The 115,343-nt window shown below is 35.8% G+C and carries 94 protein-coding genes, 14 pseudogenes and 1 riboswitch (1 of these 109 only partly in view); of the genes and pseudogenes, 66 read left to right on the plus strand and 42 right to left on the minus strand.

The genetic code is table 11. From position 1 onward, the window contains the following. The 5 genes from ACJ5H0_RS19805 to ACJ5H0_RS19825 form a co-directional block, all read left to right on the plus strand. Positions 1-1,597, plus strand: the 3' portion of a protein-coding gene (locus ACJ5H0_RS19805) for a DUF3857 domain-containing protein (RefSeq protein ID WP_411251694.1). Its footprint begins 122 nt before the window's first position; only the last 1,597 of its 1,719 coding nucleotides appear in the window; its start codon lies off the left edge, out of view; its stop codon occupies positions 1,595-1,597. A 4-nt stretch (positions 1,598-1,601) separates the two neighbouring features. After that, a complete protein-coding gene (locus tag ACJ5H0_RS19810) occupies positions 1,602-1,808 on the plus strand; it encodes a hypothetical protein (RefSeq protein ID WP_411251696.1) in 207 nt (68 codons plus the stop codon). A 65-nt stretch (positions 1,809-1,873) separates the two neighbouring features. Continuing rightward, positions 1,874-2,287: a DUF5684 domain-containing protein gene (locus ACJ5H0_RS19815; RefSeq protein ID WP_172277648.1), complete on the plus strand. Its 414-nt coding sequence runs from the start codon at positions 1,874-1,876 to the stop codon at positions 2,285-2,287. Between the two features lie 73 nt (positions 2,288-2,360). Then, on the plus strand, positions 2,361-3,182 hold the full coding sequence (locus tag ACJ5H0_RS19820) for an RsiV family protein (RefSeq protein WP_411251698.1): 822 nt from the start codon (positions 2,361-2,363) through the stop codon (positions 3,180-3,182). Positions 3,183-3,308: 126 nt separating this feature from the next. Further along, a complete protein-coding gene (locus tag ACJ5H0_RS19825; protein WP_411251700.1) occupies positions 3,309-4,079 on the plus strand; it encodes a diacylglycerol/lipid kinase family protein in 771 nt (256 codons plus the stop codon). Here the strand turns inward: ACJ5H0_RS19825 and ACJ5H0_RS19830 are convergent. Both ACJ5H0_RS19830 and ggt read right to left on the minus strand, forming a co-directional pair. Next, entirely contained in the window at positions 4,076-5,341 is a 1,266-nt protein-coding gene (locus ACJ5H0_RS19830; protein WP_411251929.1) for a dicarboxylate/amino acid:cation symporter, read from the minus strand. The genes ACJ5H0_RS19825 and ACJ5H0_RS19830 overlap by 4 nt on opposite strands. A gap of 152 nt (positions 5,342-5,493) precedes the next feature. Continuing rightward, complete coding sequence (gene ggt, locus ACJ5H0_RS19835; RefSeq protein ID WP_411251702.1) at positions 5,494-7,182, minus strand: gamma-glutamyltransferase; 1,689 nt, start codon at positions 7,180-7,182, stop codon at positions 5,494-5,496. A gap of 254 nt (positions 7,183-7,436) precedes the next feature. On the opposite strand from ggt, the pseudogene ACJ5H0_RS19840 reads away from it, so the two are divergent. From ACJ5H0_RS19840 to ACJ5H0_RS19850, 3 genes and pseudogenes are all read left to right on the plus strand, one after another. Next, positions 7,437-10,284 (plus strand): annotated as a pseudogene (locus ACJ5H0_RS19840) (TonB-dependent receptor plug domain-containing protein). A 106-nt stretch (positions 10,285-10,390) separates the two neighbouring features. Next, the gene (locus ACJ5H0_RS19845; RefSeq protein ID WP_172277658.1) at positions 10,391-11,356 is read left to right on the plus strand and encodes an NAD-dependent epimerase/dehydratase family protein; all 966 of its coding nucleotides are present in this window, start codon (positions 10,391-10,393) and stop codon (positions 11,354-11,356) included. Between the two features lie 84 nt (positions 11,357-11,440). After that, positions 11,441-12,193 carry a polysaccharide deacetylase family protein gene (locus tag ACJ5H0_RS19850; RefSeq protein WP_411251704.1) on the plus strand — a complete coding sequence of 251 codons (753 nt, stop codon included), beginning with the start codon at positions 11,441-11,443 and terminating at the stop codon, positions 12,191-12,193. 94 nt (positions 12,194-12,287) lie between these two features. Here the strand turns inward: ACJ5H0_RS19850 and ACJ5H0_RS19855 are convergent, their stop codons facing one another. Then, positions 12,288-13,493, minus strand: a complete 1,206-nt coding sequence (locus tag ACJ5H0_RS19855) for a metallophosphoesterase (RefSeq protein WP_411251706.1) — start codon at positions 13,491-13,493, stop codon at positions 12,288-12,290. A gap of 67 nt (positions 13,494-13,560) precedes the next feature. Beyond that, positions 13,561-14,629: pseudogene (locus tag ACJ5H0_RS19860) on the minus strand (3-oxoacyl-ACP synthase III family protein). A gap of 100 nt (positions 14,630-14,729) precedes the next feature. On the opposite strand from ACJ5H0_RS19860, the gene ACJ5H0_RS19865 reads away from it, so the two are divergent. The 8 genes and pseudogenes from ACJ5H0_RS19865 to ACJ5H0_RS19900 all read left to right on the plus strand — a co-directional run bounded on the left by ACJ5H0_RS19865 (position 14,730) and on the right by ACJ5H0_RS19900 (position 21,020). Further along, on the plus strand, positions 14,730-15,299 hold the full coding sequence (locus ACJ5H0_RS19865; RefSeq protein ID WP_172277666.1) for a hypothetical protein: 570 nt from the start codon (positions 14,730-14,732) through the stop codon (positions 15,297-15,299). Further along, positions 15,296-16,028, plus strand: a pseudogene (gene ubiE, locus ACJ5H0_RS19870) (bifunctional demethylmenaquinone methyltransferase/2-methoxy-6-polyprenyl-1,4-benzoquinol methylase UbiE). The gene ACJ5H0_RS19865 and the pseudogene ubiE overlap by 4 nt, the downstream one beginning before the upstream one ends. Before the next feature lie 3 nt (positions 16,029-16,031). Then, positions 16,032-16,814, plus strand: coding sequence for a type IX secretion/gliding motility protein PorT/SprT (gene porT / locus ACJ5H0_RS19875; RefSeq protein WP_172277670.1), 783 nt, complete (start codon positions 16,032-16,034; stop codon positions 16,812-16,814). 138 nt (positions 16,815-16,952) lie between these two features. Next, a pseudogene (locus ACJ5H0_RS19880) lies at positions 16,953-17,256 on the plus strand (hypothetical protein). After that, entirely contained in the window at positions 17,256-17,543 is a 288-nt protein-coding gene (locus ACJ5H0_RS19885; protein WP_172277674.1) for a cell division protein ZapA, read from the plus strand. The pseudogene ACJ5H0_RS19880 and the gene ACJ5H0_RS19885 overlap by 1 nt, the downstream one beginning before the upstream one ends. 226 nt (positions 17,544-17,769) lie before the next feature. After that, positions 17,770-19,339: pseudogene (gene rny / locus ACJ5H0_RS19890) on the plus strand (ribonuclease Y). 73 nt (positions 19,340-19,412) lie between these two features. Then, the gene (locus ACJ5H0_RS19895; protein ID WP_411251708.1) at positions 19,413-20,657 is read left to right on the plus strand and encodes an MFS transporter; all 1,245 of its coding nucleotides are present in this window, start codon (positions 19,413-19,415) and stop codon (positions 20,655-20,657) included. Between the two features lie 168 nt (positions 20,658-20,825). After that, the gene (locus ACJ5H0_RS19900) at positions 20,826-21,020 is read left to right on the plus strand and encodes a hypothetical protein (RefSeq protein ID WP_172277680.1); all 195 of its coding nucleotides are present in this window, start codon (positions 20,826-20,828) and stop codon (positions 21,018-21,020) included. Between the two features lie 83 nt (positions 21,021-21,103). Here the strand turns inward: ACJ5H0_RS19900 and ACJ5H0_RS19905 are convergent, their stop codons facing one another. From ACJ5H0_RS19905 to ACJ5H0_RS19925, 5 genes are all read right to left on the minus strand, one after another. Beyond that, positions 21,104-22,060 carry a YeiH family protein gene (locus ACJ5H0_RS19905; RefSeq protein ID WP_411251710.1) on the minus strand — a complete coding sequence of 319 codons (957 nt, stop codon included), beginning with the start codon at positions 22,058-22,060 and terminating at the stop codon, positions 21,104-21,106. A gap of 62 nt (positions 22,061-22,122) precedes the next feature. After that, positions 22,123-23,004, minus strand: coding sequence for a LysR substrate-binding domain-containing protein (locus tag ACJ5H0_RS19910; RefSeq protein ID WP_411251713.1), 882 nt, complete (start codon positions 23,002-23,004; stop codon positions 22,123-22,125). A 59-nt stretch (positions 23,005-23,063) separates the two neighbouring features. Further along, positions 23,064-24,368, minus strand: coding sequence for a voltage-gated chloride channel family protein (locus ACJ5H0_RS19915; protein WP_411251715.1), 1,305 nt, complete (start codon positions 24,366-24,368; stop codon positions 23,064-23,066). 30 nt (positions 24,369-24,398) lie between these two features. Continuing rightward, a riboswitch (Fluoride riboswitch) is annotated at positions 24,399-24,466 on the minus strand. A 13-nt stretch (positions 24,467-24,479) separates the two neighbouring features. Further along, the gene (locus ACJ5H0_RS19920; RefSeq protein WP_411251718.1) at positions 24,480-25,322 is read right to left on the minus strand and encodes a GLPGLI family protein; all 843 of its coding nucleotides are present in this window, start codon (positions 25,320-25,322) and stop codon (positions 24,480-24,482) included. A gap of 73 nt (positions 25,323-25,395) precedes the next feature. Continuing rightward, a complete protein-coding gene (locus tag ACJ5H0_RS19925; RefSeq protein WP_172277690.1) occupies positions 25,396-25,863 on the minus strand; it encodes an acyl-CoA thioesterase in 468 nt (155 codons plus the stop codon). 116 nt (positions 25,864-25,979) lie between these two features. Between ACJ5H0_RS19925 and ACJ5H0_RS19930 the strand changes: the two genes are divergently transcribed. The 4 genes from ACJ5H0_RS19930 to ACJ5H0_RS19945 all read left to right on the plus strand — a co-directional run bounded on the left by ACJ5H0_RS19930 (position 25,980) and on the right by ACJ5H0_RS19945 (position 28,187). Further along, positions 25,980-26,333 (plus strand): arsenate reductase family protein, encoded by a 354-nt coding sequence (locus tag ACJ5H0_RS19930; RefSeq protein WP_345989564.1) that lies wholly within the window; start codon positions 25,980-25,982, stop codon positions 26,331-26,333. A 287-nt stretch (positions 26,334-26,620) separates the two neighbouring features. Then, complete coding sequence (locus ACJ5H0_RS19935; protein ID WP_273647484.1) at positions 26,621-27,325, plus strand: hypothetical protein; 705 nt, start codon at positions 26,621-26,623, stop codon at positions 27,323-27,325. Between the two features lie 150 nt (positions 27,326-27,475). Further along, positions 27,476-27,661 carry a hypothetical protein gene (locus tag ACJ5H0_RS19940; protein WP_273647485.1) on the plus strand — a complete coding sequence of 62 codons (186 nt, stop codon included), beginning with the start codon at positions 27,476-27,478 and terminating at the stop codon, positions 27,659-27,661. Between the two features lie 91 nt (positions 27,662-27,752). Then, positions 27,753-28,187, plus strand: coding sequence for a hypothetical protein (locus ACJ5H0_RS19945; protein ID WP_411251727.1), 435 nt, complete (start codon positions 27,753-27,755; stop codon positions 28,185-28,187). Between the two features lie 71 nt (positions 28,188-28,258). On the opposite strand, the gene gcvT is transcribed toward ACJ5H0_RS19945, so the two are convergent. From gcvT to ACJ5H0_RS19965, 4 genes are all read right to left on the minus strand, one after another. Then, complete coding sequence (gene gcvT / locus ACJ5H0_RS19950; protein WP_411251729.1) at positions 28,259-29,335, minus strand: glycine cleavage system aminomethyltransferase GcvT; 1,077 nt, start codon at positions 29,333-29,335, stop codon at positions 28,259-28,261. A 227-nt stretch (positions 29,336-29,562) separates the two neighbouring features. Continuing rightward, complete coding sequence (locus tag ACJ5H0_RS19955; RefSeq protein ID WP_411251732.1) at positions 29,563-29,817, minus strand: hypothetical protein; 255 nt, start codon at positions 29,815-29,817, stop codon at positions 29,563-29,565. Next, positions 29,818-30,327 (minus strand): isopentenyl-diphosphate Delta-isomerase, encoded by a 510-nt coding sequence (gene idi, locus ACJ5H0_RS19960; RefSeq protein WP_411251736.1) that lies wholly within the window; start codon positions 30,325-30,327, stop codon positions 29,818-29,820. Between the two features lie 101 nt (positions 30,328-30,428). Next, complete coding sequence (locus tag ACJ5H0_RS19965; RefSeq protein WP_411251739.1) at positions 30,429-31,268, minus strand: AraC family transcriptional regulator; 840 nt, start codon at positions 31,266-31,268, stop codon at positions 30,429-30,431. Between the two features lie 108 nt (positions 31,269-31,376). On the opposite strand from ACJ5H0_RS19965, the gene ACJ5H0_RS19970 reads away from it, so the two are divergent. The 3 genes from ACJ5H0_RS19970 (at position 31,377) to ACJ5H0_RS19980 (ending at position 33,513) form a co-directional block, all read left to right on the plus strand. After that, complete coding sequence (locus ACJ5H0_RS19970; RefSeq protein ID WP_172277708.1) at positions 31,377-31,793, plus strand: carboxymuconolactone decarboxylase family protein; 417 nt, start codon at positions 31,377-31,379, stop codon at positions 31,791-31,793. Between the two features lie 262 nt (positions 31,794-32,055). After that, positions 32,056-32,463, plus strand: coding sequence for an LNS2 domain-containing protein (locus tag ACJ5H0_RS19975; RefSeq protein ID WP_373428005.1), 408 nt, complete (start codon positions 32,056-32,058; stop codon positions 32,461-32,463). Positions 32,464-32,553: 90 nt separating this feature from the next. After that, positions 32,554-33,513: a D-2-hydroxyacid dehydrogenase gene (locus tag ACJ5H0_RS19980; protein ID WP_172277710.1), complete on the plus strand. Its 960-nt coding sequence runs from the start codon at positions 32,554-32,556 to the stop codon at positions 33,511-33,513. A 53-nt stretch (positions 33,514-33,566) separates the two neighbouring features. Here the strand turns inward: ACJ5H0_RS19980 and mscL are convergent, their stop codons facing one another. After that, positions 33,567-33,947 (minus strand): large conductance mechanosensitive channel protein MscL, encoded by a 381-nt coding sequence (gene mscL, locus ACJ5H0_RS19985; RefSeq protein ID WP_172277712.1) that lies wholly within the window; start codon positions 33,945-33,947, stop codon positions 33,567-33,569. 166 nt (positions 33,948-34,113) lie between these two features. Between mscL and ACJ5H0_RS19990 the strand changes: the two genes are divergently transcribed. Further along, the gene (locus ACJ5H0_RS19990) at positions 34,114-35,631 is read left to right on the plus strand and encodes an NAD(P)H-hydrate dehydratase (protein ID WP_411251747.1); all 1,518 of its coding nucleotides are present in this window, start codon (positions 34,114-34,116) and stop codon (positions 35,629-35,631) included. A 78-nt stretch (positions 35,632-35,709) separates the two neighbouring features. Here ACJ5H0_RS19990 and lgt read toward each other — a convergent pair whose 3' ends face one another. Further along, entirely contained in the window at positions 35,710-36,576 is an 867-nt protein-coding gene (gene lgt / locus ACJ5H0_RS19995) for a prolipoprotein diacylglyceryl transferase (RefSeq protein WP_411251930.1), read from the minus strand. 434 nt (positions 36,577-37,010) lie between these two features. Beyond that, entirely contained in the window at positions 37,011-37,253 is a 243-nt protein-coding gene (gene yidD / locus ACJ5H0_RS20000; RefSeq protein WP_172277717.1) for a membrane protein insertion efficiency factor YidD, read from the minus strand. 101 nt (positions 37,254-37,354) lie between these two features. Here yidD and ACJ5H0_RS20005 point away from each other — a divergent pair. After that, positions 37,355-38,633: pseudogene (locus ACJ5H0_RS20005) on the plus strand (replication-associated recombination protein A). A gap of 239 nt (positions 38,634-38,872) precedes the next feature. On the opposite strand, the gene ACJ5H0_RS20010 reads toward ACJ5H0_RS20005, so the two are convergent. The 6 genes and pseudogenes from ACJ5H0_RS20010 to ACJ5H0_RS20035 form a co-directional block, all read right to left on the minus strand. Further along, positions 38,873-39,121 (minus strand): hypothetical protein, encoded by a 249-nt coding sequence (locus ACJ5H0_RS20010; RefSeq protein ID WP_411251750.1) that lies wholly within the window; start codon positions 39,119-39,121, stop codon positions 38,873-38,875. A 110-nt stretch (positions 39,122-39,231) separates the two neighbouring features. Continuing rightward, entirely contained in the window at positions 39,232-41,190 is a 1,959-nt protein-coding gene (locus ACJ5H0_RS20015; RefSeq protein ID WP_411251752.1) for a DUF2339 domain-containing protein, read from the minus strand. 109 nt (positions 41,191-41,299) lie between these two features. Beyond that, a complete protein-coding gene (locus ACJ5H0_RS20020) occupies positions 41,300-41,482 on the minus strand; it encodes a hypothetical protein (protein ID WP_411251754.1) in 183 nt (60 codons plus the stop codon). A gap of 122 nt (positions 41,483-41,604) precedes the next feature. Then, complete coding sequence (locus ACJ5H0_RS20025; RefSeq protein ID WP_172277721.1) at positions 41,605-42,321, minus strand: hypothetical protein; 717 nt, start codon at positions 42,319-42,321, stop codon at positions 41,605-41,607. Between the two features lie 340 nt (positions 42,322-42,661). Next, complete coding sequence (pheA, locus tag ACJ5H0_RS20030) at positions 42,662-43,510, minus strand: prephenate dehydratase (protein ID WP_411251761.1); 849 nt, start codon at positions 43,508-43,510, stop codon at positions 42,662-42,664. A gap of 83 nt (positions 43,511-43,593) precedes the next feature. Next, positions 43,594-44,023 (minus strand): annotated as a pseudogene (locus tag ACJ5H0_RS20035) (acyl-CoA thioesterase). Positions 44,024-44,161: 138 nt separating this feature from the next. On the opposite strand from ACJ5H0_RS20035, the gene dnaA reads away from it, so the two are divergent. The 5 genes from dnaA to ACJ5H0_RS20060 all read left to right on the plus strand — a co-directional run bounded on the left by dnaA (position 44,162) and on the right by ACJ5H0_RS20060 (position 47,900). Beyond that, entirely contained in the window at positions 44,162-45,616 is a 1,455-nt protein-coding gene (gene dnaA / locus ACJ5H0_RS20040; RefSeq protein ID WP_172277724.1) for a chromosomal replication initiator protein DnaA, read from the plus strand. 163 nt (positions 45,617-45,779) lie between these two features. Further along, positions 45,780-46,169: a low molecular weight protein-tyrosine-phosphatase gene (locus tag ACJ5H0_RS20045; RefSeq protein ID WP_411251766.1), complete on the plus strand. Its 390-nt coding sequence runs from the start codon at positions 45,780-45,782 to the stop codon at positions 46,167-46,169. Next, positions 46,170-46,670: a Cif family virulence factor gene (locus ACJ5H0_RS20050; RefSeq protein WP_411251770.1), complete on the plus strand. Its 501-nt coding sequence runs from the start codon at positions 46,170-46,172 to the stop codon at positions 46,668-46,670. A 4-nt stretch (positions 46,671-46,674) separates the two neighbouring features. Beyond that, positions 46,675-47,373 carry an SAM-dependent methyltransferase gene (locus tag ACJ5H0_RS20055; protein WP_411251773.1) on the plus strand — a complete coding sequence of 233 codons (699 nt, stop codon included), beginning with the start codon at positions 46,675-46,677 and terminating at the stop codon, positions 47,371-47,373. 149 nt (positions 47,374-47,522) lie between these two features. Then, positions 47,523-47,900: a hypothetical protein gene (locus ACJ5H0_RS20060; RefSeq protein ID WP_172277728.1), complete on the plus strand. Its 378-nt coding sequence runs from the start codon at positions 47,523-47,525 to the stop codon at positions 47,898-47,900. A 40-nt stretch (positions 47,901-47,940) separates the two neighbouring features. Here the strand turns inward: ACJ5H0_RS20060 and ACJ5H0_RS20065 are convergent, their stop codons facing one another. Further along, positions 47,941-48,801, minus strand: coding sequence for a DUF4349 domain-containing protein (locus ACJ5H0_RS20065; protein ID WP_411251779.1), 861 nt, complete (start codon positions 48,799-48,801; stop codon positions 47,941-47,943). Positions 48,802-48,854: 53 nt separating this feature from the next. Then, the gene (locus tag ACJ5H0_RS20070; protein ID WP_273647499.1) at positions 48,855-49,328 is read right to left on the minus strand and encodes an Mpo1 family 2-hydroxy fatty acid dioxygenase; all 474 of its coding nucleotides are present in this window, start codon (positions 49,326-49,328) and stop codon (positions 48,855-48,857) included. Between the two features lie 71 nt (positions 49,329-49,399). On the opposite strand from ACJ5H0_RS20070, the gene ACJ5H0_RS20075 reads away from it, so the two are divergent. The 6 genes from ACJ5H0_RS20075 (at position 49,400) to ACJ5H0_RS20100 (ending at position 56,484) form a co-directional block, all read left to right on the plus strand. After that, positions 49,400-50,245: a helix-turn-helix domain-containing protein gene (locus ACJ5H0_RS20075; protein ID WP_172277731.1), complete on the plus strand. Its 846-nt coding sequence runs from the start codon at positions 49,400-49,402 to the stop codon at positions 50,243-50,245. 89 nt (positions 50,246-50,334) lie between these two features. Then, the gene (locus ACJ5H0_RS20080; RefSeq protein ID WP_411251787.1) at positions 50,335-51,645 is read left to right on the plus strand and encodes a TolC family protein; all 1,311 of its coding nucleotides are present in this window, start codon (positions 50,335-50,337) and stop codon (positions 51,643-51,645) included. Positions 51,646-51,669: 24 nt separating this feature from the next. Beyond that, complete coding sequence (locus tag ACJ5H0_RS20085) at positions 51,670-52,785, plus strand: HlyD family secretion protein (protein WP_411251790.1); 1,116 nt, start codon at positions 51,670-51,672, stop codon at positions 52,783-52,785. 75 nt (positions 52,786-52,860) lie between these two features. Further along, positions 52,861-54,453, plus strand: coding sequence for an efflux MFS transporter permease (locus ACJ5H0_RS20090; protein ID WP_411251792.1), 1,593 nt, complete (start codon positions 52,861-52,863; stop codon positions 54,451-54,453). Between the two features lie 261 nt (positions 54,454-54,714). Beyond that, entirely contained in the window at positions 54,715-55,527 is an 813-nt protein-coding gene (locus ACJ5H0_RS20095; RefSeq protein WP_273647504.1) for a siderophore-interacting protein, read from the plus strand. Between the two features lie 252 nt (positions 55,528-55,779). After that, complete coding sequence (locus ACJ5H0_RS20100) at positions 55,780-56,484, plus strand: class I SAM-dependent methyltransferase (protein WP_273647505.1); 705 nt, start codon at positions 55,780-55,782, stop codon at positions 56,482-56,484. Positions 56,485-56,575: 91 nt separating this feature from the next. Here the strand turns inward: ACJ5H0_RS20100 and metG are convergent. Continuing rightward, positions 56,576-58,613, minus strand: a pseudogene (gene metG, locus ACJ5H0_RS20105) (methionine--tRNA ligase). Positions 58,614-58,949: 336 nt separating this feature from the next. Between metG and ACJ5H0_RS20110 the strand changes: the two are divergent. The 9 genes and pseudogenes from ACJ5H0_RS20110 to ACJ5H0_RS20150 all read left to right on the plus strand — a co-directional run bounded on the left by ACJ5H0_RS20110 (position 58,950) and on the right by ACJ5H0_RS20150 (position 73,526). After that, on the plus strand, positions 58,950-61,679 hold the full coding sequence (locus ACJ5H0_RS20110) for a SusC/RagA family TonB-linked outer membrane protein (protein WP_273647507.1): 2,730 nt from the start codon (positions 58,950-58,952) through the stop codon (positions 61,677-61,679). A gap of 6 nt (positions 61,680-61,685) precedes the next feature. Then, a complete protein-coding gene (locus ACJ5H0_RS20115) occupies positions 61,686-63,284 on the plus strand; it encodes a RagB/SusD family nutrient uptake outer membrane protein (RefSeq protein ID WP_273647508.1) in 1,599 nt (532 codons plus the stop codon). Positions 63,285-63,353: 69 nt separating this feature from the next. After that, positions 63,354-64,373, plus strand: a complete 1,020-nt coding sequence (locus ACJ5H0_RS20120; RefSeq protein ID WP_411251931.1) for a SusE domain-containing protein — start codon at positions 63,354-63,356, stop codon at positions 64,371-64,373. Between the two features lie 108 nt (positions 64,374-64,481). Continuing rightward, positions 64,482-66,638 carry a glycoside hydrolase family 97 protein gene (locus tag ACJ5H0_RS20125; protein WP_273647510.1) on the plus strand — a complete coding sequence of 719 codons (2,157 nt, stop codon included), beginning with the start codon at positions 64,482-64,484 and terminating at the stop codon, positions 66,636-66,638. A gap of 75 nt (positions 66,639-66,713) precedes the next feature. Further along, positions 66,714-68,577, plus strand: a pseudogene (locus ACJ5H0_RS20130) (glycoside hydrolase family 13 protein). Positions 68,578-68,603: 26 nt separating this feature from the next. Then, positions 68,604-69,119: a nuclear transport factor 2 family protein gene (locus ACJ5H0_RS20135; protein WP_273647511.1), complete on the plus strand. Its 516-nt coding sequence runs from the start codon at positions 68,604-68,606 to the stop codon at positions 69,117-69,119. Between the two features lie 6 nt (positions 69,120-69,125). Then, a pseudogene (locus tag ACJ5H0_RS20140) lies at positions 69,126-70,509 on the plus strand (MFS transporter). 324 nt (positions 70,510-70,833) lie between these two features. Beyond that, positions 70,834-72,360 carry a GMC oxidoreductase gene (locus ACJ5H0_RS20145; protein ID WP_411251806.1) on the plus strand — a complete coding sequence of 509 codons (1,527 nt, stop codon included), beginning with the start codon at positions 70,834-70,836 and terminating at the stop codon, positions 72,358-72,360. Continuing rightward, positions 72,360-73,526: an MFS transporter gene (locus ACJ5H0_RS20150; RefSeq protein WP_411251810.1), complete on the plus strand. Its 1,167-nt coding sequence runs from the start codon at positions 72,360-72,362 to the stop codon at positions 73,524-73,526. Before ACJ5H0_RS20145 ends, ACJ5H0_RS20150 begins: the two co-directional genes overlap by 1 nt. Positions 73,527-73,646: 120 nt before the next feature. On the opposite strand, the gene ACJ5H0_RS20155 is transcribed toward ACJ5H0_RS20150, so the two are convergent. Then, on the minus strand, positions 73,647-73,787 hold the full coding sequence (locus tag ACJ5H0_RS20155; protein WP_411251812.1) for a hypothetical protein: 141 nt from the start codon (positions 73,785-73,787) through the stop codon (positions 73,647-73,649). Positions 73,788-73,806: 19 nt separating this feature from the next. Then, positions 73,807-74,244 (minus strand): FMN-dependent NADH-azoreductase, encoded by a 438-nt coding sequence (locus ACJ5H0_RS20160; RefSeq protein WP_411251813.1) that lies wholly within the window; start codon positions 74,242-74,244, stop codon positions 73,807-73,809. Between the two features lie 91 nt (positions 74,245-74,335). On the opposite strand from ACJ5H0_RS20160, the gene ACJ5H0_RS20165 reads away from it, so the two are divergent. The 10 genes and pseudogenes from ACJ5H0_RS20165 (at position 74,336) to ACJ5H0_RS20210 (ending at position 87,790) form a co-directional block, all read left to right on the plus strand. Beyond that, positions 74,336-74,722: a winged helix-turn-helix transcriptional regulator gene (locus ACJ5H0_RS20165; protein WP_172277765.1), complete on the plus strand. Its 387-nt coding sequence runs from the start codon at positions 74,336-74,338 to the stop codon at positions 74,720-74,722. A gap of 261 nt (positions 74,723-74,983) precedes the next feature. After that, entirely contained in the window at positions 74,984-75,712 is a 729-nt protein-coding gene (locus tag ACJ5H0_RS20170) for a pirin family protein (RefSeq protein ID WP_172277767.1), read from the plus strand. 37 nt (positions 75,713-75,749) lie between these two features. After that, positions 75,750-76,304, plus strand: coding sequence for an NADPH-dependent FMN reductase (locus ACJ5H0_RS20175; RefSeq protein WP_273647515.1), 555 nt, complete (start codon positions 75,750-75,752; stop codon positions 76,302-76,304). A gap of 278 nt (positions 76,305-76,582) precedes the next feature. Further along, positions 76,583-77,575 carry a phosphoribosylformylglycinamidine cyclo-ligase gene (gene purM / locus ACJ5H0_RS20180; protein WP_172277771.1) on the plus strand — a complete coding sequence of 331 codons (993 nt, stop codon included), beginning with the start codon at positions 76,583-76,585 and terminating at the stop codon, positions 77,573-77,575. A 76-nt stretch (positions 77,576-77,651) separates the two neighbouring features. Next, positions 77,652-78,215 carry a phosphoribosylglycinamide formyltransferase gene (gene purN, locus ACJ5H0_RS20185; protein ID WP_411251814.1) on the plus strand — a complete coding sequence of 188 codons (564 nt, stop codon included), beginning with the start codon at positions 77,652-77,654 and terminating at the stop codon, positions 78,213-78,215. Between the two features lie 148 nt (positions 78,216-78,363). After that, positions 78,364-79,881 carry a bifunctional phosphoribosylaminoimidazolecarboxamide formyltransferase/IMP cyclohydrolase gene (gene purH, locus ACJ5H0_RS20190; protein WP_273647518.1) on the plus strand — a complete coding sequence of 506 codons (1,518 nt, stop codon included), beginning with the start codon at positions 78,364-78,366 and terminating at the stop codon, positions 79,879-79,881. A 92-nt stretch (positions 79,882-79,973) separates the two neighbouring features. Beyond that, entirely contained in the window at positions 79,974-81,212 is a 1,239-nt protein-coding gene (gene purD, locus ACJ5H0_RS20195; RefSeq protein WP_273647519.1) for a phosphoribosylamine--glycine ligase, read from the plus strand. A 160-nt stretch (positions 81,213-81,372) separates the two neighbouring features. Beyond that, the gene (gene guaA, locus ACJ5H0_RS20200) at positions 81,373-82,902 is read left to right on the plus strand and encodes a glutamine-hydrolyzing GMP synthase (RefSeq protein ID WP_172277779.1); all 1,530 of its coding nucleotides are present in this window, start codon (positions 81,373-81,375) and stop codon (positions 82,900-82,902) included. Positions 82,903-83,311: 409 nt separating this feature from the next. After that, positions 83,312-86,200 (plus strand): glycoside hydrolase domain-containing protein, encoded by a 2,889-nt coding sequence (locus tag ACJ5H0_RS20205; RefSeq protein ID WP_411251932.1) that lies wholly within the window; start codon positions 83,312-83,314, stop codon positions 86,198-86,200. An 80-nt stretch (positions 86,201-86,280) separates the two neighbouring features. Next, positions 86,281-87,790: pseudogene (locus ACJ5H0_RS20210) on the plus strand (GNAT family N-acetyltransferase). A gap of 65 nt (positions 87,791-87,855) precedes the next feature. Here ACJ5H0_RS20210 and ACJ5H0_RS20215 read toward each other — a convergent pair. After that, on the minus strand, positions 87,856-88,017 hold the full coding sequence (locus ACJ5H0_RS20215; RefSeq protein WP_172277785.1) for a bacteriocin-like protein: 162 nt from the start codon (positions 88,015-88,017) through the stop codon (positions 87,856-87,858). Between the two features lie 157 nt (positions 88,018-88,174). Here ACJ5H0_RS20215 and ACJ5H0_RS20220 point away from each other — a divergent pair, with 157 nt between their 5' ends. The 3 genes from ACJ5H0_RS20220 (at position 88,175) to ACJ5H0_RS20230 (ending at position 91,793) form a co-directional block, all read left to right on the plus strand. Further along, complete coding sequence (locus ACJ5H0_RS20220) at positions 88,175-89,824, plus strand: ABC1 kinase family protein (RefSeq protein WP_411251815.1); 1,650 nt, start codon at positions 88,175-88,177, stop codon at positions 89,822-89,824. 42 nt (positions 89,825-89,866) lie between these two features. Then, positions 89,867-90,376 carry a hypothetical protein gene (locus tag ACJ5H0_RS20225; protein WP_172277789.1) on the plus strand — a complete coding sequence of 170 codons (510 nt, stop codon included), beginning with the start codon at positions 89,867-89,869 and terminating at the stop codon, positions 90,374-90,376. 64 nt (positions 90,377-90,440) lie between these two features. Then, on the plus strand, positions 90,441-91,793 hold the full coding sequence (locus ACJ5H0_RS20230; RefSeq protein ID WP_345989477.1) for a DEAD/DEAH box helicase: 1,353 nt from the start codon (positions 90,441-90,443) through the stop codon (positions 91,791-91,793). Between the two features lie 76 nt (positions 91,794-91,869). On the opposite strand, the gene ACJ5H0_RS20235 is transcribed toward ACJ5H0_RS20230, so the two are convergent. The 4 genes from ACJ5H0_RS20235 to ACJ5H0_RS20250 all read right to left on the minus strand — a co-directional run bounded on the left by ACJ5H0_RS20235 (position 91,870) and on the right by ACJ5H0_RS20250 (position 94,871). Further along, positions 91,870-92,457: a GDSL-type esterase/lipase family protein gene (locus tag ACJ5H0_RS20235; protein ID WP_411251816.1), complete on the minus strand. Its 588-nt coding sequence runs from the start codon at positions 92,455-92,457 to the stop codon at positions 91,870-91,872. A 141-nt stretch (positions 92,458-92,598) separates the two neighbouring features. Next, positions 92,599-93,060 (minus strand): lipocalin-like domain-containing protein, encoded by a 462-nt coding sequence (locus ACJ5H0_RS20240; RefSeq protein WP_172277794.1) that lies wholly within the window; start codon positions 93,058-93,060, stop codon positions 92,599-92,601. Between the two features lie 205 nt (positions 93,061-93,265). Next, entirely contained in the window at positions 93,266-94,429 is a 1,164-nt protein-coding gene (locus ACJ5H0_RS20245) for an iron-containing alcohol dehydrogenase (RefSeq protein WP_411251817.1), read from the minus strand. A gap of 115 nt (positions 94,430-94,544) precedes the next feature. Further along, on the minus strand, positions 94,545-94,871 hold the full coding sequence (locus ACJ5H0_RS20250) for a winged helix-turn-helix transcriptional regulator (protein WP_411251818.1): 327 nt from the start codon (positions 94,869-94,871) through the stop codon (positions 94,545-94,547). 177 nt (positions 94,872-95,048) lie between these two features. Here ACJ5H0_RS20250 and lpdA point away from each other — a divergent pair. Next, positions 95,049-96,451, plus strand: a pseudogene (lpdA, locus tag ACJ5H0_RS20255) (dihydrolipoyl dehydrogenase). Between the two features lie 250 nt (positions 96,452-96,701). Here lpdA and ACJ5H0_RS20260 read toward each other — a convergent pair. The 4 genes from ACJ5H0_RS20260 to ACJ5H0_RS20275 are packed head-to-tail and all read right to left on the minus strand — an operon-like array spanning position 96,702 to position 98,823. Further along, positions 96,702-97,307: a hypothetical protein gene (locus ACJ5H0_RS20260; RefSeq protein WP_411251819.1), complete on the minus strand. Its 606-nt coding sequence runs from the start codon at positions 97,305-97,307 to the stop codon at positions 96,702-96,704. A gap of 37 nt (positions 97,308-97,344) precedes the next feature. Next, a complete protein-coding gene (locus ACJ5H0_RS20265; protein WP_172277804.1) occupies positions 97,345-97,749 on the minus strand; it encodes a hypothetical protein in 405 nt (134 codons plus the stop codon). Between the two features lie 54 nt (positions 97,750-97,803). Further along, positions 97,804-98,469: a hypothetical protein gene (locus ACJ5H0_RS20270; RefSeq protein WP_411251820.1), complete on the minus strand. Its 666-nt coding sequence runs from the start codon at positions 98,467-98,469 to the stop codon at positions 97,804-97,806. A gap of 36 nt (positions 98,470-98,505) precedes the next feature. Beyond that, entirely contained in the window at positions 98,506-98,823 is a 318-nt protein-coding gene (locus ACJ5H0_RS20275; RefSeq protein ID WP_411251821.1) for a hypothetical protein, read from the minus strand. A 122-nt stretch (positions 98,824-98,945) separates the two neighbouring features. Between ACJ5H0_RS20275 and ACJ5H0_RS20280 the strand changes: the two genes are divergently transcribed. After that, positions 98,946-101,480 carry a phosphoenolpyruvate carboxylase gene (locus ACJ5H0_RS20280; protein ID WP_411251822.1) on the plus strand — a complete coding sequence of 845 codons (2,535 nt, stop codon included), beginning with the start codon at positions 98,946-98,948 and terminating at the stop codon, positions 101,478-101,480. A 68-nt stretch (positions 101,481-101,548) separates the two neighbouring features. Here the strand turns inward: ACJ5H0_RS20280 and ACJ5H0_RS20285 are convergent, their stop codons facing one another. Then, on the minus strand, positions 101,549-103,153 hold the full coding sequence (locus tag ACJ5H0_RS20285; protein ID WP_411251823.1) for a S8/S53 family peptidase: 1,605 nt from the start codon (positions 103,151-103,153) through the stop codon (positions 101,549-101,551). An 86-nt stretch (positions 103,154-103,239) separates the two neighbouring features. Here ACJ5H0_RS20285 and ACJ5H0_RS20290 point away from each other — a divergent pair. The 4 genes and pseudogenes from ACJ5H0_RS20290 to ACJ5H0_RS20305 all read left to right on the plus strand — a co-directional run bounded on the left by ACJ5H0_RS20290 (position 103,240) and on the right by ACJ5H0_RS20305 (position 106,396). Then, positions 103,240-104,363: pseudogene (locus ACJ5H0_RS20290) on the plus strand (DegT/DnrJ/EryC1/StrS family aminotransferase). A gap of 1 nt (position 104,364) precedes the next feature. Beyond that, positions 104,365-104,826: a hypothetical protein gene (locus ACJ5H0_RS20295; protein WP_411251824.1), complete on the plus strand. Its 462-nt coding sequence runs from the start codon at positions 104,365-104,367 to the stop codon at positions 104,824-104,826. A 20-nt stretch (positions 104,827-104,846) separates the two neighbouring features. After that, positions 104,847-105,872, plus strand: a complete 1,026-nt coding sequence (gene galE / locus ACJ5H0_RS20300; RefSeq protein ID WP_411251825.1) for a UDP-glucose 4-epimerase GalE — start codon at positions 104,847-104,849, stop codon at positions 105,870-105,872. Between the two features lie 77 nt (positions 105,873-105,949). Next, positions 105,950-106,396 carry an adenylyltransferase/cytidyltransferase family protein gene (locus ACJ5H0_RS20305; RefSeq protein ID WP_172277818.1) on the plus strand — a complete coding sequence of 149 codons (447 nt, stop codon included), beginning with the start codon at positions 105,950-105,952 and terminating at the stop codon, positions 106,394-106,396. 34 nt (positions 106,397-106,430) lie between these two features. On the opposite strand, the pseudogene ACJ5H0_RS20310 reads toward ACJ5H0_RS20305, so the two are convergent. The 5 genes and pseudogenes from ACJ5H0_RS20310 to pnuC form a co-directional block, all read right to left on the minus strand. Then, positions 106,431-108,933 (minus strand): annotated as a pseudogene (locus tag ACJ5H0_RS20310) (TonB-dependent receptor domain-containing protein). 168 nt (positions 108,934-109,101) lie between these two features. Then, positions 109,102-110,127: an endolytic transglycosylase MltG gene (gene mltG, locus ACJ5H0_RS20315; RefSeq protein ID WP_411251826.1), complete on the minus strand. Its 1,026-nt coding sequence runs from the start codon at positions 110,125-110,127 to the stop codon at positions 109,102-109,104. A gap of 34 nt (positions 110,128-110,161) precedes the next feature. Next, positions 110,162-110,929, minus strand: coding sequence for a diaminopimelate epimerase (gene dapF, locus ACJ5H0_RS20320; RefSeq protein ID WP_172277824.1), 768 nt, complete (start codon positions 110,927-110,929; stop codon positions 110,162-110,164). Between the two features lie 92 nt (positions 110,930-111,021). Beyond that, entirely contained in the window at positions 111,022-111,648 is a 627-nt protein-coding gene (locus ACJ5H0_RS20325) for a hypothetical protein (RefSeq protein WP_273647539.1), read from the minus strand. Next, a complete protein-coding gene (gene pnuC / locus ACJ5H0_RS20330) occupies positions 111,645-112,322 on the minus strand; it encodes a nicotinamide riboside transporter PnuC (protein ID WP_411251827.1) in 678 nt (225 codons plus the stop codon). Before pnuC ends, ACJ5H0_RS20325 begins: the two co-directional genes overlap by 4 nt. Positions 112,323-112,499: 177 nt before the next feature. Between pnuC and ACJ5H0_RS20335 the strand changes: the two genes are divergently transcribed. After that, positions 112,500-114,029: an APC family permease gene (locus tag ACJ5H0_RS20335; protein WP_273647541.1), complete on the plus strand. Its 1,530-nt coding sequence runs from the start codon at positions 112,500-112,502 to the stop codon at positions 114,027-114,029. Between the two features lie 141 nt (positions 114,030-114,170). Next, positions 114,171-115,115 carry a WD40/YVTN/BNR-like repeat-containing protein gene (locus ACJ5H0_RS20340; RefSeq protein ID WP_411251828.1) on the plus strand — a complete coding sequence of 315 codons (945 nt, stop codon included), beginning with the start codon at positions 114,171-114,173 and terminating at the stop codon, positions 115,113-115,115. The last annotated feature ends 228 nt before the right edge of the window (positions 115,116-115,343 follow it).

Raw genomic sequence — 115,343 nt, forward strand, 5'->3', positions numbered from 1 at the left:
GCTGGACGAAAATGCTCCGGCGGAAATTTTGTATAAATCAGTGTCTTTTAATATAGATTCCAATAATGGTACTTTGCAGAAAAGAGCCTTCTACAGGGTGAAGATTTATGATAAAGAAAAAGCCGAAGACTGGCTTAATCTTGAAGTGCCCCTTTATCAGGATGGCAGCAGCCAGGAAAGCTTATCTAAAATGAAGGCTTACACCTATAACCTTGAAAACGGAAATGTGGTCACGACTAAAGTAGATAAAAGTTCAAAGTACAAGAGTAAAGAAAATAAGTATATATCGGTTACCAAATTTGCTTTTCCTAATGTAAAAAACGGTTCTGTTATTGAATACCAGTATGAGATCACTTCTCCGTTCTTGTATTCCATTCCGGAAATATTGATAGAATCTGATACACCATCATTATATACTGAATATATTTTGGATGCTCCTTCCAATATATCGTATAATATAAATTATACAGGCTCTTTAAGTCCTAAATACAAGCAGGTTGAGGAAAAGCTTCTGTATGGCTCCAATTACAGAACCTATCGTTTCGGGTATGAAAACCTGAAAGGTTTTAAAACGGAGAAATTCATAAAAAATGATAGGAATTACAGAACGAAGATCAGTGCGGAATTGCATTCCACCAATTTTAAAGAACTGAAGTTGTATTCATCATCCTGGGAGAAGATCAAAGAAAGATTATATGAGAATGAAGATTTTGGTGGAGAACTGAAAAGAACAAAATTGGCGAAAGAAAATATGCCTTCAGGAATTTCAGGGCTTACAGATATGGATAAGGCGGATGCTATTTTTAAATATGTCCAAAAGGCCTTTACCTGGAATAAATATTCGGGAGTAAGGACAGAAGATGGTATAAAAAAACTTCTCGAAACAAAAACCGGAAACGCTGCGGAGATCAATCTTTTTTTAATCATGATGCTTAGAGAAGCAGGGTTAAAGGCAGATCCATTATTGATCTCTACTGTTAGTAACGGAATGATCAATATTGCATCTCCGAATGTCTCGAATTTAAACTTTGTCCTGGCAGCCGTTAAAATTAAAGACCAATATCATTTATATGATGCTACATCCAAGCAATCTTCAAGGGATATGCTGCCTCCAAGAGATTGGAATCAATTTGGGATCCTGGCTCCAAAGGAAAAAGTACAGGAATTATCTATGACCAATGCACAACCAAGTTTTACTTACCTTACGGCTGAGGCTAAGATCAATGAAGATGGAAGTATTTCCGGAACTTATTCCGACAAAGATACAGGTAGCTATGCGATGTTTGCCAAAGAAAGCTATGACGAGAATATGGATAAATACAAAAAGCAGTACAAGGAAAACTTTGCTATTGATTTTACGGATATTAACTCAAAAGTTCTAGAAAATGGTGATTTTGAAAGTACGATGAAATTTACATCAGAAAACCTGATTGATAGAATAGGGAAAAAAATGATCATTAATCCTATGCTGTTTCTTAATAAAAACTCCAATGAATTTGATCAGACCGATGAAAGAAAATATCCCATAGATTTTATATCAGCCTACACAAGAACAAAAAAAAATCATTTTCGAAATTCCCGAAGGTTATGTTATTGAAGAAATGCCAAAAAATAAAAAGATAATAACGGATGATAAGGAGATCGAATACAGCTATGTTGCAGAGCAAAAAGGAAATAAACTAGAGGTCACCTCAAAGACCAAAGTAAGCAGTCCGGATTATCCTAAAGATTATTATCCCGCATTTAAACAGATTTGGGGAGTAGCTTCAAAAAGTGAAAATCAGGTGATAAGTTTAATTAAAAAATAAATTAAAAGCTTCTATTTATAGAAGCTTTTTCGTTATATTTGAGCAAACCAATAAAAATTAATAATATGTTAACTCTTTTACAAACAGATCCTTACGATGGGATGGATTCTGCGGCAGCGGCCGGAATTGGAATCGGAATGTTATTCTTTTATCTGATTATATATCTGTTCTATGGATATTGTATGTATAAAATATTTCAGAAAGCAGGGCGCCAAGATGCATGGGCGGCTTTCATTCCTATTTATAACATCATCGTTTTGCTTGATATTGTAAAGAAACCGGCTTGGTGGATTATTTTATTTTTTATTCCGTTTGTTAACCTGTTTGCATCATGGATGGTTAATGATGGTCTTGCCAAAGGATTTAGCAAAGAAACGCCTTTATACACGATTCTTTTATTCTTCTTAGGATTTATATTCATTCCTGTTTTAGCTTTTGGGAATGATCAATTTGAAAGCCAGAAAATACCGGCTAACTAAAAAAAATTCATTATAATTTACAAAACCATTCATTTTGTGAATGGTTTTTGTATTGACATCACAAATATAGAATATGAAAAATACAATTGCAGCTATTTTGCTTTCCTTGTTCTTTGCTCTGGCAGCGTGTAAAAAGAATGAAAAAAAGGATTCATCGACAGAAAAAACAGAAGTGAATCAGTCTGAAAAATTTGTAGTCGATTCAGTAAAAGTTAGCGACTCTACGAAGGTCAATGATTCTTTAACTGTAAAATATACTTCGAAACTTTTAGTATTTCCTTCTTTGAAAGACCAAAAACTTCTGGACAGCATCTATTTTATCAATAAAGGGGCAACAGATTTTTCTAAAAACGGGATTCAGTCTTACCTGGAAAGAGAAAAGGCAGAATATTTCAATTCTATCAGGAAGGAGGCGAAGGATCTTGGAGTATCATTTCCTCAGGAATGGTATACCAGTAACTATATGAATCTGAAATCCACAACCAATGATTATATGCACATTGAATATGTTTACAGTGCGTATGAAGGGGGAGCCCACGATAATTACGGGTTTTCCGAGCGGGTGTTTGACCTGAAAAACAATAAGAAAGTACAGTTGGCGGATATTACCACCATGCCTAAAAAACAAATTGAGGGAATTCTGATGAAGAATATCAATAAGATGAATAGTGGAACGACCGATGAGAAAGGAGAGGTGAAAAATTCTGATATGCTCCTGGTAGAAGTAATTCCTGCAAGTAGCAATTTCTACTTTGATGATAAGAACCTGTATTTCCATTATAGTCCATACGAAATTGCAGCTTTCGCAGCTGGAGACATCACAATCCCCGTATCATGGGAGGATCTTAAAGGGACGCTTAAGCCCGAGTTTAAAGAAAGAATGAAAATTAAATAAGAATAATGCTTCCAAATCAGGAAGCATTTTTTATTTTTGCTGTAATGGAAAAAGTAGCTTTTATCATCAACCCGTTTTCTGCCAAAAGGAATTATCAGCCATTTCTCAATGAGTTGAAAAAAAAAGGTGGAAAATCCCCTTTACTATATTTCAGAATCCATTCAGGGAACAGATGATTTTATTGAAGAGCACTTCAATGAAATAGAAATTTTTGTTGCAATAGGAGGGGATGGCACTATTTCTACAGTAGCAAGGAAGTTGATTAATACACCTAAAATTTTAGCTATTTTTCCGGCAGGTTCAGGAAACGGATTCTCGAACGAAACCCAATTTAGCAAAAATCTAGATGAGCTACTGGATAAGCTAAAGGCGAGAAAATCCAGAAAAATTGACACTTTTACCGTAAATGAAAGACTTTCCATCAATGTTTCAGGAACAGGATTTGATGGCAAGGTGGTAAAAGAATTTGAAAAGACAGACAGGGGTTTCAAAAATTACATCAAGGTTTCCCTTAAAACCTTTTTTAATTATAAACCCATTAAGGTTAAATTTGTTGATGAAGCTTACCAGCAATATAACGGCAGATATCTGATGCTGAATATTGCTAATACCCGTCAGTTTGGAAATAATGCATATATTGCTCCGCACGCGAGTAAAAGTGACGGATTGGTAGATATGGTTTTGGTTAAGAAATTTCCATTAACCTATTCTGCATTATTTGCATACAGGATGTTTACCAAAAAACTGAAAGATGATGATTATGTGACCTATCTTCCGGTTTCAGAAATCGAGTTCAGTGTCAATACCAAAAACTGGCACCTGGACGGTGAATTTAATAAAATAAAATCCCCGATCCATATTAAGGTGCTTCCTGCCAGTCTGACGATTCTAATTTAAGCCTCTAATTTCTTTTCTACTTCTTGTGGATGGTTCAGGGAGTAATTGAGCTGGTCTTTATCCAGTTGTTTTTCCCAATTTGCGACAACCACAGTGGCTACGGAATTTCCTATAACATTGGTCAATGCTCTGCATTCGCTCATGAATTTATCGATTCCCAGGATCAGTGTCATTCCTGCAATCGGAATTTCCGGAACTACAGCCAATGTGGCGGCCAAAGTTACAAATCCGGCTCCTGTTACGCCCGCTGCACCTTTAGAACTTAGCATAGCGACAAGGAGTAGCATCAATTGTTTTTCCAGTGGCAGATGAATATTAAGGGCTTGTGCTATGAACAATGAAGCCAGTGTCATGTAAATATTAGTGCCATCGAGGTTGAAAGAATAGCCGGTTGGAACCACCAATCCTACGATAGCTTTGGAGCATCCTGCTTTTTCAAGCTTTTCCATAATTCCCGGTAATGCGGATTCTGAAGAGCTGGTTCCCAGAACTAAAAGAAGCTCCTCTTTAAGATAAAACATCAGCTTAAAAATGCTGAAACCATTATACCAGGCAACAGCACCCAGTACCAAAACAACAAATAGTAATGAGGTGATATAAAATGTCCCTACCAGGAACAGAAGATTGAGAACTGAATGAAGACCATATTTTCCGATGGTAAAAGCCATTGCCCCGAAAGCTCCGATGGGAGCAAGTTTCATAAGCATATGCACGATTTTAAAAACAGGTGTTGAAAGATCCTGCAGAAAGTTGGTTATCCTTTGGCTTTTTTCTTTTGTCAATACAAGTGCAACTCCCATTAAAATTGCGACCAATAAGACCTGAAGAATATTTTCACCGACCAGGGGACTGAAAAGTGTTTCAGGAATAATATTCATCATAAAACCCGTAAGTGTGGATTCGTGGGCTTTTTGCTGATACTGGGAAATATCTCCAGAAAGCGAGGCCGGATCAATATTCAAACCTGTGCCGGGTTGAAGGATGTTACCGACGATTAATCCGATGATTAAAGCTAATGTTGAAAAAGTAAAGAAATAGATCATTGCCTTTACTGCAATTCTCCCTACCTTTTTCAGGTCGGTCATATGGGCAATTCCTAATGTAAGCGTAATAAAAATTACCGGAGCAATAATCATTTTTACAAGTTTGATAAAGCCATCGCCTAAAGGCTTCATTTTCTCTCCCAGTTCGGGATAGAACCTTCCCAGAAGTATACCTGCAATGATGGCGATGATTACCTGAAAATAGAGCTGCTGATAGATTTTTTTTTGCTTTCAATGGGGTGTTTTTTAATTTAAAGGACGAAAAGTAAGAAAAAATATCAGGAATCATGATAGATGTCATGAAAAAATGATCTTTTCCTTTTTTCGTCCTTTAAATATTTAGTTGAAAATTACAAATAGGTAAGCAGAAGTTATTCTGTTGCGACAGAGTCGTCACCACGTCCGTCCGCTACTGCATGTATGTTTCCATTCTCATCAATAACGATCATTTCTGTTTTTCCGATCTGTTTTACTTTTTCGATAACATAATTTTTAGCCTTTAATTCAGAAATTGTTGATTCCGGAAAATTGTTTTCCACAGATACGGTTTCTGGAAGCCATTGGTGATGGAATTTAGGTGCGTTTACGGAAATATTGGCGTTCAATTTAAAATCAACAACATCTACGATGGATTGATATACCGATGTCGGAATTGTTGTTCCGCCCGGTGTTCCTACTACCATAAAAGGTTTTCCGTTTTTTAAGAGTATGGTAGGAGTCATGGATGAGAGCATCCTCTTATTCGGTTGAATAGAATTGGCTTCCCCGCCTACAGCCCCAAACATATTCGGAACTCCCGGTTTGATAGAAAAGTCATCCATTTCATTATTTAAAAAGAATCCTGCTCCGGACACAACCACTTTACTTCCGTAATACCCGTTAAGGGTAGTGGTTACAGATGCAGCATTTCCATCCTTATCAATTACTGAAATGTGGGTCGTTTGTGTTGATTCTTTAGGTTGCTTAATGATCTTTCCAACCTCAGAGCTAGGCGTGGCCTTAGAAAAACTAAAGCTTTTCCATCTCTTTTTCAAATAATCATCAGAGATAAGATAAGAGGTCTTATCTTCTATAAAATCCGGATCCCCCATATATTCTGCACGGTCAGCATAGGCTCTTCTTTCGGCTTCTACCATAATCTGTACGGCAGGAGTAGAATTCAGCTGGTATTTTTCTAAATTTTCGAAGCTTGCCATTCTCAGCATCTGGGCTAAAAGAACTCCACCACTGGACGGTAAGGGCATGGAAACAACATTATTTCCTTTGTAATCAAATTCTAGGGCTTTTCTCTGGGCAACCTTATAGTTTTTTAAATCTTCAGAAGTGATAATTCCGTTTCCTCTTTTCATTTCAGAAACAATAAGGGCTGCGGTTTTACCTTCATAAAATCCTTTTGCTCCTTCTTTCTGTATAAGTTTTAAAGTTTCAGCCAATTCTTTCTGAACCAAAATATCACCCGCTTTCCACGGGGTGTCTTTTACAAAAGGAATTGGTGATTGATTGTGTTTTTGGAAATTTACCTTGTGGGTGTTAAGCATATCAGCTTCTTTTTCTGTAATAGCAAACCCTTTCTCAGCGAGATCTATGGCTGGCTGAATAATTTTTTCCATGGGAAGGTTGCAATATTTTAGGGTAGCAAAAAAGCCTGCAATACTACCAGGGATTCCTACAGCTAATCTGCCGTTCTGCGAAAGGTCTGTACTGGCTTTTCCTGTTTTGTCGACGTACATATCTCTCGATGCATTCCTTGGGGCTGTTTCTCTATAATCGATCGTAAATTTTTCACCATTATTTTTTACACCCACTAAAAATCCGCCACCGCCTATATTTCCTGCCTGAGGATAAACCACAGCTAATGCATATTGAGTGGCTATGACAGCATCATAAGCATTTCCTCCTTGCTTCATGATTTTTGCTCCTGCTTCACTTGCTAGCGGATGGGCAGAAACAACAACTCCTTTGTTTTTTACCTTAACTTCTTTTACGATATTAAAATCGGTATACTGACTCCAGTACAGGTTTGTGCTTAAAAACACGGCGGCGAATAATAGGTTCTTCATACCATTTTGCTTTTTATTGATAGCAAAATTATATATTTTTAAATGAAATATTTCTTTTTCAGGTCTATATGTATAATTGATCAGCTGAAGGAAAAATAGAGTATTGTATTATTTATATTAAAATATCTGATGATGTTAATTTTGTATAATTTTTATTCGTTTTAAATAATTATAATTTAATAAAATAGGTTTTTGTTTGCGTTTAAATTGTTTTTAAAAGATAATTCATTACTTTTGGAAAAAAAAACAACCGTATGATCAAAAATTACCAGAAGGCAGCTTCTCTCGCTGCATTATTTTTTGTTTCCGTTTATGCCCATGCGCAAACCGATTCTACAAAAACAAAGAATATAGAAGAAATCAAAATTACCTTAGGGTCCAGAAACAAAGCAAGAGTAGCAACGGATACGCCTGTACCTGTAGATGTTATCAATATCAGCTCACAGTCTGTTATCACTCCGCAGATGGATCTCAACCAGATTCTGAATTATGCAGCTCCTTCGTTTACCTCAAATTCAACCACAGTTGCAGACGGTACGGATCATATTGATCCGGCTCAGTTGAGAGGGTTGGGTCCCGACCAGGTATTGGTTTTGCTTAATGGTAAAAGAAGACATACCTCTTCGCTGGTTAATGTAAATGGTTCTCCCGGAAGAGGTTCTGTGGGAACCGATCTGAATGCATTGCCTGCATTTGCTATAGAACGTCTGGAAGTCCTGAGAGACGGAGCCTCTGCACAATATGGTTCCGATGCTATTGCGGGGGTGATTAATGTTATCATGAAGAAGAATACTAATGCATTTACTTCGGCAATTACAGCAGGGGGACTTAATTCCAAAGGGTCCAATGACCACAGCGGAGGCTGGGATGGAGGTAAATATCAATTAGACCTTAATTATGGTACAGCTATAGGAAAGAATGGATTCATCAATTTTACGGCAAGTTTAATGAAGCGGGAAGAGACACGAAGAGCCAATGCTGCTACCGGGCAGATTTTTAATGCCTATAATGCTATCGAACAAAGGGCGCTGGAGAACGGTGTCAATATTTCCTCCCTTTTCGGAAATATCGGGAACACTCCCAATTCCCAACAGATTATTGATTATATTCATCAATATGCTCAAAATGTAAATTATTTTAGTCCCGCTTTTCAAACTGAGATTCAGAATGCCAATAGTATTTCTCAGCTTCAAACACTTTTAAAAACTGATGTTTCAGAAAATGAAATGGCATATAGAGGGCTTGCGAGAAACGATTTTAATATGAGAGTAGGACAGTCCAGGTTGACATCGGGGCAGTTTTTCATGAATTCTGAATTTGATCTTGCTTCTTCCGTAAAAGGATATGCTTTTGGGGGGGATTTCCTATAGAAGTGGCAATGCGGGAGGTTTTTTCCGCAGGCCTTATGAGAGTAGGGCTTCTACTTCTATTTATCCTAATGGTTTCCTGCCTGAAATCGCTTCTGATGTTATAGATCTTTCCCTGGCAACAGGTTTTAAAGGTAAAATAGGGAATATTAATTATGATATAAGCAACACATACGGTCGGAATACTTTCGATTATACCATTAAAAATACGGCGAATGCTTCTATGCTTTATCCGAGTAAAACAGAATTTAAAGCTGGAGGACTCAATTTTTCTCAGAATACCGTTAATGCGGATTTTGATACAAAGGTTGACTGGCTTCAAGGGTTTAATATTGCATTTGGGGGAGAGGCCAGATTTGAGAGGTATAAAATTCAAAGTGGAGAACAGGATTCCTGGGCACTCTACGATATTAATGGTAATATTCAGGATGTTTCAACACCTGCTAATCTTAAACCGACTGATTTTTTTGGTGCGGTGAGACCCGGTGGAGCTCAGGTATTTCCGGGATTCAGACCAGCGAATAGTCTAAATAAAGGAAGGAGCTCTGTAGCCGGATATATAGACACTGAACTTGATGTTACGGATAAATGGCTGATAAGTGGTGCCGTGAGATATGAGAATTATTCTGACTTTGGATCCACATTTAATTATAAAATTGCTACAAGATATAAGCTTACAGATCAGATTAACGTCAGGGCAGCACATTCTACTGGATTTCGTGCACCATCTTTGCAACAGATCTACTATAATGCGACATCTACTCAGTTTGTGGGTGGTATAGCATATGAAGTTGGTACATTCTCTAATGATTCTGAAATAGCAAAAAATTTAGGAATTCCACAATTGAAACAGGAGGAATCTGTAAGCTATTCCGCCGGCTTTACTGCTAAAATACCTAATGCGAACCTTACATTTACGGTGGATGGATATTATATTAAAATTAAAAACAGAGTTGTTTTAACGGACCAGTTTTTGAGGCCAAGCGGGACGTATCCAGGCGGAAGTCCTTTGTTTAACCTTCAAAGGGAGTTTGATAAGGCTAATGCCAATGCGGCAACTTTTTTCGCCAATGCTATTGATACTCAGACAAAAGGATTGGAGGGCGTTATTTCCCACCGTGCTAAATTCTCATCAAATATTTCACTAAATTCCGATCTGGCTGTCACTATTTCCAAAACAAATAGGGTAGGGAATATCCACGGCTCTGATGTTTTAATTAATGCAGGGCAGATCAATCGTTATTATTCCGAGACCAGTCGCATCTATGTAGAAGAAGCCGTTCCGAGGTTTAAAGCATCTCTTAATAACGGCCTGGAGATTGGTAGATTTAATGTTTTACTAAGAAATGTATATTTTGGAAAGGTGACCGATCCTAATACAATGGATGTTAATGGAGATGGTAAAATTGGCTATGAAATAATCAATGGCAGTGTTGTTGAAAATGAACATCCGGTTTGGGGTGCTAAGGTAATAACCGATCTTTCCGTTGGTTTTAAATTTAATAAGAGCTTTATCCTGACGATTGGTGCCAATAACCTGTTCGATATCTATCCTGATAAAAATTATGGGCCAACGCCGGTGCAGAGGCCTACTGTGGATGCTGCAGGAAATATTGTTTATACACCCGCTACAATTGATCTCTCTAATCAAAATCAGTTTGTATATTCCAGAAATGTCTCGCAGTTTGGGATGAATGGAAGATTTCTTTTTACAAGGCTGAATTTTAGTTTTTAGAGAACTTCTGACAATGTTCTGAAGGTGTGTTTTTACGCACCTTTTTTTATTATGATAAGCATGATTTTTTTACTTTTGTAAAATTCAAAACCTAAAAGAAATAAAAATGGAATCCTATACGGAAAAAATACTGATTACCGGTGCTTTAGGGCAAATCGGAACTGAACTTACCAACAGACTTGTTGAGATCCACGGAGCGGAAAATGTTGTAGCCTCAGGCCTCGACAGATGGCAGAAGGGAATTACATCAGCCGGCTATTATGAGAGAATGGATGTTACCAACACCCAGCTTGTGAGACAAATCATTAAAGATTATGATATCACGACTGTTTATCACTTAGCCTCTTTATTGTCCGGAACCTCAGAAAAGCAGCCTATTTTTGCATGGAAGCTAAACCTGGAGCCTCTCCTTCATTTTTGTGAAATGGCAAGAGAAGGATTGCTTAAAAAGATCTTTTGGCCAAGTTCAATTGCAGTATTCGGAAAAGGAATTCCAAAAGAAAATGTTGAGCAGGATGTAGTCCTGAATCCTACTACCGTTTACGGTATTTCTAAAATGGCAGGTGAAAAATGGTGTGAGTATTACTTTGACAAACACGGAGTGGATGTAAGAAGTATCCGTTATCCGGGGTTAATTTCATGGAAGACTCCGGCAGGGGGAGGAACTACGGATTATGCGGTAGAGATTTTTTACGAAGCGATAGAAGAGGGGAAGTATACGAGTTTTATTTCTGAAAATACAGGGATGCCTATGTTGTATATGGATGATGCTATCAATGCGACATTGAAATTAATGGAAGCTCCAAAAGAAAGTTTAACGGTTCGTTCTTCTTATAATTTAGGTGGAATGTCATTTACTCCAAAAGAATTGGCAGAAGAAATCAAGAAAGAAATTCCGGATTTTGAGATCGATTATAAACCTGATTTCAGACAGGAAATTGCAGATTCATGGCCAGCTTCAATTGATGATTCAATCGCCAAAAAAGATTGGGGACTGACGTATGATTTTGGAATTTCTGAAATGACAAAAGACATGATCAAGAATCTTAAAGTAAAATTAGGTAAAAATTAGTTACTTAAAGTATAGCTTTAATTAAAAATGTTTTTAACGTCTCATTTTTAATGTATTATAAAATTTATATAAAATTGAGTTTAGATGGTATTATTAACTTTTAACATCCTTGATATTGAAGCAAAGACTAAAACTAATGCTCAGATTACAGGCGATGACCGTTTAAAAATAACAGTTGATAATACAAAAGCTATTCTCAGAATTTTGGATATTCACGATACGAAAGCCACATTTTTTATTGAGGTCTCTATCGTTGAAAAACTTCATCATCTTATAAAAGCAATTTCAACCCGTGGGCATGAAATTGCTTTTTATAATAAAAATTCTTCCCTTCAGGAGATCGAAGCGGTTAAGAAAAATATAGAAGAATGTTTTGGAAAACAGATCCGGGGAATTCGCCAGAAAGACGTAAAACTTCCGCAGGAGAATTTGAAATTACTTGAGTTTAATTATGTTTCCAATATCGATAATGCCAATATTCTTTTTCCGTTCAAAAGGCTGAAAAGAGATACTGAGATTACAGAAGAAGATGGGTTAAGTATTATTCCGGAAAGTATTTCGCCGTACAGTCAATTACCCTATAATGATTTTGTATTTCAGATATTGCCTATGAAATATTACCAGAATATGGTTTTTGAAACATTAAAGAATGATGAATTTGTTTTGATCTATCTTAATTCCTGGCAGTTTACGGATTTTAAGACGTATCCCTTTGATATTCCTTTTTACAGAAGCTTTTCATCAGGAAAAAAAATGGAGGACAAATTAAATGCCCTCCTTACCTGGATCAACGAGAAAGAAATGGCTACTTCCCGTATGAAAGATTATATTTTTTAATAAGAAAGTTTACAGTAACGGACGAATTGAAAATGTCTTAAGTAGTTTATTGAAATGATACCTAAGATCTAATTTGTCTTCTAACTTCTAACTTCTAGCTCAACTCAAAAAGTGTGATTTCAGGTAAAACTCCAACCCTCCCTGGATATCCAAGCACTCCAAACCCTCTGTTTACATACAGGAATTTACCTTCGCTCTCATAGATATCCGCCCATTTTGGATAACGGTATTGTACCGGTGACCATTTGATGTTTTTAAGATCAAGACCGAACTGCATTCCGTGGGTATGGCCTGATAACGTCAACTGGACATTTCCGGGGTGTTGTTTTACAATGGAATCAAAGTGAGTAGGGTCGTGGCTCATTAATATTTTTGCGGCTGATTCCGGTACTCCTGCAATCGCCCTATCAAGATCTCCGAATTGAGGGAACGGTTTAAGCCCCCAGTTTTCTACACCCAGAATATAAAGCTTTTCACCATCTTTTTCGATGATTCTGTGTTCATTTCTCAGCATGTCAAATCCGGCCTGTTTTTCATAGTCAATAAGCGTTTCCAGGTTCTTTTTCTTGGCATCCAGAGAAGTCCAGGTAACATAATCACCGTAATCATGGTTTCCCAGTACTGCAAATTTGCCATCCTTGGCTGTTATTTTTGAAAATAAGGGTATAAATGGTTTGAACTCTTCAGAAACATTATTGACCATATCTCCAGTGAATAAGACCAGATCAGGTTTTTGCTCATTAATCAGTTCAATGGCGTGCTCTAATTTACTTGGATCGGCGAAACTCCCACTGTGGACATCGGAGATCTGTATGACCTTATAACCTTTGAAGTTTTTAGGAAGATTAGCAATTTTTACCTTAACCTTTCTCACTTTATGCCTGTATTTACCAAATGTAATTCCATCAATAAAAAGTGCCGAAAGTACACCTCCCAGACCGAGTCCCATTAAGCTTAAAAACTTTCTTCTTTCCGGGAAAAAGTTTTCCGCAGGGTTCCGGAATCCAAGGATATAGGTACCGGTCCTGAAAATATCATCGATCAATAAAAACAAAACAATGAAAATTTTGGGAAGGATGAAAATGAGAAATAGGGACATCATCCATTGAATTCTTACAGAACTCCGGTCTGCTTTCTGAAAATGGGCAAGCTCATAGGCGAAAAGCCCGTAAATAGCTAATGATAAAACACAGTAACCGATTTTCACCCAGGAATTATCCGTCAATGTCCTTATCGCCTGATAAATGTATATTTCCAAAAACAGAAATATGGCGGCAATAATTAAAAAATTTTTTTGCATAATCAGATTAAAAAAGCACAAAAGAAAATTTCCCTTTGTGCTTTTAATATTTTTAAATTATTTATTCTTAAGGAAATTTATAAACGATAGCATTGATGTTCATTCCGGCACCTACCGAAGTCATAACAACGTTACCTTTTTCTTTAAACGAATGACCAGCCATTTTTCCTTTAATTATTAAATCATACATGGTAGGAATGGTTGCTACAGACGAATTTCCAAACTCCTGAATGGTCATCGGAGAGATAGTATGATCATAATCTTTTACATCATAAAGCTTGTGAAGTCTTTCGATCATAGCATAATCCATTTTTGCATTAGCCTGGTGGATTAATATTTTGTCGATATCCTCAATAGAAAGCCCAGCGTCATCAATAGTTTCTTTGATGGCTGCCGGAACATTTTTTTAATGCGTATTCATAGATCTTTCTGCCTTGCATTCTTACAAATAAACGGGTTTGATCAGAGTCTTTATTGATCGAAGGTCCGTTGGCAAGGTAGTTTAATTCAATTCCATTATCGCAAATCGTATTGTGTGCAATAATTCCTACATTTTCCTCATCTGTAGCTCTTACTACTACAGCTCCGGCTCCGTCTGCAAAAATCATTCTGTTTCGGTCATGTGGATCTGTAACACGGCTTAAAGTTTCCGCACCGATTACTAAAATGGTTTTTGCTGCTTTGGCTTTGATCAGATTATCTGCTAAGATCATCGCTTCCACCCATCCCGGACATCCGAAAAGCATGTCATAGGTTACACATTTTCTGTTCGTAATACCCAGTTTATTCTTTACTCTGGCAGCCATTGTAGGCATGAAATCAGCGTATCCGTTTACAGTAACTTCTCCAAAATTACTGGCGTAAATAATATAATCCAGTTCTTCACCGTCAATTTTAGCATCTGCAATGGCTAGCTTTGCAGCTTCGTAACCTATTTGTGAGTTTGAAAGATCTTCGTCAATGAATCTTCTGTTTTCTATTTCTGTAATTTCTACAAACTTGGCAATCGTTTCTTCAGTAGGCTTGTCAATCTTTACCCCGTCTTCTGTATAGAATTCTGAACCTAGAAAAAAGTCTCTTCCGATAATCCTTTTAGGAAGGTAAGATCCAGAACCAATAATGATCGTATTCGGCATTCGTTTAAATGATTTTTTAAAAACGCAAAGTTAATAATTAATCTTAATAAGAAAGAATTAAAAATATTATTAAATTTGCAAAAATTGTACTTTACAGTCTATGAAAAATAATCCATCCTTAAAAGGCTTACTTATTGCTGTTGTGGCGTTTATCATTGCCTTTGGGATTTATTTCCTTTTTTTAGCTAAGAAAAATTATTACTTAGTAGACAACCCCACTCCCAATACCTATTACTATAGAATTAATAACGGTTCTGAAGGAATTATTTCAGCAGGACAGTCGGTGAAGGTTGATTTGAATAAAGGAAAAAATTCTATTAAAGTTTTCGATCAGAATAAAAAAATACTTTACGATTCTGCCTTTGAGGTAAATAAAATTCGCGGGTTATTGAACATCGCTCACCAGGATTATTATATTAACCGCCAATATTATGGATACAATCTTAAAAAAGATTCATTACTTTTGGAGCTTAATAAAACCGTAATAGACGGAAAAGAATATCTGGGCGGGGCAAAGCATTTCAATAAACTGTTTACTGATGATTTTTATTATAATGTAGATGAGGATTATGATAAGATCATTAAAAATATTGACAAAGTAGAATCCCGTTCAAAGATTTTCAGAAAGCAAGATTACCTTAATTACTATAAAGAATATTACAAGTTTTGACAAAAGATATCAACCAAGTAACTCCCTACAATTCTGATGCTACAAAAAAAAAGCCAGGTAGAGGATATGTTCGACAATATTGCACCCAAGTATGATCTTTTAAACCGTGTTTTATCAATGAAGATTGATATCATATGGAGAAATAAATTGGTCAAATGGATGAAAAATGACAACCCTCAGGAAGTGCTGGATGTGGCTACAGGAACGGGGGATCTGGCCATTACAATTGAAAAAGGAACCAATGCAAAAGTAGTTGGTTTGGATTTATCGCAACAAATGTTAAATGTTGGCGTTATTAAAATAAAAAAACTTAAATTAGACGGCAAAATTTCCATGCAGAAGGGGGATGCAGAAAATTTACCCTTCGAGGACAATAGATTCGACTCTGTTTCCGTTGCATTTGGAGTGAGGAATTTTGAAAACCTTACAAAAGGTTTAGCAGAGTTAAGAAGAGTAGTAAAAGATAACAAAAGTGTTTTTATACTTGAGTTTTCAAAGGTTGAGGGGTTCTTGGGGCCATTTTATATGTTTTATTTTAAAAACATATTACCTGCCATAGGGAAATTGGTTTCTAAAGATAATAGGGCATACACATACCTTCCGGATTCTGTAAATGCTTTTCCTTACGGGGAGAAGATGAGACAAATTCTTTTAGATACAGGATTTAAGAAAGTAGAATATAAAAAACTAAGTTTAGGTATAGCCACAATTTATAAAGCAACAAAGTAACCTATGAATAAATTTTTATTAAAAGCACTGGTGTTAGCCTCAGTAAATATTGCAATCTTTGCGGATGCGCAATTTAGAACCCGAAACAGAATGGATAAGTTGGAGGAATTTGATCAACAAGTCTTCAGTTGGGGTTTTTATCTGAATGGCAATATACTGGACTACCGTATCGTATTAAACCCAAGATATGGTATGAATGGGAATCAAAATCTTGTTACATCTAAGAGCAGTACAAGCTTCGGAGCCGGATTAATCGGTAAATGGAGATTGAATGACTATTTAGATTTAAGAGCGGAACCAGGCTTGCAATTTGCTCAAAGGGAACTTACTTTCAACACGCAGTCTAATGACCAGTATGCGGCTGGTACTTTAACAAATGCTCCTTTTACTCCATTTCCTTTAACGGAAAAAGATAAAGTAAGACAGGTAAAATCAACATTGGTGGATATTCCGGTGATGCTTGAGCTTCACGGACAGAGATGGTACAATTCCAGACCATATGTCGCTGCAGGGGTAAATTATATCGTGAATCTTCAATCCAACTCTACTTCCACTGATGATAACCTTCAGCAGGTTTTCAGATCCACTACACATAACTTTGCGTGGTCTGCGGAGATGGGAATCCAGTTTTACTTCAATAAGTTTAAACTGACTCCGGCCATCAGAGGTACGTTCATTATGAACAACGAAGTTGTTGCGGATAACGCAAACACTCCTCCTTACTGGGCAGCTGCAATGTCTACTTTACAGACAAGAGCCATCATGTTTGTATTGAAATTTGAATAAGAAAAGACTTAAAATATAAAAAGGAGATGCGAAAGCATCTCCTTTTTTGTTCATCATATCAAAATATAGAGACTTTTATTTTTGTTAATGTCAATATTTTTATATTTTTGCTAACAGTTAGAATATATAAAACCTGGAATGCTTCAAGATTTAGAGAATAATTTTTCAGAGCTGGAAAAAAAGATTTTGAATTTACATAAAAACTATCAGAATCTTACTGAGAAATTTACGGAATTGAATACAGAGCATGAAGAATTGAAGAAGAAATATGATGAGGAAAGAAAAAAAAAGTCAGGTATTAGCAGAAGAACAAAAAAAGATAAAACTTTATTCAGCAATATCAGGAAATCCCGAACATAATAGATTAATGAAAAACCATATCAATCGATTAGTAAAGGAAATTGATTTCTGTATTGCTCAGCTTCAAAACAGTGGATTATAATGGAGGTAAGGAGAATAACCATCAACATTGCAGGAAGAGTTTATCCGCTGAACGTACCGGCCGCAGAGGAAGAGACTTTGCGTAAAGTAGGGAAGCAGATTGAAAGTATGATTAAAGATTTTGAACAAAACTTCGATGTAAGAGATAAACAGGATGCTTTGGCCATGTGTGCCCTTAAATTAGGAACCAATGCTGAAGTAGTATCACTTAACTACGAAAAAAACATAAATTCAACCAACGAAAGATTAGTAAAGATTAATCAGACGTTGAATGAAATTGGGAAATAGATTTTTTTTCCTGAAACAACTGCCTACAATAGTTCTAACACATTAAAGGTAAACTCAACGCTAAACAATTACCGAACAAATGTCCATCGAATGGCGTGCCGGTTCTCCGGATTACAGACAGTGGAAATCAGTTCAAATCGTGTTGATTAGGAGTTTACTCTATATCACTGGATTATTGTAGGCTTTTTTTATTTAAATGATTAAAGACAATTAAAACTCAATATATATGACAACAGCCATTATAGTCGGCGTTATTTGCTTGGTAGTTGGTGCGGTTATAGGGATTCTTTTCTCTAAGAGCTCACTCAATGCCAAGGCAAAATTTATTATAGATGATGCAAAGAAAAATGCTGAAAACCTTATAGAAAAAGCTAACGTACAAGCCGAATCCATAAAAAAAAGAAAAGAACCTTCAAGCTAAAGAGAAATTCCTTGAATTAAAATCTCAGCACGATGCCGATATCCAGGCCCGTGAAAAGAAAATACAGGAGATTGAGAAAAGAACAAAAGATAAGGAACATAAGCTGAATGATGAGCTTAGTAAGACCGGAAAGCTTGAAAAGGATCTGGATAAGCAGATTGCAGATTATGCAAAGAAGAACGAAATTTTAGAAAGAAAACAACAGGAATTGGATTCTGTGACTTCTAAAAAAGTTGAAATTCTTGAGAAAATATCTAACTATACGGCAGAAGAAGCAAAAGCTGAATTGGTAGAATCCATGAAAGCAGAAGCTAAAACCAGAGCTCAGGCGCATGTTCAGAGCATCATGGAAGAAGCCCAGCTTAATGCCAAGAGTGAAGCCAGAAAAATCGTAATTCAAACGATTCAAAGAATCGGGACAGAGCAGGCTATCGAAAACTCAGTATCGGTTTTCAATATCGAATCTGATGAAGTAAAAGGTAGAATTATCGGTAGAGAGGGTAGAAATATCCGTGCACTGGAAGCGGTAACAGGAGTTGAGATTATCGTAGATGATACCCCGGAAGCTATTCTTCTTTCATGTTTTGACCCTGTAAGAAGAGAGATTGCAAGATTATCACTTCACAGATTGGTTACAGATGGAAGAATCCACCCAGCAAGAATTGAAGAAGTTGTTGAAAAAACAAGAAAACAAATCGAAGAGGAAATCATTGAGGTTGGTAAAAGAACCATCATAGATTTAGGAATTCACGGATTACACCCTGAATTGATTAAGATCGTAGGTAGAATGAAATACCGTTCTTCTTACGGACAAAACTTATTACAGCACTCCAGAGAAGTTGCCAATATTGCTGCAACCATGGCTGCTGAACTAGGATTAAATGTGAAACTGGCGAAAAGAGCAGGTCTTTTACATGATATCGGTAAGGTTCCTGAGCAGGAATCTGAACTTCCTCACGCATTGCTAGGTATGCAATGGGCTGAGAAATATGGAGAAAATCCTGAGGTAATCAATGCTATTGGAGCTCACCACGACGAAGTTGAAATGACTTCCCTGTTGTCTCCAATTATCCAGGTTGCCGATGCTATTTCCGGAGCAAGACCGGGGGCAAGACGTCAGGTATTGGAATCTTATATTCAGAGACTGAAAGATCTTGAATCGGCAGCATTAAGCTTTGATGGAGTATCAAGTGCTTACGCGATTCAGGCAGGTAGAGAGTTGAGAGTAATGGTAGAAAGCGGAAAAGTGAATGACGAAATTGCTTCTCAGTTGTCTTACGATATCTCTGAAAAGATTCAGAACGAATTAACATATCCCGGACAGGTAAAAGTAACAGTAATCAGAGAGACGAGAGCTGTGAATATTGCGAGATAATAATTTAACAAAGATATTCTGTAAAAACCTTTCAAGAAATTGAAAGGTTTTTTATTTTTATCAAAATTTAAAAATGCAAGAACTATCCATGTCTTCAAAGCTGAAGTACATTTTCTCCATTCCGGTAATTATTTCTGCTCTCGGTTATTTCGTAGATATTTATGACCTCCTTTTATTCGGTATTGTAAGGATTCCCAGTTTAAAAGCTTTAGGCCTCAATCCTGATGTGGATGGTACCTTCATTTTGAATTGCCAGATGACCGGCTTATTGATTGGTGGGGTTTTCTGGGGTATTTTTGGAGATAAAAAAGGCCGGCTATCCGTATTATTCGGTTCTATTCTTGTATATTCCCTCGCAAACATAGCCTGTGGATTCCTCCCTTACTTTCCTAAAGAGCATTTGGTGTACCAATATGCGGGTTTAAGGTTTATAGCAGGTATTGGGTTAGCCGGAGAGCTTGGAGCCGGAATAACCCTTGTTTCTGAAAGCCTCCCGAAAAGTTTACGGGCAATAGGGACATCGGTAGTGGCAGGTTTTGGATTAATGGGTGCGGTAGTGGCTCAGCTAACTGTTGAACTCGCCGGAAGCTGGAATATTTCTTACATTATCGGAGGTGTTCTGGGTATTATGCTGCTATTTTTAAGGATAAGCGTTTCAGAATCGGGAATTTATAAGAATATTGAGCATCAGACGAATGTTTCAAAAGGCAATTTTCTTTCCTTTTTTACCAATAAAGATCGTTTCATTAGGTATATGAAATGTATAGCTGTCGGACTTCCAACCTGGTATTGTATAGGTATTCTTGCTGTGTTAGCCAATCAGTTTGCTCCCCAAATGGGCATTAAGGAGATCAATCCCGGAAAAGCTATTATGTGGGGATACGTTGGAATATCTATCGGGGATTTGATGAGTGGATTTATTTCACATCTTTTAAAATCCAGGAAAATGGCTATTTTTTATATGCTGGCATTTACGCTGGTAGGTGTTGCAGTTATGCTTTTCGGTAATACCAATACCGAAACCAAATATTACATTTTCTGTGTATGGCTAGGGCTGGGAACAGGATATTGGGCCATGTTCGTTACCCTGGCTGCCGAACAGTTCGGGACCAATATCAGGAATACGGCAACGACTACTGTTCCTAATATGGTAAGGGGATTGGTGCCTGTAATGATTCTGGCTTTTGACTTACTTAAGCATAATTTTACCGTTATCATAAGTGCCGCTATTGTTGGAGTAATCGTTTTCGGACTGGCATTTTATTCATCAATTACGATTTCCGAAACCCATAACAAAGACCTTGAATTTACAGAATAACAGCAGGTGTTTAATAAATTGTAAAAGTGTTTTTTGCTTTAAAAAATTAATAACTGTTTTTATATAAATAAATTATGAATTTTTTTTGTAAACTATGCTTTGAATATTAATTATTTGTTTAAATTTGAAATCATTAAACTATATTGTTCAATCTCAAAATCAAATCACATGGTAAACAACATTTTTAAAAACGCTAAGAAATTAAACAAAGGAGAACTTAAAAACATCGTAGGAGGTGTAAACGTGAATCCTGATTTATCTCTATGCGGATGCAGCTGTTCAGGTTCTGTAACTGGTCCTAAATACTGCATTCAGTACATTGCTTGCCCACAGGTATATACTTGTGATCAGTCGGCAATTTAATTACGAATTATTTCAGTTAGAAATAAACATTTCCACATTTAATACGCAAAAGCCTTTTGGGGACCCAAAGGGCTTTTGTCTTTTTAATGGATAATATACAACAATGTTCCCGTACTTATAGAAATCCATAGGATGACTGCTATAGCCAGTGGCTTAAAACCAATTGTTTTTAAGGTTTGCAGAGAAAGGGTGGATCCAATAAGGAATAAAGTTAAGTTTAATCCTGATTTTGAAACTGTGGTAATGATCTCGCTGAAATGAGCAAACAAGGGTATATAGGTATTTAATAAGATTGCAAAAACAAAATATCCGATAAACCACGGAACTTTAATCTTCGATTCTTTATTTTTAAAGATCAACATGGTAATAAGAGAAACCGGAATAATCCATAAAGCACGGGCAAGCTTCACAGTAGTGGCTGTTTTTAATGCTTCATCCCCAAACTTGCCTGCAGCTCCCACAACGGAACTGGTATCATGAATACCGATCGCACACCATAACCCGAATTGCTCCTGGGAAAGGTGTAATGCATGACCAATAACAGGGTAAACAAATAATGCAATGGAGTTTAAAGTAAAAATGATTGCAAGAGCAAGAGAAATCTGTTTGGTGCTGGGTTTAATGATGGGAGAGGTAGCCGCTATGGCACTGCCTCCACAGATAGCGGTACCAACAGAAACCAGATATGACAATTTTTTTTCCAGCTTACATACTTTACCTAAAAAATACCCCAGGATCATTACTGTTGCAATGCTCACAACGGTTAATATAAAACCCGTTTTACCAGCCTGTAAAGCTTCGTTAAGTTTTAATCCGAAACCCAACCCTACAATGGATATCTGAAGCAGTAAATGAATGTACCGATGGAGATATTTTTCAAAAGGATTTCCTAAAAGGACAGCGAGTAGAAATCCTAAAGCAAGAGCGATGGGAGATGAAATCCACGGTGTAAGCGTAATGACTGCTAATGTAAGGAAAATGATTTTCTTTGTTTTTTCGTTTTGGATAAAACGATTCATATTATAGATTCTTGAATTCATTCTTCAAAATTCTACAATTAATTATTACAATGTAAATTGTATTTTGTTATACTGGATAACTTTTAGTTATAATTTATAAACTTTAAGAAAAGTTGAATAAGGGCAGATTGCTCTCCTTTTGGAAGGATATAATGGAAGTTTCTTTCAATACTGAAATTTTTAATATCAATAATCGTGAGAGTATTATTTTTCAGCTCATTTAAGACAGTGCTTACGGAAAGAAATGCCAGACATTCGGAATGAAGGAGGTAGTTTTTTATACTTTCGCTGCTTCCCAATTGCATAACAATATTGAGATTTTCTAGATCAATGCCTTTTTCTTTTAACCGACTCTGGATAAATTCCTGTGTTCCCGAACCTTGCTCCCGGAAGATCAGGTCTGTATTGTATAAGTCTTTCAATTGCAGTGTCTTGTTCATAAGAGGGTGGTCCGATTTTGCAACAAGTACAATTTCATCGGGTTTAAAAATTTTATAATCAAAATAAGAAGATTGGGATTCGCCTTCAATGATTCCCAAGTCAATTTTACCCTCTTTTAATAATGTTGATATAGCTTCTGTATTGTAAGTAAGCAGTTCAATCTTAATATCCCGGTAATACGAATGAAATTTTGCGAGGATCTCAGGAAGGATATATTGTGCAACAGTAGTACTTGCGCCAATAATCAGTTTGCCCCTATGTTCAGAATTCAGCTGATAAATTTCAAACTCCAGATCTCTGTACATATTGCGGATCTTTTCTGCATATTCGTAAAGTATGACTCCACTACCAGTAAGCTGGATAGATGTACCTTTCCTGTTAAACAGCCTGGTGTTAAGCTGGCTTTCTATTTCCTTGATATGTTTGGTGACCGCAGGTTGAGAGATATTCAACTCCTCAGAAGCTTTTGTAAAGCTCAGTCTTGAAGCAACCGTGTGAAAAACTTTAAGTCTGTAGTCAAACATGCTGTAAAAACAATTAAGACACAAACTTAGTTAAATTGTATGTAAGAATACCTTAAAATTCAGAGATCTGAAAAACTTTTATCCTGGTCGCCCTCGTATCTGCGATGTTTAGCTTGTCCTATTCTTTGCCGCGTGTAAATGCTGTTTCTGCCCGATAATAAATAAGAAACAACACAAGCTATGGCAACATAAATTCCGGATTCAGCTCCAAAAAGCTCGATCCCCATAAGCATACACGCAAGGGGAGTATTGGTTGCTCCTGCAAAAACTGCCACAAAACCCATTCCTGCCAAAAGCCCGAAAGGAAGAGGGATAAACAGGGATAAAGCACTTCCCAATGTTGCTCCGATAAAAAATAACGGAGTTACTTCACCGCCCTTGAATCCTGCGGATAATGTTATGATCGTAAAAATCATTTTTAAGGCAAAATCATAAAAAGGCAACTGATTTTCGAATGATTCCACAATTGTGGGGATTCCCAGACCGACATACCGTGTCGTTCCCATTGTAAATACAGCAATAGCAACAATACCACCACCCACAATAGGCCGGAATGGGGGAAACGTGATCTTAGATTTGAATATTCTTCCTGCCCAATGTATCATTTTACTGAATGCTGCTGCACACAGACCAAAAGCAACACCGGCCAGAATACTGTAAAGAATAGGTAAAAACTCAGGTTTTGGGACGAAATCAATATAATAATGGGTATGTTTTACATTCCACAGATCGGTTGCCCAGTTTGCAATAATAGCAGACGCAAATGCTGGAAAAATGGCATTATAACGGATCCTTCCAATGAGAAAAACTTCAAGACCGAATACCGCTCCGGCTAGCGGTGTTCCAAAAACAGAACCGAAACCAGCAGCTATGGCAGCAATAATTAAAATTTTCCTTTCGGTTTTATCCAGTCTGAATGGTTTACTGATTTGGTCTGAAATTGCTCCTGCCATTTGTATTGCTGTTCCTTCCCGGCCTGCAGAACCTCCGAAAAAATGAGTAACTATAGTACCCAGATATACAAAAGGAGCCATTTTAAAAGGAATGGTTTCCTGAGGATCATGAATGGTATCGATCAGTAAATTATTACCGGCTTCGACGTCCTTTCCGTAGTAATGATATAGCAGCCCTATTAAAAAACCGGCCACCGGAAGAAGCGCAATCAACCAGATATGGTTCTCTCTGAAACGGGTAGCCCATTCAAGGGACTGCAAAAACCCGGCTGAGGCACTTCCGACCAGAATCCCGATGATCGAGCTGATGCAAAGCCATTTTACAATATATGGGAAAGCAGGGAATTTTCTAAAGAAAAATCTTGAATGAAATACTATTTTTTTACTTACTGTTCGGTGATTTTTAGACATAATAATCCTGATTAATTTTGGTTGATAATCTATTAATCAGGCGTCATCAGCTTACGTAAAGCGGTTGGGTAAGGAAGAACACCATTTCCTTTTGAGCTACAAAGATAAATATTATTTATTAATTTTATAATGCATTGCTTTATCAATCTCAATAGGATTATTATACTTTCTTATTACCTCCTGCATGCTTTTGGTTTGTGTATTGAGCTCATCTACATTGCGGATTTCTTTTCCGTTGATATTGATATTAAGATCAGTTGCCGTTTTGCTGATGGTATTTCTTTCAAAAGCAAAAGGGTCATTATAAAATTCCAGCAATAATTTTTGCTTTTGCTTTTCATTGATGGGGATTGCTTTGTTGCCAAAATTAGACTCCAGAAAATCTTCAGTGGATGGTGTTCTGGTTAATGTTTCGCTTTTTAGAAGATGATAGATGAAATTTTTATTTGAATCGGATAATTCAAAAATTAACCCCGGCAGACCACGAAATTTAAAAGGTCCTTCATTAAATGGAATATCCTTACAAAACCATGCAGTCCAGCTTCTTCCTCCAAAATCGGCAGTTGCTTTTTGCAAAGTGTAATGTTCTACTTTTTTCACTTCGTCAGAGATCATCCAGTTGATTTTGTCAGTAGTCCTGAATGAATAATATCCTGCTTTTATATTAATGAAATTTTCATGATCAAAGGAGTTGACTTTTCTTTTTACAACCTGTCCGGACATATCCGTATAGCTGGAGTTCATTCCGAACTTTTTATTTAAAGAATCCGTAGCCATTAGGTTTTGTCCGTAGAACTTAACTTCTTTTGGGGTGATATCCAGGATCATATTCTGCTTTTCATAACCGGATTCCGTGGAGTCCATTTTATATTTGAGCTCATAAATGAACCTATGGGTCTGGGACTGAACAAAAGTAATAATTAACAGGGCAGATAATGTAAAAATAATTTTCATGATATCTATAAATTTCTATTCCTTAACTATAAATTGTTGGTCCTCTTTATGATTAATGAATTGCTGCCTTCTCTTATAAAAAAGGCTTCATTTCATCCTCAATCTGGGTCCTTAATTCCATAAGTCTTTTTGCATACTGCTCCTGCTGCTTTTCTTCTTCAGTCTCAGGAACCCATTTAGGAACAGGCAGCTTTTTGCCATTTTCATCCACGGCTACAAAAACAATGATGCAATGTGTCTTTTTGTCAAAATTAGGTTGCTTGAGGTTTCTCGAAAATACATTGATCGAAATGTGCATGCTGGAGGTTCCGGTATAAATAACCTGAGCTTCAACCTTCACAATTTCCCCGATTTTAATGGGTTCATAAAAACGAATTCCCCCTACGTAAACCGTTACAGAATAATTTCCGCTCCAGGTAGTGGCACAGGCATAGCCGGCCTGGTCTATCCATTTCATCACGCTTCCCCCGTGAACATTTCCTCCATAATTAACATCCGATGGTTCCGAGATAAACTGAAACGTAATTGGCTTGTTCTGCATTGTATAAAATTTGAATAAAGATATTTAATAATTTTCAAAATCCTGAATTAAATCATAATTTTGAAGGGTTAAAGCTTATCATAAGCTTTTTTAGGATCATAAAAATCATAATAGAGATGAAAAAAGTATTCCACCTGAATACCTGCGATACCTGCAGAAAGATATTGGCACAGTTTGATCTTACAGACTGGGAACTCCGAGAAATTAAGAAAGAGCCGGTTACAGAAGAAGAGCTTGCTGAGATGTACAAAAGGACTCAATCGTACGAAGCATTGTTTAGCAAAAAGTCTACACAGATTAAATTACGGGGACTGGATGTAAAATCATTAAAAGAAAAGGATTTTAAAAATTTATTACTGGATCATTATACCTTTTTGAAACGACCTGTTTTCGTAACGGATAAGGAAATTTTTGTGGGAAATGATAAAAATAATATTGAGAATTTAAAAACGTTCTTTGGTGCCGATTAATTTCTGAAAATAAGATCATACAAATTTAAAACTTCGATTTGTAAAGGATTATTTTTCTGATTCGAAATATTTCACTCAATTAAATACATGTACGATTTTGAATATCCGGTATTGTTTACCGGATATTTGCTTCTCAGTAGAATTTGATAAAAAAATGATTTTTAGATTTTTTTGTATGTTAGCTGGTGATGAAAAAACTCCCTGATTCTCTTAATTCCCAAATTCCCTAAACAGGATCTGTGAAATTTTTCATCTATAATTTATAAACACAAAAAATAAAACAAATTATGATGGAAAAAGATTTTAATCCTGTAATAAAAGCTGTCCAGAACCTAAGAAAATTAAGCACTGATATTACCCTTACCCATAAGGAGATTGTGGAGGGCAATGATGGCATCATAAAAAAGATTGATGAAGCTGGAGAACTCATTGTTTTGTTTAATGATTGCATCATTATCAATTTATGGCTGAACGAAAAAGCTAAGCTACTTGAAAATATCATTGTATTGCTTGGAATACTTAGGAGTATCGAAGACAAATTCATAAATAAGGACCGCTCCAACCTGCTTGAAATAAGACAAGCTTACAACCATTATAAAGATGTTGTAATTAACATTCTGATAGAAATGCAAAATGTAGGAAACAGTATTTTTACAGCAGAAAACCTTCAAAAATGGGACAGCATCTGGGAGATTATTTCAAAGAATCTGAACCGGATTCTTTCCACATCTGAATCTTATAAATTAAAACTAACCCTCATGGAAAACCTTGAACCGGATGAAATTGATGCTTTAACATTAGATATCCTGAAATATATTCCATGGAGTTACCCGGATTCGGAAGATCAAAATTATGAAAGACAATATGCGGAGGCTTACGATGAATTAAATCAATCCCTGTCTGAGAAAAAGAATGTATGGAATAAAGTTCTTAGTGTTTTGGCTGGTGGTATGGACGAGACATCAGCACATCGCTTGTCAATTAAAAGATAAATGTTGAGTGATTGGTTTAATATAGCCAAAATTAAGGCGTGGTTTTGTTCTATGTAATTTTATTTCAGGTATTTATGTGATTTATTTTTCTTCAGATATCGTTTCTATATGTCGGAAAAATTCTATATTTGATGATACCAAAATATTATTATGTTAAAAAATGTTCACAAAATCAAAAGCCTAAACAGGGGAGACCTTAGAGAAATCAATGGAGGAATCGGACCTGTTGTAAATTGCAATTTTTTATGCGGTGGTGCCGGTGGAGTAGTTTCCAATAATCCGGGAATGGGTGATGTATGTACCCCGGATCGGAAATTATGCTGTATCTGCTATTAAACTAAAAGAGACTGTATCCTACACAGTCTTTTTTTATTGTGGAAAAGCAAATTATTTTAACAATATTTGTATTCTGTTTTACCTTTGTATCATGAAATATATTTTCGTTCTGTTAAGTTGCGTCTTTTGTCATCTTCATGCTCAACATAAGATTGATTTAGATAAAAAGATTACCAAAGAACTGGATACTTTACATTATCTTAAAACAAATTTTGAACTTAAGAAATCCGAATATAGAGGAAAACCCTTTTCTTATTTATTGAGCAAAATGACCAGAATATACCCACGAACTGTTTGGAACACCCCGGATATAAAAGATAGTACCATTGTTGAGCGGTCTTTGTTTCGGTTTTATGATATCAATTATCCGATTTTAAATGAAACCAAAATGCTCATTATCTGGCAAACAGGATTTTCTTACAGAACTGCTGACTCTTATAGCAGAAGAAATAAATATTACTTTACCAATGCGGAAAAGAAATTGTATGGAAGTATGATCATCAAGGATATTTTGGTTTACCGATAACAAAAACCCCAATAAAAAAAAATAAAACCGTAGGAACTCCTACGGTTTTTATTTTAATAAAATATTCCTTTCTATACAAAAGGTGCCTTCACAACTTTTGCAGGGATATTTTTATTTCTTACCTGGATGAAGATATCCGATCCTAATTTAAAATGAGGTTTAGCAACATAAGCCAGTCCTAAACCAATCTTTTTCATAGGAGACTGCGTTCCTGAAGTTACTTTTCCGATTACATTTCCTTCCGCATCCACTACAGGATAATCATGTCTAGGAACCCCTTTGTCCTGAAGTTCAAAAGCAACCAGTTTTCTTGTTACTCCTTCTTCTTTTTGTTTGGCAAAGGTTTCTTTAGAAAGGAAATCTTTATCGAATTTTGTGATCCATCCTAAACCGGCTTCAATAGGAGAAGTTGTATCATCGATATCATTTCCGTAAAGACAGAATCCTTTTTCAAGTCGCAAAGTATCTCTGGCAGCAAGTCCACAAGGAATAATACCCTCTGTTTCTCCTGCTTTGATGATCTCATCCCAAAGTTTTACGGCATCTTCATTTTTAAAATAAATTTCAAATCCTCCGCTGCCAGTATATCCCGTATTTGAAATAATGACATCGTTTACTCCTGCTACAGACCCTACTGTGAAGTGATAGTAAGGAATTTCAGACAAGTTAACGTCAGTAAGCTTTTGAAGGATTGCTGTTGCATTCGGTCCCTGAATTGCCAAAAGTGACATTTCATCGGAAGCGTTGGTCATTTTAGCTCCGAAAGTGTTGTATTTTGAAATATGATTCCAGTCCTTTTCAATATTTGAAGCATTAACTACTACAAAATATTTTTCATCATCCATCTGATACACGATAAGGTCATCTACGATACCGCCATTCTCATTAGGAAGACAAGAATATTGGGCTTTTCCTTTTTCCAGTGCATTTACATTATTTGTCGTAACGAATTGCAAAAGCTCTTTAGAACCAGGACCCTCAATGAAAAATTGTCCCATGTGAGAAACATCGAATATTCCCGCGTTTTCTCTCACTGCAAAATGTTCTTCCGTAACTCCGGAATATTGTACAGGCATTTCGAAGCCTGCGAAAGGTACTATTTTCGCTCCTAAGGAAACGTGTTTGTCGTACAAGGCTGTTTTCTTCATATTTATTTTATTACTTTATTTTAAAGCTATTAAAAGTATCATTGAAAAGATTCATATAATTGCCATTCCAGTATTTCTGGCCACAATTGATGGAAATAATGAACAGGTTTTTCTCTTTTTGAAAAACTTTGGTAATCCAGAAAAGCTTATCGTGATCATCAAAATATTCATACGTATATTCTGTGTATCCTTTCTTTCCTTTACCGGATTTTACCTTGCTTTCTTCATCATTGGATTTGTAAAGGGCAAGGATGAATTTTTTTTGTTTCCTCTTTAGGAATATTCAGGTCATGGTATTCTGAAATTGTAATGGCACCAATTTCATTCGAAGGAAATATATTTACAATATCATCGTCATTTGTCGATTTCCATCCTTCAGGAACGTTAATCGTGTAATTGGTACTTTCATAAACTGCCGTTTTCTGTGCAAAGGTAAAACAGCCTAACATCAATATTAATCCTGCGATCAAATTTTTTCTCATCTAAAAATGGTGTTTGTATTCTTCCAGAATGATTTTAAACCATTCTGTAAAATTTTCTGGGTTCTCAGAGATCTCTTTATCCAGATCAGCAATGGAGATGTATCTTACCTCTTCAACCTCTTTTTTATTTAAACTGAAATCAGCGTCGTAATTTCCAACGAATACATGGTCAAGCTCATGCTCCCAAAGTCCACCGCCAACATCAGCTTTATAAATAAAACTGAATTTTTCTGCAAGTTCTACTTCTATTCCCAGTTCTTCTTTCACCCTACGCTTTGCACCTGCCAGATAGCTTTCACCATTTCTGGGATGCGAGCATACTGCATTGGTCCATTGGTTAGGAGAATGGTATTTTTCCGAAGCTCTTTTTTGCAAGAGCATTTCTCCCTTATAATTAAATAGAAATACGGAAAAAGCCCGGTGTAGCAAACCATTAACGTGTGCCTGCTGTTTTTCCATCAAACCTATAACATTGTCCTGCGGATTTACTAAGACTACCAATTCTTCCATTCCTACAAATGTAAGTCTAATAAATGTATTTTGGAAATTTTTGGGGAAACATCATATCAATGCCAGATCGCGAATGGAATCCCTGAAATTTTCGGAACTTTTTAATGATCTGCAATTCGTTTTTCTTTTCTCAATATGGATGAAGATATACCGAAATGCTTTTTTAAGGCCTTATTAAGGTGGCTTCCGTCGGTAAAACCCAGGCTCCATGCAATTTCCTGTAATGGAGCTGTTGTATATGTAATCCTGTTGATCGCTATCTGCAGTTTGGTTTTCTGAGTATATTCCTTTAATGTTTCGCCGGCATTTCTTTTAAAATATTCGCTGAAATACTTTCCGGAAAGATTAAATTTTTTGGATAAATAATCGATAGACAATTGATCCTCATTAATGATATTTTGATTGATATGCCGGATGATTTCAGAAAATTTAGTATCGCCTTTCTCTTTCGTATCGGCCAGTCTTGAACTGATAATTGTAAGTATTGAAGACAGGGAATTGGCGATTAATGTTTCAGAATACGCCGCGTTCTGATCCTTTTCATGAACTATAATATCCAATAATCTTCTAACCTGTTCCTTGTCTTTATTATCATGAAAAACAAGTCCTTTGCTGAAATCATAGAATCCTATGATATAATTGAGTTTGCTGTACCATTGTGAATAATTGATATCCGTACTTTTAAGATTTTTAAAATAATGCTCTGTAAACCGGACGAATAAAAACTGAGTAGGCTGGATGATGTCATAGGCATGACACTTTGAATAGGGAAGCAAAAAGAAATCCTGAGGTTGATAATTCCGGGTTTTGTATTCTATACTTTGTACTCCTTTCCCCGAAAGAATGAAGACGAGTTCAAAAAAACTGTTTTTACGGAAACGGTCCTTCCATTCAGATAACTCAGTTATTTCGATTTCAATAAGCTCATGTATATGGTCCATCGCAGCATCAATGATTAGTACAAAATTAATCTTTTATTTATACTCAATTTTCTGTTTTTTGTACTCTTTTAAGAATGTATGCCTGCTGTAGCTTTGTGAAAAAAAAAGATGGATTATAAAAGTATAGCCAGGCAAACTGTTGGATATTTATACCAGGCTCATTCAAGTATCAGAAATTCAGGAATTGATAATAAGCTTATTGCTCTGGCGGAGCTGAGGATATCCCAGTTAAACGGCTGTGCCTATTGTTGCAGTTTCCATGCCGGAGAACTCAGAGATATGGGTATCGATCAATCAATAATAGATAAGATCCCGGGATATAAGCACTCGGCATCATTCAGTAAAAAACAGCTCTTAGTTTTACAGTGGGCAGACGCTGTAACTTTCATCAATGGAGATATCAGTAATTTACTTGTAGAACTTCAAACTGAATTCTCTGAAAGGGAGATTGTAGAACTTACATCAAGTATTTCCCTTATGAATGCCTTGAACCGGTTGCGCATTAGCCTTGGAGAAAAATTTTAAAATTTTTTGTTCAGTCATGATATTTCAGATTATCAATAATGTAAATCTTGTGGTTATTTGTTGAAATCTGATATTATTTTTAGTGAACTTATGGTGATTAAACTCAAGTGAAACTGAAAATTTTAAATCATAAATGTAAAATTGGTTGATTTAATATTGAATTTATTAATCTAATTTACGTTATAGTAGTAAATTTTTAACATAAACAAAGTTTAACACCTCTTTTCATTGTAAAAATCGTAACTTTGTAATTCAAATTTTTATGATGGAGCTAGATTATATCGAACACGTGAGTCCAGTACTAAAGGACGGAGTAAAAAATTACTTAATAGATATTGACGGAACAATTACAGATGATGTTCCGAACGAAGAACCGGAGAGAATGGTTACCTGTGAGCCTTATCCCGATGCTTTAGAAACCATAAATAAATGGTATGATGAAGGACATCAGATATGCTTTTTTACTTCCCGCACTGAAAATTTAAAACAAATTACAATTGACTGGCTGGATAAACACGGATTCAAATACCATAGTGTTTTGTGTGGAAAACCAAGAGGAGGGAACTATCACTGGATTGATAACCACCTGGTGAGAGCGACAAGATACAAAGGGAAATTTACTGATCTGGTCGAAAAACAAGTGACAATCGAAGTTTTCAAAGAAGATTAAAAATAATTCAAAGATTTAAAGATTAATGATAAAGCAGCACGCCGAATTTTAATTTTTAAATCTTTTTAAATTTAAATAGACATTGTATTTATGAAAGTTTTAGCAAATGACGGTCTGGATCAATCTGGAATTGATGCATTAACTGAAAAAGGGTTTGAAGTGATCACAACAAAAGTACCACAGGAATTTTTAGTAGATTACATTAATGAGCATAAGATCCGTACTTTACTGGTACGTAGTGCGACACAGGTAAGAAAGGATATTATTGATAACTGTCCATCCATTGAGATTATCGGAAGAGGAGGTGTTGGTATGGATAATATTGATGTAGATTATGCAAGGGAAAAAGGAATTCATGTAATCAATACACCATCTGCATCTTCAGAGTCGGTTGCGGAATTGGTATTTGCCCACTTATTTTCAGGAGCACGATTTTTACAGGATTCGAACAGAAAGATGCCTGTAGTAGGAGATACTGAATTTGCAGGACTTAAAAAAGCATATGCTAAAGGAATAGAATTGCGAGGGAAAACCATCGGTATCGTTGGAATGGGAAGAATAGGACAAGAGGTTGCAAGGATTGCTTTAGGTCTTGGAATGAGAGTAGTTGCGGCTGATAATAATGTAGGCAGGGCAAGTATAAAAGTCAAGTTCTATAACAACCAGTTTATCAATGTGGATATTGAAACGGAACCGTTACAGGATGTTCTGAAGCATTCGGATTTTATTACCCTTCACGTACCGGCACAGAAAGACGGATATATGATCGGAAAAAATGAGTTTGAAATTATGAAAGACGGAGTAGCAATAGTGAACTGCTCGCGCGGAGGTGTTATTGATGAGGTGGCTTTAATTGAAGCCCTGGATTCCGGAAAAGTGAAGTTTGCAGGACTGGATGTTTTCATTAATGAGCCTACTCCTTCAAAAGATATTCTCACTCATTCTAAAATTTCCCTTACACCTCATACAGGAGCTTCAACATTGGAAGCACAGGATCGAATTGGTCTTTCTTTGGCGGAGCAGATTTCAAGTATACTACAGATTCACTAATCGAATGAAGTTCATATTGAAATAAAAAACACCTCAAATGAGGTGTTTTTATGCTATATGTTGTTCTTGTTTTTTAGTAAATCCCTGATTTCCATCAATAATTTCTGATCATCTGTAGGACCAGCCGGAGCAACCTCTTTTGCCTTTGATACTTTGTTAATTCCTTTAATCATTATAAAAAGAACCATTGCTATACAAAGGAAGTTAATAACTGCCGCCAGGAAATTACCATAGGTAACGCCGTTCCATACCAGGGTTTTGATATTTTCTGCCCCTGCAGCTTTTAGAGCCGGATTAAGTAAAAGAGGAGTAATAACATCTTCTACAAATGATGAAACAATTTTACCAAAAGCTGCACCAATGATAACCCCTACTGCAAGATCAATGACATTGCCTTTGACTGCAAATTCTTTAAATTCCTTTAAAAATCCCATAATTTAATTTTTTTTTATGTTGTGTATGACACAAATATAGCTAAAATTGTTATTTTTTTCGCGTTTATGGGATATTTATTTGTATTCTTTTTAAATAATGTGAATGTGGAGTAATCGCCTTTGCATTAATAAAAAATATTATAAATTAGTCGGATACTAATATGAAATGAAAATATTTACGAAGGAGCAAATAAGGGCGTGTGATCAGTTTACGATATCGAACGATCAAATTTCTTCAATTAAACTAATGGAGCGCGCAGCACAATCATGTGTAAACTGGATATCTGAACATTGTAAAAATCATAAGAAGTTTTTTGTTTTCTGTGGCGTTGGAAATAACGGAGGAGATGGATTTGCTATTGCACGGCTGCTCCATACCGAAGGTTTTGATGTAGAGGTATTTGTAGAGGATCCCAAATCGAAACTTTCCGATGATGCAGAGGTCAATTTTGAAAGAGTACAAGGGGTTTCGGAAATTCCGGTTAAAAGATTCAGTGAGCTGGATAAGGACCCGCTGGATGATGATACTGTTATTATTGATGCCCTTTTCGGAACCGGATTATCAAGAGAACTTGAAGGAGCATACAAAGAAGTAGTTGATTATTTAAACACTCTGAAGGTTGTTAAAATTTCTATTGATATTCCTTCCGGACTTTTTGCAGATACCACTTCTGTTGCAGGCTCTACTATTTTCAAGGCTGATTATACTCTGAGTTTTCAATTCTGGAAGAAGAGCTTTTTACATCCTGAAAGTGGTATATTTACAGGTAAGGTAGAGATTTTGGATATAAATCTTAGCAGAGAGTATATTTCAAATACTGAAACAGCTGATTTTTCGGTTGATGAAGAATGGATCAAAAGAATTTTTAGACCGAGACCGGACTTTTCTCATAAAGGATTGTATGGTAAAGTATATATTGTTGCAGGAAGCTTCGGTAAAATGGGAGCTGCTGTGCTATCCACAAAAGCTGCCTTAAAAACCGGAGCCGGTTTGACGTTTACGGTTGCTCCCGAATGCGGATATAATATTTTACAAATATCTTGTCCGGAAGCCATGTTTATAAAAAGTGGTGATCAGGTTACAAGTAAGATAGAGATTGAAGATAATTCTGTATTTGGTATAGGGCCGGGTATAGGAGCAGATAAGGAAACGCAAAAAGTCCTTCTGCAATTTTTAAAAGAATATGCGAAACCACTGATCCTGGATGCGGATGCTTTGAATATAATTTCGGAAAATGAAAAAAATCTGAAACTGATCCCGAAGAATTCAATCATTACTCCTCATCCCAAGGAGTTTGAAAGGCTATTTGGTAAATCCGCAGACTCTTTTGCAAGACTGGAACTGGCACGTCAGAAAGCGGATGAGCATCAGATATATATTGTCCTGAAGGATCATCATACACAAATTATTACTCCTGATGGAAAAGTGCATTATAATACTACAGGAAATTCGGGACTGGCCAAGGGAGGAAGCGGAGATGTTCTTACAGGAATTCTTACCTCATTACTGGCACAAGGATATTCCGAAGAAGATGCCGCTGTTTTCGGGGTGTGGCTTCATGGAAAAGCAGCAGATTATGCGGCAGAAAGATATTCTAAAGAATCTATGCTTCCTACTGATCTCATTAATGAACTGGGAACAGTATTTGAGAAAATCAATAAAAAAACGGCAGTTAAGCTATAAAGTACTTCTAAAGGAGGTCGTAAAAATATAAAAGCCACAATTCAATTGTGGCTTTTATATTTATTTTAAGGAATATAATTATTCAGGTTTTGCGTTTTGTTCCTGAGTAATTTTGAATTTTTTAGACATAATCATGATCACTACTCCTGCAAGCATGAAAGGAATAGAAAGTACCTGTCCGGTATTCAAGCCTCCGATCTGGATAAATTCATCTCCCTGAGGCTCTTTTAAAAATTCTACAAAGAATCTGATAGCCCACAGAATAATGAAAAATAATCCAAATAACCAGCCTTGCTGATATTTCTTATCTGTTTTTTTGTATAAGATCCAAAGTAGGATAAACAGGCAAATATATCCGAAGGCTTCAAAAAGCTGGGTAGGATAACGTGGTACAGTTAGACCATATTCACTGCTTTGCTGAGGGAAAAGTAAAGCAAACGGGGAATTCGGGTCTACAGGTTTTCCCACAATTTCAGAATTGAAAAAGTTTCCCATTCTTACAAATGCACCTCCCAAAGAAACCACTATTCCTAATCTATCGTATACCCAGAAAGGATTTTTTCTGATGATCTTAAACGAGTAATAAAGAGTTGTAAGAATTAAAGCAATAGTAGCTCCATGGCTTGCCAATCCTGAAAAACCTGTGAATTTCAGGCCGTTTTTTGTGCTTATTGGCAAAAAGACACTCCAGAAATCTTCCTTGAATAATTCAGGCTGATAAAAGATAACATGGCCTAGCCTTGCACCTAAAATAGTTCCGATCAGCGTCCATGTAAATAATGGTTCCAGATATTTTAAATTGACATTATCAGTTTTGAAGATTCTTGCCATCAGGAGATAACCAAATCCAAAGGCAAAAATGAACATCAGGCTATAAAAATGAAGTGTAACAGGCCCCAGTTTGATCCCATTGGAAGGATCCCATACTTTAAAAGGAGTTTCCAGTTCAACATGGTCTGCAGCTGTAATGGGTTTGTCTGCTTTTACAGCATATTTGAAAGTTTCAATATTTTCCTGAGTAGCCGGAGTTTCTATCAGCTTAAAGTGTTTATCAAAAAACTGGTATTTTGCTTCTTTGTATTTACTTAATGTTGCAGCGCTGAAATTGAAGTAAGCAGGCTCAAAATTAGACTTATTCAGAATTACCAGAACATTACTATTGATAGGTCTTTCCACAAAAGAGTCCAGATCTCTGATTTCAGTTGTTGAATAGATTTTAACGGGGATTTCCGTAGCATTTACTTGTAAGGTTCCGTCCGATAGACCGCCAGGGTATGCCTGTGCAAAAATACACTGGGTAACGAAGGCAAATACTACGAGGTACATTCTGAAAAAAATATTACTCATTTCTATTTTTTTGATAGTTTATTACTGAATTTTTATTTCTTTGGAGGAACAGGATCATATCCGCTACCTCCCCATGGATGACATTTTGAAATTCTCCTTATACCCAGCCACAATCCTTTAAAAATACCATGCACCTGCAGTGATTCTACCATATAATGGGAGCATGTAGGTTCATAACGACAGTTTTTAGGGAGTAAGGGCGAGATAAACCATTGGTAAAATTTAACTAAAATTACCAAAGGAAAAGTAATGATCTTGTTGACTGTTAATTTCAAAACAATGCAAAAATAGGGTAAAAAAATGAAAATTAGTTTAAATTTGTTATAAGTTTCAGAGACATAAATCTGAAATATTCACTCAAAAATCCTAAAATATCTTGAATCAAAATATTCCATTAGCTGAAAAATTAAGACCCAAAACCCTGGATGATGTTCTGGGGCAGGAGCATCTTACGGGTGAGAAGGGAACAATACGGAAGATGATTGAGAACGATACGCTCAATTCTCTTATTTTATGGGGGCCTCCAGGAACGGGGAAGACAACATTGGCAGAAATTATTTCTGAAAAATCCGGAAGAAAGTTCTATAAACTTTCTGCGGTTTCTTCGGGTGTAAAAGATGTTCGCGATGTCATTGATGAAGCAAAAAAACAGAATCTATTTTCAGGAAAATCGCCAATCCTATTTATTGATGAAATTCACCGCTTTAATAAGTCGCAGCAAGATTCATTGCTTCACGCAGTAGAAAAAGGATGGATCGTTCTGATAGGTGCAACCACGGAAAATCCAAGTTTCGAGGTAGTTTCAGCCTTGCTTTCAAGGAGTCAGGTGTATATCCTGAAAGCTTTAAGCTATGAAAAACTGGAAGAATTGGTGGACATTGCTCTCGATAGGTACAATAAAGACGAGAATACCCATTTAAAAATTGGAGAAAAAGGTGCATTTATACAATATTCGGGTGGTGATGCCAGAAAACTTATCAATTCTGTTGAGTTGGTTCTCAATCAATATAAAAATACAGAGACAACTGAGGTTTCCAATGAAGATGTTCTTGCCGTTCTTCAGGAAACAATGGCTTTATATGATAAAAACGGAGAACAGCACTACGATATTATTTCTGCATTTATTAAATCCATGCGGGGAGGTGACCCCAATGGTGCGGTATATTGGCTGGCAAGAATGATCGCCGGGGGAGAAGATATTAAATTTATTGCGAGAAGGATGCTTATTCTTGCGGCTGAGGATATTGGATTGGCAAATCCGAATGCTTTGGTTATTGCTAATAATTGTTTTCAGGCTGTCAACGTAATAGGTAATCCCGAAGCCCGGATTATTTTAAGTGAAACTGCAGTGTATCTGGCGGTATCTCCTAAAAGTAATTCTACTTATATGGCTATTAATAATGCATTGGCATTAGTAAAACAAACAGGTAATCTTCCTGTACCCCTTCATCTCAGAAATGCTCCGACAAAACTAATGAAGGATCTCAATTATGGCAAAGACTACAAATATGCACATTCTTATGAAGGAAACTTTGTAGACCAGGATTTCCTTCCTGAAGAAATTAAAGACACCAGGCTTTATGAGCCGGGAGATAATGCCACGGAGAAAAAAAATTTATGAAGAACTCAGAAAAAAATGGAATAATAAATATTAGAAAAGGATGCTCAGTGAGCATCCTTTTTTTTATGATCAAAAATTAATGATTATTTCTGGGTTGTTGTAATAAAAAGGGACTTTTTGCCATTGTAATCCTTTACTTCAGTTTTAGCTAAAATATCAGCGTAGATACTGGTTTCAGGATTAGAAAATTCATAACCTTCGATGATTACAGGTGTTTCTTTGGGTAGGTTGTTTTGTACATTAAGCTGAGCTAATGTTAACCTGTCAAGGTTTTCATATCCTTTTTTGATTTTGAACTCTGTAATCCCATTGTCTGCCAGATAACTGAATTTTTTTTAGATTCTGTGGCAAAGTAGCAGGTGTTTTATAAACATGCATGCTTTGTATGAAATCTGATTTGTCCTTGAACATATCAACTGTTCCAACAATATCATTAGCAACAGCAAATTTCGCTGAAGGATTCTTCTGTCCAAACAAACATACAGAAGATACTAATAAAAAAGAATAAAGTATTTTTTTCATAATCTAAAGAATAAGTAACGATTAAAAACAGGTTAAATATAAGTTTTTTTTGTAGAATTTGAATGTGATTTCAAGATAAATTAAAAATTATGTATAAATAATGGGTTTTATTAAAATTCTGAATTTTCATTTTTATCAGTTTCATCCTTTTTATCCACAAGATTTTTAATGATATTTTTCAATCTCTGGAACATAAATGAGCTTAGCAATAAAATCACTCCAAGTAATATAAAAGCTATAATTCTGGAGATATTATCCATTTGCCATACATCATAGGCATACAGTTTCACAATAACGATCCCTATAAGGGTGAATCCGATTCTGCTTAATTCATTATTCTCTCTTTTAAGCCCGGTATAAATAAAGATAATTGAAAGGATAGCCCAAATGATTGGAAGATACAGAATGCTAAAATGTTTTTGCAGTGCAGGCAGGTTTGTATGGTTTACTGAATTTCCCAATAAATATAAGTGATACAATTCACAGCTTACAACAGTAACCAATGTAAAGGCACCGAGCCAATACGAAATTTTTATTTTCAAAAAATCCGGTGTGTTTATTACCTTATAATAATATACATATATAAAAGGAATGAGGTATAGTAAGTAAATTCCATAGAAAGACCATGAAGTTTTCTTTAATACGATATCATGTATAAGCTCGGAAGCACAGAAAGTAACGTGAATGATAGTAAGGCAAAAGAAAAAATAAATCAATCCGTTTTCGATCTGTCTGTTTATTTCCAGTTTTCTGCCGAGTAGTAAAAGGATGGAGATGTAGAATAGACTCAGTAAAAACCCCGATACTAAAATAATAGCAAAAGGCTGTTCAGAAATCTGATAAATCAACTCAAATAATATCGCGAAATAAATGACAGAGTAATTAAGGATTTTAAATGCATTTTCAAAGAAGCTATTTCCGGAAGTGTTATTTCCCTGTAATCTTTTGAGTAGGGCAAGATTAAAAAGGATGGTAATGATTGTCACCAAACTTGTTAAAAAGATAGGGTTGATTATTACGTTAAGATCTTTTGCGTCGAAATATTGTGCCCATGTAATGATTTGAGCTAACAGGACTAAAGGAAAAAGAATATAAAAGAAAACTTTAAAAATACTAAGATTTGTTTTTTTCCAGATAAAAAGAAGTAAAGTTGCTTCAATTGCCCAGATGCTTGTGATCAAATGCGTTTTGAACTGCAATGCGACAGCAATGGTTAGAAGGCTTACAGTAATACCTGTAAATATGGAATAAGTGCTGTTAAAACTTTTCTTATTATATTCCCTGAAAACGAGACAGCCGTTAATTGCTGCAAAGATTAGAGGAAATATGATGACCGGTTCATATCCCAATTTGTTAAAAAGGTAAATTAAACTTAGAGTACTAAAGAAGTTGACCAGGACTAATAATATTGTATCAAAAGCAAAAAGTATGTTTTTCTTAATATAGTTAAGCAATGCGAAAGCATAAAATATAACATAATTGATCAGATAAAAATAAATACTTAATATTTCAGGTTTTTCTACAATCCAATATAACAAATAGAGATGCGTAAAGAAAAATGCAATTCCTCCAACACTTTTCCATTGTTTCAAAAAGGTAATGATAAACATTCCGATATTTAAAACAGATATATAGGTGAATAAAAATAAGTAATTACTCTGGCCGGAACTGATCATTAAAGGGGCTAGAAATCCGCCAAATAATGAAAAAATAACTAGGACCTCGCTATTATAGCGATAAGAAAGAATGATAGATAATAATGTTATACAGCATGTAATAATAAAAGCGGTATTCTGTGCGAACAGATGATATTCACGAAACGCTATGGTAGTGGTAAAATATAAGATTGCAATACCACCTCCCAATATTATAGATGAAAATGTTGCATAATTTTTTCTTAGAAAATGCCCTGTAATTATAATAGCTGAACCGATGAAGAATCCTATTGTCGCCCTTGCTGCTTCTCCAATCCAGTTTTTATCAATGGCATACTTTACAAAGTAACCGATACCTAAAACCAAAGTGAAAATACCAATAACTGCCAGAATGTTTTGTTTAAGAAAACCCATAATAGGGGAAAGCCAGTCTGTCTGTTGATCTGATGGTACCTGTTCCTGAATGTTGGGGTAGATCTCTGGTGCAGATTCTTTTTCATGATGAGTATTGATAGGTGAAGCTTCAGGAGATAGCTGAGATGGACTTGTAGATTCTTTTTTTTAGCCCTGCAACCGGAATGTCTTTAGGAGTATTTTCCTGTAAGTCTGAAATTTTCTTTTCAAGCTTTTGTATTCTGCTATTTAAATTACTATAAACAATAACAATCAATACAATAAGTAGAATAACCAGGAAATTTGCCGTCATAATTTTCATTTGTTTGATCAAATATAAATAAATGTTTGTTAAGCTACTCGTAAAAACAATTAATCCATCATATTGGGATATGATGGATTAACGGTGTATAGTGATTAAACTAAATAAAAGTCCTAGTTAGATACTTTGTAAATATAGAATGAAGCAACACTTGATCCAAGTAAACCTACGTCAAGCGCAGAAGACCCTACAAGACCGAATGAAATCTTATCTCCTGCCTGTAGGCTATAGATTGAGTTCAAGCTGGATTCTGAAATTGTTAAGCTTAACAGAATTAGGTTTGCTCCGCTAAATGCACGGCTATCTATTGTAGTAGCTACCCCTGCTCTTGTTCTAACGATTCCTACTCCCGGGCTGTTGGCAAGGATAGAAGCTTGTAATCCTGTTCCGTAACGGAAAGTAAATCCAATAGCGTATACTCCGTCAGATGGAACAACATACGTATTGTCGGTATCAGAGAATAATGCAGCACTACCGATTGTTCTTTCTGCTGTCAGGAAGTTAACTCCTCTAAATCCGGAAGGAAACAATCCTAAGCTTAATAAACTGATTCCTGCTGTTTTTTTAGCAGCAAACAGGGTAGGGTTTGTAGCACCACCACTTCCGGCACTCGCTACTAATGCAGGATCTGCTTGTTGTAATTCACCGGTAGCAATATTATACATCATAACATCAAATCCGGTTAATGTTGTCGTTGTTGGAACCTGGCGTACTTTCACATCTCCGTTTACGTCAAGAGTAGCTGCTGGTGTTGTGGTGTTTATTCCTACCTGTGAAAAGGCTTGAAATGAGATCAAAAATAAGATCAGAATGGAAATTTTAGTTTTCATGTTATAAAAGTTTAAATTGTTATGGTTCTAGTTTTAGTTTCGTAAAAATACAGCAAAAATTATGCCTGTAGGTTATATTTTATATAAAGTTATTGTAAATTATGTTTAAATATTTTAACAATTTACAATTTATATTCAATATAACGTTACGTATTTATACTATAAGTAAATATACTTAAATTTTTTGAGAATAAAGATAAATAAAATAATTTAAATAAATCCCTTTTTATTGAATAATTTTTATTTAATGTAAAAATAAAGCTGTCAGACATTCTGACAGCTTTTTAGTAGGTTATATTTCTTGGATAATATTATAACTATCCTGTTTTTTTAATAAGATTTAACTTTCTAATAAATACTCTTTGTAATTTCCAAGGAAATCAACATCTGCGCGGATGGATTCAAGCTCCTGTATTGCATTTCCATGCAGGATCGGATGCCATTCACCTACCACATTGATATAGAAAAAGTAGTTTCCAAGTCCCGTTTTTAAGGTCCGGGATTCTATTTTGCTAAGATTCATCTTTCTCCAGGCGAATACTGATAATACCTGGTGTAATCCTCCGGCATGATCTTCAGGTAATGTAATGAGCATCCCGGATTTTTCCCCAAGAACCTCTAATTTTTCGTTTTTGTAAGGATTTCCTTCTTTAGAGATCACGATAAATCGGGTGTGGTTCTGCTCAAAGTCCTGAATATTCCGGTTAATGATTTTTAAACCATAAAGATTAGCAGCAAATTGGTTGGCGACAGCTGCGATCTTTTGATCAGGGTTCTCGGATACATATTTGGCTGCGGCGGCCGTAGAAGAAAAATCCTGCCTTTGAACATTCTTGTAGTGTTCATCTAAAAAATGAAAACTCTGAGCCAATGCCTGCGGATGGGAATAAATCTTCTCGATTTCCTCAATAGAATTGTTGGGATGAATCATTAAGTGATGTGCAATGGGCATCACAGCTTCAGCTTCGATTTTTATTGCAGGGGTTTTATACAGATAATCTAATGTCATGGAAACGGTACCTTCAATGGAGTTTTCCAATGGGACAACAGCTTTAGCAACTTCTCCTTTTTCTACTGCTTCAAAACAATCCAGGATATTTGCCTGTGGTAATAGGTCTTCCTCAGGAAAAAGTTGTGTGGTGGCAAGTTGAGTAAAACTTGCATGTGGGCCAAGAAATGCAATCTTCATATATTCTGCGTAATTGTTAAATGTAAATTAAACTTCAACAAAGGAATGAAATAGTTGATACTTAAAAAAATTATATACCGTAATTATTCAGGGGTATTTTCTTCAACCTTCCAGTTTGCTTTAAAAAGATTCAATAAATGCTCCGGGCATCTGATGATTTTGTTGGTTGATGAATCCAGAAAGAACAGGGTGGTAGAAGCTTCGGTAATTTTTACTCCGTCTTCGTTGTAGATTTCATATTCAAATTCAATCCGTACTCCGGGTATTTTTTTTTATATAGGTGTGGATTTCTAATTTTTGATCGTATAAAGCTGGTTTTAAATACTTAATTTTATAATCGGAAACGGGTAACCAAATTCCCTGGTTTTCAATTTCATTATATGACATTCCGATGGATCGAAATAGCTCAACTCTGCCAATTTCAAAGTACGTTGCATAGTTGCCATAATAGACATATTTCATAGGGTCGGTTTCGGCGTAACGTACTCGTATTGAGTGGATTGTGTGTATCATTTTGGGTCTCAAATTATACATACAAATATATTTTTAAATAATCAATACCTGCAAAATTTTTTTTTTGAAAATAAAAAATTAGACCTTTGTCTTCCTTCTAAACACAGTACTAACTAAAGAATTAATCGGGGCATAAATATGGATGAAAATTTAATGATGATATGGCAGAAGTGCCTTCAGTTTATGCGTGACAATCTTAACGCAGCTGAAGATAATTCTGATTTGAAAAAACTTGAAAAATCCTTCGACTTATTGTTCGATAAGGTGCAGCCAATCTCTTTGGTTGACAACAATCTTACATTAATGGTACCTAGTGATTTTTACAAGGAATATATTGAGGATAATTACTTATCTCTACTTTCTGCGGCCCTGAAGAAAAATATAGGTAAAGGAGTAAAATTATGGTATTCTGTAATGGAAAATAAGCCTAATGGCTTAGAAAAGCCAGTTACCATGAACATGAAAGGGAAAAGTGTTCCTACACCGAAAGTGCAGGAAACAATGCCTCAAGGTTTTTCATCCAATATTGTTAATCCTTTTGTTGTACCTGGAATTAAAAAAGTAAATATCGATTCCAATCTGAAATCTGATTTTTCTTTTGATAACTATGTAGAGGGAGAAAGCAATAAATTTGCAGCAACAGTAGCAAGATCTATAGCAAAAAGGCCTGGTGCTACTGCCTTTAATCCATTGTTTTTATATGGAGGATATGGAGTGGGTAAAACACACTTGGGACAGGCGGTAGGATTGGAAGTTAAAAGCCAGTTTCCGGATAAAGTAGTGCTTTATTTGTCTTCTGAAAAATTCATCCAGCAATTCATTTCAGCAGCAAAGGCACATAAGCAAACCGAGTTTGCTAACTTCTACCAGATGGTGGATGTTTTGATCATTGATGATATTCAGTTCTTGTCCGGTAAATCCGCAACACAGGATAGTTTCTTCCACATTTTTGATTATCTGCATCAGAATGGAAAGCAGATCATCCTGACTTCTGATAAGGCTCCTGTAGATATCATGGATATTCAGGACAGAATCGTTTCCCGTTTCAAATGGGGACTTTCTGCAGAGATCAAATCTCCGGATCTGGAAACCAGAAGAAAAATTATCGTTGATAAGTTAAGCAGAGATGGTATTGTACTGACGGAAGATATGCTCGACTTCTTAGCGGCTGAAGCAAAGACCAACGTAAGAGAACTTATAGGGGTGATCAATTCTGTAATTGCTTACTCCACAATTTATAAATCCGATCTTAGTCTTGAGTTATTGAAAGATACCATCAATAAGATTGCAGCCAATCAGAAAAAAATCATCAACATTCCTTATATTCAGGAGATCGTATGTGATTATTTTGGTATTAAAAGAGAGCAGTTACTTTCGAAAACAAGAAAAAGGGAAATTGCACTTCCAAGACAGCTGGCCATGTATTTTGCAAAGGAATTTACCAATGCTACATTTACTAAAATCGGTGAAGAAATGGGAGGTAAAGATCATTCAACGGTAATGTATGCTTGTGAAACTATTAAAGATGTTTCCAAGATAGACAAAGAAGTGAAAAAGTACGTAAAAGAGCTTACGGAAAGAATCAAACACTAGAATAATTTAATTTGATATAAAGAAAATGAAGGATAGGAATTATTCTTCATTTTTTGTTTAATTTTGATAGATATGCTAGTCCTTAATTCATAGAATTGTAACATGAAAATATTAATGGTGTGCTTAGGGAAACATTTGCAGGAGCCCTTTAGCAGAAGGAATTATGAAAGAAAAGCTCCCTCCCGGTTTTGTAGTGGATTCTGTGGGAACGATTTCAATGCATGAAGGTGAACATCCGGATAAACGGGCGATAAAAACGGCAGCTAATCATGGGATTGATATTTCCAAACAAAGATCCAGACCCATCACCAAAGCGGATCTGGAAAATTTTGATAAAATCTACTGTATGGATATTGATATTTATGGGGATGTAATTTCAAAAGCAAAAAATGAGGAACAAAGACAGAAAATATTTCTGTTTCTAGAAGCGGCAGGAAACCACGAAAATGCTGAAGTTCCTGATCCTTACTGGGGAAATATGGATGATTTTGAAGATGTTTATCAACTTTTGGATGAAGCATGCAATGCAATCCGTAACCAAATTTTAAATTAAATGAAATACTTGATTTTCTTTTTTGTTTTAATTGCCAACTTTCTATTTGCCCAGACAAACGACGAGATTGCTATTAGGAAAGTAATGGATGATTTTATGACAAGCATCAAAACCAAGGATGAAAGTAAATTTCTTTCCCTTTTTCAGGAACCGGTTTTATGGACGGGAACTTATAGTGAAAGGACTCAATTGAAACGTCTTGAAAAAAATCCAAAAGCAGAAAGCCACTTTACCGATGATTATAAAACCTTTATTAAGGCTTTTAAAGACGATAAATCAGAAGAAAAGTTTGATAATATCATGATCATTGAAGACGGTTCCATAGCTTCCGCTAATTTCGATTATAGCTTTTGGTATGACGGAAAAATGAGTAACTGGGGAAAAGAAATATGGACCTTAATGAAGATCAGCGGGACATGGAAAATCACCTCAGTAACGTTCTCAATGGATCTGACCCAATATTTTCAACAACCCTCATTAAAAGAAAGAACCCAAAAATAAAAAAATGCTTTTTTTACTTCCAGCCTATTTATCAGAAAATACTCCTATCAATCATTTTTCACCGGTGATGAATGATTATATCATGCAAACCGATTATTTCTTTGTGGAAAATGAAAAAACTGCCCGAAAGGTCATTAAATTCTTTGCTCCTGAAAAAAAACAATCCGATCTCAAGCTTTTTTTACTGGATAAATACACCGAGAATGCGGACATTAAAGATGCTCAGGAACTCATGTTAAAAGGTCAGGATTTTGGATTGCTTTCTGAAGCTGGACTTCCCTGCATTGCTGATCCGGGAAATCTGATTGTGAAATGGTGCCATGAAAAAAATATAAGAGTAATACCTGTTTCAGGACCATCTTCTATTATCCTGGCTCTGATTTCAAGTGGGTTTAACGGTCAGGAGTTTTCGTTTAACGGATACCTTCCTATTGATAAAGGAGAAAAGAAAAAACAAATTCTACAGTTGGAAAGCCTGGTACAGAAAACAGGATATTCTCAGATTTTTATGGAAACGCCCTATCGGAATAATCCCCTTATAGAAGATCTGTGTAAATTTTTATCTCCCAATACAAAATTGTGTATCGCTGCTAATATCAACGATCCTGAGCATGAATTTATTCAGACGAAAACCATTAAAGAATGGCAAAAGAAAAAACCGGAACTTCATAAAATCCCCGCTGTATTTGTGCTTGGTAAATAATCATGTAGATCTTTCTTATAAAGAGTTTTCGTATAACAGGTCTTGTTTCATTGTTGTTTAATTTTTTTAGTGCAATTATTTTTAACATGCATTAACGTCGTCTTTGCACCATTGTTGTTCTATATAGGGTAACATTAAAATACAAGATTATGTCAGACAAAAAATTAGCAGGAATCTGGATAGATACCGAAAAAGCTATCGTTGCAAAAAATCACGATGCACAAAATGCCTTTAAATTTTTTCTTTGTAATCCTGTAAAAGCTGAGATTCAGCATGGTAATTCAAGTGAAAATGCAGGTAATAATGCGGAAAGGACGAATCGGATTAAGTTTTTTAAAGAAGTTGAACATTTATTAATAAATTCTCAGGAAGTATATATTACCGGTCCGGGAAAAATTCAGGAAGAATTAAAGCACTATCTACATGATACTGCTCAGTTCAAGGATCTGAAAATTACATTAGACACGTCCCAGCAAATGTCAGACGAGAAAGTGCTGGAAATGGTAAAGAAGCATTTTAATGCATAAATTTAAAAACAAAAATAGATCCGGATATAGATATTGAGATCTATTTTTGTTTTTTTCTTCCTTTCCATTTTCTCCAAAGGAAAACAATAAGAGGGATAGCTAAAAAGAATGGCCAAAAAGAGATGAGTCCTAGTATGAAACTTATAAAACTATTCCAGCCTTGGGTAATGGAGTCTCCGAACCGGCTTCCAAAACCTATTTTTGATGTAGCAGAACTTCTTATTTTTTCTTTATATAAACTCAAATTGAGTGTGCTGTAGTTCACACGGTCATCAATAAAACGAAGTTTTCCTTCTGCAACATCTATTTCATCTTCCAGACCACGGATTTTTTCCTGGATTTCAAGCATATCCTTCGTATTGGAGGCTCTCCTAAGCAAATCCCGGTATTTTTCAAGATAAATCTTTTTGTTGGCTAGTTTGATGCTTACATCTGTATACTCTTCCGTAACATCTTCAGAAGAAATGTTTTTAGATAAAACAGAACCTATCCCATTAGAAAAAGAATTGATTAAAGCATCAAAATTTTTATGAGGCACACGGATCGTAAGGCTCAGGTTTTCATCTTCATCTGAGTTTTGAAAATCTTCTGTTTGTATATAAGCATTATTTTTCTTTAAGGCTTCATTTACCTGATCCAGGGATTTTTTAATATCTGAAACTTGGATACGCATTTCTCCATTTTTAATGATTTTTTTAGAAATGGTATCAATTTTTTTGGGTGTATTTTCCCGCGGTTCCTCTTGAGGCGAAGGAACTAGTTCGTTTTTTGAGAAATTAGCTGTTTTATCATCCGGTAGTACTTCTACAAGATCAGCACTAGCTCTTGGACTGGCGACACCATCTGATTTACTGCAATGAATGCATATTATGAGCAATAAGGGTAAAATTAAGTTCTTCATGATTCTTTTTATGAATCTTATCAAAAATGATGCATAATTCAAAAGAAAGACTGTTAATATTTTATTCCTGTCTTTTTGAAAATAAAGGTTAATAACCAAATAGGCCCCATTAGAAGGAATTGAAGATCTTTTAAGAAGGGAGGCTTTTTACCTTCGATCCTGTGTCCGAAAAGTCTTAAGATCCAGGTAACCACGAATATTGAAAAATAAATAATCCATGCGTTTTTCAAGAATCGTATATTAACCATATATATTGAACCCTCCATCAATATCATGATAATAAGCATCATCATGCTGATCAGGAAGGATAGTCTAAGATAAAATAGTGTAATGAATGCAACTGCAACCATGCTTATGATGCTGGCACAACCAAAGTAAGGAGAGCAAATATGCGGTGAGGGAAGTAAGGAGATAAAGCCTAATATGCTCCAAAAAGTGAGAGGAACACACATCCAATGAATGAGCTTATTGGTTTTATTTCTGTGGTTTTTACAATATTCTGCGAAAAATAAATCTATCTTTCTCATAATTTGGAATTTGGTTAATACGAAATTAATAAAATTTTGCAATCGTCCAAGAGATTGAATACATTTGTGGTATGTCTGTCCTTGAAAAATTCGGTGTAGAGATCTTTACACAGCATAATATCTTTGAAAGAATTTCTGTCGAAAAACCCTTTCGTCCAGATAATCCTGCGTTTATATTTGTTAAAACCGGGACTATAAAGCTTCGTCAGCATTTCAGGGACCTTGAACTTATGCCCAATATGTTTATGGTAACCGATCCCCAGACTGTTTATGAAATGGTATCGGTAAGTGATGACTTTCAATCCAGAATGGTTTCTTATAAAAGGGAGTTTATTTCTGCTTTATCCCTGAAATTTAACCGTCTTATCGGATACCGTTATTTCAGGCAACAAATGAATAAAGGAGTTCCTTTTCAGCAGGATGAAATGGAGTTGGTGTGGAAAAGTGTTAATTTCCTTAAATATATACTGGATTCGGAAACGGAAATGATGTATAAAAAGGAGATAGTGGAACACTTATTTTCCGTTTTTTGCTACCAGATGGCTGGGATTATTTCCAAGGAGGATAGCAACGCCATGGGGCAGATGTCTAGACAGGAAGAAATTGTTTTTATCTTCTTGACAGATCTCGCAGAACATCACCATACGGAAAGAGCTGTTGAGTTCTATGCCGAAAGACAGTCCATTACAACCAGACATCTTTCGTCCGTGGTGAAATCTATTACCGGAAAGTCGGCCAGTCAGATCATAGCGGCTATAGTGGTCAACGAAGCCAAAGTACTTTTAAACTCTTCCAAAAAGCCTGTTTCGGAGATTTCTTCCATGCTTGGGTTTAGTGATCAGTATTCATTTTCTCACTTTTTTAAGAAACATTTAGAGATCAGTCCCACCCAATACAGAAATCAGTTTGACAGGTAAATCCTACATTTGAACATCTTTTTCCAGTTATCAAACATTTGTTTGATTTCTGTGTTGCCGTAACTTTGCCTATGTAAAAACAAGGTAAAATGATACATTACATAAAAACAGCACTATCAGTTTTGATAGCTATATTCCCTGCGCTGTTTTTTTCTCAGGAAGTCAGACAGATGACAGCGAATGAGGTCGCTGAACTGGCTCTTCAGAATCATCAGCAGCTAAAAGTTACCGCTCAAAATATCAATATTGCAAAACAACAGACAGGTGTCGCAAAACTCCAGAAGTTGCCAAATATAACAGCATCAACAAGTCAGTTTTACTTGGGAGATGCAGTAGCAATTGACAAAGATTTTTCGGGTTCTACCACTATTCCTATGCCTCACTATGGAAGCTCATATGCAGTACAGGCTACTCAGTTAATCTTCAAAGGAGGATTGGTGAATAAATCTATAGAATTAGCCGGATTAAGGGAACAGCTTTCTGAATTGGATCTTGAAAAGAATAAACAGGACGTTAAGCTCTTAGTTATATCCAATTATCTGGATATCTACAAAATTCTTAATCAGGAATCCGTTTTTCAGAACAATAAGAAGCTGGCCCAGGAACGCTTGAAAAACATCCAGAAATTTTATCAGCAAGGAATGGTTACCCGCAATGAAGTAATCCGTGGAGAGTTGGCAATAAAGAATCTCGATCAGGGAATCTTAACGCTTGTTAATAACCGGAAGATCCTTAATTATAATATGAATATTGCATTAGGGTTACCTTCTGAAACAGAAATTATTCCTGTCGAAAGTTTAGACAATAAGGAAGCGGGTATCGGAATGGAGTATTATATGGATCTGGCTCATAACAGTAATCCACAGCTAAAGTCTGCCAAAACGAATATTGATGTTGCAAATAAAAATATAGAGATTATAAAAACCGATCAGCTTCCTACGTTATCCGGTTTTGGAGGTTATACTTTACAGCGCCCGATTACGACAAGAAATCCTGTTCTGGATATGTATTCCGGAGGATGGCAGGCAGGAGTTTCTCTAAGTTATAATATCGACAATCTTTATAAAACGAAAGAGAAAATTAAACTTGGAGAAATGCAAAAAACGCAAGCCGGAGATGCAATGACTTTAGTTCAGCAAAATGTAGATATGGGAGTTAATGCGGCTTATGTAAAATACCAGGAATCTATTCAGCAGGCTGATATTCTTAATGACGCCAAAAAACTGGCCGAAGAGAATTACAAGATTACAGAGGCTAAATATCTTAATCAGCTGGCTGTACAAGCCGAAATGATTGATGCTCAAAATCAGAAATTACAGTCTGAACTGGACTTTGCCAATGCAGAGATCAATGTTCTGTATCAATATTATAATCTTTTAAAATCTACGGGAACACTTTAATTTTTAAAACTGAAAATCAAGATAATGGAAAACAAGGAACAACAAAATATAGAACAGGCACCTGCGGTTTCAAGCGCAGTAGCTAAAAAGAAGGAAGCCAGGAAAAATAAAATTAGAGCAATTATTTCCAACATTATTGTATTTCTGGCTATTGGTTTTGGCTTATTCTGGCTGGTTAGGGAATATTTTCATATCGGAGATAAGACTTATACAGAAGCAGCCCAGGTTGAAGAATTTATCAATCCAATCAATACCAGGGTTTCAGCCTATATCAGAGAAATTAAATTTATTGAGCACCAGCAGGTAAAAAAAGGAGATACTTTGGTTATTTTAGATAAAAATGAAATTTTAACCCAGCTAGGCCAGGCCGAAGCAGCGTATCAAAATGCCTTGGCACAGCGCTCCGCTACGTCATCATCCGTAAATACGGTTTCTAATAATGTTAACGTGATGGAGTCTAATATAGCAGGGGCAAAAGCCAGATTATGGAATGCCGAACAAAACCTGAACAGGTACAAAAACCTGTTGGCTTCAGAAGCTGTTACCAGACAACAATATGACCAGGTGAAAACAGAATATGATGCACAAAAAGCAGCTTACGAAACATTAGTTAATCAAAAGCAATCAGCGAACCTTTCTACGACGGAAGTTAAAAGCAAGCTTAGGATCAATGATGCCGAGATCAAAAGAACAAAATCGGCATTGGATATGGCAAGAATCAATCTTTCTTATACCGTAATTACTGCACCCTATGACGGCGTTATGGGGAGAAGAACGATTTCCGAAGGCCAACTGATCCAGCCGGGGCAGCAGGTAGCTACGATTGTACTGAATGGTCAGAAATGGGTAACTGCCAATTTTCTGGAAAGCCAGATGCCGAATGTTAAAATTGGAGAGAAGATGATAATGACGGCGGATGCGCTCGGCGGACAACAATTTGAAGGAATTGTTACGGCTATTTCTGCAGCTACTGGATCGAGATATTCCAGTGTTCCGACAGACAACTCTACCGGTAACTTCATTAAAGTACAGCAGAGAATTCCCGTAAGAATAGAATTTACTGCCGCTAATAAAAAAGAGGATATCAATAAACTGAGTGCGGGGATGAATATGAATGTGAATGTTAACAAAAAAGATTAAAAAATTGAAAGATTTGTCCGTAAGATATCATTTTCAACTTTTCAATTGTCTGTAACATCTAAAAAAAATAAAAAAATGTACAATAAAGGCTTATATCATGATTGGGTTCCAAAGCCGGTTCAGCTTTTACTGATCGTATTACTTCTTGCCGTGGTAATGCCGTTGGGGGGAGTGTATACAGGTAATATAAGTTATCTTGTAGGAGGAACGGGAGCTCTGTCAGAATATTTTCTATGGGCAAATTATGCAACGACAATAGGAATGGGAGCCTGTATGCCCGTAGTTCTAAGAATGAAGATGAGATTTAAAGTACGGGATAAGATCACTTTAATTCTTGTTCTTTTAGGACTACTAAGCTATGTTAATGCTACCACACTGCAGCCAATGGTAATCGTAATAACAGCACTAGTCATCGGTTTTCTGAAAATGATGGTTACTATTGAACTGTTCTTACCATTAATGGCAATGATAGGAAACAGGGGGATGTTCTACGGAGCATTTTATACGTTCGTCCTTATGATGAATCAGGTGGCAAGTTATTATGCTGTAGAAGTGTCTGTTCTTTACAACTGGCAGCATTTTTACATTATTGTGTCCGTTTTATGTTTTGTACTGGCACTGATTCATTGGATCTTTATGCATGATAAATATTTTGCCCTTAAAGTTCCTTTGCATTATATTGATTGGCTGAGTATTCTGCTTTTTATTTCCTCATTCATGTTTTCGGCATATGTATATTCTTTTGGAAAACAGCAGGATTGGTGGAATTCTTCGAAAATAATAAAGGCCAGCATTGGTGCTTTTATAAGTTTTGCGTTATTGGCAACACGACAATTAACATTAAAAAGACCTTATCTGTCATTTTCCATATTCAAAAGAAACAATGTCCAGAATGGATTGTTCATGTTGTTCTGGCTGGGAATGTTTTTAGGGACAACAACTTTGCAAAATACGTTTGCGGTGGGAGTATTGGGATATGATCAATTGACCAATGCAAGGCTCAGCATCCTGATGATTCCGGGAATTATTCTGGCCGGGATTACAGCTATTTTCTGGTTTAAAAATGAAAAACCTTTAAAGATGTTCATTTTTTCAGGATTTTCTGCGATGATAGGATATGCTGTGATCATGTACTTTTCAATGGTATTGGAATTCAATTATGAAGGTTGGTATCTGCCTATGTTTTTAAAAGGTTATGGGATGTGTTCATTGTTTATCTCAGTATGGTATTATACGCTTGATAAACTGGAGCTTGATGATATGCTTGCTGCAATTGGCTTGGTGCTGGTTTGGAGAACATTCTTAGCGGTAGGTATATTTTCAGCAATCTATTCATGGTTTCAATACCACTTTCAGGTGGTGGCGGTAGGAGATCTGGCTGTTTATATTGATGGAATGACAGTGACTCCTCAAACACTTTCCGGTAATATGAAACTCGTTCAGCTGAATGCGATCATTATCGCGTCCAAAAAGATATTTGGTTACATTATAATAGTAGGTTTAGGGGTATTGGCTTACGTTTTAACCCATCATTTCGGTAAAGAACGGTTTCAGTATGGTAGATTTATCAGAATGCTGGGTGGTAAATCCGTGATTGCCAGAAGGAGATTGAGAGAACGTAAAAAATTGTTAGAAGAAATAAAAGATGCGGCTGGTCCCGCTTTGTAAAGATACCTTGTTTTTCACTTGTAAACCCCGGATTTATTTTGAGTCTGGGGTTTACGTTTTCTTGTTTGGTATCTTATGGTATGAAAATGAACCCGATAAAATGTAATTTATTTCAATAATATTATTTTTATTTAGACGTAATAAAAATAATTAACTACATTTGTATCATTCTTTATGAAGAATGTTCTTTATCCTTATGTCCTATTATCAAAGGCTTCAAAGGATGATTGGTGTATAGCATATTAATTAAAAAAAAAAGGTATGGCTACAATGCAAGCAGGGCAGATCGTTGCCGAAGTAATCAAAAAACAATACATAACTCCTCATTTTATCAGAGTTTATCTTAAGGCCGAAGATGTTTCGATGTTCAGAAATACAACGATCGGTGATAACAATAAAATTGCGATTCCTCCCCATGGGCTGAACGAGATCTATTTTCCAACTTTAAATGAAAATCATGAATGGATCCATCCATCAAAGGAAGTCGCTCCCTTTATCCGTACGTATACGCATCGGGGAATTGATTTTGAAGCCAATGAACTGGTTATTGACTTTATTGATCACGGTGATAGTGGTCCTGCTTCAAAATGGGCTAGAGATGCGAAAAAGGGCTCAAAGCTAGGCGTGATGATGCGTACAGAGGCCAAGGAACTTTATCCTCAGGCAGATTGGTATTTTCTTATTGGTGATGGTACTGCAATTCCGGTTTTGAGTGCCATTTTAGAAACCCTTCCCGAAACGGCAAAAGGAGTTTGTGTCATCGAAGTCCATGGGAGAGAAGACGAGCAGGAATTGGAAACCAAGGCCGATATTGAATTCATATGGGTTCATAATCCTGATGCTCACTTAGGAAACAAGCTTGCTGAGGTGGTGCGAAGGGTGGAGATCCCGGAAACTTCAAAATTCGGATATATTGCCTGTGAACTCTCCACCATGAAAGAGGTTCGCAATTATTTCAGAAAAGAAAAGAGCTGGAATCAGTCTGAGCTATATGCATATTCATACTGGAAAGCCGGTGCTGCGCAAGATGAGTCACAGGCAGAAAGGAGGAGAGAATTGCATGCGAATGAATAAGAATGGTCCCGACAAATCGTTCGGGTTTCTTTTGATAGGTATATTTTGAAGCTTTTTCCCGCTATCCACTCATACTCCTCGCGCCTTGCTTTCCCGATTCTTGCTGTGGGGTAACCGTTCCTATCGGGGCTATCTGTTACTACCGGTAACAAATTAATCTCCGCTAATTGGATTAGACTATCTTTTGTTCTATCAATTACCGCGATAGCTTTTCAAGGCAAAAATCTTATCTTTGCTTGATTAAAAGTTATTATGAAAGATTTAATGGGAAAAGCAATCTGGGATTACCATCATAATGAAGATCCTGAAGATTTGCAGACTGAAACTTCAATTTCCGAACTGGATGAACTTCCTGTAGATTATCTTTTCAGAACCTTTGAAGAGATGAATGCCTTGGAACAAAAAGCTCTGGAATCATCTTATGGAAAGGTTTTAGATATCGGAGCCGGAGCTGGTTCTCATTCTTTATATCTTCAGGATATCAGGAATCTGGATGTTGTGGCATTGGATATTTCCCAAAAATCGATTCAGGTGTGTCAGATAAGAGGAATTAAAAAAGCTGTCTGCGAGAATATGCTTGATTTCTCTGGCGAAACTTTTGATACCATATTGTTGTTAATGAATGGAACCGGGATTTTTGGAAGCCTGGCTGAAATAGATAATTACCTCCAAAAACTGCATTTATTGCTCAATGATAACGGACAGGTTTTAATCGACAGTACAGATATTTTATACATGTTTGACCGGGATGAAGATGGCGGAGTATATATCCCGGCAGAAGGTTATTACGGAGAATTGGATTATATCGTACACTATAAAGGAGAGTCCGAAGATCCTATCAAGTGGTTATACCTGGATTTTGAGACTTTAAAGAATGCTGCAGAAAATAATGGTTTCAATATTGAAAAGGTGATGCAGGATGAAGATGCTTATTTGGCAAAACTAATGAAGAAATAGAATATGAGTATCCCTGCGAGGACAATTGTATAAAAATAAAAATCCCCTAAGGTAAAACCTTAGGGGATTTTTTTACTATGCATTTAAATATTTAGCCTATTTCAATACCGTTTTCAACATTGCTGTCATCCGGAGTAACAAAAGATAGTTTTCCATCCGGCTTTGTGGTTAATAATAACATACCCTGAGATTCTATTCCACGAATTTTTCTTGGAGCCAGGTTTAATAAGATCATCACCTGTTTTCCGATCAATTCTTCCGGAGTAAAACTCTCAGCAACTCCTGAAACTACTGTTCTTATATCAACTCCTGTGTCAACCGTAAACTTTAATAGCTTATCGGCTTTTTCTACTTTTTCAGCCTCTATAATAGTAGCCGTTCTTAAGTCTATTTTAGTAAAATCATCAAAAGTAATTTCCTCTTTCATCGGTTTTGCGTTAGGATTTGTTTTTTTTATTATTCTGTTTTGTATTCTCCAGTTTTTGAATCTGTGCTTCTATAACGTCATCTTCAATCTTATTAAAAAGCAATGGTGCATTCTCAATTTTATGACCAGCTTCAATTTGGATTTCAGAATTTTTTATCTCGTTCCAATTCTTTTTGTCAATATTAAAGTATCCAAATAGCTTTTCAGCAGTAAAAGGCATAAAAGGTTCACATAATTGAGCAACAACTGCTGCAATTTGTGCTCCAACAAACATCGTTTGACCCGCTGCATCCTTGTTTTCAGCTATCGCTTTCCAAGGAGCGGCATTTTGAAGATATAAATTACCATAATCTACTAGAGCCATAAATGAATTTAGTGCATTTCTAAATTCATATTTTTCTAGATAATTACTTACCTCATCTAATGCAATTTTAATTGCATTTTTAGTCTCTTCATCTAAGATACCATTTGGAACTTTTCCTTCGAAGTTTTTATTTGTAAACGAAATAACTCTGTTTATAAAGTTTCCAAACTTATTTACTAGTTCCGAGTTATTTTTTGTCTGAAAATCTTTCCACGTAAAATTATTATCCTTTGTTTCAGGAGCAGAAGAAAGAAGAGCATATCTCAAAACATCCTGTTGTCCCGGGAAATCTTCAACATACTCATGTGCCCATACCGCCCAGTTTCTTGAAGTTGAGATTTTATCGTTTTCAAGGTTCAGGAACTCAAATGCCGGAACATTTTTAGGCATTATATAATCTCCGTGTGCCTTCATCATTGCCGGGAAAATAATACAATGGAATACAATATTATCTTTTCCGATAAAGTGAATCAGGTCACTGTCTTCACTTTGCCAGTAGTCCTTCCAGTTTTTTCCGTTTTTCTCTGCCCATTCCTGAGTGAATGAAATATATCCGATAGGAGCATCGAACCAAACATACAATACTTTTCCTTCTGCATTAGGAAGAGGAACCGGAACTCCCCAGTTGAGGTCCCTGGTCATTGCACGTGGTTTTAATCCGTCATTTAACCATGATTTTACCTGCCCGTATACATTGGGCTTCCAGTCGTCTTTATGGCCTTCAATGATCCATTCGTTTAAGAAATCTTCATATTCATTTAAAGGTAAATACCAGTTTTTGGTTTCTTTAAGGATCGGAACATTTCCACTTAACATTGATTTCGGATTGATCAGTTCTGAAGGAGAAAGGGTAGTACCACATTTCTCACACTGATCTCCGTAAGCATTTTCATTCCCACAATTAGGACATGTTCCTACAATATAGCGGTCCGCTAAAAACTCGTTAGCCTGCTCATCAAAATATTGTTCAGAAACTTCCTCAGTAAATTTTCCCTTTTCATATAATGTTTTAAAGAAATCCTGGCTGGTTTCATAATGTTTTTTAGAAGTGGTTCTGGAATATTCATCGAATGAAATTCCAAGATCTGAAAAAGATTTTTTAATGATCTCATGGTATTTATCCACAATATCCTGAGGAGTAACTCCTTCCTTTTTGGCTCTTATGGTAATAGGAATTCCGTGCTCATCCGAACCACAGATAAACGCTACATCTTTTCCTGACCTTCTTTGAAATCTTGCGTAAACATCCGCAGGAATATAAACACCTGCCAAATGTCCTATATGAACCGGTCCGTTTGCATAAGGCAAAGCTGCCGTAATCATCTTTCTGTTTGACATTTATAGTAATAATTTAACTACAAATATACGGATTATCTCCCGAAAATTCTTGATGGCCCTTAATATTAGCAACAATAAGCGATTATTGGGAAATAAATATTACATTTTGTTAAACGTTTGTTTAACTTTTTGTTAATCCTGCGATAATATTATGCAATGCATAAGATCGTGTAAATTGATGAAAAGCAGAAATCTAATCTTTGGACCGCGTTTAATTTACATAAAATTATCTAAAGTTTTATTAAATTTATGATAATTCTAATTTTTTTCTAAATTGCAAGCGTGGTTTTCACGCCATTATTACTACAAAAACGAAACTATATAAAAAAAAATATTGTGAGAAATTTTACAACGGTATTAAAAATAGCACCTGCTTTTTTATTGGCCAGTTCAATGGTTTATGCACAAGACTCTGTGACTAAAGAAAAGAAAATAGAGGAAGTGGTGCTGATTGGATATGGAAAGCAGAAGAAAACAGATTTAACAGGATCTATTTCTTCAGTGACATCAAAAGATTTTAATGGTGGTGCAGCAACTGCAGACCAATTAATTGTGGGAAAAACCCCAGGCGTGCAGATAACTGGGAACAGTGGAGCGCCCGGTGCAGGTTCTACTATAAGAGTAAGAGGAGGTTCTTCATTTATTAATAATGATCCATTAATAGTAATTGATGGTGTACCTATTGACTTTAATAGCTTAAGTGGTGCCACTAATCCATTAGCTCTCATAAATCCAAATGATATTGAAACTTTTGATATTTTAAAGGATGCTTCTTCCGCAGCGATTTATGGTAACAGAGCTTCAAATGGGGTCATTTTAATTACAACAAAGAAAGGAACTACAGGTAAATTGAAAGTTAACTTCAATACCAATTTTTCAGTCTCTACCAAAATGGGTAATGTGGACGTCCTCAATGCCAGCCAATTTCGAGATTTTGTAAATACATACGGAACTGCACTTCAAAAGACATACCTAGGAAATGCAAATACCAATTGGCAGGATCAGATTTATCAACAAGCATGGGGAACTGACAATAATATAGCTTTCTCCGGAGGTATTAAAAAATTACCTTATCGAGTTTCTATAGGATATAATGAACAAAATGGTATTGTTAGAACAAATGAGTTTAAAAGAACATCTTTAGGTTTAAATTTTTCACCTAAATTTTTTGATAATCACTTAACTGTTAATGGTAACTTTAAAGGAACATTTTCTGAGAACAGATTTCCAGATAAAGGGGCTATTGGAGCATCTATCTATTTTGATCCTACTCAGCCTGTGTATTCTGGTAATTCAAATTATGGAGGGTATTATGAGTGGTTGGATCCTCAAAATCAGGCTACAGGACTAAATGTAAATGGTACCAGAAATCCCTTGGGATTATTGTACGGGAAAAGAGATCTTTCGTCTGTTTTTAGGATTATACCTAGCCTTCAATTAGATTATAAATTCCATTTTCTGCCTGATTTACGTTTAAATGTGACGGGATCATATGATTATGCAAAAAGTGATGGATCTGTAAATGTATCAAAAGACTATGCTCAAGGAATAGGGAGTTTAGGATCTTACCGTTCGTATTCCCAAGAAATAAAAAGTAAACTTTTCGAGTCATATTTAAATTATGTTAAGAAAATTGATGCAATAGATACCAATTTGGATATTATTGCAGGTTATTCTTATCAGGATACTCGTTCTATTACTCCTGAAGCACCTACATATTATGGCAACCAAAAAACAGATTATTCAACTCCCGGAGACACAAGAAGAACCTTATTGTCTTTTTATGCTAGAGGTATTTTTACTATAGCTAATAAATATGTCATTAACGGATCAATAAGAAGAGATGGTTCTTCTACATTCTGGAATGGAGTTGATAAAAATAACTTATGGGGTAATTTCCCGGCAGTGTCAGTTGCTTGGAAAATCAATGAAGAAAATTTTCTGAAGAATATTTCAAGTATAAATTCCTTGAAAATAAGAGCTGGATGGGGTAAAACAGGACAACAGGAAACAGGTAATTTTTATCCTGCTTTTGGTTCATATTCATATAGCAATAGTAGTACTGCTCAGTATCAATTTGGGAATAACTTTTATACGTTACTTCGTCCGGATGTTTATAATCCTAATCTGGTTTGGGAGACTACAACCACAAAAAATTTAGGGTTGGATTTCGAAATTCTTAATAGTAGGATTAATGGTTCAATAGATTATTTTGATAAGAAATCTGAGAATCTGATTGCAAAAGTTCCAACTTGGGCTGGAGATTTAAATAACTTTAATATTAAAAATGTTGGAATTATTGCTAATAAGGGATTTGAAGCTAATTTAAATATCATTCCGATAAAAAATGAAAATCTAACGTGGGATGTAAATTTTAATGCAACGAGATTCAATCCTAAAGTTACGAGTCTTTCACAATATGTAGATTCTGCTTATAAGATACCTGCTGGAAGTATTTCTGGAATCAACAATTATATTCAGGCAATTACAGTTGGTCAACCTCTTAATGCCTTTTACGTTTATCAACAGGTCTACGGTGCTAACGGAAAACCATTGGACGGGGCTTACATTGACAGAAATGGGGACGGAAAAATAACAGAAGATGATAAATATTTTTACAAATCACCGAATCCGGATGTTATACTAGGTTTTTCCACAAAGGTGAAGTTTAAGAAATGGGATATTGGAACATCCCTTAGAGCGGTTTTAGGTAACTATGTTTATAATAATTCAGCTTCTAACAGTTCCATAGCAAATATTCAGGCAAACAATTTCTTAAGCAATACCAATTCAAGTGTTCTAAATACTCAGTTTGCAACTACACAGTTATTCTCTGATATGTTTATAGAAGATGCTTCGTTCCTAAGAATGGATAACATTACGGTTGGATATAACGCAGGTGAATTTATGGGGAAAGGCACAAATTTACGAATAAATGCAATGGCTCAAAATGTATTTGTAATCACCAAATACAAAGGTGTGGATCCTGAGGTTTTTGGTGGAATTGATAACGGATTTTATCAACGACCTAAAGTTTATTCAGTAGGGTTTAACTTTCAATTTTAATCTATCATGAAAAATAAGTATTTATATAAAAAACTAATTATTGGAACTATTACATTAGGAACTTTAATTTCAACAGGATCTTGTACACAGGATCTCGAAAGAGAGCCAACCTTGGGTTTAACCTCTACCGTATTATACAAAGATTTTAATAATTATAAACCTGCTCTCGCAAAAATCTATGCAGGTTTAGCAATTGGAGGACAAGGTGATGAAAATAATGGAGATGGAAATACGGATATCGGAGGTATAGATGGTGGGTTTTCCAATTATCTTCGTCAGATGTATAGTATGCAGGTATTGACGACAGATGAGGCTGTTATTGCCTGGAGTGATGCTGGTTTGCCTGAAATGCATAATATGACCTGGAATGCTTCAAATCCTTTTGTTGCGGCGATTTATTATAGAATGTATAACGTTATTGCTGTTAGTAATGAATTCATCAAAAATACAACCGATGAAAAACTTGCTACCAATGGAATTTCAGGAAGTAATCTTACTGAAGCTAAATATATGAATGCTGAAGCTCGATTTTTAAGAGCTCAATCATACTATCATGCTTTAGATTTATTTGGAAATGTTCCTTATGTATTGGAAACAACTGATATCATTAATAATCCGCCTCCAAGAATTACAAGACCAGAATTATTTAAGTTTGTGGAAACTGAATTATTGGCTTGTGCCAACGATTTAAAAGATCCTAAAACAAATGAATATGGTAGAGCGGATAAAGCTGCTGCCTGGGCATTACTTGCAAGACTGTATCTAAACGCAAAAGTTTATACGGGGACAGAAAGAAATACAGATTGTATTACTTATTGTAAAAAAGTAATTAGTTCTGGGTATGCCTTAAAATCAAATTATGGCTCATTGTTTATGGCGGATAATAATTTGAATAATCCGGAGGTTATTTTATCAGTAAATTATGATGGAATGCGTACAAAAACTTATGGGGGCTCAACTTTCATGGTACATGCTGCTATTGGAGGTTCAATGCCTGCTGCTCAATTTGGTGTCAATGGTGGTTGGGGTGGTTTAAGAACGACGAAATCCTTTGTGAGTTTGTTTAACGGAAACTCTAATGACCAAAGAGGTAATTTCTATACAAGCGGGCAAAATCTGGAGATTAATGATATAACTGCTTTTACTGACGGATATGCTTTTATAAAATATAAAAATATAAAATATGCTAACAATGCACCAGGTTCTGACCCTACAGGAAATTTTGTAGATGCTGATATACCATTATATCGTTTAGCAGATATTTATTTAATGTATGGCGAAGCTGTTACTAGAGGTGGTTCAGGAGGTGATATTGCAACTGCATTAGGATATGTAAATGCTCTCAGAACAAGAGCAGGAGGAAACTTAGTTACATCAATTAATACTGACTTTTTCTTAGATGAAAGAGCGCGAGAAATGTCGTGGGAGGCTACCAGAAGAACTGATTTAATACGATATGGGAAATTTACCTCAAGTGCTTATATATGGCCTTGGAAAGGTGGTGTGAAAGAAGGAAAAGGAGTGGATGAATATAGAAATCTATTTCCTATTCCAGCTAATGATATCGTAGCTAATCCTAATTTGATTCAAAATCCAGGGTATTAACTTTAAAAAGTCTAAAAATGAAACATTTTTTTTAAAATCTTAGCAATAGCTTTCGTAGGGCTTTGGGTTATCTCATGTACAAAAGACGATGATGAGGCTGTTATTACTGAAACTACCAAAAGTAAGATTTCACCAGATAAGACAACGATCGTTTTGGATAAAAACAATCCTGATAACGTAGCTTTGAATGTAACCTGGAGTAAGTCAACTTTTGATCTACCTGTAGTTTACACACAACAGTTACAGTTTGCAATAAAAGGGAAAAGTTTTAAAGATGCTTCTACTATGGAAGCTACAAATTCTCCTATAGCCTTTACTCATAAACAACTTAACAATATAGCATTGAGTTTAGGAGCATCTACAAATGCAGCAGCTGAAATTGAGGTTCGCTTAAGAACTTTAGTCGGGGCAGCACCCTTTTATTCTGAGGTAATTACTTTAACAATCACTCCATATCTTTTAGGACCTGTTTATAACTATACAGATTTATATCTAATAGGGGATGCCACATCAGCCGGATGGACAAATACAACAGCTAATACTAATTTCCTTCCATTGCAAAAAACGGCTACTGCCGGGATCTATTCTTATACTGGGTATTTTGCACAGGGAGAATTTAAAATGATTAAAACTCCTGGATCATGGGATCCGCAATATGGATTAGGTTCTCCAGGAACATTAAGTACAAGTGGTGGATCAGGGAATATTCCTGTTGCAGCTGCGGGGTATTATAAGCTCAGTATTAATACAACCGCTTTGACTTATACTTTAGTATCTGTACCTGCTCCGTCAACAACTTATACAACTATTTCAATGATTGGAACAGCATCAGGGGACTGGAATACGGATCTTGATCTTCAGAAATCAACTTTTGATCCTCATATTTGGGTGAAGAAGAATGTTGCAATGAATTCCGGTGAATTTAAGTTCAGAGCTAATCATGATTGGGGAACAAGTTGGGGAGTAGCACAGGAATTCTTTGGAGTAGCAGCCGTAGGAGGAGCCAACATTCCTTTAGCTACAGCATTCCATTATGATGTATATTTTAATGATATAACAGGTGAATATTCTGTAATTCCTGTATTTTAAAATATCCTGAAAATACTATATCAAATATTAAATTACATAGAATTTAAAAAGTAAGGTGTTGCTTTTTAGTAACACTTTATTTATTTATTAAACATATAAATAGTCATTATGAAGAAAATTACAGTTGGAGCTTTATTGTTCTCAATGATGTTTGCGGGTGTTAATGCACAAACTTTAAAATCGCCGGACGGAAAGTTCGAAATGGACTTTCAGCTAAAGCAGGGAGTACCTTATTATAACTTAAAATATAATGGGGCAGTAGTTGTTGAAGATTCTAAATTGGGATTGAGATTATTTAAAGACACAGCTATTAAATTTGCCTCTGAAATTGCAAAAGCAGAAGACGCTAAATTTGACTTGAATAACGGGTTTACCAAGACAGATGAGAAAAGGGATTCTAAAAATGAAACCTGGCAGCCTGTACTTGGAGAAAAGAAAAACTATATCAATAACTATAATGAATTAGCTGTTACGCTTAATCAGGCTTCCACAGACAGAAGCATTGTGGTAAAATTCAGGTTGTTTAATGACGGATTAGGTTTCCGATATGAATTCCCACAACAGAAGAACCTTAATTATTTTGTGATCAGAGAGGAAGATTCTGAAATTGATTTTCCGACAGATATGAAAGCATGGTGGATTGTGGCTGATTATGATTCTCAGGAGTACCAATATCAGGAAACAAAAATTTCTGAAATCCCGGGTCGATGGGACAAAGCGTTTGATGCCAATGCTTCTCAGTCATTGGTTAAAAATGCAGTTCAGTCTCCTTTAATGTTAAAGAAAGAAGGTAAAAGTCCTTTATACGTCAATGTAGCTGAAGCGGCGGTTTTGGATTATCCTGCTTCGCATCTGGAAGTGGATGCTCAGAATTTTAAATTTAAAACGCATCTTACAGCCGACAGGCAAGGAGCGAAAGGATATATTCAAACTCCTTCTGTTACGCCATGGAGAACGATTATAGTATCTCCAAAAGCAGAAGAGGTAATGGACTCAAAAATGATATTTAATCTTAATGAGCCGACTAAATATACCGATACTTCTTATATTCACCCTACAAAATATATGGGTGTTTGGTGGGAAATGATCATCGGAAAATCCCAATGGGCTTATTCTACGGCAGAAAATGTTCATTTAGGTAAAACCGATTTTACCAAATTAACTCCAAACGGAAAGCATGCTGCGAACAATACTAAAGTTAAAGAGTATATCGACTTTGCTGCTGAAAACGGATTTCAGGGACTTCTGATCGAAGGTTGGAATATCGGTTGGGAAGACTGGTTTGGACATTCAAAGGAATTTGTTTTTGACTTCATTACACCTTATCCGGATTTTGATATCAAAATGCTGAATGATTATGCCCACTCCAAAGGGATCAAATTGATCATGCATCATGAAACTTCAGGTTCGGCAACCAATTATGAAAGATGGTCCGATAAAGCTTTCCAGTTAATGAATAAATATGGATACGATGCTGTAAAAACAGGATATGTAGGAGATATTATTCCAAGAGGCGAGCACCATTATTCTCAGTGGACGATCAATCATTTTTACAGAATTGCAGAGAAAGCGAATGAATATAAGATCATGGTTAATTCTCATGAATCTGTACGTCCGACAGGAGAAAGCCGTACCTATCCGAATTACATTTCCGCAGAAGCAGCCCGTGGAACGGAATATGAGGCATTTGGAGGAAATAATGCAGATCATCAAACCATTTTACCATTTACAAGATGGATGGGAGGTTCAATGGATTATACTCCGGGAATTTTCCAGACTAAACTGGATTATTACTTCCCAGGTGATAAACGATTTGTAAAGACTACTTTGGTAAAACAGCTGGCATTATATGTTACCATGTATATGCCACTTCAGATGGCTGCCGATCTACCTGAGAATTACAAGAAGCATATGGATGCTTTCCAGTTTATCAAAGATGTAGCAGCGGATTGGGACGATACAAAAATCCTGGCAGCAGAGCCTGGAGATTACGTAATTACAGCCAGAAAAGCTAAAGGAACCGACAATTGGTTCGTGGGTGGAATTACAGACGAGAACAAACGTGAATACACAGTAGACTTCTCTTTCCTGGATAAAGGTCAGAAATATGAGGCAACAATTTATGAAGACGGTAAAGACGCTGATTATATTAATAATCCTCAAAGCTATAACATCTACAAAAAACAGATTACAAGCAAGTCTAAGATCAATTTTAAAATGGTAAGAAGTGGTGGTTTTGCAATCTCCATTAAGCCTATAAAATAAATTTTAAGAACCAACTTAAAACTTAAACCTTACAGGTATATGATTCCTGTAAGGTTTTTTTAAACCAAGTCCATTATGAAAAAACTATATACAATATTAGCTCTTTTGACAGGTTGCCTTGCTTTTTCCCAGTTGAAAACATTAGAAAGAGTAGAGCCTGCATTTTGGTGGAAAGGGATGAAAAATCCTGAGCTTCAGTTATTGATTTATGGAAAGAACATCGCAGATTATGGGATTGAGCTGTCCAATGGTATTAGAATTAAAGATATCCGGAAAGTTGAGAACCCAAACTATCTCTTCGTTACCATTAATACGGATGAAATTAATGCTTCTGAGTTTAAAATCAACATAAAAAGAGGAACTGAAAATATAGCTTCTTATTCTTATGAACTCAGACAAAGAAATCCCAATTCAGCCAACAGGGAGTCCTTTACCTCTAAAGATGTGATGTATCTGATCATGCCGGATCGTTTTGCCAATGGTGATGAGAAGAACGATTCTCAGCCTGATCTTACTGAAAAAGCAAACAGAAAGCTTCCCAACGGAAGGCATGGTGGCGACCTCCGCGGTATTATCAATAATCTTGATTATATCCAGAATTTAGGTGCTACATCCGTATGGCTAACTCCGGTTACTGAAGATAATGAAAAAGTATATTCTTATCATGGATATGCACAAACAGATCTTTATAAAATCGATGGACGTTATGGTACCAACGAAGATTACCGTGAACTGTCCCGTGAACTGAATAAGCGGAATATGAAACTTGTTTTGGATTATGTTACCAACCACTGGGGAGTTTCACACTGGATGATCAGGGATCTGCCAACCAAAGATTGGATCCATTGGTTTGATGAAGGAGAAAAAGGCTTCTATCGTTCGAATTATAAAACAACGACTCAGTTTGATACCAATGCATCTGATATTGATACAAAATATGCTTTGGATGGATGGTTTGATAAAACAATGCCCGACATCAACCAAAAAAATCCTTTGGTTCTGAAATATCTGATCCAGAATGCAATCTGGTGGATCGAATATGCCGAGCTGGGAGGTTTTCGTGTGGATACCTATCCTTATAACGATAAAGAAGCGATGGCAAAATGGGCAAAAGCCATTACTGATGAATATCCGAAATTTAATATTGTTGGTGAAACGTGGTTATATACAGCCGGTCAGATTTCGGCCTGGCAGAAAGATTCAAAAACAGGAGAGGCTGCTCATTATAATTCCAATTTACCTTCTGTAATGGATTTTATGCTGTATGGGGATCTATCTAAAGCATTTACTGAAAAAAATGGTTGGGATAGCGGGCTGATTAAATTGTATAACGTATTTACCAGTGATTTCCTGTATCCTGATATTGATAATGTGATGGTCTTTTTCGAAAATCATGATACCGAGAGATGGAATGAAATTTTTAATGCTGACCCGGATGCGTACAAAATGGCTTTAACAGTAATTTCAACTGTCCGGGGAATTCCGCAAATATATTATGGTTCTGAAATAGGAATGAGGGGGGGATAAAAAGAAAGGAGGAGATGCTGATATTCGAAGAGACTTTCCGGGAGGATGGAAATCAGACAGTCAAAATGCTTTTAATCCTTCAACCCAAACGGAAAAGCAAAAGGAATTCTACACTTTTACCCAAAAACTTCTGAACTGGAGAAAAGGGAAAGAGGTTATTCATACGGGAAAAACCAAAAATTATATTCCCCAAGACAATGTTTTCGTATATTTCAGGTATAATGAAAAAGACAGTGTTATGGTTGTTTTAAATAATAATAAAAAAGAGCAGGTTTTGGATTTAAAACGATTTGCTGAATCTATAGGCACCATTAAAAAGGGAAAAGATATCATTTCAGGGAAGGAATTTTCATTACAGAACACCATCACCATACCTGCAAAAACATCGCTTGTGATTGAATTACAAAAATAATGACATCAAATATCTTAAATTAGAATATGAAAAAAATAACAATCATTTATACGCTGGTACTCCTGGTGTTTGCTATCAACTATTCTTCAGCGCAGTCTAAATTCGAGAAAGATAAAGCTGAGATCGGAACCATGCTCGACGGATTCAATGTTGCTGCTGCCAAAGCAGATTATACTGCATATTTTAATTATTTTGCTGATGAGTCTACATTCATCGGGACTGATGCCACAGAAGTTTGGGATAAAAAAGCTTTTATGGTTTGGGCTAAGCCGTATTTTGATAAAAAGAAGACCTGGAATTTTACTTCTTTGAAAAGAAATGTGTATTTCAGTAAAGACGGTAAACTAGCCTGGTTCGATGAATTACTGGATACCCAGATGAAAATCTGTCGTGGTTCCGGTGTAGTGGAAAAAATAAACGGAAGCTGGAAAGTAAAACAATATGTCCTTTCCGTAACGGTTCCAAATGATGTAATAGATAAAGTGGTGGCTGAAAAGGCACCGATTGAGGATGTGCTTTTGCAGCAATTGAAAACCAAATAACAGACAATGGCTAAAAAAGTAAAACCGAATCTTTCCATGGCTCAGATCATCAATATGAGTATGGGATTTTTAGGGATTCAGATGGCTTTTGGTTTACAAAACGGAAATGCCAGCCGGATTCTTGCCAACTTTGGAGCAGATGTTCACGAGCTTTCCTGGTTTTGGTTGGTCGCTCCCGTTACCGGATTGATTGTTCAGCCTATTATCGGTCACATGGGGGATAATACCTGGAGCCCATTGGGAAGAAGGAAGCCTTACTTCTTAATAGGAGCCATTTTGTGCGCAATAGGCCTGGTACTACTTCCCAATGCTGCTTCCGCAACCCATATGATGGCAGCAAATGTCTTATTATTAGCTGTGATATTTTTGGCCATGATGGATGCATCCATCAATGTTGCAATGGAACCGTTCCGTGCGTTGGTAGGGGATATGCTTCCAAAACATCAGGGAACAATTGGATTTTCAGTTCAAACAATATTGATAGGTATTGGAGCAGTTATTGGTTCTTATTTGCCAAGTTTACTTACTAAACTAGGGGTATCTAATGAGGCTCGTACTGGCTTTGTGGGTAATAATGTTATTTACTCTTTTTATGTAGGGGCAATATTATTGTTGATAACGATACTTTATACAATTTTAACAACTAAGGAGTATTCTCCAAAAGAGTTTGCAGAATTTGCAGATGGAAAGGAAGTCGTGGAAGAATCATCTAAGTTTAGTGATATTTTTAAAGACTTTGCTAGTATCCCAAAGCAAATGAAGAGATTAGGGATTGTTCAGTTTTTTTTCTTGGTTTGCTCTTTTTACAATGTGGGTGTTTACAACAAGTGCCATAGCTACTCATCATTTTGGACTTTCTCCAGAAAATACACATTCCAAGGAATTTAATAATGCTGGTGATTTGCAAAATGAATTGTTTGCAGTATATAACTTTTGTGCTATTCCTTTTGCTTTTTTACTGACTCCCATTGCAAAATGGATTGGAAAGAAACAAACGCATGCTTTGGCTCTAACTTGTGGAGGATTAGGATTAATCTCCATGTACCTTATTAAGGATACAAATCATCTATGGATATCAATGGTTGGATTAGGTTTTGCTTGGGCGAGTATTTTAGCGATGCCTTATGCCATGTTAATAGAAGTGATTCCTCAAAGAAAGATGGGAGTATACATGGGAATCTTTAATTTCTTTATTGTAATTCCTCAGATTATCAACGGTCTTTTTGGTGGGCCTATTGTAAGCGGATTCTTTGGGAATTATGCAATTGGGTATGTTGTTGTAGGAGGTGTTTGTATGTTGCTTGGAGCCGTCCTTACAATGATTTTTATTAAATCAGAAGATGAAACACCTAAAGAAATTGAAGAAGAAATTCAACAGGTCCATTTTTAATTTTATATCAATAAATAATATATCAGATATTAGAAGTTAGAAGGCAGAAATACAATTATGTCGAAAAATATATCAACAGAAGCGGGCTTTAGCCCGCTTTTCTAATTTATACAAATGGCTTTAGCCAAAACATAGTTTAAATTACAGATTTATCCATCATAAAATGAAGTTTGCAACTGTTCCATAAAATTGATGAGATTATTTAATATATCCATATTCAGAACGAGTCATCGTTCTTTATTTATACAATCAATCGGAATTTAAACTTTTATTAAGCTAGTCATGGCTTTAAATTTTTAATTTAGATTGATTAAAATAGTAATAATGTACGATATCATCATTATAGGAAGTGGAGCCGGAGGTGCAACAATGGCTTACCGATTGGCCGATAGCGGCAAAAAAATTGTGGTTATTGAAAGAGGAGATTATGTGCCCGTTGAAAAAGAGAATTGGGATTCCATAGAGGTTTTTGAAAAGAACAGATATACAACAACCGATTTATGGCTGGATAAACATGGGAAGCCATTTCGTCCCGGTATGCATTATAATGTAGGTGGAAATACCAAATTTTATGGAGCTGCTTTATTTCGTTTAAGGGAGGAAGATTTTAAAGAAATAAAACATTATGGCGGAACTTCACCAGCTTGGCCTATTCAATATGAAGATTTAAAGGATTACTATCTGGAAGCTGAAAAGCTTTTCCATGTTCATGGTAAAAGAGGATCTGATCCTACGGAACCTTATGATGCAGAACCTTATCCATACCCGCCTTTGCCCCATGAGCCAAGGATACAGGAAATTGTTGATGAACTCACCGATTATGGACTGCATCCTTTTGAATTACCCATAGGAGTTAACTTTGAACCTCATAAAACAGCTAATACGCCTTATGTGCTGGACCGTTTTGATGGTTTTCCTGATGCCGCCGAAAGAAAAGGAGATGCGCACTTATGTTCATTGTCAAAAGCGCTTGAGTATCCCAACGTGGAATTGATGACGAATACAAAAGTCATTAGATTGAATACCAATAATACCGGAACCAGGATTTCAGAAGTTGTTATAGAACAAAATGGACAGATAAAAACCCTTACATCAGATCTTGTTATTCTTTCAGCAGGAGCTATCAATTCTGCGGCTATATTGCTTGAAAGTAAAAGTGAACGATTTCCTACAGGGCTCGCCAATACTTCGGATCAGGTCGGAAGAAACTACATGTTCCACCAGAATACAGCTCTTGTTGCGTTGTACACAGAACCTAATCCTACAAAATTCGGTAAAACATTCGGTGTGAATGACTTCTACCATGCTAACCGTGGATATGAGTTTCCTCTTGGACATATTCAGATGTTGGGAAAATCAGATGAGTATCAGATCAGAGCCGATAGTCCTGTTGCAGCTCCCGGCTTTACGTTTGAATTGATGGCCAGACACGCCGTAGATTTTTGGCTGACTTCAGAAGATTTGCCGGATCCTGAAAATAGGGTTACTGTAGAAAACGGACAAATCAGGATTGCCTATTCTGAAAACAATCAAAAGGGACACGAATTTTTAAAGGCTGAGCTGATCAAAGCTTTAAAAGCATCAGGTAAATTTGAGAGCTTTTTATTCAAAGGTTTCTATTTTAGTAAAGGGATGGACATTGCTTCTCCGGCTCATCAGAACGGAACGACAAAAATGGGAACCGATTCGGGGACGTCGGTTGTAGATATCTACTGCAAAAGTCACGATTTAGAAAATCTGTATATCGTAGACGGAGGATTTTTTGTTTCCAGTGGTGCTGTAAATCCGGCTCTTACTATTATTGCGATGGCTTTACGTGTTGGGGATCATATAAAGGCTAAATTAATGTAATGAATTCTAAAACAGTCACCATCATTGTCGTTTATATTTTAGCATTTTTAACGGGAGTTAATTTTGTGGTGTTTCCAGCATTGGGAACTGTTTTTACAGACCCTTCATTATTTACACTTACTTCATCACAATTTGGAAATCTTTTTATCCCTCAGGTTATATGTATTATAGTTGCCTGCTTCGGAGCACCGTTCCTGATTAATAAAACAGGACCTAAGCCGGTTCTGGTTTGTGGGCTTTTGCTGATGATTATATCTACAGGTTGTTTGTGGATGCTCCATTATTTTATGGCGAATAAAACTCTGGTGTTTCCGGTATTGATGGTTTTAGTAGCCTTTATGGGAGCCGGATTCGGACTTTCTATTACCACTTTGAATCCATTGGCTGCAAGCCTGTTTGATGATAACAGGTCTTCTGCAATTTTAATTTTACAGTTTCTGGTAGGGTTGGGGACATCTACTTCTCCTTTAATGATGAATCTGATAGGTGATGTGAAAAACTGGAAATATGTTCCCGGAAGTATATTTATAATGGTATCCGTTGCCTTTGTTATGTTTTTATTTTTAAAAATACAAAAAGGAACATTGTTCCAGCTTCCTAATCATTTTAAAATCCCTGGAAAATTATGGATCTTTTTTATCACCATTATTTTGTACGGCTGTATCGAAGGAACATTTGGGAGCTTTGGAGGAATAATACTCAAAAATCAAGGATTGGATAACAGCAAAGCCAGTCTTGGGCTTTCTTTATTTTGGGGTGGCATTGCTATAAACCGCCTGCTGTTTGGGATTTTCTCAAAGAAATTTAATATATCATATGTCTTTCTGATATCACCATTGTTTGTTGCCGGATTTCTTACCCTGATGGTAGTTGATCCTGATATAAATATCCTTTTATTGCTGATGTTTTTCATTGGTTTTTTTATGGGAAGTATCTTTCCCGGATCTATAGGTTGGGGAACAGTAGAGTTTCCGATGTTTTCGGTTTTGGTATCTGGCTTTTTGATGGCGGCCAATCAAATAGGGACAGGGGTTGTAACGAATGTTTTGGGCAGTTTTTCCAATTATACTTCTGCAATTTTAGAATCTCTGATTGCCCTTATGCTGATTATTTTCGCTTTACTTTTCTATCTTAAACGAAATTCCAAAATTAAGGAGGCTTTTTAATCTTTTTACCAAAAATATACTAATCCTCCTGTAATGAAAAAGGTGGGTTTAAACCCACCTCAACAATAAGAGTATAAAAACGGCTTAGCCAAAACTTACATTTTTATTAGCTCAATTGAATTATACCAGTTCTTCAATCTCAGCAATTACTTTTGATAAATTTGTTTCTTTCAACTGTGGAACCATGGTTCCCTGAGATTTGAAAACTTTGATATCCGTAATACCGATGAAACCGAATAAGGTTTTTAAGTAGGTTTCCATATTTTCAATAAGTCCATTTTCATACACACCTCCGGATGCGAAATTCAGGTATATTTTTTTTATTTTGCAGAAGACCTTTTGGAACCCCGTCAATATAAGAAAATGTTTTACCTGCAACAGATATGCTATCGATCCAGGATTTTAAAGTTGACGGAAAACTGAAATTATAAAAAGGAACTCCTATAACAATAATATCTGAATCCTGAACTTCTTTTAATGCTTCGTTAGAATATTTTGAAGCTTCTTTCTGTTCATCATTCTTTTCCTCATCCGGAATTCTTGAAGCACTAAAATGATGAATCTCCAGATGGGGGATAGGATTTAAACCAAGATCACGGACAACAACCGTGCTCCCGGGATTTTTATCCAGCAATTGATTGATAACAGTCTGAGATAAATGATTGCTTATAGAATTTTCTCCTACAATACTTGTTTTGATATTTAAAATGTTAGCCATTTTGTTTAAATTTTTTTTGTTTTTATTAATGTCAAAATTATTGTAAATTTACTTTCAAAAGTATAGTGGTTACCTAAAGGAAAGTGGAATAATGGAAAAACAACATAATCATAAAGATTGTACAAAGGCTCTTAAACCTGTTCAGGATACATTGGATGTCATTAATGGGAAATGGAAATTACAGATCATCATTTCTTTGAATGCCGGAAATAAGCGTTTCACAGAGATTGAACGTAGCATTCCCAAGCTTACTTCGAAAGTTTTAGCCAAAGAATTAAAGGAATTAGAACAAAATGGTTTGCTTGAAAGGGTTGTGAAGGATACATATCCTGTTTCTATTGAATACTTACCGACGGAATATACAAAAACACTTCACCCTGTGGTAGAATCATTGGGAAATTGGGGTAAAAATCACCGTCAGCATATCTTTGGGACAACAATTGAAGAAGAGGCGAAGAATGACGATGTGGCTGAATAGATGAAAAGCAAAATGGCAAAAATGCCGAAAGGCGAAAAGTCAGAACAGTTAAATCGTTTAATCGCTAGGAATGTTTGTTGAAAAAAGTTTTTATCAAAGGGTGAAAGTTGTTCATCGACAAAGATGGCGATTTTGCAGTTCCGCAATTCAGCGATTTTGCCTTTTCACCTTTCAACGATTTCTCCTTTTTTTCCTTTCTTACCCTACATCAATATCCACTCCGTCTACGCTCTGTACATTTGTACCATAATTAATCACAATATGAAAACAGTATATCATAAATCAGATTCAAGAGGCCATGCTAATCATGGTTGGTTAAACAGCTACCATACTTTCAGTTTTGCAAACTATCAAAATCCTGAAAGAACAAACTTCGGAGTTTTAAGAGTGTTGAATGACGATACCGTCTCTCAGGGAATGGGATTCGGAACACATCCTCACAGAGATATGGAAATCATTTCTATTCCATTAGAAGGAGATCTGGAGCATAAAGATTCAATGGGTACAACGGCGGTTATCAAAAAAGGAGAGATTCAGGTAATGAGTGCCGGGACAGGTGTTCAGCATAGCGAATACAATAAAAACAAGGATGAGGAGGTGAAATTTCTTCAGATCTGGGTGTTTCCAAGAGAGCTGAATGTAGAGCCCCGATATGATCAGAAAAGCATCAAAGAAGGAGAGAAAATTAATGGTTTCCAGCAGATTCTTTCACCCAACAAAAATGATGATGGAGTGTGGATTCATCAGGATGCATGGTTTAACCTGGCTAACTTTACAAAAGGGAATGGTAAAAACTATGTGTTTAACAAAAAAGGAAATGGGGTGTATGCATTTGTTCTAAAAGGAAGTGCAAAAGTAGGCGACAGAATCTTAAATGAGAGAGACGGATTAGGAATCTGGGATACCCAAAGCTTTAATATTGAAGCAATTGAGGACACAGAAATATTATTGATGGAAGTGCCAATGGAATTACCATCTTATCTAAAATAAAAATTAAATTTGTAGACATTAAAAAAAATTAAACAGAATGAAAGTTTTAGCAATAGCAGGAAGTAATTCCGAAGCATCAATGAATAAGCATTTGGTATCCTACGCAGCTTCTTTGTTTGCGGGAAAAGCAGAAGTAGAAGTAGTAGACCTTAACCCTTTCGAAATGCCTATTTATAAGCATGAGAGAGAATTGGCAGGAGGAGTACCTCAGGAAGCAAAAGATTTTGCAGCAAAAATTGATGGCGCTAATGTACTCTTGGTTTCTTTACCTGAACATAACGGAACATATTCAACAGCTTTTAAAAATGTATTTGATTGGGTTTCAAGAATCAAGGACAGAACAGTGTGGAATGAAATACCAATGCTTTTAATGTCTACATCACCGGGAGGGAGAGGTGGAGCCGGGGTTTTGGAAGCTGCAACAAAACGTTTCCCTTTCCACGGAGGAAATATTGTAGAAACATTCTCTCTTCCTTTCTTCAACGATAATTTTGATAAAACAGCTGAAAAGATTTCTAATGAAGAAAAAGATAATGAGTTGAGAGAGAAAATTATTAAGATTTCTGCCATTGAAACAATCCTTGAAAAATAGAATTTGAATTTTAATTTAAAATTACTATTTTTGCAAAAAGAAAAAGAGATGAAAATTCAGTCCACTTTCAAAGAATGTTTTTCCATAAAAGGGAAAACTGTGGGCTCTAAAATTCTCAGATAAAATACTGGCCGATAATCTACTAAGATTGTCGGCTTTTTTATTTTCTAAATTTTAAATAAAATTATAATAAAAAGGTAGGAATACTTCAGATGTAAGATATTAGATTTTCAATAGTCTGCAATCTGAAATCTGGCATCTAAAATCTAAATAATAACATGAGCAATACTTACAAATCTGCAGGAGTAGACAAAGAAGAAGGATACAAAACCGTTGATAAGATCAAAAAAGCGGTTGGTGAGACCCACAATTCCAATGTACTGAACCATTTGGGAAGTTTTGGGGCTTTCTATGAAATCGGTGGATATAAAAATCCGGTACTGGTTTCCGGTACGGATGGAGTAGGAACTAAGCTTAAAGTAGCTTTAGATTCTAAAAAATATGACTCTATCGGTGTAGATTGCTTCGCAATGTGTGCCAATGATATTTTATGTCACGGTGCCAAGCCATTGTTCTTCCTGGATTATCTGGCTTGTGGAAAATTAGACTCTGAAATTGCAGCAGAAATTGTTTTAGGAATGGTAGAAGCCTGTAAAGATAACAACTGTGCATTGATAGGTGGTGAGACCGCTGAAATGCCGGGGATGTATCAGCCTGGAGACTATGATGTTGCAGGATTCTGTGTAGGAATTGTTGAAAAAGATCAGATTATTGATGGTTCTAAAATAAAACCGGGAAATAAGATCATTGCATTACCGAGTTCAGGATTCCATTCCAATGGATTTTCACTGGTAAGAAAAGTATTCCCGAATTTTGAAGAAGAATTTGAAGGAAAACCTTTGTATGAAACATTATTGGTTCCTACAAGATTGTACTATAAAGATATTCATAAAGTAATCGGAGAAGTAAAAGTTGCAGGAATCGCTCACATCACGGGAGGTGGGTTGTATGAAAATATCCCAAGAATTATTCCTGAAGGTTTGTGTGCTTCTATCGATGCTTCAAAAATACAGATCCCAAGCATAATGCTTGAACTTGAAAAAAGAGGTGGAGTAGCGCGCGAAGAAATGTTCGGAACTTTCAATATGGGAGTGGGAATGATCGTTGTTGTAGATGCTGAACATGCCGAGAAAGTTTTACACCTGCTGGATGATGCTTACGAAATAGGAGAAATCACGGAAGGAAGTGAGAAAATAAAATTAACATTTTAAAAGACTCAAATGTCAGATATCAGATACAAGACGGAATAGTCTGAAATCTGATATCCGACATCTAGTATCTAAATTAATGAAAAACATCGTTGTACTCGTTTCTGGTTCCGGGACCAATCTTCAGAGAATCTTAGATACCATTGAAAGTGGAGAAATCCAAAATGCAAGAGTGTCCTTGGTTGTTGCAGACAGAGAATGCTACGGGCTGGAAAGAGCAAAAAATCATCATATAAAAAATATACTCATTCCAAGAGGGAAAAATTTCAGCAGTGAATTGAGCAAAGTAATTCCTGAAAATACTGATTTAATTGTATTGGCAGGGTTCTTATCTATTCTGAAACCTGAATTCTGCGAAAACTGGAATGGTAAAATAATTAATATTCATCCTGCTTTGCTCCCCAAATTTGGTGGAAAAGGAATGTGGGGAATGAATGTTCATAATGCCGTTATTGAAGCTAAAGAAAAAGAAAGTGGGGCAACAGTTCATTTTGTAACTCCGGGAATTGACGAAGGCCAGGCTATCCTTCAGAAAGCATTTGACGTTACAGAAAATGATACTCCGGAAACATTGGCTGGAAAAGTACACAAGATTGAGTACGAAATTTTTCCGATAGCGATCAATAAAGTATTAGGGAATTAATACAATATACCTGTTTGATAAGATTACATTGCTGGAAAGGGACATTGTTACAATTAAAAAAATCTAAGTAAAATAAAAGTAAATCCGGAGGTGAAAGACCGGAAATACAGTTTGAGATAGCTGTGAAAAGTAAAAAATTGAAAGTAAGATGAGTAAAAAGAGAGTTTTAATCAGTGTTTCTGACAAAAGTGGATTAATAGAATTCGCTCAGTTTTTGGAAGCTCAAAACTACGAATTGATTTCTACCGGAGGTACCTTCAAACATTTGAAGGAAGCCGGTCTGAATCCGATTCAGATTGATGAGGTGACCAATTTCCCTGAGATGCTGGATGGCAGAGTAAAAACCCTGCATCCAAAAGTTCATGGCGGGCTCCTTGCTGTCCGTTCCAATGAGGAACACATGAAGACGGTTCAGGAACACGGAATTGGTTTGATCGATATGGTTATTGTAAACCTTTATCCTTTCTTTGAAAACGTAAACAAAGATATTTCTCTACATGAAAAGGTAGAATTTATCGATATCGGTGGTCCTTCAATGCTTCGTTCAGCAGCCAAAAATTTTGACTCTGTTACTGTAATTACTGATGTTGAAGATTATACAACCGTAAAAATTGAAATGGAACAGAATGGAGACACGTATATCGAAACCCGTAAAAAGTTGGCCGGTAAAGTGTTCAATCTTACTTCTGCTTACGATGCTGCTATTTCAAGAATGCTTTTAGAAGAGGAATATCCTACTTATTTAAGTGCATCTTATAAAAAAGCTGCTGATCTGAGATACGGTGAAAACCCTCATCAGACTGCTGCTTATTATGTTTCCACTTTCGAAAACGGAGCGATGAAAGATTTCGAACAACTTGGAGGAAAAGAACTTTCTTTCAACAATCTCCGCGATATGGATCTTTGCTGGAAAGTGGTTACTGAATTCAAAGAAGAGATGGCTTGTTGTGCAGTGAAACACTCTACACCTTGTGGCGTGGCGATCGGGACTTCAGCATTGGAAACGTATCAAAAAACTTTTGAATGTGATCCTATTTCAATTTTTGGCGGAATTGTTGCAATGAACTATAAGATCGATGCGGCTACTGCTGAAGAATTAAACAAAACTTTCCTTGAAATTGTTATGGCTCCTGATTTTGATGAGGAGGCTCTTGAAATTTTAAGAAAAAAGAAAAACCTAAGAATTATAAAGATCGTAAATCCGGTTTCCGATAAGCAGACATGGGTGAAAATTGATGGAGGAATGCTGGTTCAGGATAACGATACTTATTTCTCTGAAGATATTAAAGTAGTTACCGATGTACAGCCTACTGAAGAGCAGAAAAAAGCATTGCTTTTCTCTCAAAGGGTTGTAAAATATGTAAAATCTAATGCGATAGTAGTTTCTAACGGTATTCAGGCTTTTGGAATCGGAGGAGGCCAGGTTAACAGAATCTGGGCAACTCAGCAGGCAATCGAAAGAGCTAAAGAGAAATTCTCCGGAAATCTTGTATTAGCTTCAGACGCTTTTTTCCCTTTCCGTGATGTTGTAGATTTCTGCGCTAAGGAAGGTATCAAAGCGATCATCCAGCCGGGAGGAAGTGTAAAAGATCAGGAAAGCATCGAAGCTGCAAATGAGCACGGAATTCCGATGATGTTTACAGGAGTTAGACATTTTTTACATTAATTAAATTAGAATTAAAAAGTAGTTTTGAGGTGGCATTTATCGCTTTCAAAATTATATATTTGTATAATATAGACTAGATAATTAAATAAAGTATGAGAATCTTAATCATAGGTGAAGGTGGAAGAGAGTCTGCATTGGCAGCGAAACTTCATAAAGACTCCAGAGTTACTAAAATGTTTTTTGCTAATGGAAATGCAAGTACGGATGTAATAGGGAAAAATGTTCATTTATCAGAAATTAAAGAACTTAGAGACTTTGCTATCAAGGAAAAGGTGGATCTAACGATTGTAGGTCCTGAAGCTCCACTTGTAGCTGGTTTGAAAGATGAGTTTAAGAAACATGATCTTAAAGTTTTTGGTCCGAACCAGAAAGTGGCAAGTCTTGAAGGAAGCAAGGCTTTCTCTAAGAAATTTATGCAGACCTATGATATTAAAACAGCAAAAGCTGTAGTATTTGATTCGTATAACGAAGCTAAAGAATACGTTCAGACTCAGGAATACCCTTTAGTGATCAAAGCAAGTGGTTTAGCAGGCGGAAAAGGTGTTGTAATTTGTGATACCCTGGAAGAAGCTGAAGCTACAATCCACGATTTCATGATTCGCAGAATTTATGGAGATGCAGGTATCCGTTTGGTTATCGAAGAATTTTTACAAGGTTTTGAAGCTTCAATCATTGCTTTCTCAAACGGAGAAAAACTATTCCCTTGTATTGCTGCTAAAGATTATAAAAAAGCCGGAAACGGAGATACAGGACCTAATACAGGTGGTATGGGATCTGTGGCACCAAGCCCGGAATTTACTGCTGAACATCAGGCTGATTTTGAAAAAAATATTTTGGAGCCTACTGTTCGCGGTCTTAAAGAAGAAGGATTTAGCTTTAAAGGGATTATCTTCTTCGGATTAATGGTTACTAAAAACGGGACTTACCTGCTTGAATACAACATGAGATTCGGAGATCCTGAAACTCAGGTATTGATGGCTCTTATGGAAAACAATCTTTTGGATGTGATCAATGACTGTATGAGCGGAAAAGACATCGAGCTTAAGTTTAAAGACGAAAAAGCCGTATGTCTGGTAATGTGTTCAGGAGGTTACCCGAGAAATATAGAAATAGGCTTCGAGATCAAAGGAGAAGATAAAGTAAAACACAGTCAGTTGCTACACGCCGGAGCGATCCGAAAAGGAGACAAAGTGGTTTCCAACGGGGGTAGAGTTCTTAACCTGGTTGCAACGGGTGCTACTTATGAAGAAGCTCGCAAGAAAGTATACGAAGATGCACTTCCGGTTCACTTCGATTACAGTTTCTACAGAGAAGACATCGGAAAGTTTTAATAAAAATCATAAAAAAAAGATTTGGAACGTTTCCAAGTCTTTTTTTGTAAAACAGTTAATATTAGAAATAAGAAGTCAGATGCTAGATTCAAGACTTCAGACCTAAAATCTGAAATCTGATGTCTGAAATCTGATATCTTTCAAACAAATCAATTATAAAATGAACAACGGTATTATCATATTAGATTTCGGATCTCAGTACAACCAGCTTATCGGAAGAAGAATCCGTGAAATGGGAGTATATTCGGAAATCTTACCTTACAATACACCATTACAAGAAATTCTTGAACGCCAGCCTAAAGGAATTATCCTTTCTGGAGGGCCAAGTTCTGTAAATGCAGAAAATGCTCACCTGGTTGAGAAAGCATTATACGAACAGGGAATTCCTGTACTGGGTATTTGCTACGGAATGCAGCTTACGGCACATGTTTTAGGAGGAAAAGTAAATAAAGGAGAAAAAGGGGAGTACGGAAAGGCTCACCTTGATATTATTAAAGAAAATGCTCTATTAGAAGGGGTGAGTCAGAATTCTGTGGTTTGGATGAGCCATTTTGATGAAGTAGGTGATCTGCCGGCAGGTTTTGAATTAAATGCAAAATCGGGAGTTATCGCTGCTATTTCAAATTCTGAAAGAAAAATCTATTGCGTTCAGTTCCACCCAGAAGTTTCTCATACAGAAGAAGGTGGTAAAATGCTTGAAAACTTTGTTTTCTCGATCTGTAATGCTGAGAAAAATTGGAAGCTTACCAATTATATTGAAAGAACAGTTGCTGATATCAAAGAAAAAGTAGGAGATAATAAAGTAATCCTTGGGCTTTCAGGAGGTGTTGACTCTTCTGTTGCTGCAGTTTTGATTCATAAGGCAATTGGCGATCAGCTGACTTGTATCTTTGTGGATACTGGTCTTTTGAGAAAAAATGAAGATGTAAAAGTGATGGAGAATTATGGAGAGCACTTCCATATGAACATTAAATTGGTTGATGCTTCAGAAAGATTTTTATCAAAATTGGCTGGAGTAGATGATCCTGAACAAAAAAGAAAGATCATCGGAAACGAATTTATCCATGTTTTTGATGAAGAATCTCATAAAATTGAAGGAGCTAAGTTTTTAGCACAAGGAACAATTTATCCTGATGTAATCGAAAGTCAGTCTGTAAACGGACCGTCAGCAGTGATCAAATCTCACCACAATGTAGGAGGGCTTCCTGAGGAAATGGAATTTGAGCTATTAGAGCCTCTTAGAGAGCTTTTCAAAGACGAAGTAAGGAAAGTAGGGGAAGAGTTGGGAATTCCTCATCATTTGGTATACAGACACCCTTTCCCTGGTCCTGGTTTAGGGATCAGAATTTTAGGAGCTGTAGATGCAGAAAAAGTAAGAATTCTTCAGGAAGCTGATGATATCTTTATTGAAGAATTGTACAAAAATGATCTTTACGAAAAAGTTTCTCAGGCTTTTGTAGTATTGCTTCCGGTTAAGTCTGTTGGAGTAATGGGAGACGAAAGAACCTATGAATACACTGCGGTAGTTCGTTCTGCCAATACAATCGACTTTATGACGGCAACCTGGAGCAGACTTCCTTATGAATTTTTAGATACTGTTTCCAGCAGGATCATTAATGAAGTAAGAGGAATTAACAGGGTAGCTTATGATATTTCAAGTAAACCACCTGCAACTATTGAGTGGGAATAATCTTACTTATAAACATAAAAATGCAGAATCCTACTTTTTTAGTAGGATTTTGTATTTTATGATTAAGCTCATGATTTATTTTATTTTTAGGCCGTACATTTGTACAAGAATTACATGATTTATATTCTAATAGATATAATAATTTTTTTTTTCATCATTTGTGTTTTTGAACTCCCTTATGGGAGGTTTTTTTATTTCTAAGGAGATATTTCTTCTTTATTTACCTGTAATGTGTTAAGAGTTATTTAATATTTTCTATGTATTGTGATTTATCTTAAATTTGAAAAATAGTAAATCATTGACCACTTTATCTCATTTAATATGCTTTTAAAAAAAAATTTTCCCACTGATTCTGACAGGAAGCCTTATTCCAAATTTTAGTAATGCACAACATGTCTATCCTCCTCAAATCCAGAAATGGAATGCCGATGAATTGGGTAATCAACGGGCAGTATTGTGGTGGAATGCATCTTCAAAGCAGGCAAAGGCCGTCATTCCCTGGCGAAATATTAATGTAAAAGCTGATCAGAAGATGATAATTATAGACAGCCTTACTCAAAAACAGTATGAGCCGGATGCGTACCTGAATATGAATGAAGAAGAAGGTTCATTTGTTTTTAATCCGGTTTCAGGAAAGGGAATTTACTATGTCTATTTTCTTCCCTATAAGTTGGATGAAAGAACGAATTACCCCAAAGCGACTTACCTTAAGAGGACCAATACAGCGACTGCTAAAGATGTTGGAGCCGTACCATTGGCCAGTGTGATAAGAATAGAGTCGGTGGATAAGTTCAACTCCAATGATCCGATGGAAGTAATTGCTACTAAAAAAGAGATTGCAGAATACATGAAAAAACATGAAGGTCAGTCTTATTTTGTATTCCCGGAGACTAGAGAAACCCCTGTTAAAATGAATATAATCCCTCAACGTTGGGTGGATGATAAAAAGGACTCATCTGTTCTTCATGGAAATACTGAAAGAGGCCTATTTTATGCTTTTCAGATTGGGGTTTTACCAGTAAAAATTAATCTTGAAAAAGTAAAAATAACAGCTTCTTCATTAAAAAGTACTTCAGGAGCGACAATAGATTCCCGATATTTTAATTGTATCAATACAAACGGTACAGATTATAAAGGAGAAAAACTGGAGTTAAACGCAAATGTAAAAAAAGATGATTTACAGGCTTTCTGGTGTGGCTTTGATATCCCTGAAAATACTTCTCCGGGAATCTATGAAGGGACAATTACCATTCGTCCAGAAAATGCTGCTGTAGAAACAGTGAAAATTGTATTAAACGTAAGTGGGGAAAAACCTGTTAATAAAGGTTTTGATGAACCCTGGAAAATGACCAGGTTGCCATGGCTTAATTCTACCTTGGCGCAGGCTAATACCGTAATCAAACCATATACACCATTACAGCTCAAAGGACAGGAAATTTCCTTACTGGGAAGGAAGGTACAATTAGATGCTTCAGGATTTCCTAAGCAGATTCAGACTTTTTTTACTCCGGAAATGACATCAATAGGAGAAAAGGCCAATTCAATACTAAGTGAACCTGTACATTTTGTAGTAAAAGGACCCGGGGCAAAACCTGAGAACTTCAAAAATTCAGGAATTAAGTTTATAGGAAAAGAAGAAGGTAAAATATCCTGGATAAGCACAAATACTTCAGGGAACTTACAAATGAAGGTAGAAGGTTCCATAGAATTTGACGGATTTATGGAATACAGTGTGAAGATTACTGCATTAAAAGATATGCAGATTGATGATATTGCCTTGCAGATTCCTTTTGAGAAAGATAAAGCAACCTATATGATGGGATTAGGACAGAAAGGAGGTTACAGACCTGATCATTTTAACTGGAAATGGGATGTTGCCAAAAAAAATCAGGATGGAGCATGGTTGGGCAACGTAAATGCCGGAATACAATTTTCCTTGAGGGACCAGAATTATTCACGTCCGCTTAATACCAATTTTTACCTTCAAAAACCATTGATTCTGCCATCTTCATGGGGTAATGAAAATAAAGGAGGGATCACGATAAAAGAAACCGGCGGAAAAATTGTTGTCAATAATTTTAGTGGGCCCCGCAGCATGAAAAAAGGAGATGAACTATATTATAACTTTCATCTGTTGATTACTCCGTTCCATCCGATCAATACAGAGGAACAATGGAATAACCGTTTTTATCATGCTTATAAGCCGGTTGATACGATAAAAGCCAGTGGAGCTAATGTAATCAACATTCATCACGGAAATGAGATCAATCCTTATATCAATTATCCGTTTGTAGCGACGAAAGAGATGAAGGACTACATTATGAAAGCGCACGAGAAAGGTTTAAAGGTGAAAATTTACAATACGATCAGGGAGGTTTCTAACCGGATGTATGAGCTGTACCCCGTGAAAAGTTTGGGTCAGGAAGTTTTTTCCGCAGGAAAGGGTGGAGGCTATTCATGGCTGCAGGAGCATCTTCATGATCACTATATCGCAGCCTGGTATGTGCCGGAATTTAAAGATGCTGCAATTATTAATAGTGGGATGAACCGTTGGCATAACTATTATGTGGAAGGGATGAATTGGCTGGTCAATAATTTAGGAATTGACGGAATTTATCTCGACGATGTAGCATTTGACAGGGTAACCATGAAGAGGATTAAAAGAGTAATGACCCAGAATGGACATCCCGGTATCATTGATCTGCATTCTGCAAATCAGTATAACGATAAGGATGGTTTTAATAACAGCGCCAATCTTTATCTTGAGCATTTTCCTTATATCAACCGTTTATGGTTTGGGGAATATTTTGATTATAACAACAATAATCCTGAATTTTTATTAACTGAGGTGAGTGGTATTCCTTTCGGGCTAATGGGAGAAATGCTTCAGGATGATGGCAATCCTTGGCGGGGAATGCTTTATGGCATGACAAGTCGTCTGGGATGGTCGGCAAAAAGTAATCCAACTCATCTGTGGAAAGCCTGGGACGATTTCGGAATTAAAGGCTCAAAGATGATTGGCTATTGGGTTCCTGACAATCCTGTGAAAACAGATAATCCAGCAGTACTGGCTACAATTTATAAACAGGAAAAAAAGATCATGGTTTCCCTTGCAAGCTGGGCTCCTCAGGATACCCGAGTGAAGCTGAAAATAGATTGGAAAGGTTTAGGCATAGACCCGAAGAACGTGAAAATAAGTACTCCTGCAATTAAAGATTTTCAGAAAGCAAAGACATTTAATATCACTGATGAAATTAGTGTGGAGAAAAACAAAGGATGTTTAATAATTATTCAATAGATTAAAGAACTCCCCGGATACAAGGAAATCTGGCACATAATCTGATTTATTTTACTTAAATTTAATAAAATTTATATAAAATGCAAGTAGATACAAGGACCTTAAGTGTACAGGATTATGATGAGTTGGTAGAAACAATGAGGCGTGCCTACCCTCAGATGTCAGAATATGTATGGTCTAAAAAAAGCATCGAAAAATTAACAAAAATATTCCCAAAGGGACAGATCTGTATTACAGTAGATGGCAAATTAGCTGCTGTGGCGCTTTCCATCATCGTAAATTATGATGAATTCGGAGATGATCATACTTATAGTGATATTACCGGAAATTATACTTTCAATACCCATTCGTCAACAGGAAATGTACTGTATGGGATCGAAGTTTTTGTAGATCCGGAATACCGTGAACTGAGATTGGGAAGAAGATTGTATGATGCAAGAAAAGAATTATGCGAACAATTGAATCTGAAATCGATTGTGTTGGGTGGAAGAATTCCGAATTACCACAAATACAGTGACGAATTATCGACGAGGGATTATATACGGAAAGTGAGGGATAAGGAAATTTATGATCCTGTTTTATCTTTTCAGCTTTCCAATAACTTTTTACCCATCCGTGTTTTAAAAAAAATATCTTCCTGAAGATGAATCTTCAAAGGAAAATGCAGTTTTGCTGCAATGGAATAATATCTATTACAGTAAAAAGCCTAACACCATGCAGGATAGCATTATACGGCTTGGCCTTGTACAATGGCAAATGAGGCACTTTAAGAATATTGATGCCTTTTACGAGCAGGTGGAGTTTTTTGTTAATGTAATGGGAGATTATAAATCTGATTTCGTTTTGTTTCCGGAACTATTCAATACTCCTTTGCTGGCACCCTTTAACAAACTGTCGGAAAGAGATAGCATGATTGAGTTGGCAAAACTAACTGACCAGATCAAAGAGAGAATCTCGGAACTGGCTATCAGTTATAATGTGAATATTATTTCAGGAAGCATGCCGGTTTTTGATCCTGAAAATAATGACCTTTATAACGTCAGCTACCTGTTGCACCGTGACGGACGCATTGATGAATACAGGAAAATTCATATTACGCCTAATGAAAGAAAATACTACGGAATGAAAGGTGGGAATGAAATTAAAGTATTCGATACCGATTGCGGAAAAATAGGTCTTGTAATTTGCTATGATGTGGAGTTTCCGGAACTGCCTAGAATTCTGGCAGACCAGGGAATGAAGGTCCTTTTTGTCCCTTACCTTACAGATACTCAAAATGCTTATATGAGGGTTCGCCATTGTGCAGCAGCAAGAGCCATTGAAAATGAATGTTATGTTGCCATAGCTGGCTGTGTGGGGAATTTACCGGGGGTGAATAATATGGATATTCAATTCGGCCAGGCAGCTGTATTTACCCCTTCTGATTTTGCTTTCCCATCTAATGCAGTAAAAGGGGAAGCTACCCCTAATACGGAGATGACCTTGATTGTGGATGTAGATCTAAATCTTTTAAAAGACCTTCACTACAATGGTTCTGTTCAGATTCTCAAAGACAGGAGAAATGATCTCTATGAAACTTATCTTAAATAGTTAATAAATAAAAACAGAATGCAAAAGCATTCTGTTTTTTATAAATAATTTTTGTTATCTCTATCTTATTGAAGTTGTGGACAAACTACAGCCGGGCAAATCAATTTTGGACATCTAGGTCTTCCGTCTGTAGGACAACATTGATTTGAGCATCCTACGATAATTCCAGCTCCTGAAACAGTTCTTAATTCTTCTCTTGATAATTTTTTGATCGGTAAATTTTTCATTTTGTAATATTTTACGGGTTAGTAATAATTTTTGTACCCTATAAAGATAAAAAAATCCTGCAAATAACAATAAAGATGGATTTTTTTTCTTCTATAGTTCTTTGGATATTGTATTAGGAATGGTTTTTGGAGTAATTTGCACTTATTATTCACAATTATGTTTGATAAGCAACAGAGAAAACTGAAAAGATCTGCCAGGCTGATTTCCGTATTAAGCAAATATGGTTTTAAAGATATGCTGGCCCGAATGAATGGGAATAAGCAGGAAGAGGAGGATTCTGAACGTTCTGATGAAATTATTTCAAAAGGAACTGTTTACGAAAGGATCAGATTGGTTTTGGAAGAGTTGGGGCCAACATTCGTGAAACTGGGACAAACATTTAGCAACAGGGAAGATTTACTTCCCCCGGAACTGATTCAGGAATTACAGAAACTACAGGATAAGGTGGATACTGTAGAAATGAATGTAACTGAAATCCTGGAAAATGAATTCAATATTTCAGTGAAGGATCATTTTCTGGAAATTCAGTCCCAACCCTTAGCAACCGCATCCATTGCACAGGTATATAAGGCTACTTTAGCAGATGGGACCAGTGTAATCCTAAAGATAAAAAAAGCCGATGTACAAACCGTTATTGAGGATGATTTGCTTTTGATCAAAGACCTGGAAAGGCTTGTTTCTTCTTATTCTGAAATTGGAGAAAAACTGAACTTAAAACAGGCTATATCTACATTTGAAAAATCGTTGCTTGAGGAAGTTTCTCTGATCAATGAAAAAGATAACATTTTACAGTTTACACGAAACTTTAAAAATAATAAGGAGACCTACGTTCCAAAAGTTTATGAGGAATTTTCCAATAATAACATTCTCTGTATGGAATTTATTGATGGAATAAAGGTCACAGATAAAGCAGGACTTTTAGCTCATAATATTGATCCTGTAAAGGTTTCTGAAGCAGGATTAAGGTTGTTTGTATCTCAGATCCTCGACTATGGTTTCTTTCATGCAGATCCGCACGCCGGAAATATTCTGGTAAAGAAGGATGGGAAAGTCGTTTTTATTGACTTTGGAGCAGTAGGACAGATTCAGCCTAATGATAAAGAAATCCTTGAGGATCTTATTGTAAGTTTTGTAGCGAAAAACTCACACAAAATAGTGAGGTATCTGAAGAAGATGGCTGTCAGTTATGAAATTCCGGACGAAAGAAGATTTGAAAATGATGTAAATGATATTCTGAATTTTGTTCATAGTTCTTCTTTACAGGATATCAATGTTCAGACGGTAATCAATAAAATGAAAGACATTTTGAAAGATAACCGCCTTCATATGCCGGATTATTTTTATCTGTTGTTTAAAGGAATCAGCCTTATAGAGGGAGTAGGAAGGAATATTAATCCGGATCTGGACATTGTTAAAAGTCTTAATCCTTATACCAAAAAGATATTTGCCAAAAAAATAAGTCCGAAAAATATACTTAAAACCGGAATGGATAAAATGATGAATTTCACGGATAATGTAGACGAAATTCCCAGAGAACTCCGTTCTGTTTTACAAAAGCTGGATGAAAATAAGTTTAGCATTTCCAGTGAAATTAAAAATATCGACAAAACGAATCAGATCATCAAATCCAGTGCGGTTAATATGATTTTAGCGCTCATATTGGGAGCAAACATGATTGCAACGGCAATTGTTTTTGTGTCAGAGGCTCCTCCGAGGATCGGAGAAATGTCACTGATAGCGGTATTGGGGTTTATCTTTTCAGTGATATTGGTTTTGATTCTGTTACTGAGGATAACCAGAAAGTAATTTTTTTAGAAGAAATATTCATTTAAAATAAAAAATAACCATATGAAACTAATGATTTTAGCTGTTCTGACATTTGGAGGTTCTGTCCTGTCAGCTCAAAATAAAGAAGAAAAAGGAATTCTGGGTGATTACGATGGAAATGGAACAAAGGAGTATGCTTATTTTAAGATAAATGACTGTACTGAAGAATGTGATGGAGCGTGCGAAACGGTAATTTATTTTAGTGACAAAAAAATAAAGTCTTTTACCGTTTCAAAAGCAAATGGTGTTGAACTGTACAACCTCGGAGACCTTAATGGGGACGGAAAAGATGATATCGGGGCTTATACGCTTTGGTGTACAAGCTGCTGGGCTCCGTTTTATGTATATACCAACAGCAAAACCGATTGGAAGCCTTTAGTGAAACCTATTTCAACCCATTGCTCGCAATGGGAAGCCGATAAATTTCCGATCAAAAAAGATCCTCGAAAGAAAGGGCATGTAATTATTACGTCAAGCCAATGGAAAGATGATGATATCAAGATAGTGAGTCAAAGCGTTAAAGTAAATTAAAACCTATTCATCAACCATTCAACTATCATTTCACATTGTACATTTTAATACCTATCTTTGCAAAATGGAAAAACTCACTTTTGCAGATTTTGGCCTGCCGGTAAAAATTCTTGATGTTTTAGCAGATTTGGAACTGTTTGAACCTACTCCTATTCAGGAAAAGAGTATCAGCCCGATACTTTCGGGTAGGGATGTAATGGGAATTGCCCAAACCGGAACAGGAAAAACTTTAGCATATCTTTTACCGGTTCTTAAGACCTGGAAGTATAACAAAAGTGGAAATCCAACGGTATTGGTATTGGTTCCTACCAGGGAGTTGGTGGTACAGGTAACTGAAATTCTTGAAAAGTTGACCGCCAATATTACCGCAAGAGTTATCGGAATTTACGGAGGAAAAAATATCAATACACAGAAGCTTTTATTTGATAACGGATGTGATATTTTGGTAGGAACTCCGGGAAGGGTAATGGATCTGGCAATTGATAACGCAATTTCTCTTAAAGAAGTTCAGAAGCTGATTATTGATGAGTTTGATGAAATGCTTAATTTAGGTTTCAGACCACAACTGACTCATATTTTTGAAATGATGAAAGAGAAAAGACAGAATATTCTTTTCTCTGCTACAATGACGGAAGCTGTAGATGAAATGCTGGATGAATATTTTGCCCATCCTATAGAAATTTCATTGGCAAAGTCCGGAACTCCTCTGGAAAAGATAGAACAGACAGGATATAAAGTTGAAAATTTCAATACGAAGATCAATCTACTGGAGCATTTACTAAAAAGTGACGCTGAAATGTCTAAAGTTCTGATCTTTACCAATAATAAGAAGAACTCCGATTTGTTATTTACAAAGATTGAGGAACTTTTCCCCGGACAATTTGATGTTATCCACTCCAATAAATCTCAAAACTATAGATTGAAAGCGATGAAACGCTTTGAAAATGAAGAAATCAGAGGCCTGATCACTACAGACGTTATGGCAAGGGGGCTTGACATCTCAGATATTACCCATGTCATCAACTTTGAGACTCCTGAAGTTCCAGAACAGTATATCCATAGAATTGGTAGAACAGGTAGAGCGGATAAAAACGGTAAAGCTGTTACTTTTGTTACAAAAAAAGAAGAACCGTTGGTACTGGATATCGAGCTTTTGATGGATAAAGAGCTGAAATTTATAGATTTCCCTGAAGAAGTAAAAATCAACCCTAAGAAGATTGCATCAGAAGAAGACCAGATTATAATGAAGAATCCGGCACAGGTGAAGCTTTACGAAGGAGGTGGAGCTTTCCATGAGAAAAAAGATAAGAATAAAAAGGAAAACTGGGGTGGACCTTCTAAAAGAAAAGCACCAAAGAAATTTGGGGCTAACAGGGCACAGCAGAAAGCAATTTCGAAATCAAAAAGAAAGAAATAATAAACAAAAAGCTTCATCGGTTAAGATGAAGCTTTTTGCTTGCGGATGTGGAGAAGGTATCTTCTGTTAACAACTGCTATTTCATATAAGGTCTTATCACATCTGCCCAGATCTTATTTCCTTCCGGAGTTAAATGAAGCATATCTTCAAGGAAAATATCTCTTCTTACATTTCCATTCGCATCTTCCATTGCCTTAGTGATATCAATATATTCAGCATTTTTTTCCTTTTTCATAAAGGCGGCAATCTGTTTGTTGGTTTCTCTCATTTGTGGCCAGAGAATTTCCCGGCTTGGCGAAAATTTAATTGAAATGTAATCGACTTCTATGTTAGGAAACCTTTGACGAATCTTTTTATAGAAAGTTTTAAAACGCTTGACAACCACATCTGCTTTTAAATCGTGATTGTCTGCAAAATCATTATCCCCGCAATAAATGATGATTTGTTTTGGTTGATAAGGAGCGAGCAGATCATCAGCATAGGCATTCAGGTCTGTTAATCTTGAGCCACCAAATCCTCTGTTGATGATTACCTTACCAGGAAAATAACTCGCCACATCTGTCCATCTTGTAAAAGATGAGCTGCCGATTAAAAGAATAGCATCTTTGGGGGGTGGAGTTTCCTTATCTAATTTTTTGAAATTTTGAATGTCCTGCCAGAACATCGGTTTTTTTTTCCTGTGAAAAGAAAATGGCAAATGACAGCAATAAGAATGCTGATAAAATCTTCTTCATTTTTTTAATAATTTTTAGTTATTGAAAACCCGTCTCAAAAAAAAACTCCCGAACTTTTCGGGAGTGTGGTTTTATCTTTTATAAGTAATGTAGGCGATATCTACAACCTGGTCTCCATTAATATCTATATTGCCAAAAAGCTGTTGGAGCTTAAGTTCCGTACTATTTAAAATCGCAACTCTGTATTTTAGTTCCCCACTATTTCCATAGGTTATGGTAAGGTCTTTAGAGTCTGTATCATATTTAAAGGTTCCTTCACTTAATCCATTCTGCTGACAATCTGCACCAACTCCGGCGTAAGAAGTATATGAAGTAAAATAATCGGTTCTGAACACGGTAGTATTTTTGGTACTACATCCACTGGGAGTATCAGAGGCAAGTACAGTTTTATTGTCTTTTCCGGAGATAATTTCTGTTTTACTTGTCTTCCATTCTCCTTTCATCATATCCAGTTCATAAGCCTGCATGTTGTCATCTTCACACGAAGTAAGCGCTAGCGCTGAAAAGGCAAATAAAAGTAGTTGTTTTTTCATTTTCACAAATTTAAGAATATGCTAAAATATAAATAAATTTGAAATATAGATAATGAAATTAAGGTTTTTTAAACAAATGTTTACAAATAAAATAATTTTATATTAAAAGTTGGAAGTCAGAAACGATTAGAATTTATATATTTTAAAATGAAGGAATTGATCATTCAAATAACTTCCATTATCTGACTTCCAGCCTCAAATCTGTCTAGTAACTCATTTCTACGATCTTATAAGCATCCTGAGGAGTTAACTTTTTGTATTCTCCCAGACCTAGCCAGTTCCTGTCTGTAAAAGCTTTTTCCACTCTTTCAGCAGTTCCTTTAAATTCTTGGGTATATTCCGAGAGTTTAGTCTGGATATCTAAGCTGTGGAAAAATTCTTCCAGCTTCTTAATACCGGCTTCTGCTTTTTCCTCAATACTTCCTTCTTTAATTCCCCAAACTCTTTCAGCATATTGTGCCAGTTTTCCTTTTTTGGAATCAAAATTATACCGGTAATGAGAAGGGGCAATAATGGCTAAAGTTCTCGCGTGATCAATGCCATAATAAGCTGTTAATTCATGACCCATAGCATGAACAGCCCAGTCTGTGATTACTCCTTTCTGGATCAGACCATTCAGGGCCATTGTACAGCACCACATAAAGTTTCCGGCAGCATCATAATCAACATTGTCGGCCATTACTTTTGGAGCCGTTTCCTGAAGACTGATCAAAATACTTTCTGCAATTCTTTCCTGCAGGTCTGCAGAAGATGGAGCAGTCATATATTGTTCAAGAACGTGAGTGTATGCATCGGTAATTCCATTAACGATTTGTCTTTTAGGGATCGATCGTACAACCTCCGGATCTAAAACTGAAAATTGCGGGAAAAGACCGGGACCTCCTGTGGATAATTTTTCGTTAGTTTCTCTTCTTGAAATAACATATCCTGAGTTCATTTCGGAACCTGTTGCAGGAAGAGTCAGAATACTTCCGAAAGGCATCCCTTCTCCTTCAAAGGTTCTTACCGGTTTGGTGAGGATTTCCCAAGGCTCATTATGGTAGTTGGCTGCCGCGGAAAGAAATTTCGTTCCGTCAATAACCGAACCGCCACCTACTGCCAGGAGAAAAGTAATTCCTTTCTCTTTGATCATCTGCAGTGCATTGATAAGTACCTCGTATTCCGGATTAGCTGGAACACCCCCGAATTCATGCACTTCATAATCTTTTAAAGCTTCTTTTACCTGATCATAAACGCCGTTACTTTTAATGCTTCCACCTCCGTAAATCATTAATATTTTGGCATCAGCAGGAATTTCTTTTGAAATTTTAGCGATTTCACCTTTTCCAAAAAGTATTTTGGTTGGATTTTTAAATTCGAAATTGAGCATTAGTGTAAATTTATTTTACCCAAATTTACGGAATGCAAAGTGAAAACTGAGTTAATGGAGTTTTAAAATTATTATGATTCTGTTTTATGAAAACTATTAGTGTATGGGAATTGTATCATTTTCCCTTCAGGTACGCTTTGGCAGTTTCTATAAACTTTTCTTTATCTTTTCTTATTCTTTTCAGCATTTCTACTTTATCAGGAGGTGTTGATAAATATTTATCACCCCAAAGATTGATCTCTACGATGATAGGGACGAGGTCAATTCCTTTCTCAGTGAGAGAATAAAGGACTTTTAATTTATTTTCAGGATGATCTTTTTTATCAATAATACCGTTTTCCAGTAAATGTTGTAACCTCGAGGCTAATATATTGGTGGCTATTTTTTCCTCTGCTTTTAAAAAAAACTCCGTAAGTACATTCTTTATGAAGCATAAGGTCACGGATGATAAGCAGGGACCATTTATCTCCCCATATTTCAAGGGAAGAGCTGATAGGGCAGTCGGATCTTTTTTTTACTCATAATTTTAATTGAAAAAAACACTTGCAAAATGAAAGTTTTTATTTAATTTTACTTTTATTTTGCAAGCAAATTTAATTATAAATAAATTAATAAATCAATGGAAAATTATGACGTTGCTGTAATAGGCTCTGGCCCTGGTGGATATGTAGCTGCAATCAGAAGTGCACAACTGGGTTATAAAACTGTAATCATAGAAAAATATGCAACATTGGGAGGTACATGTACAAACGTTGGCTGTATTCCTACAAAAGCATTACTGGATAGTACCCATCACTACGCAGAAGCACAGCACGGGTTTGGGAGTCATGGAATTATGCTCAATGAAATTAATCTTGATTTTAGCCAGATGTATAAAAGGAAATCGGAGGTCGTAACTAAAAATACTTCCGGGCTTGAATTTTTAATGAATAAAAATAAAATCACCCATATTCAGGGGATGGCCCGATTTATTAATGATTCCACTATACAGATCAGCGGAAAGGAAGGTGAACAAACTGTTGTGGCTAAACATTATATCATTGCAACAGGTTCCAAGCCTTCAACTATTTCCGGGATTGAAATTGATAAGAAAAGAATAATCACTTCTACCGAAGCTCTTTCTCTTCAGGAAAAGCCTAAAACGATGATAATCATCGGTGGTGGGGTAATCGGTGTTGAAATGGCCTCTATTTTTAGCAGAATAGGGACTAAAGTTACCATTCTTGAATACGCAGATCATCTTATTTCCACAATGGATCACGGGCTGGGCAGGAGCCTTCAAAAGATTCTTAAAAAAGAAGGAATTGAAATACATCTTAACCAGTCTGTTTATAAAGCGGAAAATCTTGGAGCTTCGGCAAAAGTTTTTTTTTCGTGATCAAGGCGGAAAAGAAAATGAGCTGGAAGGAGATTATGTATTGATGGCGGTGGGAAGAAGACCTTACACAGATGGGTTAGGACTTGAAAATACAAGGGTGCAGGTTAATAACCGTGGTTTTATTGAAGTAGATGAAAAATGCCGCACAGCAGTTTCTACTATTTATGCAATAGGTGATGTTATCGGTGGTGCAATGTTGGCTCACAAAGCGGAGGAAGAAGGGGTTCTTGTTGCAGAAACAATCAATGGCCAGAATCGCCATATCCATTATGACCGTATTCCTTCAGTGGTGTATACCTGGCCGGAAGTGGCATCTGTTGGATTTACAGAAGAATACCTTAAAAAAAAATCAGATCGAATACAGGTCAGGATCGTTTCCTTTCTCGGCCAGTGCCAGGGCCAGAGCATCAATGGATACGGAAGGTTTTGCAAAAGTACTGGTAGATCCTAAATATGGTGAGATCTTAGGAGTTCACATTATTGGAGCAAGGGCTGCGGATTTAATTGCCCAGGGGGTTATAGCCCAGGAATATGAAGTGACAGCAGAGGACATGTTCCGTATTTCCTATGCACATCCTACCTATTCTGAAACTTTAAAAGAGGCTTACCTGATTGCTTCAGGACAAGGAGCAATTAATATATAAAGTAATCATGCTAAAATTTTAACCATTAAGATCTGTGAAGGGCATAAGAATAATTAAGATTCATCTTAGATGAAAAAAAGCATCTTGCAAAAAAATAGCTTTAGCTATTCCCTTAACTATCCTCATCAACTTAAAAAATCTTAATGGTTTAAAATAGCAGTTTATAAATTTTATCGCAGATAAAATCCTCGCGCCTTAAAGCTGTATCTTGTTAAATTAGTTTGCGCCTTGGCGTTTTTTTTAAATTCAGTTACAAAGAAGTACAGTTTTCATCCTTCGTGTATACTCCATTGCTTTTTGCCTCCAGTTTTCCGGTTTTTCTATTGATATTAACCCAAAAAGATTCTTTCACAGCCGGACAACCCTTTGATTGCATAAGGTACATTGAAATATGGCGGTCTTCAATTTTATATGATCCGGTAAATCGGTTACTTGTATCCACAGAATACCCATACGTTTTTGCCAGTAAAATAGCCTCCGGAAGATTGTCTACTGTTCCGAGAAAATCTCTCAGTTGCTGTTCATTGGAAAAATAAACAGACCTTTCGTTTTTGCACGCAAGAATATATGAAAAGCAGTTGTTCCCAATACATTTCTGGAAAAAACCTTTTTCAGGAACAGGTTCATTGATGGTCATAAAGTCAGGAGCCTGGCTTTCATAGAGTACTGATTTTTCATAGTCCATATCATTGCTCAGAACGCGCCAGTAAGCATAGTCTTTATCAGGAACAATGAACGGGTAAAGGTATTCTACCGTATCGAGAATATCAGGAATTTTTTTATAATCATCAGGAACCTTGATCTGGCTGTAAAGCAGATTGGAGAGAATCAGGGAAAATGCGATGATTACTTTCATAGAGAATGTGTTTCCGGTGCAAATTTAAGAAAGAGAATTATTCCAATACAATTTTATAATATCCTTTTTCAGCAGTTACATCAATATCTATACCTGTAAACGTTAATTTATTGATTTGATAGCCATCACACCCTCCATTAAATTCTGATGACTGTATTGAAAAATCTAAGTCTTTAATATTAGAAAAGAATTTATACTTTTTTGTTCCATTATAAGCACCTACATTTTCTACAATGATCATATTGTCAGATGTTTTGGATAGTTGTACGCTATTGTTATCTTCGTCCTGAACTGAATAAGTTGTCAATGTTCCATTGGCAATAAGATTTTCATCATTAGAATCCACAAACTTAAAAAGGATCGGCAGAGGAGCATTATAACAATCTTTTTCACATGAGATGAAGAGAAGGGCTACGAGTAAAAAAGTAAATATTTTTTTCATGGATGATGGATAGTGTGAAGAGTAAATTTAGGTATTAATATTTGGTAATCAAAACTATACTATATTCGAATTATTAAAACGACCTCTGAATATTTTCAAAACTTGTGCAAGCTGACCATCTGTAACATCAAAATCATCAATGTTGATTTCTATTTTTTCATTGTTGTGGAAAAAGTATAAATAATTTATTTCAGGCTTATAATCATGTTTAGATTCACGGCTCACCAAACGCTTTACAATAATCTTTTCAAGTTGAATTTCACTCCACAAATACCTAGTATTATTTTTTACCTGAATCCCTTTTCCATTAATAGAAATGATAATTTGTGATATTTTTTTGATCTCTGAAATTATTTTGAACATAAAATAGCCGGTAAATCCAAGAAGTATACATAATATAAATATTGCAGCTCCGTTAAATTTGAATTTAAAACCTAAAAGAAAAAACAAACCTAGAATCACAAATATACCGTAAGTGGCAATAGCAATAATTCTACCCGAACGCGAATATTTGATTATAATTTCATCAGGAACTGAATTTTCATCATATTCAATTTTATCACTTTTATGAAAAGAATATTCTTTATAAATGAAAACGCCATTGATGAATGAAGCAATGAAAAAAATAATAGAAAGAGGAATAAAATATTGTAGTAAATAAATACCTATGAATAAAGCTAAACTTCCTAAAATTGCATAAAAAATAATTCCGAATTTCATTTCTGGTTAAATTTTTTGCGAATATACATTTTAAACTCAATTTACACGAGATTCATAAAAAACATTTCCGTTCCAAGGATATTCAGAACCGCGCCAAATAGTAGCTTTTAAAACAATTATAATAGTTTGAATTAAAAAAATCAAAGTGAGAATAGCATGAAATGAATTGCTTTTTTTTCTAAAAATTAAAGTAAAAATTAAATGGATAATTGTTGTTAAGTATAAAATAGCATATCCTACTAGATCTCCCAATCCCCAACCAAAAGAAATGTGTTTGTAAAATGTTCCTAATAAAGAAATAATAATTAAAAAAATAAGAATAATTAAGTTGAATCTTTTCCAAAGATAGTTCATGGTTAATTTATGTGTTTATTCTGGAAAAGTATTTATAAAATTAATATTATTTTTTTGCATTTTGGTCTTAATTTTTGTCATTTGTCAATTAAATTAATTTCAAAATCGCTTACATTTGTTATATGATACATGACCAACGCGCAGAGAAATTCAGGCAGATTGTAGAAAATAAATTCCAGATCTACAATTCATTATTTATGAGTTTGCCTTATGATAAAATGACCAATATCGGGATGTTACTCCCATTTTTATACGAAGAAAGCAAAAACGGTTACGAGGCCGGAAAGACCCCTGAAGAAATCGTAGAGGAGTTTTTTAAAAGCCATACCGACCTGCATACTGAGGAACAGAAACTGGAATTGCTTTTTAAAATCATACAATATATCGAAAGGCAGGTAGTTTTATTTGACAGTATTGAAGATGCTGCCTTTCCGAATCTACATTCGGAGAGCGATAATGGAACGGTAACCAATCTTTTTGAGCGCTCCCAGCAGGATCATAAACTTGAAAAAGTTCGTGAAAAGTTGAGGGATTTTACAGTAAAGGTTGTGTTCACCGCTCACCCTACACAATTTTATCCAAGTTCTGTACAGAGGATCATTCAGGATTTAAGGTCAGCGATTACCACTGATTCTGTTACCAATATTGATATGCTTCTTCAGCAGCTGGGAAAAACTCCTTTTGTTAATAAAGAAAAACCGACTCCTATTGATGAGGCATTGAGTATCATTTCCTATTTACGCTATGTGTATTACGATACCATCGGTGAATTGTTTACCAAGATCAGAAAAACATTCGGAAACGGACATTTTCATTTGCATGAAGATATCATACAGCTTGGTTTTTGGCCGGGAGGAGACCGGGATGGTAACCCTTTTGTAACGGCTGATGTTACCAAAAGAGTCGCTGAAGAACTTCGTTCTGCAATTTTAAAATCTTATTACAGCCATTTAAAATTTATCAGAAGACGTTTAAGTTTCAGAGGCGTGTCGGAAGTTTTACAACAGCTTAATGATGAATTGTATGCGGCTATTTTTAATAACCACAAAATTACCACTGAAGATATTCTGAAAAGGGCAGATGAAGCAGAACATATTCTTATACGGGAACATAACTCATTATTTTTAGATCTTCTCGTGAATTTCAAAGACCGGGTTAAAATTTTCGGGACCCATTTCGCCACATTAGATATTCGTCAGGACAGCAGGATTCATCAGCAGGTTATAGATGAAGTTTTTGCAAAATTATATGGAGATCAGGAAGCCGATCATAATGAAAAATTCAACCGATTAATTCAGGATTCTAAAACAGTTAAGGCTGATGATTTTGAAGGCATTGTAAAGGATACTTTGCTTACGGTTTCAGAAGTTGCTGAAATTCAGCAATTGAATGGTATGAGGGGAATGAACCGTTATATTATATCCAACTCCGATGCTGTGAAAGATGTGATGAATGTATATGCATTTTTCAAAATTTGCGGTTATCAGGAAGAAAATATCAATATGGACATTGTTCCTTTGTTTGAAACCATGGAAGGGCTTGATAATGCTGAAAAGGTAATGAAAGAACTTTACGAAAATCCGGTTTATAAAAAACATCTTGAAAAAAGAGGTAATCAGCAGACCATTATGCTGGGCTTTTCCGATGGAACAAAGGACGGTGGGTATTTAAAGGCCAACTGGGAGATTTACAAGGCTAAAGAAGTTCTTACTAAACTTTCCGAACAAAGAGGGATCAAAGTAGTATTTTTTGATGGAAGGGGAGGACCTCCGGCCAGAGGAGGGGGGAAGACCCATGATTTTTATGCTTCTCAGGGAAATACCATTGCCAATAATAAAATTGAGCTAACCATTCAGGGACAGACTATAACCAGTATTTTTGGAAATAAAGAGCAGGCAAAATACAATTTTGAGCAACTATTAACGGCGGGAGTGGAAAACGATGTATTTAAAAACTCTAAAAAAGACCTTACTGAAAAAGAAAGAAAGCTGATCAATGAGCTGGCAGAGATGAGTTATAAAAAGTATTCTGATCTGAAAGCACATCCGATGTTCGTTCCGTACTTGCAGGAAATGAGTACATTGGAATACTATGGTAAAACGAATATTGGAAGCCGTCCATCAAAACGAGGAAACGGGAACGAATTGAAATTCGAAGACCTAAGGGCTATTCCATTTGTGGGTTCGTGGTCCCAGCTGAAGCAGAATGTGCCGGGATTTTTTGGTTTTGGTTTTGCCATGGAGGAAATGAAAAAGCAGGGAAGGTTTGAAGAAGTAAGAGAATTATACAAAGGTTCGGACTTCTTTAAAACTTTAGTTTTAAACTCTATGATGAGTATGAATAAATCTTATTTCCCGCTTACTTACTATATTAAAAACAATCCGAAATTCGGAGCATTCTGGAATGTGCTCTTTGAAGAATATAATCTTTCAAAAGATATTATGCTTGAACTTACCGGATTTACCATGCTGCAGGAAGAAGATCCCTTGTCAAGAAAATCTGTAAAGATCCGTGAAAAGATTGTATTGCCTTTGTTAAGCATCCAGCAATATGCTTTAATGAAGATCCAGAAAGGAGAAGGGAACAAAGAAGCTTATGAAAAGCTGGTAACAAGATCATTGTTTGGAAATATTAATGCGAGTAGGAACTCAGCTTAGCAAAGGATCTCAAAACTATAATAATTAATCTCGTTATAACAAAGCCACTCAATTTGAGTGGCCTTTGTTTATTCTTTTATAAATTTCTCATAATAAGATTTATCTTTTGTCTGAATCTTAAGGTAATAAGTATCTTTCGGAAAATGTTCAACTTTAATAGATTTTTGCTGGTTACTCCGGATGATGAGCCTACCCAGGTTATCATAAACCTCCAATGAAATAACATCTGCTTCTGATGCGACATTTAGAATGCTTTTTACAGGATTTGGAAATATAGCAACTTTTTGCTTTTTTACTACTTCGGAAGTGTTTAAAGTTCCATTATAGAAGTTTCCGAAATTAAGAATCCCATAACCCATCTGATCTGTGTAGGAAGGATATAATGAGGCCGTTTGTCGTAATTTGTTTTTCATCAGATCTCGGTTCATATTGGAAAAAGCCTGAATTAAGCAAGCTACTCCACCTGCAGCAATTGGTGTTGCAATTGAGGTTCCGGTAGCAGAAGTTATTGAATTATTGAAAACAGTAGCAGATGCAGTACCTCTTGTACTACCGTCTGGCTTTATTACACCCAACGCATTAGGCCCGAAAGATGAAAATCCGGATGAGATTCCGGAAGAATCTACTGAGCCTATCGTAAACACCTGGGGATTATCTGCAGGAGTGCTGATGTAATGCCAGGGAAGCTGTCCCGAGTTTCCTGCTGCAATGAATACAAAAATACCTTTGGTTGTTGCAATCCCGGCGGCTCTGGCTATAAAAGATGTGCTTCCATTCATATCAGAATACTGATAATTATATCGTGTATCATCAAATGTGGTATATCCCAGAGATGTAGTAATAAGGTCGACCCCTTTTCTATCAGCTTCCTCTGCTGCTTCAATCCAGTATAATTCTTCTTCAGGAATTTCTACAAGGGAATTTTCGCTGCGGTAAAGATAGAAATCAGCATCAGGTGCCGAACCAACGAATATATCCTGAATATAACCTCCAATTGCACCTAAAACAACAGAGCCATGAACATTGAGTGAGGGGTTATAAATATCATTCGTTTTAGTGACAAAATCAAATCCTCCTTTAATTTTATTATTGGTCCATAATCTGGCAAAAGCAGAGCCTGTGTTTACTGTCGGAAAGCCGGTGTCTATAACTGCGATGGTTACACCATTTCCCGTAAAGCCTGCAAGATGAAGAGGTCTTAGATTGATCTGATCAATTTGTTCTGAGCCTGAACCATAATCAAATGTGGTCAGGTTTTTATTTGTATTGTCAAAATTTTCCCATTTATTAGGGTTGGTCTGTTTGGTCCCTGCAGAAGCATTTCTTGCAAAACTTTCTACCGACTGGACATAGGGTTGTGACTGAAGTGTTGCAATCTGGGCTAAAGAGGCATTTACGGCTACTCCGTTAAGCCATTTTGAGTAATCGGTAACTGTAAAACCAAGGTTTTGGATATTCTGAATATAAGATTGCTCAATAGGAGCATCCTGATCATTCAGGGGAATTCCCAAAGCCGCTCGTCTGTTCAATGATTTCTGGCTAAGCTCAGAAAGGGGATTAGCATAAAATGCTGACTTATTAGGTTTATCAGTGAAATACACGAATACCAGTGCTGTTTGTGCAAAAGCTAGAGAGTAACCGGTTAAGAAACAAAAGAGTAGAGTTTTCTTCATGGTGTTATTTTGTATAAAGGTAAAACAAAATCAATAAAATTTTTGAATGGATTGTAAATTCCTTATTTTTACGGAAATATTTATTTATGAAAAAAATTCAGATGGTTGACTTGCAAAGTCAGTATTACAAGATAAAGAATGATGTAGATAATGCAGTATTAAATGTAATGGATTCAGCGGCTTTTATAAACGGCCCAGAAGTGAAGTCTTTCCAGAATGAATTGGAATCTTATTTAGACGTAAAGCATGTTATTCCTTGTGCAAACGGGACTGATGCTTTACAGATTGCTTTGATGGCTTTAGACCTTAAAGAAGGAGATGAGGTGATCACTGCTGATTTTACTTTTGCAGCTACTGTAGAAGTTATTCATTTATTGAAACTTAAATCTGTTTTGGTAGATGTAGATTACGATACATTCACAATTTCTACGGAACAGATTAAAAAGCAATTACTCCGAGAACGAAAGCGATTATTCCCGTACACATTTTCGGACAATGTGCTAATATGGAAGAAATTCTGAAAATTGCTGAAGAGAATAACTTATTCGTTATTGAAGACAATGCGCAAGCAATTGGTTCAGACTATACGTTTTCCGATGGGACTGTAAAACAGGCAGGTACGATGTCTACGGTAGGTACCACTTCATTCTTTCCATCTAAAAATTTAGGTTGCTATGGAGACGGAGGTGCTATCTTTACCAATAATGATGAACTGGCACACCGTTTAAGAGGAATTGTTAATCATGGAATGTATGAAAGGTACTATCATGATGAAGTAGGAGTGAACTCTCGCTTAGACAGTATTCAGGCTGCTATTTTAAGGAAAAAACTTCCTAATCTTGATTCCTATAATGAAGCGAGAAGAAAAGCTGCTGATTATTACGATGAGGCTTTTGCGGGAAACCCAAACATATTAACGCCAAAAAGAGCCGAAAACACAACCCACGTATTTCATCAGTATACTTTAAGAATAGTAAACGGAAAACGTAATGAGTTACAAAAATTCCTTGCAGAAAAAGAAATTCCTGCGATGATCTATTATCCGGTAGCATTAAGAAAGCAAAAAGCTTATTTCCAGGAAAGTAATGATGCAGATTTTGTAAATACGGATAAATTATTGGATCAGGTGATTTCTCTTCCGATGCATACAGAATTGGATGAAGAACAGTTGAAGTATATTACGGATGCTGTGCTTGAATTTATGGGATAGAATGAAAAAAAGATTATTTAAATATAAGTGGTTAAATGCTCTTGTAATTGTATTCAATTTTTGTATACTTTTTATATTTGGTTTTGCCACTTTTGATGTTTATAATCTTTTTAAAAGTGAGTCTGATAGAATTTCCAGTGTAAAATATTTTGCGCTGTTGATCTTAGCATTTGGCTTTTTATTTAGCTTTATAAGCTTAATCCTGGTTTTGTTAAAATTATCGAAAAGTTTATTTTTTTTAAACTTATTTTACGGACTTCTTATTGTAATGTTTTTAGGGGTTTTGACTACTGTGTTTATACAAGAATTTGGTAAGATGGAAGAAGATATTCCTTTATTTGAATATGTAATGTTGTTTGGATTTATTTGTGTTACAACATGGCTGATCATACTAATTAACAAGTACAGATATAAAGAGGTAAAATGTGATAACATTGAATTTATAGGACAAAAAGAAGAATAAAAATCAAAATATAAACATAAATGGCAATACTCGTAACCGGAGGTCTTGGATATATAGGTTCCCATACCGTAGTGGAATTACTTAATAATAACTTTGATGTTGTTATTGTAGATGATTTGTCTAACTCTGAAAGATTTATTTTAAATAATATAGAAGAGATTACCGGAAAGAAACCTGTTTTTTATCCCTTTGATCTAAAAAGAAAGGAGCTTTTAAGTCAGGTTTTTGATGCTCATCAAATTGACGGATGTATCAACTTTGCTGCTTCTAAGGCAGTTGGCGAAAGTCAGGTTATACCTGTTGATTATTATGAGAATAATTTATTTTCTCTGATCAATATTCTTCAGGAATTTAAAAAGAGAGATCTCTCTAATTTTATTTTCAGTTCTTCGTGTACGGTTTACGGGCAGGCGGATGTAATGCCCATTGATGAAAATACCCCATTAAAAATGCCGGAGAGTGTTTATGGTAAAACTAAACAAATGGGTGAAGAGATCCTTAAAGATTTTGCCAATGCATATAAAAGAAAGATTTCCTTATTAAGATATTTCAATCCTATTGGAGCACATCCTTCGGGTAAATTAGGCGAATTGCCTATTGGAGTTCCAAATAATCTTATTCCTTATGTGATGCAGACGGCAGCAGGAATTCGTGAAAAATTAAATATTTGGGGGAATGATTACGACACGGAGGACGGAACACCAATCCGCGATTACATTTATGTTGTTGATCTTGCAAAGGCTCATGTTGCAGCATTAAAAAAATTAATGTCAGATTCTAGTAACAATACCGTTATTGATATTTATAATTTAGGAACCGGAAAAGGATTCTCAGTTTTAGAAGTGGTGAATGCTTTTGAAATGGCAAATGATGTGAAGGTTGCTTATCAGATCTGTGATAGAAGAGAGGGAGATATTACGGTTACATATGCCAATGCTGACAAAGCTGAACATGAACTTGGATGGAAGGCTGAAACCAGTTTGCAGGAAGCATTAAAAACGGTTTGGGAATGGCAAAAATATCTGAAGTCAAGAAATTTAAATTAAATGATTAACAAAATATTTCTCTATGAAAGGAATTAAATAAAAGATTTCTATCTTAGTGAAGTTTTAAATAGACTAATATGAAAACAGAAAAAATAGGGATTACATTCTCTTCATTTGACTTACTTCATGCGGGACATATAAAAATGTTAGAAGAAGCAAAAACCGTTTGCGATTATCTGATTGTAGGTTTACAGATTGACCCCTCCCATGATCGCCCTAATAAAAATAAGCCTACTCAGACCATTGTAGAAAGATATATTCAGCTTAAGGCAGTGAGTGCTGTAGATGAAATCATTCCTTACTATACAGAAGAAGATCTGGAAGACATTTTGAAATCTTTTGTAATAGACGTAAGAATTATTGGAGACGATTATATGGACCGTGATTTTACAGGAAAAAAATACTGCGAGCAAAAAGGAATAGAAATTTATTATAATAAAAGGGACCACCGGTTTTCCTCCAGCGATTTAAGAAAAAGAATTTTCGAAGCGGAGAAAAGTAAAGTACCCGTAAATGCAAAATAAAAAATCCCGATTAATAATCGGGATTTTTTTTGTATTACATTGGTGCCTGCTGGTCATCTCCGGCAGCATTAGCGTTAATGTCTTTTTTCTTTTTAGGTTGGTCTACTTTTTCCCCTTGTTTGAATCTGTAAGTTAAAGATAGAGCAAACTGTCTTGGTTGCCATTGCATGTAAGAATCTCTGGTGAAATCAGTACCATAAGTTGTGGATCTCATTGCTCTGGTATTGAAAATATCCTGAATATTGAAACCTATCGTACCATTGCCATCCCATATCGTTTTGGAAACTCCTAAACTTACTGCATACATATCTTTTCTGTCCTGGCTCTGGGTCTTTTGTGCTCCTCTATAGAAACCTTGTAGCTGGAAATTAAAAGTTTTATCAACTTTAAAGGTAGATGTTAATCTGGCTCTTGTAGAAAAGCCACTTCCATCAAATGACATTGGTTTATCCATGGTTTTAGGATCGTAATAACTACCGGTAGTCTTATAGCCAAACAGGTCAACATTTCCCATAAATTTTAACCATTTGGTTGCGTCCCAATTAAAATTTAGATCTAGACCATAGCGATCGTCATTTCCTAAGTTGATTGGCTTTGTATGAAATGTTGTAATATCGTTATCATCAACTGTTTTGTACACCAGCATTTTAACATCATCACTTGAGTGTCTGTAGTAAAGCGTAGGGTTGATGGTAAAGCTTTTTTTTAGAAATGCTGTATCCTACTTCGTAAGAATCGACATAAGATGGATTCAGATCAATATTCCCGTCAAAAATGTTTTGATTGTCATTATAACTTGGATTTGGGATCATAAAGAATGAACGTGGACGATCAATCCTTCTTGAATAATTTACTAAAAACTGATTGTCTTTTGCTATTTCATAGCTTAGAAATACACTAGGGAAAAGGTTATTATAGTTTTTGGTTGTTTTTTGAGCTCCTCCGGCAAGATTTAAATAATCAATATCTACTTTGGAAATTTCATCCCTTAAACCCAGTTGATACCCGAGCTTTCCGATTTTGCTTTTAAACTGAAGATAAAATGCATTAAACATTTCTTTGTAAGTCGCGTTATATGAGTAATCTTCAAGATAAGATAGCAAGGGATGGGATGCTGTGCTTTCCATGACCATGTTATTATAGTCATTTTTATTGATATCTAATCTATAACCGGCTTCAATCTTAGAATTTTCACCAATAGGAAGTTCATAATCAGCTTTTCCTATAAATGATCGGTTAAGTGTTTTCTGTGCTACAAAATCTTCAAGCTGGAAAACGTTATTGTTGGTATCATATATATTGGTATCATTATTAGATCGGTTCCTTTGCAAACTTGCTGAGAGGGATAAATTCTGGCCTTTATCATCAAATTTGTGATCAAGTCCGAAATCTCCCTGAAATGCTAAGTTATTGCCATTTCCTGTATTCGATCTTTGTCTGAAACCTGTTGTATTATTGGTGAAGTAATCATAATAGGTTACGTACCCGTTGCTGTTGTTGTCAAAAGTTCTTACAGTACCGGATGCGTTTACGGAGGTTTTGTCATTGATATCATAAACTACCCCCGCAGAAGCGTTATAATTATCATTTTTACTCTTTGTAATGGACTCGTTGTCAATCTGGCTTGTTGTACCACTTGAAAATAATGAATTGTTTCTGCTTGTATTTTTAGACTCGCGGTATCCACCACCTCCATTTAAAAACCAATTGAACTTTCCTTTTCTCCAACTTAAGTTGGTATTGAGAGAAGTTTGTGGAAGATATCCTAAAGTTCCAACAACACTACCGTTAAAACCTGTTTTCTTATTTTTCTTTAAAATAATATTTAAAATACCTGCAGTACCGCTGGCTTCAAATTTCGAAGAAGGGTTTGTAATAACCTCGATTCGATCGATCTGATCTGCAGGAATACTTTGCAAAGCATTGGCGCCATCATCAATACCAAGTAATGCAGAAGGTTTTCCATTAATTAAAAACTTCACATTAGAACTTCCTCTCATAGAAACTGTACCGTCCGTTTCAACAGAAACAGAAGGAACATTGGATAATACATCCTGAAGATTTCCTCCCTTACTTACAATATCCTGAGAGGGGTCATATGTTCTTTTGTCAAGTTCCACTTTATATGGCTTCGCTTGTACCGTAATCGTTACACCCTGTATATCTCCCGTTTTAAGGTTGGTCGCACTTTTTTCAGGCTCAATGGATAAGGCGCCGATATTTCCCGCAGCTGCAATTTGTTTATTAACTACACTTTTTTTGTAATCAATTGCTTCAACGGTGATGTCGTAATTCCCGGGAGCAAGATCAAGTTTATACTGTCCTTTTTCATCAGTAAGAGCAGCATCACTAAGTAATTTATTTTCTTTATTGCTGAAGGTGACTGAGGCATAAGGAACAGGCTGATTGTTTTTACTAACAATTGTCCCTGATATAGCTGCTTTTTCCTGTCCGAAAGCAAATGCCGCCGCCGAAAGAACAAAAGTAAGCCCTAAGGTTTTTTTTGTAAAAAGGTTAATAATTTCCGTCTGATTCATAAGGTATTGTTTGTGTAAAATCGTGAAGGGATAACTCCTAATATTGTGAAATTATTAATGGGTTAAATTTCAAAATATTACGATTAATTTATTGTTTGTAATAGATATGTCGCTTTTTAAGGCTGGATGTTAATTATGAAATTGTTAAAATAAAGTTAAATTTGCTTTTTATTTTATATTTTTTGAATTAAGCCAGTTTTGATAAGCTTTTGCATTAATTGCATGCTCTTCAGCACTTGCCGTGAATTTGTGATAGCCAAACCTTGCCGGATCAGCGCACATATATATATAATTGTTGTTTTCTGCGTTAAGCACAGCATCTACAGAGTTCTTATCTACAATACATATCGGGCCGGGAGGAATACCGGGATTAGCGTATGTATTGTAAGGAGAGGGCGTAGACAGATGTTTATATAAAACCCTTTTGATTGGCTCTTTAAAATTTGTCTGCTTATTAATAGCATAGATCACCGTAGGATCAGATTGTAATTTCATTCCTTTTCTGTATCGGTTTAAATATAGTCCTGCGATAGTTTCCATTTCATCTTTTTTTCCACCGGATTCTTTATAGACAATAGAGGCAAGTGCATAAATCTGATCTCTTGTTAGCCCGGACTGCTGTTCTTTGTTTTTTCTTTCACTTGTCCAGAAACCATTATATTGATCCTCAAATCTTTTAAAAAAATCTTTAGGACTTACTGTCCAGAAAAAGTTATATGAATCGATAAAAAAATACTTTTTCAGGTCTTCGGCGCTGGTATATCCTTTTTCAGTTGCAATCGTATTAAAATCTTTTACAAATCTGAGTGAATCCAACTCCGTTTTTTTTGTGACTTTACCAATCATTTGATACATATCACCAAAATCTCCTATTCTAAAGGTATTTTCCGTCTGGTTTCCCGCTTTGATCATATTGACAATATTCGTATTTCCTGTTCCATTCTGGATGTGGTAACGACCCGGTTTGAGATGTTGTTCCAGATCCTTATCCTTTGCTACTCTTTCAAACGACTCTTTATTTTGTATATACGGTCCAATAGAATCAAGTACCTGCTTAAAGCTTGCTCCATGAGGGATTAAAACATATCCTTCTTTTTCTATGTTGTTACCGTAATATGTATTATAAAATCTTAACCCAAAAAATCCTGCTACCGCTACAACAAGCAGTATGATAATGAGAATAGTTTTTTTCATTATTTAATAGTTGATTAAAAGTTGTCTGTTTTTTTTAAACCAAGTCAACCTTACCTCTAAAAACTTGTTTTGCCGGTCCTTCCAACCAAATATTCTGGAAAGAATTTCCGTTTTTTTCAGCATACACTTTAAGGTTTCCACCTAAAGTTTTAACTTTTACAGAGATTAGATTGTTTTTTTGTAGAAAGGTTAAAGCAGATGCAGTAACTCCTGTTCCGCAACTGTATGTTTCATCCTCAACGCCTCGTTCATAGGTTCTTACGAAAATTTCATCATCGGTAATTTTTTCAACAAAATTGACGTTGATACCTTTTTCTTTATAGTTTTCTGAATTTCTGATCCCGTTTCCTTCTGCAAAAACATTGTAGGTAACCAAATCTTCGACGTATTTTACATAATGTGGAGATCCGGTATCCATTACAGAATCTGCTCCGTCATTGGAAATGTCGGTAACATCGATCATTTTTAATTTGATGATACCATTATGGATTTCTGCTTCATGTTCTCCATCTATAGCAATAAATTTACATTTGGCTTCAAAGATATCAAGGAAAAAAGCAAACGCAACAAGACATCTACCACCATTTCCACACATGGTACTTTCTCCACCATCGGAATTGTAATACACCATTTTGAAATCATACTTTTCATCATTTTCTAAAAGAATAAGACCATCCGCTCCAATTCCAAAACGTCGGTCGCAAAGCTTTTCGATAATTGCTTTGTCTTTTGGAAATTGCAGATCTCTGTTATCTACCATTACGAAATCGTTTCCAGTGCCTTGATATTTATAAAATTCCATACTTTCTTTACATTAAAATAAACAAACAAAATTAGTATATTAAAATAAAAAACGGGCAGTAAATACTGCCCGTTTTTTATTATTTAGAATGATTATCTTCTGAATCCGCTTCCGCCTGATCGATTAGAGTTATCTTGCTGAGTATTATTACTTCTAAATCCACTTCCGTTATTTGTATTTATTGGACTATTAGAGTTGGATGAACTGTTACTTCTGAAACCGCTGTTATTTTGAGGTCTTTGAGTATTTTGCTGAGGAACATTTCTATATCCGCTGCCCTGATTACTCTGACTATTGGAGTTGTTATTTCTGAAACCGCTATTTCCGTTGTTTCTGTTATTATATCCGTTATTGTTATTGTAATTACTATTGTTATAATTACTGTTATTGGTACGTGTATTTTGCAATCCGTTATTAGGTCTCTGAGAAGTAATTGTAGAGCTTCTTCTTTCTACATAAACCCTTCTTCTGTTATTATTGTTCCCATAGTAATAATAAGGAGCACCATTATCGTAATAATAATTGATATCATTTCTATAGTAATATCCATCATTGCCATAATATCCGCCACTTCCGTAGTATCCTGATGGAGCATAATAATAACCGTTATTATAATATGGATCTCCATAACCACCAGCATATCCGTCAGAATATGCCAAACAAGAAGTTAAACTAACTATAGTGAAAAAACTAAACGTTAATTTTAATAAATTTTTCATGACTTTATCTTTCTTTTTTCTTTATAACTTTTTTTCCATTTGACGAATCCTATGATCGCCATTATAGTAAATACCAAATATTGAACCGAAGTGATTCCAAGTCCTTTAAAAATCATCATAGGCATGCAAATAAAATCTCCGATGATCCAGAAAATCCAGTTCTCAATGCGTTGTTTGGCCATAAACCACATTCCTACTAAAAATATGGATGTGGTAAATACATCAAGCCAATTTGCCCAATCAAGATGATACAATCCTAAATTAGCACCTGTCATGGAAAAATGATTATCTATGTAAGGTTTGTAATAATATATAAAAGTAACGAGTAATAAACTAACTGCAAACAGGATGCTGGCAAAGATCCATTCTTTTTTGGTTGCCCATGAAACTTCCACATGAACATTATCTTCTGAATTTTTTGCCCATAAAATCCATCCGTAAACACTCATAGCAGTGTAGTAGATGTTGATCATACAATCGCCCAGCAATCCGAAGTTAAAAAGAATATAAACATAAATAAGGGTCGAAATAATACCAGTGGGGTATACCCAAATATTTTTTTTGATGGAGAAATAGACACTGAGGATGCCGAAAAAAGTTCCTGCGCTTTCCAGCATAATTTGTAAGGTTGTATAGTCTTCATACGGTTTTACAAAGAGGTCATATAGATTCATATGTTCAAATGTGTTCAAAAATAAGCAAAAATTCAATATTGATGAAAAATGAGTTGAATGGTATGTTAATCAGTTTTTTATATCCTTAAATATAAATTTAATAATGAAAGTTTGTCAATAATTGTTAGTATTTGTAAATTTTTTATACTTTCGTAAATCTTAAATAAACAATAAAATATGTCAAAAATTTGGGTTAAGAAACCAATGAGCGCTTATGAAGCTGATATTAAGAAAAGTGAGCTGAAACGCGTTTTAGGAAAATGGAGTCTTACAGCTATTGGAATCGGAGCAATTATCGGAGGAGGAATTTTTGTACTTACCGGGACAGGAGCTTATTATAATGCAGGTCCTGCATTAGCACTTTCCTTTGTAATTGCAGGAATTGCCTGTGTATTTGCAGCTTTATGTTATGCTGAATTTGCTTCCATACTTCCTGTAGAAGGTTCGGCTTATGCTTATGCTTATGGAACAGTAGGGGAAATTTTTGCCTGGATTATCGGGTGGGGATTGATTTTAGAATATGCAATGGGATCTATGACGGTCGCCGTATCCTGGTCCGGTTATTTTGGAAAACTCCTTAAAATGTTCGGATTGCATTTGCCTACATGGCTTACTACTGACCCCCAGACTTATTGGGCAGCCGGAAATTCCGGTTTTTCTATGAACTTACCTGCATTTTTGATTGTATTATTTGTTATATCTATTTTGGTGAGAGGAACAAAGGGAGCTGCAAAAGCGAATAACTTTATTGTAATGCTTAAAGTATCAGCAATCATTTTTGTTATTATTGCCGGTATTTTCTTTATCAATACGGATAACTGGGTTCCTTTCATTCCTGAAGCGACTACTATTACTGAAAATGGGGTTTCCCATTCTGCGTATGGTATAGGAGGGGTTGTTGCTGGAGCTTCTGCAATTTTCTTTGCTTATGTAGGATTCGATGCGGTGTCGACTCAGGCAGGAGAGGCAATCAATCCTAAAAAAGATGTTCCTTTTGCTATTATTGCTTCTTTGATCATTTGTACACTTTTATATATATTGGTGTCGCTTGTATTAACGGGTATGATGCATTATACGGATTTCAATCCTTTAGGGAAATATCCTGATGCGATCAAAGCTCCTGTTGCCTATGCATTTGATATTGCTGGTCAGGCCTGGGCTGGTTACATCATTACAATTGCCGCAACTGTTGGATTGATTTCAGTATTGATGGTAATGATCATGGGACAATCAAGAATTTTCCTTGGAATGTCTAAAGATGGATTGATCCCAGCAACTTTTTCAAAAGTAAATCCAAAAACAGGAGTACCAACCAAAAACTTAATCATCTTGGGAATTCTAATTTCTGTAGTTGCCTCTTTAACACCGATCAATGATCTTGCTCACATGACGAGCTTCGGGACTTTATTTGCTTTCACTATGGTTTGTGTAGCTGTGTGGGTGTTGAGGGTTAAAGAACCTAATCTGCAGAGAAACTTTAAAGTTCCGGCATTGCCATTAATCGCTTGTCTTGGAATTTTAATCAATGTTTATCTGATTTTTAATTTAAGTAGAGAAGCTAAAATGTATTCTTTCGCATGGTTGATCATCGGATTTATTATTTACTTCCTTTATAGTAAAAGAAATTCCAAATTACAAAACGGAGGATACGGAGAAACCTTTAAGGCGGAACAAGAGCCACTGGAAAAACCTGATCTAGATTTGTAAGAATAAAAATAAAAATAAAAAATCCACAGAATGTTGTGGATTTTTTATTTTTGTCTTTCACCAAATTAAATTTTTATGAAAAATATTCTAGCATGTGTATTTTGTTTTTTGGGAATATTGACATTTTCCCAAGAAGTAAACATGGAAACAATTTTTAATGATAAAATAAGCATAAGAGCGCTCCAGGTCTGGGATCATAAAATCTGGTATGCAGGTACGGATTCTAAATTTGGTTTTGTTGATCTTAAAAATTTTAAAAATCAAAAACAGATTTCATTATCGGATCAGAAGTTAGAGTTCAGAACATTGGCTCAGAACAATAATGATTTTTATGCTATTAATGTTGGAAGTCCTGCTTATTTCTTTAGAATTGATAAAAAGGATATGCAGTCAAAAACAGTGTATAAGGATACGGTGAAAACTGCATTTTATGATGCTTTACACTTTGTGTATGATCATCTTGCTTTTACTTTCAGTGATTCGGATTCAAGTAATCGCCTTAAATTGGTTGCTTTTAAAAATGGGAAATGGGATTTGCTAAAGAATGAAATTTCATTAAACAGTGGGGAAGCAGCTTTTGCAGCAAGTAATACAAACATTGCTTCAACTAAAAAATACATGTGGATCGCAACAGGAGGTAAAGCTTCCCGAATTCTGAGGTTAGATCTTAAAACGGAGAAGTTTGATGTTTTTACTACACCATTTATTCAGGGTGAACCATCGCAGGGAATGTATTCTATAGATTTTTATGATGACCGGTTTGGAGTGGCAGTCGGAGGAGATTATACCAAACAGAAAGAGAATATCAATAACATAGCGACGACTAATGACGGGGGTAAAACCTGGCAGATTCAGGCGTCAGGTGCGAACGAAGGCTATACTACCTGTGTAAAAATTAGACCGGGATCCAAAGGAAAAGAAATGATAGCAGTAGGAGATCAGCATATCAGTTATTCTTCAGATTTTGGAAAAACTTGGAGGAAAATTTCTGATGAAAAAAACTTATACGTGTGTGAGTGGATTGATCAAAATTCCGTTGCCTTTGCGGGTAAAGACAAGATCCAGCTGATGAAATTAAAATTTTAAATTTTTGGTATAGAGGATATCTGTAGTTTTATTACCCATTATTATTTTCTTCGGTATACCTTTGAGTGATTTTGGATACAATTAGGTTATTGAATATTTTAAGGCTTTATTTTTTGTATTTAGAGCCTGTGAAGGGTATTTAGACTGATTATAAATTTCGAAAACAAACCCTAATATAATTCATGATTTAAAATTCATAAGTTATAGCTAATTTTGCAGAATGAAATT

The sequence above is a fragment of the Chryseobacterium proteolyticum genome (assembly GCF_046591535.1).
Classification (GTDB): domain Bacteria; phylum Bacteroidota; class Bacteroidia; order Flavobacteriales; family Weeksellaceae; genus Chryseobacterium; species Chryseobacterium proteolyticum.

What these genes read in the sequence shown, in the direction of transcription:
- ACJ5H0_RS19810 (WP_411251696.1), top strand. Translation starts at nt 1,602, where the DNA reads ATGCCAAAAAATAAAAAGATAATAACGGATGATAAGGAGATCGAATAC.
- ACJ5H0_RS19815 (WP_172277648.1), top strand. Translation starts at nt 1,874, where the DNA reads ATGTTAACTCTTTTACAAACAGATCCTTACGATGGGATGGATTCTGCG.
- ACJ5H0_RS19820 (WP_411251698.1), top strand. Translation starts at nt 2,361, where the DNA reads ATGAAAAATACAATTGCAGCTATTTTGCTTTCCTTGTTCTTTGCTCTG.
- ggt (WP_411251702.1), bottom strand. Translation starts at nt 7,182, where the DNA reads ATGAAGAACCTATTATTCGCCGCCGTGTTTTTAAGCACAAACCTGTAC.
- ACJ5H0_RS19845 (WP_172277658.1), top strand. Translation starts at nt 10,391, where the DNA reads ATGGAATCCTATACGGAAAAAATACTGATTACCGGTGCTTTAGGGCAA.
- ACJ5H0_RS19850 (WP_411251704.1), top strand. Translation starts at nt 11,441, where the DNA reads ATGGTATTATTAACTTTTAACATCCTTGATATTGAAGCAAAGACTAAA.
- ACJ5H0_RS19855 (WP_411251706.1), bottom strand. Translation starts at nt 13,493, where the DNA reads ATGCAAAAAAATTTTTTAATTATTGCCGCCATATTTCTGTTTTTGGAA.
- ACJ5H0_RS19865 (WP_172277666.1), top strand. Translation starts at nt 14,730, where the DNA reads ATGAAAAATAATCCATCCTTAAAAGGCTTACTTATTGCTGTTGTGGCG.
- porT (WP_172277670.1), top strand. Translation starts at nt 16,032, where the DNA reads ATGAATAAATTTTTATTAAAAGCACTGGTGTTAGCCTCAGTAAATATT.
- ACJ5H0_RS19885 (WP_172277674.1), top strand. Translation starts at nt 17,256, where the DNA reads ATGGAGGTAAGGAGAATAACCATCAACATTGCAGGAAGAGTTTATCCG.
- ACJ5H0_RS19895 (WP_411251708.1), top strand. Translation starts at nt 19,413, where the DNA reads ATGCAAGAACTATCCATGTCTTCAAAGCTGAAGTACATTTTCTCCATT.
- ACJ5H0_RS19900 (WP_172277680.1), top strand. Translation starts at nt 20,826, where the DNA reads ATGGTAAACAACATTTTTAAAAACGCTAAGAAATTAAACAAAGGAGAA.
- ACJ5H0_RS19905 (WP_411251710.1), bottom strand. Translation starts at nt 22,060, where the DNA reads ATGAATTCAAGAATCTATAATATGAATCGTTTTATCCAAAACGAAAAA.
- ACJ5H0_RS19910 (WP_411251713.1), bottom strand. Translation starts at nt 23,004, where the DNA reads ATGTTTGACTACAGACTTAAAGTTTTTCACACGGTTGCTTCAAGACTG.
- ACJ5H0_RS19915 (WP_411251715.1), bottom strand. Translation starts at nt 24,368, where the DNA reads ATGTCTAAAAATCACCGAACAGTAAGTAAAAAAATAGTATTTCATTCA.
- ACJ5H0_RS19920 (WP_411251718.1), bottom strand. Translation starts at nt 25,322, where the DNA reads ATGAAAATTATTTTTACATTATCTGCCCTGTTAATTATTACTTTTGTT.
- ACJ5H0_RS19925 (WP_172277690.1), bottom strand. Translation starts at nt 25,863, where the DNA reads ATGCAGAACAAGCCAATTACGTTTCAGTTTATCTCGGAACCATCGGAT.
- ACJ5H0_RS19930 (WP_345989564.1), top strand. Translation starts at nt 25,980, where the DNA reads ATGAAAAAAGTATTCCACCTGAATACCTGCGATACCTGCAGAAAGATA.
- ACJ5H0_RS19935 (WP_273647484.1), top strand. Translation starts at nt 26,621, where the DNA reads ATGATGGAAAAAGATTTTAATCCTGTAATAAAAGCTGTCCAGAACCTA.
- ACJ5H0_RS19940 (WP_273647485.1), top strand. Translation starts at nt 27,476, where the DNA reads ATGTTAAAAAATGTTCACAAAATCAAAAGCCTAAACAGGGGAGACCTT.
- ACJ5H0_RS19945 (WP_411251727.1), top strand. Translation starts at nt 27,753, where the DNA reads ATGAAATATATTTTCGTTCTGTTAAGTTGCGTCTTTTGTCATCTTCAT.
- gcvT (WP_411251729.1), bottom strand. Translation starts at nt 29,335, where the DNA reads ATGAAGAAAACAGCCTTGTACGACAAACACGTTTCCTTAGGAGCGAAA.
- ACJ5H0_RS19955 (WP_411251732.1), bottom strand. Translation starts at nt 29,817, where the DNA reads ATGAGAAAAAATTTGATCGCAGGATTAATATTGATGTTAGGCTGTTTT.
- idi (WP_411251736.1), bottom strand. Translation starts at nt 30,327, where the DNA reads ATGGAAGAATTGGTAGTCTTAGTAAATCCGCAGGACAATGTTATAGGT.
- ACJ5H0_RS19965 (WP_411251739.1), bottom strand. Translation starts at nt 31,268, where the DNA reads ATGGACCATATACATGAGCTTATTGAAATCGAAATAACTGAGTTATCT.
- ACJ5H0_RS19970 (WP_172277708.1), top strand. Translation starts at nt 31,377, where the DNA reads ATGGATTATAAAAGTATAGCCAGGCAAACTGTTGGATATTTATACCAG.
- ACJ5H0_RS19975 (WP_373428005.1), top strand. Translation starts at nt 32,056, where the DNA reads ATGATGGAGCTAGATTATATCGAACACGTGAGTCCAGTACTAAAGGAC.
- ACJ5H0_RS19980 (WP_172277710.1), top strand. Translation starts at nt 32,554, where the DNA reads ATGAAAGTTTTAGCAAATGACGGTCTGGATCAATCTGGAATTGATGCA.
- mscL (WP_172277712.1), bottom strand. Translation starts at nt 33,947, where the DNA reads ATGGGATTTTTAAAGGAATTTAAAGAATTTGCAGTCAAAGGCAATGTC.
- ACJ5H0_RS19990 (WP_411251747.1), top strand. Translation starts at nt 34,114, where the DNA reads ATGAAAATATTTACGAAGGAGCAAATAAGGGCGTGTGATCAGTTTACG.
- ACJ5H0_RS20010 (WP_411251750.1), bottom strand. Translation starts at nt 39,121, where the DNA reads ATGAAAAAAATACTTTATTCTTTTTTATTAGTATCTTCTGTATGTTTG.
- ACJ5H0_RS20015 (WP_411251752.1), bottom strand. Translation starts at nt 41,190, where the DNA reads ATGGGTTTTCTTAAACAAAACATTCTGGCAGTTATTGGTATTTTCACT.
- ACJ5H0_RS20020 (WP_411251754.1), bottom strand. Translation starts at nt 41,482, where the DNA reads ATGACGGCAAATTTCCTGGTTATTCTACTTATTGTATTGATTGTTATT.
- ACJ5H0_RS20025 (WP_172277721.1), bottom strand. Translation starts at nt 42,321, where the DNA reads ATGAAAACTAAAATTTCCATTCTGATCTTATTTTTGATCTCATTTCAA.
- pheA (WP_411251761.1), bottom strand. Translation starts at nt 43,510, where the DNA reads ATGAAGATTGCATTTCTTGGCCCACATGCAAGTTTTACTCAACTTGCC.
- dnaA (WP_172277724.1), top strand. Translation starts at nt 44,162, where the DNA reads ATGGATGAAAATTTAATGATGATATGGCAGAAGTGCCTTCAGTTTATG.
- ACJ5H0_RS20045 (WP_411251766.1), top strand. Translation starts at nt 45,780, where the DNA reads ATGAAAGAAAAGCTCCCTCCCGGTTTTGTAGTGGATTCTGTGGGAACG.
- ACJ5H0_RS20050 (WP_411251770.1), top strand. Translation starts at nt 46,170, where the DNA reads ATGAAATACTTGATTTTCTTTTTTGTTTTAATTGCCAACTTTCTATTT.
- ACJ5H0_RS20055 (WP_411251773.1), top strand. Translation starts at nt 46,675, where the DNA reads ATGCTTTTTTTACTTCCAGCCTATTTATCAGAAAATACTCCTATCAAT.
- ACJ5H0_RS20060 (WP_172277728.1), top strand. Translation starts at nt 47,523, where the DNA reads ATGTCAGACAAAAAATTAGCAGGAATCTGGATAGATACCGAAAAAGCT.
- ACJ5H0_RS20065 (WP_411251779.1), bottom strand. Translation starts at nt 48,801, where the DNA reads ATGAAGAACTTAATTTTACCCTTATTGCTCATAATATGCATTCATTGC.
- ACJ5H0_RS20070 (WP_273647499.1), bottom strand. Translation starts at nt 49,328, where the DNA reads ATGAGAAAGATAGATTTATTTTTCGCAGAATATTGTAAAAACCACAGA.
- ACJ5H0_RS20075 (WP_172277731.1), top strand. Translation starts at nt 49,400, where the DNA reads ATGTCTGTCCTTGAAAAATTCGGTGTAGAGATCTTTACACAGCATAAT.
- ACJ5H0_RS20080 (WP_411251787.1), top strand. Translation starts at nt 50,335, where the DNA reads ATGATACATTACATAAAAACAGCACTATCAGTTTTGATAGCTATATTC.
- ACJ5H0_RS20085 (WP_411251790.1), top strand. Translation starts at nt 51,670, where the DNA reads ATGGAAAACAAGGAACAACAAAATATAGAACAGGCACCTGCGGTTTCA.
- ACJ5H0_RS20090 (WP_411251792.1), top strand. Translation starts at nt 52,861, where the DNA reads ATGTACAATAAAGGCTTATATCATGATTGGGTTCCAAAGCCGGTTCAG.
- ACJ5H0_RS20095 (WP_273647504.1), top strand. Translation starts at nt 54,715, where the DNA reads ATGGCTACAATGCAAGCAGGGCAGATCGTTGCCGAAGTAATCAAAAAA.
- ACJ5H0_RS20100 (WP_273647505.1), top strand. Translation starts at nt 55,780, where the DNA reads ATGAAAGATTTAATGGGAAAAGCAATCTGGGATTACCATCATAATGAA.
- ACJ5H0_RS20115 (WP_273647508.1), top strand. Translation starts at nt 61,686, where the DNA reads ATGAAAAATAAGTATTTATATAAAAAACTAATTATTGGAACTATTACA.
- ACJ5H0_RS20125 (WP_273647510.1), top strand. Translation starts at nt 64,482, where the DNA reads ATGAAGAAAATTACAGTTGGAGCTTTATTGTTCTCAATGATGTTTGCG.
- ACJ5H0_RS20135 (WP_273647511.1), top strand. Translation starts at nt 68,604, where the DNA reads ATGAAAAAAATAACAATCATTTATACGCTGGTACTCCTGGTGTTTGCT.
- ACJ5H0_RS20145 (WP_411251806.1), top strand. Translation starts at nt 70,834, where the DNA reads ATGTACGATATCATCATTATAGGAAGTGGAGCCGGAGGTGCAACAATG.
- ACJ5H0_RS20150 (WP_411251810.1), top strand. Translation starts at nt 72,360, where the DNA reads ATGAATTCTAAAACAGTCACCATCATTGTCGTTTATATTTTAGCATTT.
- ACJ5H0_RS20155 (WP_411251812.1), bottom strand. Translation starts at nt 73,787, where the DNA reads ATGGAAACCTACTTAAAAACCTTATTCGGTTTCATCGGTATTACGGAT.
- ACJ5H0_RS20160 (WP_411251813.1), bottom strand. Translation starts at nt 74,244, where the DNA reads ATGGCTAACATTTTAAATATCAAAACAAGTATTGTAGGAGAAAATTCT.
- ACJ5H0_RS20165 (WP_172277765.1), top strand. Translation starts at nt 74,336, where the DNA reads ATGGAAAAACAACATAATCATAAAGATTGTACAAAGGCTCTTAAACCT.
- ACJ5H0_RS20170 (WP_172277767.1), top strand. Translation starts at nt 74,984, where the DNA reads ATGAAAACAGTATATCATAAATCAGATTCAAGAGGCCATGCTAATCAT.
- ACJ5H0_RS20175 (WP_273647515.1), top strand. Translation starts at nt 75,750, where the DNA reads ATGAAAGTTTTAGCAATAGCAGGAAGTAATTCCGAAGCATCAATGAAT.
- purM (WP_172277771.1), top strand. Translation starts at nt 76,583, where the DNA reads ATGAGCAATACTTACAAATCTGCAGGAGTAGACAAAGAAGAAGGATAC.
- purN (WP_411251814.1), top strand. Translation starts at nt 77,652, where the DNA reads ATGAAAAACATCGTTGTACTCGTTTCTGGTTCCGGGACCAATCTTCAG.
- purH (WP_273647518.1), top strand. Translation starts at nt 78,364, where the DNA reads ATGAGTAAAAAGAGAGTTTTAATCAGTGTTTCTGACAAAAGTGGATTA.
- purD (WP_273647519.1), top strand. Translation starts at nt 79,974, where the DNA reads ATGAGAATCTTAATCATAGGTGAAGGTGGAAGAGAGTCTGCATTGGCA.
- guaA (WP_172277779.1), top strand. Translation starts at nt 81,373, where the DNA reads ATGAACAACGGTATTATCATATTAGATTTCGGATCTCAGTACAACCAG.
- ACJ5H0_RS20215 (WP_172277785.1), bottom strand. Translation starts at nt 88,017, where the DNA reads ATGAAAAATTTACCGATCAAAAAATTATCAAGAGAAGAATTAAGAACT.
- ACJ5H0_RS20220 (WP_411251815.1), top strand. Translation starts at nt 88,175, where the DNA reads ATGTTTGATAAGCAACAGAGAAAACTGAAAAGATCTGCCAGGCTGATT.
- ACJ5H0_RS20225 (WP_172277789.1), top strand. Translation starts at nt 89,867, where the DNA reads ATGAAACTAATGATTTTAGCTGTTCTGACATTTGGAGGTTCTGTCCTG.
- ACJ5H0_RS20230 (WP_345989477.1), top strand. Translation starts at nt 90,441, where the DNA reads ATGGAAAAACTCACTTTTGCAGATTTTGGCCTGCCGGTAAAAATTCTT.
- ACJ5H0_RS20235 (WP_411251816.1), bottom strand. Translation starts at nt 92,457, where the DNA reads ATGTTCTGGCAGGACATTCAAAATTTCAAAAAATTAGATAAGGAAACT.
- ACJ5H0_RS20240 (WP_172277794.1), bottom strand. Translation starts at nt 93,060, where the DNA reads ATGAAAAAACAACTACTTTTATTTGCCTTTTCAGCGCTAGCGCTTACT.
- ACJ5H0_RS20245 (WP_411251817.1), bottom strand. Translation starts at nt 94,429, where the DNA reads ATGCTCAATTTCGAATTTAAAAATCCAACCAAAATACTTTTTGGAAAA.
- ACJ5H0_RS20260 (WP_411251819.1), bottom strand. Translation starts at nt 97,307, where the DNA reads ATGAAAGTAATCATCGCATTTTCCCTGATTCTCTCCAATCTGCTTTAC.
- ACJ5H0_RS20265 (WP_172277804.1), bottom strand. Translation starts at nt 97,749, where the DNA reads ATGAAAAAAATATTTACTTTTTTACTCGTAGCCCTTCTCTTCATCTCA.
- ACJ5H0_RS20270 (WP_411251820.1), bottom strand. Translation starts at nt 98,469, where the DNA reads ATGAAATTCGGAATTATTTTTTATGCAATTTTAGGAAGTTTAGCTTTA.
- ACJ5H0_RS20275 (WP_411251821.1), bottom strand. Translation starts at nt 98,823, where the DNA reads ATGAACTATCTTTGGAAAAGATTCAACTTAATTATTCTTATTTTTTTA.
- ACJ5H0_RS20280 (WP_411251822.1), top strand. Translation starts at nt 98,946, where the DNA reads ATGATACATGACCAACGCGCAGAGAAATTCAGGCAGATTGTAGAAAAT.
- ACJ5H0_RS20285 (WP_411251823.1), bottom strand. Translation starts at nt 103,153, where the DNA reads ATGAAGAAAACTCTACTCTTTTGTTTCTTAACCGGTTACTCTCTAGCT.
- ACJ5H0_RS20295 (WP_411251824.1), top strand. Translation starts at nt 104,365, where the DNA reads ATGAAAAAAAGATTATTTAAATATAAGTGGTTAAATGCTCTTGTAATT.
- galE (WP_411251825.1), top strand. Translation starts at nt 104,847, where the DNA reads ATGGCAATACTCGTAACCGGAGGTCTTGGATATATAGGTTCCCATACC.
- ACJ5H0_RS20305 (WP_172277818.1), top strand. Translation starts at nt 105,950, where the DNA reads ATGAAAACAGAAAAAATAGGGATTACATTCTCTTCATTTGACTTACTT.
- mltG (WP_411251826.1), bottom strand. Translation starts at nt 110,127, where the DNA reads ATGAAAAAAACTATTCTCATTATCATACTGCTTGTTGTAGCGGTAGCA.
- dapF (WP_172277824.1), bottom strand. Translation starts at nt 110,929, where the DNA reads ATGGAATTTTATAAATATCAAGGCACTGGAAACGATTTCGTAATGGTA.
- ACJ5H0_RS20325 (WP_273647539.1), bottom strand. Translation starts at nt 111,648, where the DNA reads ATGAAAAATTTATTAAAATTAACGTTTAGTTTTTTCACTATAGTTAGT.
- pnuC (WP_411251827.1), bottom strand. Translation starts at nt 112,322, where the DNA reads ATGAATCTATATGACCTCTTTGTAAAACCGTATGAAGACTATACAACC.
- ACJ5H0_RS20335 (WP_273647541.1), top strand. Translation starts at nt 112,500, where the DNA reads ATGTCAAAAATTTGGGTTAAGAAACCAATGAGCGCTTATGAAGCTGAT.
- ACJ5H0_RS20340 (WP_411251828.1), top strand. Translation starts at nt 114,171, where the DNA reads ATGGAAACAATTTTTAATGATAAAATAAGCATAAGAGCGCTCCAGGTC.